We start from the raw sequence: 115,343 nt of genomic DNA on the forward strand, positions 1-115,343 counted from the left end.
TTGGCCGTGCTGCCGACGATGTTAACGCTCGGCAACGGGATGTGCGGCCTAGGGGCGATCGCTGTCGCCGTCAGTGGACCGGAATTAGCATGGCCGCTGGAGCAAAAGCTGTTCGCCTCGGGGTTATTGATCTTCGGAGGGATGCTCTTTGATGCCCTCGACGGCTCGGCAGCCCGAATGACGGGACAGGAGACTGAATTCGGAGGCCAACTGGACAGTCTCTGTGATGCGGTGACGTTTGGAACAGCACCGGCGGTCATTATTTGGCGAATCAGTGATGCATTGCCGCAGCGATTCCTGTGGGCTTGCGGGGTATTGTTCACCTTGTGTGTGCTGATCCGACTAGCCCGTTTCAACGTCGAAACCGACGAAGATGACACGCACGAAACCTTTGAAGGCTTGCCCAGTCCGGCCGCCGCCGGCACGCTCGCCGCATTCGCTTTGGCAATGCCGGAATTGAAGAGTATCGCCGAAGAGGCGAGCTATAACGAGAACCTCACCTGGATCGCTGAGAAAGCGTTGATCGCGTCACACTACGTGATTCCAACGCTGGCCGGTGTGTTGGCCTACCTGATGGTGTCACGTTTCCAATACCCTCACCTCGTCGCGCAATATGCGCGCGGGCGACGTTCGCTCCACCAGATCGGACAGGCATTGTTTGTCGTCGTCGTCGCAATCTTTATTCATTGGATGGTACTGCCGATTGCGTTCTGTTACTACTCGTTTTGGACGCCGCTGAAGGCCTTGCTAACCAAACGCAAAGATGACGACCCGGTCGAATTGGGGACCGATTCGATCGATTAGTGCTTCGACCGCGTCTGATGATTAATTTGCGGAACCCGCCAACCGTTTCGGTCGCTTCGGCCGATACGTTCGGCCAACCACACCCTGGCAATACCAACCTTATTGACAATCCGAACAGACACGGATGGCTTCTTGCAAGCTGGTCGTTCCCTCGATAACACTTGCCAGTGCGCCCCGGGCAATCGTTTTCATGCCTTCTTGCGTGACCGCGTGCTTGACCGTATCCGGTGACGCGTTCGTGCGGATGAGGTCTTTTAATCGCGATGTCATTCGAATCACTTCGAAGGTCGCGAAACGCCCTCGGTACCCCGTTTGTCGGCAATCGGAGCAGCCGACCGCTCTATAAATAGGTACGTCAGCAGGAATTCGATACCTTTGTCGATAGGCATCATCCAATGAATCGACAGTCTTGCATCCGTCGCAAAGTCGTCGTATCAGCCGTTGAGAAACAAGCAACCGCAGTTGGTCGGCCAAACGCGACCGTTCGATGCCCCATTCGTCGAGTCGCGCCAGACTGCTGATCGCATCGCTGGTCTGCAACGTCGAAAGAACCAGATGGCCTGCGGTCGCAGCCTTCAAACAAGTCTTCGCCGTTTCCTGATCGGCCAATTCGCCGACCATGATGATGTCCGGATCTTGTCGCAGCAGCGCCTCGATGACGTGCGAATAGGTCAGTCCGAGTTCTGGTTCTGCCTGAACCTGATTGATCCCTTCGATCTTGATCTGTACCGGATCTTCGACCGTACAGAGATTGGCTTGAGAATCATTTAAGAACTTCAAGCAGGAGTACATCGTCGTGCTTTTGCCATTTCCCGCGGGCCCGCTCATCAAGATTAATCCGCTCGGACTGCGGATCGATTCGACAAGATCGGTGTACTGACGACGGTCGAGTTCTAGACGTTCCAAGTCATGAGACGGGGCCGACTGATTGACCACGCGCAATACGATTTTCTCGCCATAAACAGTCGGGCACGAGTTCACTCGCAAGTCAATTCTATTGTTGCCGGACTGCAAGACGATGGTTCCGTCTTGTGGACGCCGACACTCGTCAAGATCCATACGTCCGAGGGCTTTCAGGTGATTGATGACCTTGCCCTGCATTGCGATCGGAAGCGTACCGAATGGCGGCGACGGGATTTCCGCGAGTACACCATCGATACGCAGGCGAACCCGACATCCCGTATCGGAAGGTTCAATATGAATGTCACTCGCATTGCATTGTAGCGCCTGTTCAAACAATGTGTGGATATAGCGTGTAATTCGATGATCACGACCGTCAGGTACGCCATGATTTGGTTCAGGATTACGACGCGTATGGGACAGCAGGGGGGCTCGGTCTTGCGGTGCCATCACGCCGACGCCTAGACCGTCACTTGATTTGTTCAGCAGTGAATCAACGTCGTCGGACGGTGCGTAGAGTGTGGTTAGGATTCGTTCGATCACCGACAGCGGCGCAAACATTGGTCGCATTTGACGACCGGTTTGTGATCGAATCTCGTCGGCAAGCAACAATGAATCGGGGGAGAATACCGCGACCTCAAGCAAACTTCCGTCATCGTGAAGTGGAGCGATCATGTGCTCGCAACACAAACGAACCGGTAATGACGATGCGATCGACGGGTCAATCGGTGGAGGGGTGTCGTCAGGCGGATCAAATAAGGGGACCAGATAATGCTCTGAATAGCATTGGGCGATTTGAGTTTCATTCGCCAAGCCGCTACGAATAATAAGCTCCTCAAGTGTCGTGTCGTATTGCTCGACCGACTGCCAGAGTTCTTCTAGGCTTTCGGGGGTGAAAGCTTCAACACGGTTGAGCAACTGTAGGATGAGTGGCTGCCGTTTGCCATGAATCGTCTCGTTTGAATGATTTGTTGCCGCTTTCATGATTTGGAGTGCCCCTTTCCAAATGTCCGCGGCAAGCGTGCTAGTTCCTTACCGCTTTCGATGACCGAAGTGGATCGTCAAACGAGATGCAATACGACTTGCGACCGATGCCGATGACCACGTGATCCTGCCGGACGGCCAACAGTTTGGCCGTGCTCGCCGGATACCCTTCAATGGCGATCGGATCGCCGAGGCGACAAGTTCGGCCGTTGATGACGGCCCAGGATTGCCGGCCCAATTGGGCAACCCCGGTCAGCATGATCAGCCGCTCTGCATCAATTGCTTCGCTGGCCGGCTTCGGCGGTTGATCCGTTGATGACAGCGCGCCGGCCAAGTCGATCATGTAGTCGGCATTAAAAACTAGCTCGATCGGCGAACCTTGGTCCTCTTGGTTTAGTTCCCGATCAGTCAACGCCGTCTGATTGGATCTTTGCTGAGGCACTACTTCGTGTAGCGAAGAAGTGAAATCAGCGCCGTTGCCGCGTTGACCGATCGGCTTATCAAGAGATTGGCTTATGAGTTCGTGGTCGGAGACGAATCCTATCAGTCTGGCGTGAGGGTTTTCCCCTGATGAGGTCAACGATGGCGTGTAGGCAAGTGCCGTGGTGTAATCCTCTCGGCATCGTCTGAGTTGATCGGCAATGACAAGGATGACCACCGAGATCGCGAGCATGTACAGGATCGGTTTCTTGATCGAAATCGATCGATGACGCTCGGGCGAAGACGGGGCATCTGGGGTTGGGGCGTCTGGGGGTGGGCCCGGTTTGGAGCGAACGAAATTAAATTGGTTCTGCCGACGGGAGTAAAATTGGTCCGCGCACATTTGTGCGATCAATCCCGGGTTCATCGCCGGACCATCTAACCATTCGTAACCACGTGAGAGATTCTTTTGTAGCCAAGTCGAATCGATCAGAGATTGAAGTTCATGCCGACCATGAATGCGAATACCTTCCGTCGAAGGCTCGAATCCTTTAGCCCGGGCTTCCGATTCGATCGCTTTGGCGATCAACGCGATGCCACGCTCTTCTTCACCGCGCGGAAGCGGTTGGCTCTGCCAGTGAACTAGGTTGGCCCCCTGGGTCATCACCCCCAGCAAACTCGTTTCTCCCACAAACAATCGGGTCGACGTGCGTTCCCGTTTCGCCGATCTGCCGACATCTGCCGTCAACGAGGAGGGCGCTGGCTGAAGACTTCGCCATCGATGTCCCAGACCGCTGACCGCTTCGCGAATCAAACCGATCCGATCCTGAGCCGTAGCAGTCAGACTGATTACCGATTGATGGCTGGAATGCCAAGTCAATTCATCAAAGGCAAGCTGATCCAAACCGGTCGTCGATTGACGAAGGGATTGGCGAAGTTGTTGCTCGGCTGCCTCCGGTCCTTCACTCGCGTCAGTCGACATCGAGACTACGATACAATCATCGGTTGGGATCGCACCAATGATCTCCGTTGGGATCGATTCATCGATCGAGAGCTTCGCCAAAAGTTGTTTTGTGGCACCGGCATAATCTTCGTCAGTGATTAGAACGGATTCCGAGCGATGCTGAAGCTTCCCGGCGATGGATCGTTTGACCAAGCAGCCAAAGAGTTGCTGTCTGTCAAAGTAGATACCAACGCGATTGAAAGGCGAACTCGGACGCAAACCGGGCATCGATCGAGATCTCACATGAGATGAAGGGTCGGTCGGTAGTTCAACACGGTTGGCAGCTTTTGGCCTCGCCGAATGTGTTGATCAGCACTTACACAAGAAACGCCAAGGCGCACGCGCCATCCGGGCGATGACAAGTGATAGGACACCCCCGTGGGAGTGTCGGTCGTCCCTGAAGCGATTTGGTGTTCAAATCTTCTCAGCGATGCTTACAGGTTTGATCAAAAGAGTCTTAACGGCTGTAACGCCAATCACGATCACCATCTTCATCAGGATTCTCCATTAGACGCGTGACCTTCGTCACGTCAGGGAGAACGAACCAAGCGAGAGTGGTCCATCCGGGAAGTTCGTGGGACCGGCTGCGACTAAGAAATTCACCGGCAGTCGATGTATGCCCCCTTGTGAGTTGACGGGGCTGCTGATGGCGGCTGTTGACACGCCAGGCTGTTGCCGAATTTCTAACAGGTACTACTTGGCGAGAGCTTGATCAATGAAACGTTAGCCCGTCACGGCGGGGAGTACTTTTTCGGTCAGCGTGTAGATCGACATTGCAAGAAGAATCAGGAACCCGATTCCGCCGGTCACGTTGAGCCCCCATCCGTTTCGGTGGCTCCCCATCACGTCCTGTTGGTTACAAAGCCAAAGCATCGTGCCCGCAATGACAGGCGATGCAACGACGGTGAGTGCCTGCGCGGCGATGATCGCGGGTAGCGGCTTGGTACCAGTTGCGATGACATACATGGCGACGCCCATTCCGATCAGTAGTACTCCTGCCGTCATCAGCTTCGGTGTTTTCTGATCGGGGTGGTCTCCCAATCGTAGTGCATCGGAAAGCACAAAACCGCCGATCATCGAATTGACGATGAACGATGAAAACGCCGCAGCAAACATTCCAACACAAAAGATGATTCGCCCTTTCTCGCCAAACATCGGTTCAAGTTGATTGGCGACATCAGCAACGCTGACCAATTCATGTCCTTGTAATACCGAAGCAGCGGTCGTCATGATCATCAGCGTGATCAAACACATGATCCCTGCCGATACCCAAGCATCGATTTGACCATCGGGAAGGTCTTCGGCTTTCCAACCCTTGAAACGAGAAAGGTAGGACTGATACAGGGCCGCACTGATTACGAATGTGGTTCCGACAAGTCCCAGCAGTGGCAACTCCAGTTCGACTCCTTTGACGGGGATCAGTCCCTGGACGATTCGGGTGAAGTCTGGCCTGGCGAACACTAGGTTAATGGCGAATGCGATTAACATGACCGCGACAAAGCCTGTCATCAATCGCTCAAGTACCGGATAGAGGTTGCCGAACCCGAATAGGACGGCCAGGACGATCGCGTTGAGCACGAGCGGCCAATAATCAGTCTCGATGTAAGTCGACAGCGCCGCCTGCGCCCCAAGGTTGTTCCCAAACTGAAATGCCGTTGCGATAAAGCAGACGCCAAAACCGATGAACAGCGCGAGCGCGGGATGCAGATGTCGACGAATCAGTTCGGTAATCGAAACATCAGTTACCGCGCCGAGTCGCATGCCCATCGTGACATAAGCGGCCATCAGGAAGACTGAAACGACGACGACCCACAAATTGTCGTACCCGGCTCGGGCGCCGACTTGTGAACTGGTCAGAATGCTTCCCGGTCCGATAACCACACACGCGGTGACAAGTCCCGGTCCGATCCGACGAAGAATGCCGCGTCGTGGCGTTGACATCGATTCGGCGTTCACTCGACCGCCCCCAAGCCTGGGCCATCAAGACAAGCCGTTTTCATCGATCCATTTTTCACGTCAAAGATCCCAGGAAAACGACTGTCCCAACCATGGTTGGCGACCGGGCAATATTGCCGTGAATTTGACTCGATCGCGGCGACCCCTGGGATGTGGGCGGCCAAACCGGCGGAATGAATTAACGATGCCCCGGGACACGTCAAATCTTGAACGCATAAAAACATGTTTAGTTTCTTTATTGCGACCGCCATCAACAGTGACTGGGATTGTCCCTTGCATGCCTTTAACGCGGCCCCGGTGTATCCCATTTCATGGGCCAACAGCAGCGTTTCCAAGTCGGTCAACGACTCATCAATGACCACTGGCTTTAGTTCAGCGGCCCGATGCATTTTGTTGTCCGGATGGGCTTTCAAATCCCGGGCGGTCGGCTGTTCAACGTATTGGATTCGGTCGAAACCGGCGGGCGACTTTTCTTTGATTCGCTCGAGGACTTCGATCAAATACTCCACGTTGGGACAGCGTTCGTTGAAATCAAGTGAATAAAACCATTGCTCGACGCCGCGTTTTACTTGGCATTCCGCCGCGATGCGGTCGACTTTGATCACACGTTCAAGATCCCACTGAACGTCATCGCCGTTCAGTTTAATTTTCATATGGGTCAAACCATTGTGGCCAATCCATTGAGGCAATGTGTCTGGTAAACCATCCCCGGTCGGCTGGTCGAGTTCGCCATCGTCCAGTGGATCGAGTGCCCCGACAAGATGGTAAAGCGGCATCGTTGGTTTCGGTGTCTCGCTGACAAAGTCACTGATCCAATCACCTTGATAGCCGTCGCCAAGGTAGTGGCTCACATCGTGACTCATCCAATCTGGACCATATGTCTTGTAGCAACTCAGCCCATGCAGTTTTCCGAATGCGTCATGAATCGCAGCATCGAAGGGACTGCCGGTTACGAGCGCGGCCAGCTTAGGGATTGGTTCGGCGAGTGCTAGCTCTGTCGACAGTGCCGTAGCCGCTGCGACGAACTGGTGTTCCAGCCGGACACCTAAGTCGACCGGATGGCCGAAATCGGAGAATTCCTTGACGATCGACTCGAAACGTTCGGCCAATTTCGTCATCGCACCAAGGGTTTGATCATACGAAAGTTGTTTCGACGGAAACGCCCAAATATTTGACAGTGGCATCGATCCGAACCCGCGTCCCGGATGACCTTCACGCGAGACAACGTCCAAATGCACGTTCAATATCGTTGCCTTGTCGACGGGAACGCCACCAAACTTCATCACCGTTCGGTAGTCGTAGTGCTCATAGTCAAGGCGAACGTCGGTGATTCGAATGTCCGTCGATTTCATGTGGGATCTTTGTCGTCGCTGGCAGGTTCGTAAACTGAGAAGGGGAAAGTTTACCGATCTGCCCTATTCGCCGTCACAATCTCCGGCAGTTCCTCGTCAAGAAAGCACAGATTTACGGCAATACCCGGCACAACAATGGGAGATCAATGCGTCCCGATGATGTTCACATGCCTGCCGAATCGTTCATCCAAGGGCGATGTACCAAGAGCGATGTACCCTAAGTAGTCGATTTCAATTCGCGATTCGGATAAGCTGAGCGTCACACGCAACCCCTATCCCACGACGGCTCATGACGCGTCTGCTAGTCGAACACTTACAAAAATCGTTCCCCGCCGCCGGAGAACCGCTCCATGTTTTACGAGACATTTGCATGGAGGTTTCCGGGGGGCAATCACTTGCCATCGTCGGCCCCAGTGGAAGCGGGAAAAGCACGCTGCTGCAAATCTTAGGGACACTCGATCGCCCCGACGGTGGAACGGTCAAAGTCGATGGCGAAGACCCTTTTCTGCTCGACCAGCAACAAGTTGCCCATTGGCGAAACCAAAAAGTCGGCTTTATCTTTCAAGACCATCATTTGTTGCCGCACCTGTCGGTGATGGAGAACGTCCTGATTCCGACTTTGGCCGGTGGACGCGCCAATGCCCCACTGATCGAAAGGGCGAAGGAGTTACTGCAAGCGGTTGGGTTATCCGATCGAGTGGGGCACTTGCCGGGAATGTTATCCGGCGGGGAGCGAGAACGAGTTGCCATCGCAAGGGCACTGCTGATGAGTCCTTCATTGATCTTGGCGGACGAGCCGACGGGTAACCTGGATCGGCGTACTGCCGAAGCCGTCACCGAGGTCCTGCAATCACTCCAGCGTGACAACAATGCGATTCTGATTTGCGTGACCCACAGCGAAACACTCGCCGCAGCGATGGATCAGCGACACGAACTGCTCGACGGAAAACTCGTTCGTTCTTGATCAGCCGTCGACTTAGTCGGCCATGGATTGTGTTCGCCAACTGGCGGATCGCTTGATCGACCGATCAGAATAGAATTACTTCGCCGGCTTCGACGTGCTCTTCCTCTTGGCCGTCGTTGCCGACTTCCTCGCTGACGTCGGCCAGGCAGGTGTCGGTCACTTCCCGTTTTTCAAATAAAGCCAGCAGCTTTTCGATGTCGTGTTCGGCGCGTTGCAAGCCTTGTGCGACAGGATCTTGGAACTGGAGGTAGGAAAGTGTGTCACGCGACGCCTGCAAGATTTCGTTGTTTCGTGATTCGGTTGTCTCCAAAACGCGACTCAGCAGCGTCGAGATTGACTGAGTCTCTTGTCTCACGTCAGTCATTTCTGCGCGGAACTCTTCGGAAAACTCAGAGAGGGATTCGGCGATCGCGACGGTTTCATTTTCCAGTTTCGGCATCCCTTCAACGAATTCGGCTACCGATTCGGCGATCGTTTGGTTGGCCTCTTCGACACACTCGCTGAACGACTTCATCTCCTCGCCAAGGACGGCGAACGCACGACCGTGTTCGCCCCCAAGCCGACTCGCTTCGATTTGAACGTTAAACGCCAAGACCTGGCTTTTTTTCATCAGGTGCGCGGTTTGTTTCGCGGCATCATGAATTCGTCGCGATGTTTTGTTCGCCATCCTGACCAACTCAAGCTGTTTAGAGAAACAATCCTCGACGCGGGTGACAAGCGCTTCGATCATCTCTGATTGATGTTCGATCGCTTCGGAGATCGTGCGACGCTGCGGTTCGGTAGATCCGTCGCTTGAAGTTCCCTTGTCAGCTTCATCGGATTGGTCGGCCCGAACAAAGCGAGCCAGCGAAGAACGCAGCTCATCGTTACCAGAGGTCGCCGTTTCGACGATTGCGATGACGAGTTCCCCGATTTTCAGCGCAGCTTCTTCGGTCGTCGTACGCATCTTTTGCATATCTTTGACGATACGCGACGTGACTTTACGACAGAAGGCGACTTGCCCAAAGGTTGCGGTTAGTTTTTGGAAACCGAACATGTTCTACCTTGTTCGAATTTCGTATCGAGGCAAGCGAATCGATCGTTTATCGGGGGCAACTTGCGAGACCTTGCTTTTGACACGATGGAGCTCAGTTGGTGTTCGTCAGCTTTTTCACTGCCGCGACCAACATGTCGGCTTTAAATGGTTTGACGATCCATCCGCAGGCGCCGGCTGCCTTCGCTTTCGCGATCAGATCCTTCGCACCTTCGGTGGTCAGCATGATGATCGGTAGGCCGGCATACTTAACGTCTTTCTTTACCTCGGCCACCATCTCGATGCCGTTCTTGTTCGGCATGTTGACATCACAGACGACGCAGTCCACGTCGCCCGATTTGATTTTGGCGACACCATCGACGCCGTCGACGGCCTCGCTAACATCAAGTCCGGCTTGAGAGAGTGCGGCGCACACTTGTTGGCGAACGGTCGCCGAATCATCAACAACTAGGACGTTTGTACTCATGGCGTCTGGAATGGGTGGTAGGGAAAATGTGTAACGTCTAACTCTGGCTTATTCTGAGCAACGCGAAGTCTAGAAAAGATGCAGACTTCCCTCATCGGCCGATTCAAGTTCTGGGTGGTATTCCCACTGAACATCAGGTTCGATATTGACGTGCAGCAACACGACGACGGGACCTTCTTTCAAATCAACCATCTGAATCGTCTGGCCTTGAAATCCCGTCATGAATCCAAGTTGCAAGCCGCGTACGGACACGGGAAGTCCCATTTGGCAGTGGATTTGGTATTCCGAAAGATTGTTCTTAAAACGCCCCGCTAACTGATTGGTTAACTCACCAATCCAATCGGTCGGGTTTTCCGGCATTCCTTGGCAAAGCGAAGAAACCGTTTCGACGTGTGCGAGCAAGCCGATCGAGCATCGGAAATCGCTACCACAGATGCCAATCGACGACGTGACCATTTCGCGAGCTGAATTCAGGTCACAGCAGTCTCGACACAACAAGTCCGCCGATGCGTCGCAGCCTTCGGCCGTCGTGATGACGTTGGAGCTGGAGTAAAACCGGAACAATTCGACGAGAGAGGAATGAAACTCGTCACCGATAATCTCCGTCGCAAACCGTTTCAGAGATTCTTGTTGTGAAGCGAGTGTTTGAGTTTGTTCTATTTCAAGCATCGATAGTCAAGAGGTTATCGCAGATAAGTCGGCATCGATCCCGTACGATGTCAGAAGCCGATAGGTGTCCGGGGCCATGACATCGATTGGAAACTCGAAACGGTATTGAGTGCCTCGTCCGAGGCGGCTTTCGATTTTGATCGTTCCCCCCAGTTTTTCCGTGGCTTGTCGAAGTGCTCCTAGTCCGATCCCCCGTCCACTGACCAAACTGACCGACTCGGCAGTGCTCAGTCCGTTCGCAAATAATGCATTGGTAAGGTCTTGTTCGGTTTCATGCGGCAGTCCTCTCTCGGCAGCCAGCGAAGCGACGTGATTCCAATTGATCCCGCGTCCGTCGTCAGCGACCGTGACGATAAAGCGGTCATCCTGGACATCGGTGGACAGTGTCAGTTTTCCGCAGTCTGGTTTCCCTTCCAGTCGTCGGTCCTCGATCGATTCAATCCCGTGGTCGACGGCATTGCGAACCGCGTGAATCAAGGATGACCAGAACGGACTCCAATGACTCGCCTCGGTTCGAAGGTTTCCTGAACGAATCGAAACCACGATCGCTTCTTTCCCCATTTGTGTCGCAATTCGTTTGGCTTGGTGCGAAACCCGTTGCAATCTCGACTCTGTCGGTTCTAGTTTCCAGGCCGCGACCAGAGGTGCGAGCGACTCCATCGGTTCGCGATTGAGCAGTCCTAAAAGTAGTTGTTTATATTGGGAATCGGTGACGCGAAATTCGTGATCGGTGTCGCTGATCAGTCGGCGGAGGTTCCCGCGGACGTGGGCCCAGCAACTGAAAAGTTCCGTCCATACCGTTCCTTCGGGAATGCCGTCTTCTTCTGCGATCGCTGTTTCGACCGCGTGGCATACATCGGCCAAACGGTCCAACCCGAATATCGCGGCGTTTCCCTTTAGCGTATGAACCTGTCGCTTGACGGACTCAAGCTCTTCCCGCTCGTCACAACGCAGGGAGTCGATCAACTCTGATGCTTCATGGAAGAATTCCAAGAAGCCAGTTCGATCTTTGGTAATCCCCTCGAGCATCCGGATCATTTCGCGGCTGTCAGCTTCCAGTTTTTTGCGTTCAACTTCCGCCGTGATATCTGAGACAACGATTGTCAAATGAGATAAGTCGCAGTCTTCGACCGGGTGGTATTTCAGCGCGAACGTTTGTCCCTGGATGACAATGTGGTCGGGCAGTTGGTCCAACGTCACTTCGACGGGCATGATTCCTTCGAAAACTTCGTCGAGACCAAACTGTAGCCATTCGGCCGCCTTGACGTCATAGCGGGCGATGACATCCGCGATCGTGTCGCCGTGCTTGATCGGACCAAACATCATTTCGACCGCTGACGAACGCTCGTCCTGGATAACCCCTTGACGGTTGATTGTCATAAATCCTTGATCAACCGAGTTAAGAATCATACGCATGTCACGATGACGCGATTCCAGCTCACTTGTTCGCAACGCCACGATCTTTTCCAGGCCGATGACGTTGTCGAAAAAACTACGCGCGATAAAGATTGCCGCAACGGATTCCAGCACCACAAACGCCGCGTGTACGCCGACCACCCAAATTGGCGCGTCGTAGTTAAAGACGCTCGCGGGCAGCAAAAACCAAAGCAACAGGTGATGGAGTGCCGCCGTCACTGCCGCGGCAACGATTACCATTGGATTCGCGAAAACGGCTAGCAATGCGAGCAATACAAAAAAGTAAAAGTGCATCTCGATCTGTACCGGTCCTTGGCCGAGATGGACGAGCACGCCTCCCATAAACATTGAGGCGACGCCAATCACCACCGAAATCGCTCGTTTGGACCTCATGGTCAGACGTGCGATCACCGGACCGATGACAACCGCACCGGTCAATAAAGCAGCCTCGATGGGACCGGTGTCGTTGAAGTACGCGATCGCGACAAAGACAGGGAGATGCAGCGCAAAGACGATCGTAAAGATCCGATTCATCTTAGCGAGATATGACTGCTCGAAATCAGAGACCGACTGGGGCAGGACGATGTAGCGGAGTGCCGATGCAAACATGGGGATTAATTAGTTCGATTGGTATTTCAACTGCAGTGGATCAACCAACTGTTGCAAGTCTTTAGAAACTGCGCATCCGAAGACCGGAAGGGATTCGACACTCTCGCCGTCGATCAATGCCTTGATGATCGTTTCATCTTGAAATGCGGGGCCTTGCTTGCGCGAGGTATAGCCACCGGAGTAAATCAGGTTCGATTCAGAATCGAAGACCATCATCAACGGGCTCGACTGGAGACCGAAGCGAGACTGAAGTTCTTCGCGGGTGACCGATTCGACGGCGTAGCCTTGACTTCGTGCCAACACTTGGAGTTCTTGGTCCTCGCCTACCAAGAGCAATTTTTCGATGGCATCGGGTAAAGGTTCGCGTCGAATAAGATGCCGTACAACCCGTCGGGAGCATGGGCATTCCAAGTAGTTCACATGGACTACCCGAAGTCGACGATCATCGGAAGAGACATGGGCCAGCAGTGAAGGTGAAATCGAACTCCCCGGTTCTGGCTTGGGAAGCGTAATCCAGTGGGCGACCATCAAGGCAGATGTCACGATACTTAAGCTAGTCGCCCAAGCGGTAATCGAGATCCATCCACCGTACAATCGACATCGATCAAACCAGTTCGTCGTTTTCGTTAGAGCACTCGAATGGGGCATCGATCAAGGATTTCCAACCAGTCTACGCACCAAGGTGCAGGTCCAGAGATTCGTCAGGTGTCGCAACACCAACCATCATTCCGATGGTCTGTATTGGGCAGGGGCAACTGTCCACTGTGTAGATATGGGACGCTATTGCGCGCCGGGTTGCGGGAATGACGAGAATCCCTTGCAACTACACGAAGATCATTCGAGGGGTTTCCCTCTTTGATCGGCTGGTGCGTTCGGATCGTGGCCAATGCCGCGCCATCACTCACGTTCGTGGGAATCCACGGGAGACAGGGCGATCGAATCGCTAGCCACGACGCCGAAACTTTTTGCCGGACTTTGGCTTCTTGCGTCGACTGGTGATCAGGGCGTGCATGACGTCGCTACGACGTACCACGCCTACGAGTGAATGGGGGCTGTTGCGGTCAACCACGGGGATGCAGTCGTCCGTTTCCCCTTGGAACAATTCGAAAGCCTTCGTCGCAGGGTCGTCCAAGTGCAGACACGATTGCAGGTCGCTAACCAAATCTTCGGCCCGCACCAGTTTTGCGGCGCTATGGTCAAACAGAACGTCACTTAGTAGCGGATACCGAATCACCCCCACAACACTCATTGAATCATCGACGACCGGGTAAGTGTTGTCGTGACTGTGTTCGATGTGGTCGACAACTTGGTCAAAGTCTGCCGATTGGTGAATGCCTTTGGTCTTGCGAAGTAAATCGCTAACCTTGACCTTCCCGATCGCTGACGGTGTGGGGTCGCTACGGCGTAGGGCCGATCGAAATCGGTCAACCAGATTGCGCAGTTGTTCGACCGGCGTGCGGCTTGTGTGGTGGATCGCTTGGGCAAGAGGGACTTCACCGGTTTGAAGCAATGACTTGCGAATAAACAACGGTCCGATAATTTCGAACAGGACCACCGAACCGAGGATGATGTCCTGAATCGGTTTTCCAAGAGACTCATCACGATGCACCGCGATGGTCGCCAACGCGATCGCCGCTCCAGCTTGAGCGAACAGACACGCACCGCCCCATTGCCTAAGTTCACGTGGTTGTCGCGTAGCCTTGGCCGTCGCATAGACACCAAGCCATTTGCCGAGCATCCGACAAACGATGTAGACCGCCCCAAGCTTGCCCGCCGTCAAGAACGCGCCCAGATCCAGTTCGGTCCCGTGAGCAACGAAAAACAAGACCGCCAGCAATCCAGAGAGGTGGTCTAATTCATCGACAATTTTCTGTTTGTAATCCGATGTGTTGGCGACCGTCACGCCCATCATCAAGAACGAAAGCATGTAGGGGACTTCAAACGATTCGTCGATCCCAAGCAGAAACGTGATCGCCGCAACCAGCAGGACCAACCATCGCTTCATGTTTAAAAAGCCACAGCCGTAACTAACGAATAGACCCGCGGCAATGCCCAAGATGATCGATCCGAGGACATTCGAAAGCACGCTTAGTAATTCGCCGCCAAGCGATGTTTCGATCTTGCCCTGAGAATACTCGATCGCCAAGAACGCAAACTCAAAGAGTACGATGCAGGCAAAGTTATTGAGCGCGACCAAGAACCCCGTGCTTTCGGTCACCGGGCCTTCAGAGCGGAATTCTTTAAGTACCAGAATTGTCGTCGCAGGCGCGGTTGCGACTCCGAGGCATCCGAGCAAGAGAGCCATCTTGCTGTCGCAACCGAATAAAAATAGCCCGAGCGAAACGAGTACCAGGGTCAGCAGTATCTCTCCCGCTGAGATCATTAAACAGTGCTTTGCGACCCGGCGAACTTTTGAAAACGTAAATTCGCAGCCAAGGTTGAACAGCACCAACGCCATCGCGAGCTTGAGCAATGGTTCGACGACCGTCACGTGGTCGGTCGGAACCAAGTCGAGCGCAGATGGGCCGACCAAGAGCCCAACTAGCAGGTAAGCGGTTACCTTTGGCAGGTGCACAAGATCGGCAAATACGCCCGCCGCCAAGCAACCGGCCAGCAACAGCCCGATCGTACTGGTAATATGTATGTCTCCCATGATTGCAAAGTTTAGTTGAATTTCAACTTTTCAGGGGACAGGCGGCGGCGTCCGTCGCGTAGGGGAAGATTGAGATGTCAAATGATCCGTTTGTGCGTCTCATCCGGCCAGTGATCAAACCTGTGCGGCGTCAGGTGCGTGAATCAAGCACGGTAACGAGACGTGGACAGGAACGCGACGATGGCGCTTGCGTTGCCACCAAGCTTTGATCTTCGGGCAATGCGTCGATCAACGATTGTGTCGTCCGCCGCTTTGCCGAACCTCGGTACGGGGGCTTCTGTTTACAGACGAACTCATCACACGGACAAGAACTCGGTCTCCGGCAATCGCGGCGCAGTCATCGCCGGTGCTTGCCGATGCTCGGCTGTCGTCCTTTTGTGTTTTTGTAAAGTTCCCACGCGTCTTCGCGAATTCGCTTGACACTTATAGACTAGATGTCTAAATTGGTTTTTGTCGTGGCGGGGAAAGCCCCGCCGTTGCACCTTCGGTCGCAAACGAGAGAGAGCGATGGGCAAGTCCACGGTTCGAGCATTGGCATTGATTGCAAGTGTATCGGTCGCATTCATTGTTGCCGGGCCGGATAGAAACGTTCGGGCCCAGGCCGTTGACGCACCGGGGTCTGGCGACGATGCGAAAGCGGTCATTCTATCGGAGACGGATTCCCGTGGTGACGATCTGGCAAGCTGGATCGATGTCCGCGGCAGAACGGCTTGGGGCGACCCGCCTGAAAAATGTGATGACTTGACCTTCGCCCGCCGTGTCTATTTGGATTTAGTGGGGCGAGTTCCAAGCGTCGCGGAAATTCGTGACTACCGTGAGTTGGGGGATCGGCGTCGAGAGATGTTGGTCGACGAGTTGGTCTTTGGCGAAGGTCCGCGGCGCGAAACTTATCTCCGCTTGTTGGCGATTAATTTGGCGCGGCAATGGCGGCAAGTTTTGGTTCCGCCGGGGACCGCCGCGACGGGGCCGGTCGGCAACCTTGAGGTTTGGTTGCGCGATGCGTTTTCGAGCAACCGTCCGTACGACGAGATCATGGCGGATCTTGTTCGGGTCCAATCGGCCGCAGACGCCGGTGGGTATTATCAGTTGCTCGGCGCGACTCCGGAAAACTATGCCGGCAACTTGTCTCGGGTGATGTTGGGGGTGCGGATCGACTGTGCCCAGTGCCACGATCACCCGTTTACCGATTGGAAGCAAGAGGACTTCTGGGGGCTCGCGGCATTCTATGGTGATCTCCAAAACTTCAATCAAAACCCCGACGCGTCGCGTGGTGTTGGAGGCGGGAAGATCGTTTACGAGGGTGACACGTACAGTGCCAAGTTTCTATGGCAATCTGAAGCGATCGATGATCCCGGGCGAACTCCCAAGGTGCGTTTAGCCCGTTGGCTTACAGCGGCCGAGAATCCTAATTTTTCGGCAACGGCGGTGAATCGCTTTTGGCAAATGCTGGTCGGGCGTGGCTTGTATGCCGATGTCGAGAACTTGGATCTTGCCACCGAGCAGGAGCGGTCCTTTCTGGACGACTTTGGGAAGCAGTTTGCCGCCGACGGTTTCGATGTTCACAAGCTGGTCGCCGGGATTTGTAAGTCGTCTTGGTATGCGGCGAAAACAATGGAGCCCTCGCAGAGTGTCGACGCATTTCAGCGTGAGCTCAAGGTGATCAGTCCCGAACAGGTGTTCGATTCATTGGAGCAATCGCTGCATTTGCCCATCAGTCGAATCGACCCGAACGCGCCGCGATGGACAGGCACTCGCGATCAGATGGTGAACCGATTGGGGGAGGCGATCGGGGAATCCCCAGAGGATTACGCTTCGGGGATCCCGCAAGCGTTGATGATGATGAACGGCCGTATCACCAGTGAAGCGATTGACTTAGAACGCAGTCGGCTATTGCGAGCGGTGATCGACTCGCCATTTTTCGACGAACCAAAGCGCATTGAGACGCTTTACCTCGCCGTGCTCACTCGCCAGCCGACCGCGGAAGAAAAGGAAACTTTGGCGGAATATTTAGACAAAAAGACCAATCCCGAAAGTCGTCGTAAGGCATTCGGGGAGATTCTTTGGGCCCTGCTGAACAGTCCGGAGTTTGTGCTATGTCGGTAACGCGAACATTTGATCGATTTTCTCGTCGCGATTTAGTTCGTATAGCGGCGGCATCGTTCGGCGGGATATGTTGTTCACCGTGGCTACCACGGTTGGCAAAGGCCGCCGGAGGTAAGCGTCCGCCTAAGGCGTGCATCCTGTTGTGGATGAGCGGTGGTCCCAGTCAGATGGAGACCCTTTCGCCAAAGCCAGGCCACGGCAACGGTGGTCCTACCAGGGCGATTTCAACCGCGGTGCCGGGTATCGAGGTCAGTGAGAACCTGCCCGGGTTGGCAAAGCAGATGAAGGATGTCGCGATCATTCGTTCGATGAAGACACGCGAAGGGGATCACGGCCGGGCGACTCAGTTGATGTTGACCGGTTATCGACCGATGGGCGGGATGACTGACTATCCCGTGTTTGGTTCGATGGTTTCGCATCGATTAAAAATGGACGACCATCCACTTCCCGGGTTCGTCTCAATCGCACCGTTTCAGCGTGGCAATTTGGGTGCCGGTTTTTTGGGACCGGATCATTCGCCGTTGCTGGTGTCCGGTGCGAGCAATGATCCGAATACACGGGCAAACCTAACGATCGAGAATATGGACATCGCCGGTGGCGACACGAGTGTGCTCGCCGAACGCCAGGCGTTGCTATCGATGATGCGTCAGGGAGCTCCTTCGACGTCGACTTCGGCGGTCAAGCATGCTTCGGTTTATGACCAAGCGATGCGGATGATCGAATCACGCGGCGAAGGTGCTTTCGAACTCGACGAAGAAAAACCGGAACTTCGTGACGCTTATGGTCGCAATCGTTTCGGGCAGGGGTGCTTGCTGGCGCGGCGGCTGGTCGAGCGTGGGGTTCCGTTTGTCGAAGTCACACTCGATCAAACAGCCGGGTCCACTTGGGATTCGCACCTTGATAACTTCAACGTGGTCCGTTCGATGTGCGAGGTGCTTGATCCGGCTTGGTCGACACTGATCGACGATCTGCGTCAACGCAAGATGCTCGATTCCACCATGGTCGTGTGGATGGGTGAATTCGGGCGTACCCCTAGGATCAATCCCAATTCTGGGCGCGACCACTTCCCCGATGCTTGGAGCGTCGCGCTTGCCGGCGGCGCCATCGCCGGAGGTCAGTCCTACGGAAAGACGAGCAAGGATGGGATGGAAGTGATCGACAATCCTGTGCATGCGAACGATTTATTTGCCACAATGTTGCAAGGTTTGGGGATCGATTCGTGGGACAGCAACATGAATGGGGATCGCCCGATCCCGCTCGTTGATGAAGGCGGTACGCCAGTTGAGGAGTTGCTCGGATGAGATCGATCGCCGGTCGCTCACTTCGATCCGATGACACCGGTTTGGCCTTAACGAAATTGGCGCCGGTGGCGCCTCGGTTCGCCAATTCGATGTCGGCATTGCTGACGTCTCGATGTTGCGCAGGGTTGTTGGCCGCTGCGTGCGTGGGCGTCTTCTGCGGTTTCGTTTTCTCAGGCGTCGCCGCGGCCGATACGGCTGCCGATCGTCGCGAGAACTCCGCCGGTCAGATCTTAGCCGAACCCACCGACGACGACCCTTACCGGTACGGCACCCATGACATGCTCATGCTGATGCCGGGCGGACCGATCCACCTTCGTTTGATGATCACCAACGGTGGCCAGTCCCTCGAAGGAACACGTCAAAGCTATTTGGAACAGCTAAGCACCATTCTTGATCAAGATGGTGACGGCAAAGTCAGCCGAGACGAGGCAGGGGATCATCCGTTGTTCGTCACAAGCACGCGATTCCAAGGAAACCAATTTTTGCGGTCGCTCCGTAGCAGACGGCCATTTTCGAAGCGTGAACTTGAGCTAGCCGTTGATCGCGCCGCCGGGCAGTTGGTCACCTACCGGCAAAACAATGCCTTGGCCGAACAAGACATGAGCGTCTTCAATGTTCTCGATCAAGACGGGTCGGGAATGATCGATCGGGCGGAGATGCGGTTGGCCGCCGCAAGGATTGCCGATCGCGATCTGGACTTTGACCAGTGCGTCACGTTTGACGAATTTCTTGATCAGGCCGCCCCGGCGATGGCCGGCGTGGTCGTTAATACGATCACCGATGAGCCTCCCGGTTCGGTGCACGCGGAGATGCTTCGCAACGCGAGCGAACCTGTCTTACCCGCTCGGCTACTGCGAACGTACGACGAAGATGGTGATCGTCAATTGTCATTCGATGAACTCGGCTGGACCGAAGCGCGGGGCAAAGCGTTTGACCAGAATTCCGATGGCCGATTGAGCCTCCGAGAATTGGCAACGATTTCCGCCGGTGAACCTGATTTGACGTTCGCCGTTGACGTCGCCCAGTCGTCATCGGGGGCATTGAAAATAGTCGAGCATTCCGAAGCGAATCGTTCGCTCAAAGGTGACATCAGCATCCAAAACGATGTGATCCGCATCCGGAACGAATTGTTCAACCTATCAATCAGCTATCGGTATCGTGATCCAGTTGCCGAAGCGGAAGTCAATGCGTCCAATGCCTTCAACCAAATCGACTTGGATGCCAACGGATACCTTGACCGTGATGAAATAGCCGAACACCAACGATTCGAGCGTTATTTGTTCGACGCGATGGATCGTGACAAAGACGATCGGGTCTTTGCCGATGAAATGATGCAATACGTTCGCGAGTATACAGAACCTGCATCGACGACCTGCCAAGTGACGTTAATGGATAGCGGCAATGGCTTCTTCCAAGTACTCGATGAGAACGCCGATGGCCGGATCTCTATCCGTGAACTTCGCGCGTGCGAGCAAAACTTGATTCGCGTTACACCGACGGATCAAGCCCAGATCGATCCGAAAAGCATGATGGCATCTTATCGGATCGAGATTAAACGCGGCGGAACGAGTTTGTTCGGCCGTGTCGATCGACCGACCATCGATTCCCCGGAAGCGTTCTTGGCGCCACCGGTGGGGCCGATCTGGTTTCAGCGTATGGATCGAAATGGTGATGGCGATTTGACTTGGGATGAATTCTTGGGAAGCCGAGAAACATTCCACCAGCTCGACCATGACCGCGACAACCTTATTGACAAGAACGAAGCTTCGTTAGCGAGTAAGTTAGACGGATGAGTACCACCACCGACCCGAACGGATCGTCCACCGAATCGCCGTCCAACAACGGCCAACTGCTAGACCAAGTGGACAAGTTAAGGCAATCACGCGAACGATTGCGAGCCGAGGTTGGCAAGGTCATCGTCGGCCAGCAAGATGTCGTCGACTTGCTGCTATTGGGTTTGCTTTGCCGTGGCCACGTATTGCTGCATGGCGTCCCTGGGCTTGGCAAGACGTTGATGGCACGAACGCTCTCGTCGACCCTCGACCTGAAATTTAAACGAGTCCAGTTCACGCCGGACCTGATGCCTTCGGACATCACCGGTACCGATGTGATCGAAGAACAGGAAGGCGGAGGCGGGCACCGGTTGAAATTTGTTCCCGGTCCGATCTTTACCAATTTTCTGTTGGCCGATGAAGTCAACCGAACGCCACCGAAGACACAAGCCGCCCTACTGCAAGCGATGCAGGAACATGAAGTCTCGGTGGGCAACACGACCTACACTCTCGATCCGCCCTTCTTTGTTGTCGCGACGCAAAACCCGATCGAAATGGAAGGCACCTACCCACTGCCGGAAGCACAAGTCGATCGGTTCATGTTCAATATCCGGGTTCGCTATCCCACCGTCGAAGAAGAAGCGGCGATCATTCGTGGAACGACCGGAACGGACTCGGTCGAGCCGACTGCGGTGCTCACATCGGATGACTTGTTGCAGCTACAGTCGATCGTTCGCGGCGTGCCGGTTTCTGATGATGTCGTGATGTATGCGGCCCGGTTGGTCGCCGCAACTCGGCCGTCGATCGGGGAACGCGGCGCGAGCCGCCCCGGAGATCAGGAGCCATCGCAAGACATCGAAATGGTTCGTAAGTATGTGACCTACGGTGCGAGTCCCCGGGCGGGGCAAGCGTTGGTCCTGGCCGGCAAAGCGCGGGCCATTTTGGAAGGTCGCTATCACGTGGACTTTGCCGACATCGCGGCGCTCGCCCATCCGGTGTTGCGACACCGACTGGTGCTGAACTTTCATGGGCGAGCGGATAATGTCGATTCCGACGATGTGATCGATGCGCTGCTGCGTGAAGTGAAGGAGGAGGTCGCGTGATCGCAAAGCCTTCCACCCGTGAACGCAAAAGGTCCGAAGGCCGTCGTAAGCCTTTGCCGGGTGAGCGTGCTTCCGGATCTGACGGTCGCCCCCGGTGGCTTAAGCCGGATGAGCTTGCCCGACTGAGTTCGATCGAATTGCGCGCCCGCGGCGTCGTCGAAGGTTTTCTCCAAGGCCTGCACCGCAGTCCGTTTATCGGCTACAGCGTCGAGTTTTCTTCGCATCGTCGCTACGGTCCCGGTGATGATTTACGGCACGTCAACTGGAAGTTGTTCGCGCGGCAGCGAAAGCTGTATGTCAAAGAGTTTGACGCGGAAACAAATCTCAATTTGTACTTGTTCGTCGACGCGAGTCGTTCGATGCAGTGCAAAATCGACGGGGCGATGTCGAAACACGATTACGCGGCGACGTTGGCCGCGGCGTTCGCTTCGCTGGCACTTAAACAACGGGACGCCGTCGGGTTGGGCCTGTTCGATGACGGCGTCCACCGATACATGGACCCGTCGGCCAAACCGGGACGCTGGGAAGACTGTCTCGCACTGCTCGCCGAACCCCGTGAGTCGAACACGACCGCACTCGCGAAGTCGCTCGAACAAGCCGCGGCGTTGGCGAAGCATCGCGGGATCGTGGTCATCCTCAGTGACTTAGTCGACGGCGACATCGATGGATTCACCAAAGGCCTGCAACAACTGCGGCATCGTGGGCACGAGGTGATCGTATTTCATCTACTCGATCCATTCGAGCGGCACCTCGCCGAAGGTGGTCGGTACCGCGTGTTGGACCTGGAGAGTTCGTCTGAACTGACGACCAATATGGAAAGCGTTCGCAACGATTATCTGAACAAAATCAATCAATGGTGTGAGCGGCTCGACGATGCTTGCCTGTTGCAAGGTGTCGATCGAATTGAGTTGACGACGGATGTTCCGCCGACCGGAGCACTTGTGGAATACCTCGTGCAAAGATCGAACTGATGAATTTCATTCAAACCGGATTCTTGATCGGCGGGGTAGCACTCGCAATCCCAGTGCTGGTGCATTTGCTGAGCCGGTATCAAGTCCGTCGCGTCGAACTGGGCACGATGCGGTTCCTGCAGGAAGTGATGCAGGACGGTGCCCAGCGTCGCAAGATCCGACGTTGGCTATTGCTATTGACCCGCTTGGCATGTGTTGCCGCCCTGGTGATGTTGTTCGCGCGGCCCTATTTGCCGGAATTTGTTCGGCGTGATGGAGACCGATTGCGGGTTATCTTGGTCGATCAGTCTGCCAGCATGGGAATGCCCGGGAAGAACGGACGACTGATCGATGACGCGGTAGCCAAAGCAAATGAGGTTGCAAGTCAATTGGGGACCGACGCAAAGATCCTGTGGGCATGGTTCGATTCCGAAGTCCACCCGGTCGACACGGAGTCCGGGCGGGTCTCGGCACCTCGAGGGATCGTCGGGGGGACAGATTTTTTGACCGCTTTGAGCTGGGCTCGTGATCAGGTCGATGCGTTTCCCGATTCGATCGCCGATGTCGTGCTGATCTCGGATTTGCAGCAAGCGGGAATGGCCTCCGACCTCGTCGAAACATCCACGCTGGCTATGCCGGCCGATGTCCCGGTGCGAGTGATCGATGTCGGACGCGTCGCGGCGAGCAATCTGGCGGTGACAGCGGCGATGCCAACGTCAACGCGAACGTCCCCGGATCAGGACACGGTGATCAACGTAACGCTGTTCAATTATGGCACGTTGCCGATGGAAGAAATTCCGATGACCGGTACCGCAGAATCGGGGGGGCGGACGGTCCGCTTGAAAAAGTCAATCAATATTCCGGGCGAACAAGCGCAGGAATTGAGCTTTGATTTTGGCACCCTGCAACCGGGAGTGTGGCAGTTTACGTTTCAACTTGATGTCGAAGACGACTTGGCGATTGACAATCGACGGATCACGGCAATCGAAGTCGGACAGCCGGAATCTGTCTTAGTAATCGACGGCGGTACTCAAGACGAAGCGGTGATGGGAGAGAGTTTCTACGTCTCGGCGGCACTGCGACAATCCAAAACCGCCGCCATCTCGGCCGAGTCGGAAGCGAACGCCGCACCGACTGCGGCTCAACGGTTTTCACCCGAGGTGGTGTACCTATTTGAAGACTCGCTACCGGACCTTCGGCCGACACGCTACCCGCTGGTCGTCGTGGCAAACAGTGCATCGCTGCCTCGCGTTTCGATCGGACGATTGGAACGATATGTCGAAGCGGGGGGGCGCTTGCTGGTTTTCGCCGGCGAGGATTCCGATCAGCAGGATCAGACGTCTGATATCTGGGACGGGTCCGCGTTGACGCCAGGCCAAATCGGGCAAGTTCGTAGCAGCGGTGCGATGCCGTTTCGCGTCGGACAGTTTGATAGTTCGTCGTCGATGTTGACGTTATTTGCTGATCCACAACAGGGCGACTTAGGACGGCTGGCATTCAACCGGATATTGGAAGTGCAGCCCGCCGAACTGACATCCGTCTTGGCTTCCTTCGACGATCAGCTTCCCGCCTTGACCCAACACAAATACGGAAACGGCAACGTGGTTTGGTTTCTCTCAAGTGCCGATGCGAGTTGGGGACCTTGGACAACTAGCCCATTGTATTTGCCATTGGTCCATCAGATGGCGGCCGATCTATTGCATCTCACGGGCGAGGGGAAAATTCGCTTTCGATCGATCGGAAATGACCGCAATTTGATCGCCTCCGATGCGCGTTCGCCACAGATCACTCGTGTCAGTACCGACGCGTCTCGGTCGGTGGTGTCGAGCCAGCTGACGTTTGACCGTCCCGGATTCGAGAGCGGTGACGGCGGGGTTCTGTATGTCGTCAACGCCACCGCACAAGAGTCCGACACGACGCGGATCCCCGTCGATCAGTTTGCGTCCCACTTCAAGTTTACCCTTGCAGAATCGGACTCTGGCGAAGTCGCAAAAATCGTCCGCGATGAACACAAGCGTGAGTTGTGGCCGTGGGTGGCCGCGCTGGCTGCTTTATTGATGTTGACCGAATACTTTCTCGCCAATCGGACTACCGCATGAACGCTCCAGATGTTGCTTATCAGGTCGCGCGGCAATTCGCGGCCCTTCGTCGAAGGTACTTGACCGTCCGGCTAATCGCATTGATTGGGTTTGCGATGGCCGCGGTACTGTTGTGGCTTGCGGTGATTGCGGCGATCGATTTTCGCTGGGAATTAAGTCGCGAAATTCGACAACGGTCTCTACTAACGGGATGTGTCTGCATCGCCGTTGCCGCGGGCTGGCGATTGGTAATGATCATGCGGCAAACGCGGCAACGCGCGTTCGCGGGCATCTTGGAACGCTCGTTCGATGACTTTGGCCAGCGGATTCGTACGGTACTCGACACCGTCGACGGAAAAGTATCCGGACCGTTTGAGATGTTACGAGCGCTCGGCAATCAAACGCTCGGGCGTTGGGATTTGGCGATGCCCAATCGGATCGTCCCGATGCGTCTATTGCAAGGCGGCTTGGTCGCCTTGGGAGCGATGGCGGCATTGGTCGCGATGCTGTTCTTCTCAGGTGGCGACCTGCGATTGGCTTTGTCGCGTGCCCTCGGTAGCAACCGCCCCTACACGATTTTGGAAGTTACCCCGGGTGATGTCAAAGTCTTGGAAGGTACCCCCGTGACGGTCTCGTTAGATTTGGTCGGCCGTACCGATCGCGAGGTCGTGATTCGTTACCGAGAAATTCTTCCCACCGATTCAACGATCGCGTCCGCGGAAGAGAACGCAGATCATCATCGTGAATCTATGTCCGATTGGATCGAATCAGAGCTACTGCCCGAGGGCGATTTTTCGAAAGACAACGATCCTTCGAAAGATTCCGGGGCCGATCCTCGACGAAAACGGTTTGCACTGCTGCTGGGCGAGGCAAGTGTGCCGATCGAATATCAATTCATTGCGGCCGGGCAATCAACCAAGATTTTTCGGATCGAGATCCAGCCACTGATCGAAGTCGAGTCGCTAACGGTTGATGTGACCCCGCCAGCATACACCGGATTGCAGCCCCGTCTCTTTGATCGCAATGAGCTGACGGTTCTGGAGAACTCGGAAGTCAATGTCACGATCAAACTCAATCATCCCCTCGCCTCGACCGAGCTTTTGGTTGGACCGAAAAAATCAAAGCTTCAGCCGGTAGAACTTATCCCAGGCGACAACCCTCGCATTTGGACGTTTGCGTTACCGACATCGGCAACGACACGCTGGACGTTTTCGGGCGCGGGGCTCGACGGAACGCCGATGGACTCGATCTCAGGGCGGCTAGGGATTCGGCGCGATGCGGCGCCAGCGATTCGCTGGAATGAACCCTCCGACGAAATTCGGGTTCACACCTTGGCCGAAGTCCCGATGTCGGTCCAGGTCTCTGACGACTACGGTTTGGTCGAATCCGGAATAGCGTTTCAAATCGGCGGTGACGACGAGTACGTGCTGACCGATTGGATTGCACAAGAAGACGAAAACGATTCCACCCTCGCCGTAAAGACACGCATCAAGTTGTCAGAGCTATTGCCTTTGGAGACCTTCCAGCTCACCGAGCGAGACTACATCGCCTACTACGCTTATGCGATTGACAACAGGCCTTGGGGACCACACCGAACAGAATCCGATGTTCGTTATATCGACATCCGGCCGCTCAGGCAGTTCTATCGTGAAGTCGACCCGATGCCCAACCTTGGCAACGGGCAAAACCGCGTTCTGGTTCAGCTTGATGAGCTTATCCGCCGCGAACGTTTCATCATCAATCGCACTCGGCGTCTCGTGCGCGAAGGCGTTGATTTGGCTCGAGAGCTCGGCACAATCGATCGTCTTGTCAAGAATCAAAGTGAGTTGGCTGACCTGACTCGGTTTCTGACGGAGTTCTTTTTGTCGCGTGGAAACGATGACGTCGAAGCATTAAGTCAGGCGGAATCGTCGATGCTACAGGCCGCCGATTCGCTGGCCGCCGGTGAACTCGATTTGGCGTTCGCTCAGCAACAAGACGCACTGCGGTCGCTGGTCGAGGCGCGGCAAACGCTCGAGATCATCTTGATGAATAACATGTCACCGCAACAGCAGCGGCAGCTCAGCCGATTCGCTCGACAGTTGCAACAAAAACTACGTCGCCAACGACCTCAGAACGAACGCGAAATCGCTGACACACTACGGCAAATCGCGGGCGACCAGCAAAGGCTGACACAAGTCGCCTCACAGATGGCAAGTTCATCGCAGGCGGGCGGCAAAGCAAAGAACGCGTCTGTCAATCCAACCAACGGGAATGCCGGTTCCAACGCTTCGCCGCGAGATGATGACGAAGCAACGGAGAACGCGGAAGGGCAGTCGAGTGATGACCGCGACGCCGACCAGTCACCGGAGTCGAGTGAGGGTGATCAAGCAGATCCCACCGATGCAGATTCCACCGATGCCGAAAACGGTTCCGATAGCTCACAAGTGCGGCCGTCTGGTTCGGGCATCGAAGATACCGAACCCGAGCAATCGGAGACTTCGGATCGCGAAATGATTACCGAACGCCAAATCGAACTGTTGGAACGTCTTGAGACCGTCCGTGACGATTTAGAATCTCGCTTGCAAACGTCGCCGTTGTTGGCGACTCGAATGGACGAGGCAATGGGCTCACTCGATGCCCTCGTTGATCAAACACGGCAAGAAGAAATGGATTCGTTTGCCACCGGCGGACAAGTCGCGAGCGATCTCTTGGAAGAAATGAGCGCGCAGTTGGAAGCCCTGTCGGCGGACGAACCGGTCACACGTATCAGTTCCTTGCGTGATTTGACCGCGGGCATGGGGATGTTAGAGCGAAAGCTCTCCGGCGAAACGATGAAGTCGGCGACAACCGGGACACAGCCGGAAACTGACTCGGACGAACAAGAGGTGGCTTCACAAGCAATCGAACGGTCGCGACAACGACTCGATGCGCGAGCCGAAACGCTTAACGAAGTCCTTTCAAGCCAAGCGGAAATCGGTGACATCGAAATGAGTGAAGTCAATGATCGTCTCCGTGACTTTGCCGAGGAGACAGAGTTTCTCGATCTTCTTGCCGCAACCAAGAAGTCGATCGAGCAGATTGATGCCAGCGAGACCGAGGGACGAATGGCGATCAGTGACGCGGCGAACGAACGGTCGCGAGACTACATCGATGCCGCGCAACGACTTGACCGACTTTACCAGCAACTGGTGACACCGCGTTTGGCCCGCCTGCGACAGATGGAAGGCCAAGCCTCACAAATGGCGAACCAGATGAGAAATGGGTCGGGCGGTTCGGCTGGCGAGAAGGCGGAAATGGAAGCCCAGATGCGTCAACTCGCACAGGAGCTTCGTGACGAAAGCCTACGTGAGTTGGCGGAGATCCTCGAAGGGGGCGGGGGCGAGGAAGAAATCGATCCGCAGAGCCAATCGACGGCTCAGGAGGATCAGGATCCGATGCTCGAAAATGAACGTAGTTCAGGAATAGAAAGTCTGTTGAATGGAACGCAGTCCGGCGGGGCGCTTCCCTTGACCGGTACCGCTTCAGGCCGATTGCAGGTGGTCGCCGAGGAATTACGCCGCCGTATTCAACAGGTCATCTTGCTGGAGATTGCGGTCGACCGTGACACGCCGATTCCTTCGGAATACCGCCGAGCCGTGGATGGCTACTTCCGAACACTTTCGTCGGATCAATCCCGGTCGACCGAGATGACAGAGGCGGCGTCGACGGGGGTGGGACGATGATCGTTGAGATGCTTTCTTGTCAGGAAATTGTTGGTTTGCGATTCGCTGACGCGATGATACTGGCCGAAACGTTCGTCCGCTGGGATTCGCCGCTGCGGCGTGGGGCATGGCTAGGTTTGATAGCCGCGGCGATCTTGGTTTGGTTTTTGCTGCGTGTCTTTTGGGGGAAGTCTCTCGTCCAGGGGCGGACGGGATTGTTACTGCTTCGTGTCGCCGCTGTTGGAATTGTTATGTTGATCTTGATGGGCCCTACCATCATCGATCAGCAACCAGGGGAAACGACGCGGCCAAGATTAATCTACCTGTTTGATGGATCGCAAAGCATGCAGCTTGGCGGCGAACTTGATCGCTGGCAACAAGCGATCGAGTTCACGAGGGCCGCTCATGAAAAAGCGGATGCCGCCTACAGCGGTGACGTTCAGGCCTTTCGTTTCGGTCATCGTCTAGAACCGTTTCTCGATTCATCCGGAGACCAGGCGTCTCGTTTTCCGTCAAAACCACGGCGTTCGGCCGGAGAAACGCAAGACGTGCGTTTGGTATCGTCCGGTGAATTCGGTGAAGCCGAAACGAAAATCAAAGAACCGGATGCCTCCGATTCTCGACTCGCCGATGCGCTGCGACAGTTGTTACCGCAAGTTCGTGGGCAAACCGCCGCGGGCGTTGTCTTGTTGTCCGACGGTCGCGTTCGCGCATCGGAATCGGTCGAACGCCTGGGCGAGATCTTTGCCAAGACCGAAACACCGATTCACGTCGTTCCAATCGGTCAAGTCGGCGGATCGGGAGATATCGCGATCGTGTCGTTGGTCGTGCCGACCCGCGTTCGCAAATTCACCGAGAACGAGGTGCAGGTTTTCCTGCGCAGCTTCGGCTATCCGGGCCAGCAAACGACACTTCGTATCTTGCGGCAATCGACGAAAGTCGGAGATGAATTCGCCGAAATCGCATCGCTACCGATCACACTTACCGGCGGTGCCCAATCCGCGTCCTTGACGTTTCGGGTCGATGATCGGCCGGAAGATCTCATTGTGGTCGTTGATCCGATCGAAGGTGAGCTGAGCACGAAGAACAATCGTGTTGAGACGCATGTCGAGATCGATCGTACCAAGGTTCGTGTGTTGAGCATCGAAACCGATCGACCGCAGGCGATGCAGCAGCAGCAGCAGCAGCAAACGTCGTTTCTCGGTGGGCTCTTTAGCGGACTCGGAAATACGGCAGGGAGCGACGGAACCAGCATTCAGTCATCGCTACAAGCCGACGAAGATATTGAATGCACGGTATTGTTAAGCCTGGGAGGACAGTCACTACGGCGGGTCACGACCAATGGCACGCCCCAGTCGACCAATGGGTTTCCGAAAACTCGCGCCGAACTGTTTGCCTATGACTGCGTCATCTTCAACGAAGTCACCGCGAGTGTCCTAGACGAAGAGCAACAACAATGGTTGGCTCAGTGGATCGACGGCCGTGGCGGCGGTTTGATCGTGACCGGCGCGGGGGCTCTCGATCATCGTGGCTGGGAAGAAACGGCGATCGAGCCACTATTGCCGATCACATTGCAAGAGTCTGCCGCCAATTATCCGTTGACCACTGCCGTGGATGTTGTCGAACCGTTACATCCGATCTGGCGTTTACGGATGGAGCGGATGTTGAACGATCAAATCCTCAAAACGTTGCCGAGTCTGTCGGTCTCCGTCAACGATGTGGTGGCGAAACCTGACGCTAAAGTTTTGGCGCGATCGGCTGACGATGGAAAGCCGGTCATGATCTCGCAACGCGCCGGACGTGGCCGTGTGCTCGTGTCTGCGGCGTCCTTGTCGGGGACGTTCTTAGAAGCACTTGCACAGAATTGGGGTGACCAACCGGAGCGTGTGGCGGCCAAATTCTGGCGGAACATGGTCTACTGGGCCACGGAGGAATCGTCGACCGGGAGACGCCGGTTGGTGGTCAGCAGTAATCAACGGTTTTATCGGCCCGGACAACGACTGCAGGTGCGGGCAACGTCTTACGACGAAGCGGCGCGCCGGACGACCGGGTATCGTGTCTGGGCGATGTTCGAGCCGGAATCCCTCGATGACATGTCGCTGTACTCACCGGTACTTTGGCCGGACAATGTTGTCCGTGAAAGTGGCGAAGTCGGTCCACGCATTGCCTGGGGGGAAGAGCTCCCCTTGCGGGTTAATCCCGAAGAGCAGATCTACGAAGTCGACTTGATGTTGAGCGAGTCGGTCGCCGCCGCAGACAGTGGAATGCGAATCGAGTTGACTGCTTATGAAGGCGAAGATACCGGGATGGCGTTCAGCCACGGCACCCAGGTGGACAGCACTTCGTTGGCCGTTCAAATCCTGAGTGATCCCTTCGAACAGCAAAACCCGCTCCCCAACCACGAACTTTTGTCACGATTAGCAACGGTCTCGGGCGGGAAAGTCCTTGAGAATCCTGAACAATTGACCGAGCTACTGCGCGAGCGCGAAGAGTATCATGGACCTTCGAAAATCGATGCGACACCGGCTTGGAATCGGTTTTGGTTGTGGTTAGGGCTGATCGGGTTACTGACCACCGAATGGATTTGGCGGCGATCGACGGGACTAGCTTGAGGGGGGGCACCGCCGGGACACTTCCGCACTGAATGACGGATCTTGATTATTTCGGACTTTAATTAACGGGGCATCGGCGAAGCCGTTGTTCAAGGCAATGCTTGGCAAACCATTGCTGACATGAACAATGCCATTTGCCAGATCGCATTTTTATGAACTTGCACGATAGAACTTGAAACAATGGTGAAACCTTCCAAAGACGTTACGGCTGCCGAGCTTGCGATATTAGAAAAACTGTGGGAGCACGAACGGGCGACGCTCAAACAGTTATCGAAGTGGTTGTACGGGGCAGAAACACCGTCGGATATCGCGACGGTTCAAAAGTTGATCTCGCGATTAGAGGCCAAGGGCTTTGTCGGTCGTGATCGAGATTGTTGGCCGCATCAGTTTGCCGCGATTGTTGATCGTGATGAACTGATCAGCAAACGTCTGCAAGCGACCGCAGACGAGTTATGCGATGGAACTATGGGGACACTTTTAACCCACTTGGTCAAATCGGCGAAATTCAACTCTCGCCAGCGAAAACGATTGCGCCGCCTTTTGGACGACCTGGATTCTGAATAATGCTTCTGTTGGAGCTGATTATCGGCAACTTGCTGTTGGCAATGTTGATCGCATCGATCGCCCTGTGGGTCGGTCGTGGCGGAAAACATGCGTCGCTAGCACATGCGCTGTGGGTGCTGGTCTTTGTCAAATTGATTACCCCGCCGATCATCTCCTTCCCGGTACCCGTGCCGATCCCCACCATGGCCTCTCAGGTGGCCACTCAGGAAAAGAAGCTCACCGCCAGTCTTGATGGACAACACATCTGGCGTGGATCGCCGGCTGGGAATGACTCGGTTACGCAAGACACCGAAATCAGCGTTTCCTCGGACCGATCCCCTGCTCCGGTAGATACGTCCGACTTGGCGGTCGATCATGTTCAAAATGACGCGTCGGTGATTGATCGAATTTCGTCAGTCACCCCGGCGCCATCGACACTGCTCGAACAGGTGACTCGGTTCATAGACCAGGGGATGGTCTGGTTTGTCGCGGTATGGGCGATCGGGTTCTTGGTGCTTAGCATCCGTGGGTTGGTTCGACTGGTTCGTTTTCGCCGACTGATTCAGGAATGTGGGCAAGACGACGAAGAGGCGGCCGCCATCGTTCGCCAATTTGCCTGTCAACGATTGCGATCACGACCGGGGGCTCGTTCACCGCGCGTCGTTCGCTTAAACGTTCACGTCTCGCCAATGTTGTTTGGCTTTGCGACACGGCCGATCATTGTCTGTCCCGAGGCATTGTGGCAGGCGATGTCTGAGGATGATCGTCGAGCATTCTTGGCGCACGAGACGGCTCACTATTGCCGTCGTGACCATTGGGTTCGGTGGTTGGAATGGCTTGTTTCATCCGCTTATTGGTGGTTTCCAGGTATCTACTTTGCCCAGAGCCAATTGGAACGCCACGAAGAAGCTTGCTGTGATGCGCGGGCGGTGGAGTTGTTAGAAACCAAACCACGGCGCTATGCCGAGGCATTGTTGCGAGTCGTTGACTTTATTAGTGACTACCAAGTCGGATTGCCAAGTTTCGCGTCGGGGATGCAGCCGACCGCAACGCTAGAAGAACGATTGCGATTGTTAATGCTTCCCGACAAAGCTGGCCCGACGTCTCGGACGCTTCGCACGGCCAGCGGAGCAATGTGTTCGGCGATGATCTTGATTCATCCTCAGCTTTATCCGATCGCTTGGCAGGACGAGCGTTCTCCAGAGGACCAATGGGTGATCGCCAAGTCGTCGTTTGACCAATCAATCGAACGTGCCCCCGCCATCGAGTTTCAGCCGACCAACCCGGATCTCGAACTCCCTCCTGAACCAGTCGGGTTTTGGAATTTGGAACCGGCCCGTCGTTGGGCCAGTTTTCGACTCAAGACATCGGGATATCGACTTCGAGCGGTCACGGGACGTGGCATTTCGATCGAACGCGATCGAAGGCGTTTGATGTTTAAGCAGGAGGAATTGACCTCGATCTCAGAAGTCGCTTCGACCGGCCGTGTGATCATCGGTGATCGTGAAGGAAACGTTCGATTGTGGGATCTCGACGCAGGGATGGCGGTTTCACTTCTCGGGAATCATCGACACGAAGTGACCAGTGTTTGCGTCGGAGTTGAAGGCGGAGTCTTCTCGGCAGATCACGCCGGGTCCGTGATCCGCTGGGAAATGCAATCGGGACAAATGATCGCGCGATGGACGGCCAATGATCGGCCGATTCAATCGATTCGAATTTCGAGCGATGACAACTTTGTTGCGGTCGTTTGTGGCGATTGGAAATCGCTACGAGTAGCGCCGACGCTGCATCTTTTGGAAGCCCAGACGTTGACAGAAAAAGGCCGACAACCGCTACCCGAGGACACCGCCCTCGTGCGACAGGCTGATGACGGTCAATGGTGCGTGATCAGCTGGGATGGCACGGTTCGTGACTTGTTTACCGAAACGGTCATTGGCAGCGTCGACAAAGTCCAGGTGTCGTCACTGCTGTTGTCACAGCACGCGACCTTTGATTTGCCGCCGAACGATCTGATCGGTCAGCAGATGGCATTGCCGAGTGAGTGACGACGGTAGGTAGCGTCGTCACCGCGCTATTGTGGTGCGGTCACGCGATCCGACTGACAGCATCCGTATCTTGAAAACATCCGCGTCTCGAAAACTAGACGTAACGTAACTCAAACACAGGCCGATAACCAATGATCCGCTTTCGAACTTGTTGGCTTGGACTTGTCTTGGGCTTGGGCGGATTCGTTTCCGCAGACGTGCTCGGCGACGAAGCTCGGCCTGCCGCACAAACGGAATTACAAGAAGCAGAGTCTGAGGCGGTTTCCAGTCGTCATCTTGTCATCATGATCGGATTACCCGGTGACCAAACTCATCGCGAGCGATTCACCGAAGCGGCGGAAAAGTTGATCGTCGCATCGAATGAAACCTTGTCGGTCGACGCCGAACACCTGACCGTGCTTGCCGGTGACGACGAGATGCAGCAAGCGCTTTCAGTATCGCACGAAGACGTGGGCGTTTGCTCCGGAGAAACGGTCGAACAAACGCTTCGTGACCTCGCATCGCGATTGAAGCCTATCGATTCCCTTTGGGTCGTGATGATCGGTCACTCCCACCCGCAGGGAGTCCTAAGTGAATTCAATGTGCTCGGTCGCGATTTTAGCCAACAGGATTTTTCGAAATGGGCGGCACCGATCGAGTGTTTCGAGCAGGTCTTTGTGCTGACGCAGCCGATCAGTGGATTTTGGATCAAACCACTGGCCAAACCGGGGCGAATTTTACTTACCGCTACCGAGGCCGACCTGGAGTTCACCGCGACCGAAATGCCCTACGCACTTGCGGACGTGTTGGCCGGCGAAAGCGATCAGGCACTTGACGACGTCGATGGCGACGGTAATGTCAGCTTGCTCGATCTGTATTTGGCCACGTCGATCGAGGTCACGCTTCGGTTTCGATCGATCGATCGACTGCAAACCGAACACGCACAACTCGACGATAACGGTGACGGGCGCGGCAGCGAAGTTCAGTTGGCTTATCTGCCCCCCGAACCTACAGACGACGATGAAGATGAAGACGAAGACGACGACGAAGAGTCTGAAGAAGAGAACGTGGATGAAGAAACAGACGATCCCGATTTAGATAGTACCGAGGCTGAGCAGCCAAACGAGCAATCCGATCAGCCGACAGACTCCGTCGCTTCCGGCGACGAAGTTCGTCCAAGCCTTCCTCGTCCAGAACTAGTCACGAGTCGAAACTTAGACGGTTTTCGAAGTCGCTACGTTCCGCTTAAACGTGACGTGAAACCATAGGGCGAGCCGCGAAGCATTCGAAGGATTGGCCGAGTACCGAAACCGTGGCCAAGCAACGAGACACAGTGTAGTGAATTGACGATTGGTTTCGCCGTATGGCATTCACCTTGTTCGAGCTCTGTTAGTCGGCACCCATGCTCGTTGGCTGCCAATTTTTTCCGTGCATCTCGATCGAACGAACCACTACGTTCTCCGCATCATGATGGCGTACAAGTCTGTGATATCGAACCACAGTTCGTCGCCCCCGGCGCAGCAGACTTTGTCGTACGATTTCCCGTTTTGATGGACGAGCGATTGGCTTTCAAATGTTTTTTGAAGGTAGCCGAGGATATCGTGCTCGTCGGTGGTTCGTGTGATCAGATAAGGTGCGTCTTGGCTGCCATCGCCGGTTGATAGTATTCCATCACAGATCGCGCGAGCGGTGACGGTTTCGAATTCCCAACGCTCTTCTTCACCTCGGTTTTCACAAACTTTAGCCATCAGAAGGTGGGCGCAAGGGCTGAGCAACAGATTCGGGCCGGCATCGGTGATCAGAGACGCCGCATCGTCCCATTTCTTTTCCTCAATTGCGGCAACAATTTCGTTCAATTCTTCCGAAAATGGGTCGAAGTGATTGGATCGTAACAACACCGTTCGCGCCGCAAGATACGTCTGCCGACTCGGCGAGCGAATCAGCGAAAGGAATTCAGCTTTCATAGCAAGAGAGTCGGTCGCATTGGGGCTGGCGATTCAAGATGAGGCGAACGTCCGGTGGGGCGGAATCGTTCGGCGATGGAAACCTACAACGCTTCCGATCAAAAACAAACGGATTCATCTCGACAACGATCAAAGTTTCTAAAAGTACCGAGCGATTGGCAGACGCGTTAACTTTTTTAACAATCGAGTTTGTCCAAAAGCCAATCGTTGCCGGAGATTGTTAAGGACGGTGGGGTTCCAGCTAATTCTGCCTTAACGTCTGGCTCCGGCGTGACTCTCCGGCGTGGGGGACCTGAGCGTGACGTGCGGCGAGGGGTCGCAATCTTCGCCGTCCTGCAATGCGAGTTGAGATGATACAACGGAGGTGATGCGGCAACCGCGTTTGACTTGATCGTCGCGAGGGCTGTCGCCGCGAATTCGTTGCAAGATCCAACTGCAATTACCAACATCGACAATTCAGCATTGGCAGAGTTGTCGGAAAGGGGAGCGTACGCGTCGATGGACGTCGAAATACTTAGCCGGTTGCAATTCGCCGGCACGATCATGTTCCACTATCTATTTCCGCCGCTGTCGATCGGTCTGGGGCTGCAGCTGTTTCTTTGCGAACTGATGTACTTCCGGACTCGTGATTTGGCGTGGGAAGCCGCCGCACGATTTTGGACGCGTGTCTTTGCGGTGAATTTTGCGATGGGGGTCGCGACGGGAATCGTCATGGAGTTCGAGTTCGGGACCAATTGGGCCGTGTACTCGCGATTCGTCGGAGACGTGTTCGGGTCGGCGCTCGCCGCGGAAGGAATTTTCGCCTTCTTTTTAGAAAGTGGTTTTCTTGCCGTGTTGGTTTTCGGCTGGGATCGAGTCGGGCCAAAGATGCACCTGTTTAGCACGTTAATGGTTTTTCTGGGATCGATGTTCAGTGCTGTTTGGATTGTGGTTGCGAATAGTTGGCAGCAAACACCGGCGGGTTACCATGTCGTTTTTCACGACGTCCAAGGAGAATTAATGCCGCGTGCGGAGATCACCGACTTTTGGGCGATGGTCTTCAATCCGTCATCGGTCGATCGGTTGACGCATACGCTGATCGGCGCCCTGGTCCTCGGTGCTTTCTTTGTTGCTTCGGTTTGCTCGTTTTACTTGCTGAAGGGGAAGCATGAGGAAGTCGCGCGTCGCTGCATGAAGATCGCGCTTCCTTCGGCGTTGCTCTTTAGTCTTGCCGCGGCAATGTCGGGACATGACTCTGCACAAAAGCTGGTGGAAACCCAGCCAGCGAAATTGGCGGCGATGGAAGCACATTTCGAAACGACTGATCAGCCGACCGGACTGTGGCTGTTTGGGTGGCCGGATACTGCCAGTGAGACCGTTAAGTTTGGCGTGCAGGTACCCGCAATGCTTTCGTTTATGGTTTACAACGATCCAGCTAGGCCCGTCCCCGGGATGGATCAGATACCGATTGATGAGCGACCTCCGGTGTGGCTTCCCTTCCAAACGTTTCATTTGATGGTTGGGTTGGGAACTTTAATGATCTTGGTCTCCGCGACGGCATGTTGGTTTTGGTTTCGGGGAAACTTGATTGAAAAACGCAAGTTGATGTGGGCGATCATCGTGATGCCGCTCGCGGCCATGACCGCCAATCAAGCGGGCTGGATCACGGCCGAAGTCGGGCGACAACCCTGGATCGTTTATCCGTCTACCCAAGACGGTGTCGAAATGATGGGCCTAAAGACTGCCGACGGTTTAAGTGAATCGGTCACAGCCGAACAAGTGCTCAGCAGCATTATATTGTTCGCGGTGATTTACAGTCTCCTTTTCGCCGTTTGGATCTTCGTACTCAACAACAAGATTCAGCACGGTCCGGAAAGTCCGCAAGAGCTAGCCGAATACAAAGCCAAGATCGGTAAAGGCGACATGGCGGACTTGATCGAGCACCGGGGAACTTCCCGCGGACACGGAATGATGGACGAGGGGGTGCTGTAATGTTTTCTCTTGGATATTTCGAGTGGTTTAACCATCAGTTACTCAGCTATGACACGCTGACTCACATTTGGTTTTTGCTCCTCGGGGTCTTGATCACCGGCTATGCAATTCTAGACGGGTTCGATCTTGGCGTCGGGATGTTGCATCCGTTCATCGCCAAGGATGACCGCGAACGTCGTTTGGTGATGAACTCCATCGGGCCGCTTTGGGACGGGAACGAAGTCTGGCTAGTCACGTTTGGCGGCGCTCTGTTTGCCGCGTTTCCCAATGCTTATGCGACCGTCTTCAGCAGCTTTTACACGGCATTCTTCCTGTTGCTCACGTGTTTAATCGGGCGAGCGGTCAGCTTGGAATTCCGATCGAAGGTTCATGAGCCGGTTTGGCGTCGTTTCTGGGATTTTGGGTTTTTCCTTTCTTCATTCACCGCCGCGTTATTGCTCGGCATCGCCGGTGGCAACATCATGGCGGGCATGGAACTGGGGGCAAAGTTTCACTACGAAGGCAGCCTACTCTCTCAGGTTTACTGGTATCCGCTTCTGGTCGGTGCAATGACCACATCGCTGTTCGCGCTTCACGGTGCGATCTATCTTTATTTGAAAACCGAAGACGAACTGCAAGCTCGCGTCAAACGTGTGATCTTACCGTTATTCTTTGTTTTTTGCGGCGTCTACACCGTCGTTTCGATCGCCACTTGGTGGCATGTGCCCCACGCGACAGACAATTTGTTTTCGGCACCCATGCTTTGGATCGTTCCCGTTTTGAATTTCTTCGCGGTCTTGAATATTCCGCGAGCGATGCATCTCGGTCGGCCTGGCTACGCGTTCTTCACTTCGACAATGGTGATCGCGGCATTGGCATGTCTATTTAGCGTAGCGATCTTTCCTAACCTGATGCTATCCAACCTTGCCGACGAGTACACCATCACGATCTACAACGGACGCAGTAGCCATCAAACGCTGTGGACGATGTTGGTGATCGCAATCATCGGAATTCCCTGTGTGCTCAGCTACACCGTCGTGATCTACTGGATTTTTCGCGGCAAAGTCCAACTTGACCCCAATAGCTATTGAGGCGGACCGGGCACGTTCGTTCCGAATACTCGACTCGCAGACACCGGCGGTAATTTCCAATGTGAATTTCACGCGGTTCGCCGGTGGGCAAATAGAGCTGAATCGTTTTGTCGGTCGGTGTCGTCACTCCCTACCCTCTGGTGCGATACGAAGATTTCACCGCATAGCGCAGCGTGCAGACGTGGATCGCCTTAGGTGAACCGTAAACGACACGAGAGAAAGGCAGTCGGCAGATGACCGAATTCAGCGAATACGTACAAACAGCCGAGGCCGCAACGATCCTTGGGGTGACAGCCTGTTGATGTTCTATTGTCACCCTCCGCCCCGTGAAGCGAGCGTTTTTTCCTGCGGGTAATGCGAAGTGGATGGTGACTCTGTGAAGAAGGCAGTAAAGCCAATATCGTCAGCCATCTAGCGAGTGTCGTTCAGCTCTCCGAGCTGACAACGCAGTCCATTCACGATATTTTCAAACATCTTTGGCTCAATCGGCCAAGTATGATTACCGGTTCGGCTTCGACGGTACTCGGATTTGTTCCTACAGAAAACGCATCGCTTGGAGCGAACGATCACAACGCTGACGTACCTTGCCTGCATTAATAAGAATGGAACTTAACATGATTCAACTCCTCGCCTTGATGACGGCCGCTTGCGACCGATGGTCCCCATGTCAGTTTTTGTCGCGGACGGTAGTACCCATCTTTTTCGCGGTGACTTTCCTGACAACCTATTCGCCGTTTCTCTCGGTTTGCCGAGCCCAATCGGCACCCCGTCCGAACATCGTGCTGATGTTGTCCGATGACATGGGGTGGGCTGATCCGGGGTTTCATGGGGGTGACGCCTCGCTGACGCCAAACATGGATCGCCTAGCCGGTGAAAGTTTGCGAATGACGCAGTTCTATGCCCATTCGGTTTGTGCGCCGACTCGGGCGGCATTGATGACGGGACGCTACGCGTTTCGAAATTGGATGGATTGGCGGAGTGAAGATTTTGGCAAACCAAGTTACCTGAACAAACTTGGCATGAAACTGGCTCAAAACAAGCGGGGCGAGCCGACGCGGATGCTACATGGGTTGCCCGGCGAAGAACGGACGATTGCTGAGGTGCTTCAGGACGCGGGCTACTTCACCGCATTGGTTGGGAAATGGCACCTAGGCGAGTGGCTGCATGAACAACTGCCGCGTGGGCAAGGATTCGATCATCAGTACGGCCACTATGGATGGGGCATTGACTACAACAACTACACCATTCCGCACAACAGTCCGGCAACCTTTGCCGTCTATGATTGGCATCGCAATGGGAAACCGGTTGACGAGCAGGGCTATAGCACTGATTTGTTCGCCAACGAAGCGGTGCGGTTAATCAGCGAGCAAGACGCCGATCGTCCTTTCTTTCTCTATGTGCCTTTCAACGCGATCCATGGTCCGTTGGAAGACATTCCTCGGTACACGGACACGTTGGACAAACGCTCGGCGGCGCTAAAGTGTCTTGACGAAGCAGTCGGTCGGATCGTCAACACGATCGATCAGTATGGCTTTTCGGAGAACACGCTGGTGATCTTTGCCAATGACAACGGCGGCCTAACCGAGGAAGTCAATCGGCCGTATCGTGGGACGAAGAATACAACGTTCGAAGGTGGAGTCCGAGTTCCATGCTTGATGCGTTGGCCGAACCAGATTGCGGCTGGAGAAACGTCGACGGCGATGATGCATGTCGTCGACCTGTTGCCGACCTTCGCGTCACTTTCGGGAGGTTCGACCGAAGGGTGTGCGACGCTGGACGGGATGGATTTTTCAGACGTGCTTTTGAAGCAGACGCCCAGTCCTCGCGACGAAATTGTTTTCGAAGTATCAGGTAGCGTTCGGTTACCCACCATTCGAAGCGGTCGCTACAAATTGATGGGTGAGCAGTTGTATGATGTGATCGCTGATCCGGGAGAATCGACGGACGTCGCCAAACAGCATCCGGACCGAGTCGCGAAGCTAAAGCAACGATTGGACGAATTTAGCAAACAACGCCCGCCGCTTTCGAAGATCATCGGCGACCCACCGATCTTGATGGATCCGCCTCAGCCTTATGTGTACGGCCAATCCGAAAATGCGAACGCACCGGAGTGGTTAAAACGCCGTGTCGATGCGGTCCGCGCGACGCAACCGCAGTCCTGGCCCGCCGGAAAAACGCCCTGGCCGCAAGCTCCGACCGGGGCGACGATCATTTACGAAGGCGATGGCCGCTAAAGGCGGCTAGCGACGATAACGCTGCGCGGGAACGCTCGCAGTTTGCTGTGGCACCCAGGGCGTTCCAGAGCGGAAGACCCGTTGGTGGTACATCGCAAGGGACCGGAGGGCGTGGCCTTTGGGGCCGATGCTCCAATCATGATCCAAGTCGGACGACATTGCCCGCAATAAATAGTTCACCGCCGCAACCAACCGGCGGTCTTGTAGTTCCTCATCGGGTGTCACGGTCAGCAACCATTCTACGATGTGCCCGGTCGTCTGGATTTTGCGATCGACATCCCCATTGTCAGCCCGGCCTTCGAACCAGTTCGTGCTCATCGAACCATCACGGTTCTGAAGCGAATAGGCGTAGTCGATAAAGTCTTGGGTGTAGATCTCGGCTCGTTTCCAATGACCGTCGATTGGCTTTCCTTCAGCTCGTCGCTTTCGCAACGCGTGGGCATAGCCCATCAATCGGTGGGTTCCGCCGCATGCGGCGCCGACGATTTGCTGATCGAGTTCTTCGGCAATCAGACGTTCGAAGTCCCACTGTGTCCCATCATCGGACATCCATTTGGAATCGGTGTCCAGATAATGCGACAAGCCCATCAACGTAAACGTAAGCTCGTTGTCTTCTTTGCAGCCACGCTGTTCTGACTTGATCAAAGCGTCGACCGTGTACTTCATTTTGCCCGCATACAGCGGGTATTCCACGGGGACGTTGCACATTCCAAGGACGGCGAGGAATTGAGAGTCATGACCTTGAAGTCCGACCCCGTTTTTGGCTTTGATCCCATCGGCATCGTTCGTCAGCAGACGTTGTCCACGACAGATATTGTTTCCGGCGATCCACGCGATCGCGCTGTATTGGCGGTTGCCGACGCGAATCTGGGTATCGGTTCCAAAGACGATCAACTGGTGCATCATTCCCCAGTTGCTACGTCCGCTTGCGATTTCGGGGCGTAGGTAGAAATACCGCAGGACTCGTTCGATCGGAACTCGCATGTTGGCGACCGATCGACTGGGCGTGATCTCTGCAGCCGGGCGTCCGGTATAGTCGAGTTCGACTTTGTCCGGGATGTCCAACTCAGGTTGATCGATTGAATCAGCGTTTTCCTGGGGTGGAAGATCACCGACACTCGATGTCGCTCCTCCCATCTCTTGTTTCGGGGGAATACGTTTGCCTTTTGGTAACTCTTCCAAGTCACCTTTGGGGAGCGGCTGCAATTCCGCCGCATCACCATCGAACGCTCGCAGTTTCGCCGGCGACGACTTTTTGGCGACAACGTGGTCGTCGGTTTCTTCCGGCAGCGATCCACGCTTAACGGTCGCGGCAGAACCGATGGAGTCAAGCAGCTTTTCTGCCATCGCCTCTTTCTGATCACGCTGGACTTCTTCTTCGGCTCGCTGTGTTTCTTTCTGGTCTCGCTGGGAACGATCAGAGTGACGAGCCGCTTCGTCAAGCGACATCGACCGTTTCTCTGGGGGTAGCTTCTCGCTCGCGAGCGGGGGGTCGGCTTCCGTCGGCAATTCATCGAGCGATGGATTCATCGACGGGATTTCACGCCTGGTGTCGATGGCTTGGGATGATTGCCGGGGCTGAGCTTTAGGGGACGCGTTTGGTTTGGCAATCGGGCTGACGTCTTCGCGAACGTTCGTCGCTTCCGCAGGCGCCTTGCGAACAGCAGGCGCCTTGGTCGGTGCGTCAACGTCCGAACCCGATGGAGGCCGAGATGCCGCTGGACCCGGCGTCGTTGTAAGGGGCTGTGCCGCTTTGGCGGGGATTGGGCTTTGGGGAACCGGATCACGAAGTGGCGCGATACGATTGATCGCCTCCCGCGCAACCCAGCCACCCGTGCCCAGTGACTGTGGGGCCCGGGTTTGTGGACCGGGGGCCTGCGGAGCAACCGACTGCGTGCCTTGCTGCGGTCCAGGGTCACGCCGGCTCGCCCCGGCTTGCTCTGGCATGCGTTGCAATTGCCGCGACTCGGTCGGATGAACCGGTTGATCGCCAACCGATGTTCCTCGTCCACGCCAATTGCCTGTCACTGGTGGTGGTACCGAACGAAGCTGCTCCAAGGCCATCGCACCTGGAGTTTGCAACGTCTTTTTCTCTGACGTATCGTCATCCGATGCGATGTCACTGGGCTGCATGTCTCCGGCAACCGCAGGGGCGTTTTTTGGTGCGTCGATCGTTGGCGCGACGAACTCCAGTGCTGGGGTTTCTTTTTCGGCAACCTTCAACGATGGCAGTTTAGTGCGGGCTTTGAATCCGTCGACTGGCCCCGCGACTTGACGGGCAGGCACTTTTGCTGAGTTCGGCGATGTGTTTGCTTCGCCGTCGGTAGATTTCCGCTTGATTTGCTCGGGCGCTTTAAGCGGCGGCACGGTGACATTGGCATCGCCTTTGGGTAGCACAGCGATCGTTGCTTCCGCCCGACTTGAGTCTGATTGAAAAGATTTTTCGCTTTTCGTCGCCTCGTTCTTGCGAGATGCGTCTTCATTCACCGTCACACCACGCTTTGACCAACCGGCATCGATTGACTTCGTTGACTCTTTAGTCTTTACGGGTGGATCGGCGGTGACCGGCTTGCCTTGGGTTGGTTGTTCGCTGACGGGCGAAACGTCTACCGGTTGATTGGCCGGAGCTTCCAGGATGATGCCATCGGCAGCTATCGCATTAGGCGCGAGCGTCGTCACGGCGACGCTTGACGCGAAAGCCGTAGCGGTAAGACGCCATAGGTGGGATCGAAAGCGGTCACGCAGCTTGTTTTGGTTGCGTCGGGTCGGGCGGGTCAGCACGAATAGGCTCCATCGAACGAATGCGCAAAGGTAATCTCTGCTATCGGAACGAACCCCCGATAAATCCAACTTTAACGGTCGACGAACCTGCAAAGGAAACGCCGACAAACGTGGTAAAGTTTGACGCTTGGATTTCCACAAAGACGCTCAAAAAAGTCAGTTTGGTTTAAGCCCCAAACGTCGGTTTCCCGTGAGCGACAAATGCTCACATCGAAGTGGCTGAAACAAGACGATTCTGTAGAATTTCGATCAAGTCTGGCCGGTTTGCGAGAACAAGTGCGCCGGCAACCGGTGCATCTACCAGCCTTGTTTGCAGCTGAAGACAATCGATGCGCTCGAGCAGCTGTTCGCGCAGCAGCGGTTCGTTGACCAGCACTCCTCCCGACAAAGCAAGCGTGATTCCGGCGGACAGATTGAGTCGTCTTGCGAGTGTTCGCACGTGGCGGGCGAGTTCTTCGGCGGCACTTTCAACGATCTCACGGGCGACGGAGTCTCCTGTTTCTGCGGCGGCGATGACTAGTCGACTTTGCTTGGCGAGCTCACGGCGGGTCATCGAAGGCGCGTAGACATGATCGATCAATCGCATCGGATCTTTGACGGCGAACCGATCGCAAAATGAAGTTAACAGAGTCGTCTCTGGGCCACGACCGTCGACAGCCCTAGCGACGGCATCCAGCCCTGCAATAGCAAGGGCATAACCGCTACCCGGATCGCCAATGACGACGCCCCACCCACCGGCGCGAGCATCGGCGCCGCTAGAGTTTCTTGCCCAAGCGAACGATCCTGTTCCGGAAATCAGAATCATTCCGGTTGCCGTCGGCGACGCGGCGGCGAGCACCGGAACCGCATCGTCGGTCACGATAATCGCGGTGCCTGGAAACCGCTTCGATAGGATCGCGGCAAGATGCTTTTGTTCTTCCCTACGTCCGGCACCCGCGGCACCGACACAAACACGCGTCAATCGGGTGGTGGCGGATTCGGTCGTTACGTTCGGCGTGGACAGTGCTTGTCGGACGGCGTATTCAATTTCGTTTGCCGCAGCTTCGTATCCGCCGACACGCGGATTTCCTGTTCCGCCGATGCCTTCGGCAAGTGGACGCACGAGGCCAGTGGTTCGGTCATCGGATTGCGGACGAGATGGTCGTGGATGATCGATCCAAGCGATCGTTTTACTGCCACCGGCATCAACGCCGGCGACCAGCGGCGTGCTTTCGTGGCGTGTCACGGCTTTGAGCCCGTGGCAGATTCAAGTGCCAGTCGTAATTGACCACCTGCTTCACGGAGAAGCCGCCGCGCGTGTTCCGGCTGAAGCGAGCATCGCTGACAAACGACAGCGGTTTTTAGTTCACCGTCGCAACGGACAAGGAGTTCATCGGCCGCATCGGGCGTAAGGTCGGTGAGACGCATGAGTAGTCGCCTTGTTCGTGCGACCAACTTTTCGTTGGAGGCTCGCAAGTCAACCATCAGGTTCCCGTAAGTTTTTCCAAGTCGAACCATTGTCCCGGTGGAGAGCATGTTTAGGACCATCTTGGTCGCCGTGCCGGCTTTCATACGGGTCGACCCGCTGATCAATTCTGGTCCGACCACCGGTGTGATCATTAGGTCTGCCGCTGCGGCCAACGGCGATTGTTCGTTGCAGGCCAACCCGATCGCTCGGGCACCAATCGAACGTGCATAGTTTAAACCGCCGACGACGTACGGCGTGCGTCCGCTCGACGCGATGCCGACCACCACATCCTGCTCGTGAAGATTCACTGCTTTTAGATCATCGACGCCGCGATCGGGCAAGTCCTCAATTCCTTCGGCCGCTCGTCGCAACGCAGAGTCACCACCGGCGATCAAACCGATCACCATGTCAGGTGGTGTATTAAACGTCGGCGGACATTCCGATGCATCGAGTACACCGAGTCGCCCTGACGTTCCGGCACCGATATAGATCAAACGACCACCGGAGCGGATCGCGCCGGTGATCCAGTCGATCGCCTTCGCAATCGCCTCCGATTCCTTGCCAACCGCGGCGGCGATGGACGCGTCTTCCTCGTTGATTAAACGTACCAGTTCGACTGACGATAAGGTATCGATCGACTCTGAACGAGGATTGATGGCCTCCGTTGTCAAGTGATCCAACGAGGGATTGGCGGGAAGCCCATTCATAGATTTATCTTCTTCCAAAACACGTCTCACGTCAGCCGCTATGATAACTGGCAAAACCGTTTCCGCACCGGATACTACGCGAATGTCCAAATGCGAAATCGATAAACAGAGCGAAACATGTAGCCCCGTCGTCATTTGCCGACAAGGTATACGGTCCAAGTATTCAGTCTGAACGATCGCCCACGCGGAAAAATGCGTCTGGCTTCTGTGTCCGGCGAGGGTGCCCGGCGCCGGGTGAGAATGGATTGTTTTGCCATCCCAGTCCGAGTCTGAAATGACAAAAGCGGAGTTGCCGTTCGTAACAGACGCTGCCGTCGCGAATGCATTCTAACGCTGCCGGTGTTCACTTACATTACATTCACAATCATCGATCTCCCCTCAAGCCATGTCCTCCACCACAACTCATCGTCAAGTAACCTTACCCGATAAAGCGTTTTACTCGTTTTTATCGTTGGGTATCCGCGTGGTCCACGCGCTGTTGATTGCTTGCCTTCCCGGGACGCGGTTACTTTCGGAAGAGCCCACTTCCGAACCGGTCGTACGAACGGGGATCGAAGTCTTGAAACGCGACAACTTTCGGGGCTTACGTGGGCAACGTGTGGGGCTAATCAGCAACCATACCGGTGTCGATTGGCAGGGCAATCCGACCGCGGTGCTTCTACACGAGTCTTCTGACGTTGCTCTGACCACGTTATTCAGCCCCGAACACGGTTTCCGCGGCGTGCTCGATCAATCCGATATTGGCGATGCAAAGGACGACGCGACGGGGTTGAAAATCTACAGTTTGTACGGCCAGACCAGGAAGCCGACGACCGAAATGCTTTCCAATGTCGACACGATTGTCTTCGACATCCAAGACATCGGTGCCCGCTTTTACACCTACATTTCGACCATGGGGGAGGCGATGAAAGCGGCCGATCAATCTGGTAAACGCTTTGTCGTGCTTGATCGTCCCAATCCGATCAATGGGGTTGACGTCGCGGGGCCGATGCTGGACCCGGGTGATGAATCGTTTGTGGGGTTTCATCACCTCCCGATCCGGCATGGCATGACGATCGGCGAACTAGCGAAGATGTTTCGGTCTGAACTTGGATTGTCACTCGACCTGGAAATTGTCCGCTGCGAAGGTTGGCGGCGTGAAATGACGTTTGACCAAACCGGGTTGGTCTGGATCAACCCGTCGCCTAACATGCGTTCGTTGACCCAGGCCCTTTTGTATCCAGGTGTGGGAATGCTGGAGACATCGAATCTGTCCGTTGGGCGCGGAACGGACACTCCGTTCGAAGTGATCGGTGCCTCTTGGATCGATCCGATCGAGTGGGCGAAGGAAATGCGAAGTGAGCAAATTCCGGGAGTCACGGTGGTTCCGATTCAGTTCACTCCTGATTCGAGCCGCTACCGAGACGAAGTTTGTGGCGGGATCAACCTGGTCATTAGCAATCGTGCTAAGTTTGATCCCTTGCATCTAGGGGTAGCATTGGCAGTGACTTTGCAACGGTTGTATCCCGATCAATGGCAGGCGGAAAAAGCGATGCGTTTGCTGGGAAACCGGGCGACGATGAATGCGATCGTCGGCGGACAATCGATCAGCGAAGTGATGCGTGTGACCAACCAGAACGTCGATCAATTTCGACAGCGTCGAAGTCAGTTTTTACTCTACTAAGTTGCTTGATTCGGGGATATTGAACGATGGGAACCCATGTGACCGACGAATCTTGGTTTGGCAGACTCGGGGGAGCGTTCAAAGGCATCCTGTTCGGTGGACTGATTGCGCTCGTTTCAGTGCCGTTGTTGTTTTGGAACGAAGGTCGTGCGGTCCGGACGGCGAAAGGACTCAAGGAAGGGGCGAGCGTCGTGGTCGAGATCAAACCCGATGAGGTGGTCTCGGAAAACGAGGGCAAGTTTGTCCATGTCAGCGGTCATGTTTCAACCGACACCGTTTTAACGGACGAAGACTTCGGGATCTCCTTCAACGGAATCCGCCTGAAACGGCACGTCCAGATGTATCAATGGAAGGAGAATCGGGAGTCACGATCTGAAAAGAAACTAGGCGGCGGCAAACAGACCGTCACCGAATATAGTTACGAAAAAGGTTGGTACGACGGACTGATCGATTCCAGTGAATTCGACGAGCCCGATCACCAGAATCCGACGCAAGTTCTTTTCTCTCCGAAGCAGGCGCAGGCTGACAACGTTCGACTCGGCGAATTTCATCTTCCCAGTTCGTTGGTCAAGATGATCGGTGGTGAAGAACCGATCGAGTTAGATGATTCGAATCTGCCGGCAGAATACCGAAATCAATCTGTGATCGTGCGAAGCGGCGATCATGATGCAGGGCGTCTTTACATTTTTCCTCGTCAAACGAATTCGAACGCAACCGACTTGCCGGCGACTGAGGAAACTGTCGAAACGCCGAAGCCAAAGGCTTCCACCGGTGCCAACTATTTGGGCCTGATTCCTTCCCAGGCCGATGCGCCGGAATCGAAGGATGCCCCCGCCGACTACGATGAGCCGTCCGGAGTGGCCGAGAAGGCAACCTCGACGACAGACGATCAGACAGCTAACGATTCGCAGAACGCAGCAACGCCGGCGTCTGCAAACGGTGATCTTGTCGCGAATCCCGAGATCGGCGACGTGCGAATTTGGTTCACCGCGACACCGACCACCATGGTCAGTTTGCTTAGCCAACAGGCCGGTGACTCATTCGCCCCCTATCAGACTCAATACGGCACCGAAATTCACACGTTAGAAACGGGAGCGTTCACGGCTTCGGAAATGATCTCTCACGAACAAGCGGCCAATCGGGTTCTGACTTGGGTGCTCCGGGGTGTGGGGGCGTTCATGATGTTCTTGGGGTTTGTTTTGATGCTGCGTCCATTGGAGGTCATCGCTGATGTGGTTCCAATGCTGGGGTCGTTGGTGGGGTTCGGTACCTCGGTTGTCGCGGGGTTACTAACGGTTGCGGGATCGATGACCGTGATCGGCATCGCCTGGGTGTTTTACCGTCCTGTTCTCGGTGTGACACTTTTGGTGATCGCCGCCGGGGCAATTTATTTCCTTGTCAGCCGCGGTAAAAAACGGTCAGGCCGGCAAGGCGATGGTCCGGAAACATTGACGAGTTCGGATTTGGCGTAAACTCATTTCGCGTAGACTTTAGCTACGGCGACATCCCGAGATAATCGACCACTTTCAACACCAGAAGCATGCGACGAAACCAAACCCTTTTAGGGGCGATACTGGCGATCGGATTGATAGCCGGATCCATTCACGCCCAAACTAGAGAAACCTTACCGAGCACGGAGCAACAGCGAATGACGGATTCTGTTTTACTGCGGCCATGGACGGGACCATACGGCGGAGTCCCACCGTGGGACCGTGTTCGTCCCGAAGATTTTACGGCGGCGTTTGATGAAGCAATCAAGATGGCTCAAGCGGACATCGATGCGATTGCAACTCAAGCCGATCCACCGACCTTCGCCAACACCGTCGTCGCGATGGAAGATGCCGGAAAGACGCTCGATCGTTTGGACGCGATCTTCGGTGTCTATTCTTCGAACTTGAACGTAGGGCCCATTCCAGACATCGAACGTGTCATCGCTCCAAAATTAGCGGCCCACTCCGATCGCATTTATCAAAATGAAAAGCTGTTCCATCGTTTGCAGTACATCTTCGAAAACGAGCTCGAATCGTTGCAGCCGGCTGAACAACGCCTGATCGACGATCTTTACAAAACGTTCGTTCGTCGCGGAGCAAAGCTTGATTCAGGCGAAAAAGCCCAACTGTCTCAGATCAACGCCCAACTGGCTCGCTTGTTTACCGATTTCAGTCAAAACGTACTCGACGATGAAAAAAAATATGTCACCTGGGTCACCGACGAAACTGACTTGGCCGGTTTACCTAGCAGCGTGATCGCGTCGATGAAACGTGCCGCCGAAGAACGCGGTAAAGCTGATCAATGGGCCGTGACCAATACGCGGTCGTCGATGGATCCGGTCTTGACGTATGCCGATAATCGAAAACTACGGGAGCAGGTTTGGCGGACCTATTACAATCGATGTGACAACGGTGACGACAACGATAACAACGCATTGATCACCGAAATCCTTGCCCTGCGTTTGAAGCGGGCCAACCTTCTCGGTTACCCGACGCACGCGCACTGGCGACTTGAGTCAACGATGGCGAAGACTCCCGAAGCGACCGAAGCATTGATGAATCAGGTTTGGGAAAAAGCAGTTGGCCGCGTTCACGAAGAAGTCGCCGACATGCAGCAGATTGCGGATGCCGAGGCGGCCAAATCAGGTGACAAGATCACGATCGAGCCTTGGGACTATCGCTACTATGCCGAAAAGGTTCGCAAGGCGAAGTACGATCTTGATCTCGGTGAGGTCAAGCCGTATCTCCAGCTCGAAAAACTGCGGGAGGGCATGTTCTGGGTTGCCGGAGAGTTGTTTGGGTTTCAGTTTAAGGCTGTGACCGACGTCCCCGTATTTCATCCCGATGTACGTGTTTGGGAAGTGACCGACAAGTCGGGCGAGCACGTGGGGCTGTGGTACTTCGATCCATTTGCCCGAGAAGGCAAACGCAGCGGCGCGTGGATGACCGCATATCGTGTTCAACAGAACATCGACCAGCCGATCACCCCTATCGTTTCCAACAACAGTAATTTCGTTAAGGGCGGTGAAGGTGAAGTCGTCTTGATTTCTTGGGATGATGCGGTGACGCTATTCCACGAGTTCGGCCATGCGCTACATGGTCTGTCTTCGTCGGTTCGGTATCCCTCGCAAGCCGGAACCTCCGTCGCCCGCGACTACGTCGAGTTTCCTTCGCAGATCCTTGAGCACTGGTTGGAGACGCCAGAGATCTTGCAGCGATTCTGTTTGCACTACGAAACGAATGAACCGTTGCCCCAATCGCTGATCGACAAGATCGAAAAAGCGTCGACGTTCAATCAAGGCTTCGCGACGGTCGAATACCTTGCTAGCGCGATCGTCGACATGAAACTGCATACGTCTGACCAAACGCAAATCGATCCCGACGAATTTGAAAAAACGACTTTGGCGTCGATCGGAATGCCTGACGAGTTGCCGATGCGTCACCGTACTCCGCACTTTATGCATATCTTCAGCAGCGATAGTTATTCGGCCGGTTACTATAGCTATCTCTGGGCGGACGCCTTGACGGCAGATGCGGCGGAGATGTTCGAACAGGCCGGCTCGTACTATGATCCCGTCGTTTCGGGCAAATTACGGGATCATGTGTTTTCTGTTGGCGATACCATCGATCCGGCGGAAGGCTTTCGTCGCTTCCGTGGACGTGATGTTGACACATCCGCGTTGATGCGGAAACGCGGGTTCAGTGACTGATCCAAGATCGGTCGAAAAGTTGTTTCCTTGCCGACGCTAACGAAGCGTTTTCAGGTAGGCGACCAAATCACGGACCTCGGCCGCCGATAGAACGGCGGTCATGTCCGGCATCAGCGAGACCTGTTTGTCGGCGACTTGTTCGATATCCTCTTGAGAGAGTTTTTGTTCTTTCCCATTCGCATCGATCAATACCATCCAGTCGTCGTCTTCGCGTTTTAAAACACCTTGGACGACGTTTCCATCGGCCATCAACACTGTTTGTACGTTGTACTTGGCGTCGATCTCCGCACTGGGATAAACGACGGCGCGTAGCAAATAGTCGGCGTCACGTTTCTTCGCTATCTTTGTCAGTTCAGGACCAATCTCACTGCCGCCGCGACCGATCCGGTGGCAGCGGCTGCATTGGGCGCGTAGGTCGGAGCGGAAAATTCGCTCGCCTTCTTTGGCATTTCCGCCGTCGCGAGCGAACGCAAACTGACGGTGTTTGTCCGACGGCAACGATTCAAGATGATCGAATGCGTTGATCTGGTTTTGAATAGCCGAAAGTTTCGGCGAATGCGGTGACCGCGTTAGAATTGCGGAGTAAACATCAAGAGATAACTTTGAATCCAACGATCCGTCGTGGAGTTGTTTGGCAAGTTCAAGGAGTTGTTCGTCCGCTGTATCGGATTGATGAATCGCCAATCGCCTGATCACCGTTTGCTTGACCGCGGGCGATCCGTCTCTCAAGCGAGCTGATAACACAGGCATCGCTTTCTGGGGATCAAGTGCAGACAAGGCCGCGAGGGCCTGAGTTGCGATCGAATCGGTGCTGTCTTGGCTAAGGTCGATGAACAATGCGACCCGACGTTGGATGGGAATCTCGTGATCGCCTGCTTCAGAGATCATCTGTAATGCTTCCAGGCGAAGCCCGACCGGCGTTTGATCGTCAACCGAGAGTGCCAACATTGCCGCAGGAGAAAGCGTTAGCTTGAGCGTTCGTGCTGCTTTGGCTGCCGCGACTCGAACTTCGACCGGTGCCTGGCGAATCAGCTCGCCGAGGATTTTCGTTGTGACCTGAGGATCGAAAGAACGTGTTTGCGATTCATTTCGCCTGCGACCGTCGACCCGATCGAGTAAGGGCGGAGCATTCCAGACGCCGAGTGCGTCGCAAGCGTCCGCTCGCATCGACGCAGGCTGGGTTTCGTCGGTGGCAAACCGCAGCAATCGACTGGCTGCGTCGTTGGTTCCCAAGCGGACGTTGGCATTGATCGCACGACGTGTGAATGCATCGGGGACAGCTGCTTTGCCCAAATGGTTCGCCAGCATCGGTAGTGCGTCAGGGATCGAGAAATCGTCGTGAATCGCACGAGCCGCCTCGGTGACGACTGCCGATGATGGGTCATCGAGATAGTTTGCGACAACAGGAGATCGCAATCTTCGCAGCGCAACTACCGCACATAGGCGTGTGGTTATCGATGGTTGGGCGCGGAGTTCGGCTAGCTGACGTGGCGTCGCACACGTCGTCATCGCCGTCGTGATCGCGTGACGCATGTAGTGCTGATTGAAAGGCGTTTGATTTGCCAAGTTGATCAGTGCGTCCAACGCATTGGCCGATGGGCAGCGTCCGAGAGCCAAGGCGGCATGAACTCGCACGTGCAAGTCATCATCGGTTAGCAGCGGAATTAGAACGTCTGGTGATGAGCAGCCCGATTCGCCGAGGACCTTGACGGCCACCGCGCGAAGGTTTTCATTCGGTGACTTCAGAACAGGAAACAGGACGTCGCTACTGATGTCACCGGTTCGAACCATTTGTCCGATAGCCCAGATCGCGTGGACTCGGGCAAGGGCATCCGCCTCGTTGTTGTTCGCCACGGCGACCAGTGGGGCGATCGTTTTTCGGCTTACAAGCTCAAACTGAACTCGCAATCGTACACGTTGGTCGACATGAGCAAGCTGATCGACAAGCTGGTCCGTCTCAAGTGTACTAAAATCGACGTTCAACCAGTGAACGACGGATTGCCGATCCGCTATTTCGGCATCGGACAATTGGTTCACTGGGACATCAATTCGCTGGATGGACCCTGACTGCGTCAACGGATAGCCGCCTCCCCAGTCAGCTCCGTACAAACCGCCGTCAGGCCCAAAGGCAATCCCCACAATTGGAACACCTTCTCCGATTTTGTGGTCATCGACCATCTTGAAGGTATCGCCTTCGGCTTCGACACGAAAAGCGTATTGGCCACCGTTCGGTGCTTCGGTCATGAAGAAGTAGTCTTTGTACGACCGAGATAACGCGGCACCGGGATTCATTTTGAACCCGGCCGGTCCGTCGACAAAGTAGCGGATCGGTGGCAGAAGATAGGCGGGATGCTCTGGGCCGGCAATTTCCCAAAGCCGTTCGTCAGTCCACGGGTTGAATTCATCCGACCGGTATTGATAGTTACATCGCCAACCGGCATCCATCTGATCGACAATCCAAACGAATCGCTCTTTTTCTCCGGGGCGATCGGAATCGTTATCAACACCGAACAGATTGCCGAATCGATCGAATGCGAATTCCTGAACGTTGCGCAGTCCATGGGCGTAGACTTCGAAATCGCTGCCATCGAGGTTGCAACGCATCACGCCGCCTTGATTGGGATAGTGAAACAGTTTGCCCTCGGCGGTGGTTACCGAAATGCCTTTGTCACCGATCGACCAGTATAGTTTTCCATCGGGGCCGATAATCAACCCATGCATGTCGTGTCCGGCGTAGGCGATGTGCAGCCCAAAACCAGTCGCGACGACGGACCGTTGATCAGCCACATCATCGCCATCTGAATCAGTCAGCTTCCAGACGTCGGGCGCGATCGTGGCGTACACAGAGTCTTCGTGATGAAGCACGCCAGCTGCGATTCCGGTCACTTCGGTCTGAAAGCCTTCGGCGTAAACGTTGGTCTCGTCTGCGACCCCATCACCATCGGTATCGGCAAATCGATGAATCCGTTCGCTGATCACCGTCAGATCACGCCAATCGTACTGTCCGTCCTGATTGAGATCTTCGACGTGTTTTGCGTTCGCAACTTGATCACCGCCGATGGCAAGCGTTCGCCTTAGAAAGTGTTTTTTATCATCGATCGAAGCGAGGCCAACATCATCGGGAATCCACTCACTATGAGCACGGATGTCGAGGTCTTGGATTTTTCGTCGCTGTGTCTGTGTGGCATAAACGGTACCGTCGTTGGCAACACTTACTGCGACCGGATCGGGAACATTGATGTCTCCGCTCCACTTCTTGTACTGCAACTTCGGATGGGGAGATGACGCAATAGAATCCGTTTCCAAAACTTGCGCGTGAACGAGGGTATGCCAAGGAGGAAGCAACACGCATAAAACCAGAACGCGAAACGTAAGCGTCTGAACGCGAGAAGGTGTCGGGGGTACAGTCATCGGAATCAAGCGGGGGATCAATTGGCGGAACGGTGGAGGTCCCCATTGTACTCATCGGAGCGAACCCAGAATGGCAAATCGTCCCGGCGGATCAGCCCTGAACCGCAGACGTGAGCTTCGAGCATTGGCCGTCGTCGATGGACGGCAGCCGGGACAACGAATGCAGGTGTCCTTGAAGCCAGCCATATGCTGTTGGCTATCGTTTTTTGACCATCGCACTCGTCGGGATGGAATCCGAAGTCAGCAATTCTCTCTGACCACCGGTGGATGATTCCAGCGAGTCGACTCGCGAAAACTCAAGGCTGATCAAGAGACTTCGCTCCTGCCGTTGCCGATTGCGCCCCGACGGTTTACCGTGACGTCATGAAATATGCGGAACTGCACTGCAAGAGTAATTTCTCGTTCCTTTGCGGGGCGTCTCATCCGGACGAACTCGTCACGAGGGCGATTGAGCTGGGGTATTCCGCCTTGGCGATGACCGATTCGGAAACGCTGGCGGGCGTGGTTCGAGGGTTTGGCGCTGCCCGAGATGCCGGCTTCCAATACATCGTCGGCTCGGAAATTCATCCCATCGATGCGCCTTCGTTGGTTTTGTGGCCGACCGACCGAGCCGCCTACGGCCGTTTGTGCCAGCTGATTTCCCGCGGTCGCCTTCGGCGGGAAAAAGGAGCTTGTGAGATTCGTTGGGCAGATGTTATCGAGTTCGGCGAAGGAATGATCGCCGGCGCGATTGCTTCGGGAGAGAACAACCCAGGTGTTGCGGCGGATACGACAAAAGACACGCCCTCCGCTGAATCGCCAACGAATCGTCCTAAACTGACCACTGATTTTTTACGTGGACCGTTTCGAGAGCTATTTTCAGACTCTGCGTACCTGCTTTGTTCGTTGCACCTTGGTCCCGATGACGCTGCCATCTTGCGACGATTCGACCGGCTATCGCTTCAATCCGGCGTGCCATGCGTTGCGGCTGGTAATGTGCACTATCACGTCGCAGAAAGAATGTTATTACACGATTGCGTGACGGCAATCCGCAACGGCACGACGATCGATCAGGTTCACGAACAACGGTTCGCCAACAGCCAGTTTCATTTGCGGTCGCTCGATGAAATCCAGTTCCTCTTTCGGGATCTGCCGGGAGCGATCGAACGGACCATTGAAATCGCCGAGCGGTGCCAATTTTCTCTCGCCGAACTTCGCTACGAGTATCCCGAAGAGATCGCGCCGGCGGGGATGTCGCTGATCGAGCATCTCAAGCGTTTGACGTGGGAAGGTGCGAAGCAACGTTGGCCAGACGGCGTTCCCACTCGGATCATCGACTCACTACGTCACGAGATGAAGTTGATCGAAGAGTTGCACTACGAAGCATACTTTTTGACCGTTTGGGACATGGTTCGCTTTGCCCGCAGCCGGAATATCCTTTGTCAGGGACGTGGCAGCGCCGCCAATTCGACGGTTTGTTACTGCTTGGGGATTACCAGTGTCGATCCCACGCAAAACGATCTGCTGTTCGAGCGGTTTATCAGCCGGGAACGCAATGAAGCCCCTGACATTGACGTGGATTTCGAGCACCAACGTCGTGAAGAAGTGTTGCAGTATCTCTACGAAAAGTACGGTCGTGATCGTGCCGGGATGACTGCGACGGTGACAAGCTATCGTGGGAAAAGCGCGATCCGGGAAGTCGGGAAAGCACTTGGGTTGTCATCTGACATGATTGATTCATTGTCAAAGATGGCCGGTGATTACCGTGGCACACAAGAAAAAATTCCCGGCGGTCTCGATGCCTGTGGACTTGACATCGATTCAGACATTGGCAAACGATTTGCCTACCTTGTCGAAAACCTGATGGGATTCCCGAGGCACTTATCACAACATGTCGGGGGCATGGTGATGTCCGCGGGGAAGTTGTGTGAGTTGTGTCCGATCGAAAACGCCGCCATGGAAGGACGGACGGTGATTCAGTGGGACAAGGATGATCTGGACGAGCTTGGTATTCTGAAAGTCGACGTCCTATCGCTGGGAATGCTCTCTGCGATTCACCGTTGTTTCGATCTGGTAAAAAAACATCATCAAAAGACATGGTCGTTGTCAACGATCCCACACGGCGATCGAGCGACGTACGACATGATTTGCCAGGCCGACACGATGGGCGTATTCCAGATCGAAAGCCGCGCGCAAATGAGTATGCTGCCGCGGTTGCGTCCTCGCTGTTTCTACGACCTGGTGATCGAAGTTGCGATCGTCCGCCCGGGCCCGATTCAAGGCGACATGGTGCATCCGTTCTTGAAGGCGCGTGAAAACCCAGCGGCAGTCGTCTATCCCAGCGAGCCAATTAAACAGGTGCTGGAAAAGACGTTAGGCGTTCCCATTTTTCAAGAGCAAGCGATGCGTTTGGCGGTCGTCGCCGCCGGGTTTACTCCCGGTGAGGCCGATCAATTGCGGCGTGCGATGGCTGCTTGGCGACGCCCCGGTGTCATCGATCGCTTTCGTACCAAGTTGCTCGAAGGGATGAAACGGAACGGTTTGGCTGGCAAATTTGCCGATCAAGTCTTCAACCAGATTCGTGGCTTTGGCGAGTACGGATTCCCTGAATCACATGCGGCCAGTTTTGCGTTACTGGTGTACGTCTCGTGCTTCCTTAAGCGTCACTATCCGGCTGCGTTCTGTTGCTCGTTGCTCAACAGTCAACCGATGGGATTCTACGCACCGGCGCAATTGGTTGCCGATGCCAAAGAACATGGTGTCGAAGTGTTGCCAGTCGATGTGAACGAAAGTGACGTCGAGTCGTCGCTCGAAGTACTGCCGGGAAAGCAATCCCCCGCGATTCGTTTAGGACTTCAGAGCATTCGATCGCTTCCCGCAGAAGACGGGCGGCGCATCGCAATCGAAAGAAGCATTCGTGGTCCGTATCGTGATGTGACCGACTTGACACGTCGAGCAAAAATCGGTCAAGCGGCTGTTTCATTATTGGCCGACGCGGATGCGCTTCGTGGTCTCGTCGGCGATCGGCGTGCTGCGATTTGGCAGTCGCTCGGCCAATCGGAAAATCCGGCCGATGCACCCCTGTTGGATTCCGTCGACGATGACGAACCGCTGCCGGAGCAACTTGTCGCGATGTCTCCCATCGAGGAGGTCTTTGCCGACTACAACACGACCGGAATGAGCTTGAAAGCGCATCCGATTTCTTTTGTCCGTGACGAGCTAAAGACCAAGCGTTGTGTTTGTGCGACGGAACTGCCTGACTTGCGTGATGGTCGCCACGTCCGGATCGCGGGACTGGTAACCATCCGGCAACGGCCTGGGACTGCCAAAGGAATCACCTTTGTGACGCTCGAAGACGAAACCGGGTCGATGAACTTGGTGATTTTCCCGAAGGTCTGGCAAGCGTTCTTTCGCGTTGCCAAAACAAGCAATGCATGGTTGGTCGACGGAAAACTGGAAAACCGGCAAGGCGTCATCCACGTTATCGTCGGACGCCTGACAGACCTGTCGAGCGAAGTGAGCGGGCTTCGATTGCGATCCAGAGATTTTCACTGAATCCGATCGATGCCATCTGGTACCTGCCGAAGTGGCTATACTTTCTCATCCCTACCTTTCGACGATTGCCCTCCACAGAAAAGTTCTTTCGATGCGTCTTTCTCTTTTTACCGCAGTCTGCCTGTGTGTTGGAGTCATCTTTTCCGGCAACAGTCTGTCTGCCGATGAACTGCCTGATATTGTGGTTTATTTCGCCGACGACCTTTCGCAGCGTGATTGTTCGGTGTACGCCGATCGTGGCGTGAAAACTCCCGCGCTCGAAACCCTTGCGTCGCAGGGAATGACATTCACACACGCGTTCGTTGCCAGCCCGTCCTGTGCCCCCAGTCGCGCGGCGCTTCTGACAGGATTGATGCCGGCACGAAATGGTGCCGAAGAAAACCACACGTTCCCACATGACGACATCGATCGTCTCCCTCGACGACTTAACGAACTGGGCTACCAAACCGCCGCGTTTGGGAAAGTTGCTCACGGTTCTAGTGCTCCTCGATTCGGGTTCGAAGTTTCCGAGGGGGCAAAGGATATGCCCAAGTTACTGCAAAACGTGACGCGGTTCTTGGAACAGCGAACCGACTCACGCCCTCTAGCACTTTTCGTCGGAATCTCGAATCCGCATGTCCCATGGCCTAATCAGTCCGATATTGACCCTGCCCAGATAGCCTTGCCGCCGACGTTCGTTGATACCCCGCGGACTCGTGTTCAACGCTCGCGTTACTTACAGGAAGTTGCCGACTTGGATCGTTTGCTTGGTAACTTGCGGTCGCTTACCGCTAAGCACCTCGATGACGATCCGATCTTTCTGTTTTCCAGTGATCATGGGGCGCAGTTCCCACTGGGCAAGTGGACGCTCTACGACGAAGGCACTCGCGTGCCATTAATTGTTTCATGGCCCGGAAAGATCAAACCCAATAGTACCACCGACGCGATGGTCAGTTGGGTCGATCTACTACCGACACTAATCGACCTCGCCGGCGGGGACACCCTCAACGAGATCGACGGTCGTAGTTTTGCGAGTGTTCTTCGCGGCGAAACGAACTCCCACCGCGAATTGATCTTCACGACTCATAGCGGTGATCGAAAAATGAATGTCTATCCGATTCGTTCGGTACGCGATCAACGTTTCAAGTACATCCGCAACATCCATCCCGAGTTTGCCTTCACGACACACATCGATCTGTTGCTTCGCGAAACATCCGGGGATTACTTCATCGAATGGAAGGATCTTGCAAAAACAGATTCGGGCGCGGCGGCGGCACTCGCGAGACATCACGGGCGACCAGCCGAAGAGCTATATGATCTTGAAAATGATCCCTACGAACAAAACAATCTGATCGGCGATCCGTCGCTCGCGTCGAAACAACGACAACTCACGTCGGCGCTTGACGCATGGATTGATCGGCAAGGCGATCAGTTAACGGTCTTTCACGAACCACTCATGCTCGACGCACCCGCGACTTGGGTGCCTCGCCAGGCAACGAAGGCAAAGCCAAAGAAAAAATAGTTCGGCTACGTATTCGGGCTTCGTCGTCATTTAAAACGAGGGTGAGCCGATTGGCGTTTGCCACGGCTTCCGTACAGCAGCCGGGCCCATGCACGCAGAATCGCTGATAAGCCGCATTCAATCATCCAGTCTAGACGGAACACTAACTAGTCTTTGTCCCAAACAGTTCTAGGGGCGAGAAGTTGCCGTTCAAAATGGCTTCGCTCTCGCATTCCAGCCAATCCTGTAGGACGGTCGCGTAAACGGACCGAAAGTCCGTGTGGTGCTTCAGGTCACCTTGGTCTAAATCGGTCAGGCTAGGGATTTCGCCAATTTCACCGACGCGAATTTTTCCGCCGGCAAAGAAAACCGGGGCCGCCGTTCCGTGGTCAGTCCCGTCGCTTGCATTTTCGGCAACCCGCCGCCCAAATTCGCTGAAACACATCACCAACACCCGATCAGCCTCCCCGCGACCTTGCAAGTCATTGATGAAGGCTTCGGTCGCATCGCCGACTTCACGCAACAGAGCGGCGTGCGCGTCCGGCTGATTCGCGTGGGTGTCAAACCCGTCCAAGCGGACATAGTACACGCGAGTCTGGAGCTTTGACGCGATCAGGCTAGCGACCGTCCGTAGTTTTTCTGCTAGCGGGGTTTTGGGGTAAGTGGAGTTTTCGGGGATCTGTTTCCGAGTCTCTTCCATTCGCTTGCTGGTCGAGATCGCCGACGAGGTGCTGCTTTGGATGAAGCGAAGCAGATCGTTATCAGCAGGTGCAGGTGTCGCGGCGATTGATTCGATGGCATCGGAAAGATTAACGCTCTGATTACTTCGAAGGCGAAACTGTTGAAGTGATTGAATCGAAGGCACCCTAATCTCGCGTGACATCAACGCGAATGGCTGCTGTTCGCGTCCCAGATGAAGTGCCGGCGGATCATTGCTGCCTTGTCGTGGGAGGGATTCGAGAAATCGGCCGACCCAGCCATCGATCCGCGATTGATCTTTACGTTGGCATGAGTGCCAAATGTCCATCGATTCAAAGTGCGATCGGTTAGGGTTGGGGTACCCGACACCGTGGACGATCGACAGCATGCCTTTTTCGAGCAGCGAAGCGAAGCCCGTTAGTGCCGGATGAAATCCACGATCGGAGTTGATCGCCAGACACTGCTGGCGGTCGATACGCAGGTTGGGGCGAGCCTTTCGATACTCGTCATCAGAGTGTGGGATGATTGTATTGAGCCCATCATTTCCACCGGCTAGTTCGATGACCACCAAGATATTTTGGTCTGCCTTGGACTGTTCGGCGGCGTTGCATAAAACGGCAGGGCAAACCACATCGTGATGCAGCGATAATGCTGCCGATGATGCGATCCCGGTGCGGAGTAATTTGCGACGAGTGAAAGTCGAGTTCATGACAACTGAAACTCCGGAAGTGAACCAAGGAGGTGCAATGCGTCTGCAAATCCCGATTGACCGGTCGTAGAATTGTTCTTGGCGATCGCATGAACACGATCACGTGCGGACGTTGGCAAACGTGTTGCGAAAAGCAGGGGTTCAACAAAGTCGATCAGATCGTCGATCCGCCGAACGTCATGACCCGCCAGGTACTCCTCGAGTGATCGCTTCCCGAATCGGGATTTTTTATGATCGAGGATTTGTCGAACGAGGTTGGCCCGCCCGACGAGTGTCGAAGAATTGATCCACGCTCTTCCGCCATCCCAACCTTTGACACTGGGCGGATGATATAACCCCTGTCCCAAGTTCGAGATTGACTTGGTGACCATGTAGTTGTCTGTAGAGCCTTCGAACGCGCTCAAAAAGTCAAGTGCGTATTCCACCGGCGAGCGAATTTTTGAGGCGCGGGCATGGGACGAAAAAAAGAGATTGCTACCTAAGATTCGACGTACCGTTGGGGCAATTTGCAAATCGTCCTCACGCATCTTTTCGGCTAACGGTTCGATGACTGATGGTGACAAGAGAAGTTCATCGGCGACAAAGAAGCGGACAAGTTTGGAGCACAGAAACATCGCCGCGGCGTCTTGATCGGCGATGATTCGGACCGCATCTTCGCCTCCGAAATCGCCAGACTGGCCAAGAAAAGCCTTGGTTCCGTTGTCATGTTGGTATCGATTAAACCGAAACCGTTTACGTTTGATTTCCCAGCCTGTGAAACAACGCGCGATTTCACGGATATCCGTTTCGGTGTAGTTGCCTTCGCCGAGGCAAAATAGCTCCATGATCTCACGGGCATAGTTTTCGTTCGGATGCGATTTTCGGTTTGTTGCCGAGTCGAGATAGATCAGCATTGCGGGGTCGCGTGAAATGCCGAGTAACAACTCGCGAAAGTGACCGAGCGCGTTTTGACGGAGCAGCGCATTTTGTTGCTGCATCAATGAAGCGTCCTGAACCTTTGACGCACTGGTGGCGAAATGTCCGTGCCAGAATAAGGTCATCTTTTCTAGCAAGGGACTTGGTGTCGCCTGCATGCGGTACAACCAGCCAGCGGCAAGCTGATCTAGGCTGCCACTCGCGGTGGCTGCACCAGCCAAAAGGTCCATTTCCGAGTCAAATCGATCCGTTCCGCCTTGAAGTTCTGTCACCGAAACAAAGGTGTTGGAAAACCCTTCTTGAACAGCCGTTTGAAGTCGCGTCGCATTTGGGGCGAAACCACTGCGCCGTAGGAGGTGCGACGCGGTTCTGGCGTCCCAAGGTTGGTCGTCGGAAGGCGTGTAGGGCTCCCAAGCCCATTGTGGATCGATCATCACGTGACTAGAAGTTGGCATCGGATGAATTCCTGTGCAATTGAATGCTCGCTATTCGGCATCGACTCCCACGCGGAACGTTAGCTTCAGTGTTTTGTCTTCGTGCACCAATCGAGCGGATGCAGAAGAAAGAAATCCGACGGTATCGAGAATCAGCCCGATTACCGATTCAGCTTCCTCTTTGGAGTGGCCTTCTTCGAGCATATTCTGGGCGACCAATTGAGCCCGGTTGTCGGCCAACACTTGCTGCAATACATCGGCGGAGATTTCGGCCGAAACGTTCGCGTTTGGATGATTCGTTGGCCAGTCGGAATGCTTGGTCAAAATCCTGGCTAAATCGGTCGTGCTTGACAGAATAAACCGCTCGTCAGCAAATCCGATTGTCGGCGAAAAGTTAAAGATGATTTTCGCATGAGTCGAGTCGGCTGCATCCTGTTCTGGGACATAGCGACTGATCACGAGTTGCGACCTGTCACTGAATTTTTCCATGTCGAGTTCTAGTTGATTCAGACCCTCCTGGGCTCCGACCACGTTGAAGAAGCCGACCACACTTTGAAACGTTCTCCGAAAATCACGAGAGACTTTTTGTGGATCCTTCATCGTCATGATCAATGCAAACGCGGGGAGTTTGATCGCCGGCTGGGGCAATTGATCGGAGTAGTTCTGGCGAACGGCGATCAGTCCGATTTCTGGATTGATCGCGCCCAAGATGTCTTCGCCGAAGTCACGACCCGCGAAAATCGTGGTGAGCGTCGCATCGGCCTTGGCAAATTCATCATTGATCCGTTCGTCGAATAGGTCACCTGCACGCATCCAAAGCTCAGCGAGGTTCCGATGGGTGCTGATTTCCAGTAGCTCCTGGTCAATGACCGGCAGTGCCGGGCCAGTTCCGCTCGCGCCGGGGCCAAAGTAATACTCACGTCTTTCAGGGATCCAGTCGGCTTCAAACGGAACCGCAAAATGAAGCTCAAGCCCGGATTGATCCAGATTCACCCCGGCCGATCCGTACGGTGTCCTCGCGAGTGCCGATTGAATCCCTCCGACCATCAACTCGACCAAGGGATTATCGATCTGGCCGGCAAACAATTTGGGGACTAATTCCCGTTTGCGAATCGTTTCAAGATGAACGAACCCCCATCCATTCGATCGATTGCTACGAGCCTTGAGGGCGTCGGAAAACGTGTCGTCGTCAGCGAGAGAGAGTCCCGATCCGTCAATCATGCGATCCAAGACGGCTCGGCCGAGGTCAGAACTGTTGGTGATCAGTACGTGGCCCGCGCACGCTGCGACACGTAGATCGTCCCGTCGAAAGGCTTTCACGCCTCGGTACTCAACTTGCTGGACGTCGGCTGTTTTCTCCAGGCTGGCGATCATCATCACCTTCTCGACAAACGATTGGGCGATGTGGTCGTCACGCGCCGCGAGGATCAACGCCACGCCTTTCGTATCCAAGTCGACCGCGAAGGCAATCCCGTTTTCGGTAATCGATTCAAGTGCCTCTCGCCATGGCATGCCGAACAAGCCTTCGGCCAACCCAACCCCGGCTTGAAACTTGCGATAGTCTTCGGTTTGCTTGAGCATCTCGACGGGGAGCAATTGCTCAAGCCGCTGACGTAGCGGATGATCAAGAATTGTCGAATAAACCTGCACCGGGTCCGCGAGCTCCGCGTACACCAACGTTGATGGAGGGAGGAATCGCGATGCGACTGTGGCGTTTTCCGCGGCGGCGAGTTTAGGCCATCCGGCTAGGATCACGCAGATCGCAACGCCAAACCAACCGATTTCACGCACGAAGTTTCGTTGTGACATACTGGCGAATCGAAGAGAGGCAGAATCAGCAGAACGCTCACGCAAGCGAGTGAGCTTCCTACAGTTTTACCTGAATCGTTCGCGTGGAGTTTCGCAGCGGCGATCAGATTCCTTCAGAAAAGCTAGACGGCGGCAATCACTAGGATCGCGGTATCCGCGTTAAGGTTGGGGTCCTGATCCGCCCGAACCTGTTCTCCCGTCGACGCGTTGAAATAGTACTCGTTGACCAGACGGATCTGTTTTTGCCGACAGAGGTCATGAACGTCTGCGATCGAAGGGAAGCGTCGGTTTGGCGTGTTATACCATTCGTAGCCAAATTCACCGGGAGCTTTCGGAGACCGGCCGCGGATGACGTAGTCTTCACGCAGTTCGCGGTAAGCGAAATTTGGAAAGCTAACGATCGCCCGACTCCCGACGCGTAGCATTTCGTCGAACAACATTTCCACGTTCGCGACTGCTTGGAGGGTTGCGCTGAGTACGACGACGTCGAATTGGTTGTCGATGAAAGCCGGTAGTCCTTCGTTTAAGTCGTAGTCAATGATGTTCAGGCCGCGACTGCCCGCTTTCAAGATGCCGGATTGGGCGACTTCGACGCCGACTAACTTTTGATGTCCGCGGCGTTTTAGTTCGGCGAGCAAGTGGCCATCGCCACACCCTAAATCTAATACCGACGCGGACTCGGGGATTTCGTCAAGGATCAACGATTCGACCATCGAGATTTGGTGCGGTTCTTGATCAAGGTCGCCCAGTCGGGCTTGGATCAGCGGCGCATACTGACGGATATCCTCGTTGATCAAGAAAGAATCATGGCCGCGTGGCGAAGTGATTTCCGCATACGTGACGGACTTGTCGAGTGCCGTCAAGGCGTTGACCATGTCGCGCGACTGCCGGGGTGTGAATAACCAATCGCTGCTGAAACTTACTAATAGAAACTCACACTCGGCGTCGCCAAAGGTTTCCATCAACTGCAGTCGACTGGAACCGAGATCGAACAGATCCATCGCCATTGTGATCGTGACGTAACTGTTCGCGTCGAACCTTGTAGTAAACTTTTGACCTTGGTGGGCGAGATAGGATCCAATGCTAAAACGTTGTTCGAAGCTAGTCGCGATTTCACGCGGGTCGTGTCGATCTGATTCAAACTTCTTTTCCATCACCTCGGTCGATAGATAGGTGATGTGCCCCAGCATGCGGGCGATCGCCAAACCGGTGTCGGGGCGGCGCGGTTTGTCATAGTATTGCCCACCGTAAAAGTGTGGGTCGGTTTGAATCGCGTTGCGGCCGATCACATCAAACCCGAGTGCCTGACTGGTCAGTCGGGGGCTGGACGCGATGATGACGCACACGTCGGTGCACCGTGGAAAACGCGACACCCAGCTCATCGCTTGATGCCCACCGAGGGAACCGCCGATGATCGCTCGCCAACGAAAGATCCCAAGGTGATCGGCCAGTTGCTTTTGAACCGTGACCATGTCGCCGATCGTGATTTGCGGAAAATCGGCGCCAAAGGGTTTTCCAGTTTCTGGATTGATGTCGCCCGGCCCGGTCGTACCGCGGCAGCCTCCGAGAACGTTGGGGCAAACAACAAAGAAACGGTCGGTATCGATCGGTTTACCGGGGCCGATCAAATCATCCCACCAGCCCGGATCGTCTTGGGGATCGTGGCGGGCGGCGTGCGAGTCTCCCGAAAGCGCATGACAAACCAAGACGGCATTGCTGGCGTCTTGGTTGAGGGTTCCCCAGGTTTCATACGCGCATCGAACAGCCTGCAGCCGTCCACCAAGTTCCAGTCCAATGTCATCGTCGAAGACGATTTGCTGAGCATGGATCAGCGGCCCGGCGACACGGTTGTCGTCGGTACTCTCGAACGATCGGCGATCGGCAGCCTTCTCGGTCACGATGCGGTGGCGGCCGCCAGAGCTTGTTTAAGATCGTCGATGATATCTTCGGCGTCTTCGATTCCGATTGACATCCGGATGTATTCGGGGACCACACCCGCACGGCGCTGCTCGTCTTCGGAAAGCTGTTGGTGCGTCGTGCTTGCCGGGTGAATGACCAAGGTTTTGGCGTCGCCAATGTTCGCCAAGTGCGAGCAAAGTTTACAAGAGTTGATGAACTTTTTGCCCGCTTCCATTCCGCCTTTGATCCCGAAACCAAGGATCGCCCCTTGGCCATCGGTCAGGTACTGTTGGGCGCGGTCATAATCCTTGTGTGATTTCAGGCCGGGATAGTTCACCCATTCGACCGCATCGCTGGATTCAAGAAATTCGGCAATTTTCATGGCGTTCTCGCAGTGGCGTGGCATCCGTAGATGCAACGTTTCGAGTCCTTGCAAGAACAGGAATGCCGCAAATGGGCTCATCGCCGCGCCGGTGTCGCGTAGCCAGTGCGTACGAATGTGAACCAAATAGGAAATGTTGCCCATCGGGCGGAGGTGTTCTTCGAAGACGGCACCGTGGTACGAAGGAGACGGGCCACAGAATTCCGGCCACTTGTCCGGGTTATCTGCCCACTTGAAATTCCCGCTGTCGACGATCGCGCCTCCGATATGAACACCGTGGCCACCGAGGAACTTCGTCGTGCTGTAGATCACGATGTCGATGCCATGTTCGATCGGACGCAGCAGCATCGGCGTCATCACGGTGTTGTCGCACAGTACGGGCAACGGACCGTGCGGAGCGGAGTGGGCCGCGTCGGCGATCGCTTTAAAATCCGGCACATCGTTTTTGGGGTTACCAATCGATTCCATGTAAACCAGTCGCGTGTTCTCGTCGACAAGTTCGTGAATCTTCTCGGGTTCGTTGGGGTCGAAAAAGCGAACTTCGATTCCCAAGCTTTTCAAGGTTTGCGTAAACAACGTCCACGTTCCGCCATAGAGCGACGTGCTACTGACGATGTTCTGCCCGCTGTGGGCAAGGGTAAGGACGGCGGCCGTGATCGCCGCCTGTCCCGAGGCGAAGCATAGCCCGGTCACGCCTCCGTCGAGTGCCGCCAGACGCTTTTCCAAGACGTCGACAGTCGGATTCATCAAGCGGCTATAGATATTGCCGAACTCGGCCAAGCCAAACAACGCCGCCGCGTGATCGGTGTCATTGAACGTGTAGCTGGTCGTCGCGTAGATCGGCACCGCGCGACTGTTGGTCGTTGGGTCGGGTTCCTGACCGGCGTGAAGTGACAACGTTCCGCGTCGAAGTTGATCGCTCATGGATATTCTTTCGGGAAGGAGAGAGCTTTGTCGTGATCCGTCGCCGGCGAGTTAGGGTGACGCCGAAATAGGGAAACATCACCGACACAGCAACCTTGCCGACACGAGGGCGGATCGAACCGAGCGCTTGAGTTTAAAAGACCGAGCACTGATCGGCGAGTGGGGGGAGACGATCCCTGCCGGACCAGGTCTCAACCCCCGCATAGAATTGCGATCGCCCCGAAAGTGCGGTGAAGTCGTCCGGAAAATCAGACGTGACAGCCGGACGACGCCGGTCAACGTCGTTCGGCTAAGCCAAAAATCGGATCGGAACCCAGCACTTGGCAGAATTTCTTGGCGCAATCGACCGTGTTACGACATGTCGATTTCGTAACCACTTCGGTAGGGACGCGAGAGGAAGCTGTTCGCTTGTTCGTCGCCGACGATTTGCTCTTTCTGGTCGTCCCATTTCAGCTCACGTCCAAGGCGGGCGCAGATGCCTGCCAAGTGACAAACATTCAACATTTGCATGTGCGAATGAACGTCACTGATCGGCTCCTTGCCTTCGCGGGAGCAGTGCAAGAAGTTTGCCCAGTGCGCCTGCCGTTCGTTTCGCTCCATCGGCAAATTTTTGTAGACCTTGGCGATCGCGTCTTCGGGGAGTGGATTGTCGGCAAGCTCTTCGACAGGCTTTCCGGCAAGGCGGCCACGGCTGACAAAGATCCGCCCCTTGTCACCTGTAATCAACACACCATTGTCGGTGTCGCTGCGGATGATCATGCGGGTGTCACCGGGGTATTGAACGTCAAACTTGAATGACGTCGCGGTGTTATAGCGATCGTTCTGTACCGGATAACCGTCTTTGAATTCGACGGGATGTTCGGTCGTACCGCTGATCGAAAGCGGGCCGGCCGTCTGGCCATTGAGCTTTAAAGCCCAGCTGCAGATATCCACATGGTGTGCACCCCAGTCGGTCAGTTTGCCACCGCTGTACTCGTACCACCAGCGAAACTCGTAGTGCCCGTTAGTTTTGCCGCGACCGCGATTGTTTTGATCGGTCAGCAAACGGTAGTCAGCTTTGGGAGCGGGGCCGAGCCAGCGGTCCCAATCCAGTGCGGGATCGGGCGTAGCGACCGGAATGGACGGACTGGTCGGGGCTCCACCGATTGCCGCTTGGACTTCGCGAATGCGTCCCAGACGACCTTCGGCGACAATCGCCATCGCTTTGACGAACAAGTGAAACGTGCTGCGTTGTTGTGTCCCAACTTGGACGATCCGGCCGGTTTCCTTTTGCACGCGACGAATCTGCTTGCCTTCGTCGATCGTCAGCGTCAACGGTTTTTCACAGTAGACGTCTTTGCCTGCCAGCATCGCTTCGATCAACGGTTTGGTGTGCCAGTGATCCGGTGTCGCGATATGAACGACATCAATGTCTTTGCGATCAAGGATTTCGCGATAGTCGCTACATTCAAACGCCTTGCCTTTGCTTAGCGATTCGTTCGTCTTTTTGACTCGGCGTTCGTCGACGTCGCAAACCGCGACGACGTCAAGCCAATCTTTCGCCGAACGCATGTTTCCGTTGCCCATACCTCCGGCACCGATCATCCCGATCGAGATTCGATCATTTTTACTGCGTGTTTCGTCCGCCAACGTTTTGGGGGAACTGAAAAAGTAGGGGCTGGCCACGGCCGCCGACGCCGCTGCGGTGGCTTTCAGGAACCGGCGACGTTGGTTTGGGAGTGAAGAGTTTTGGTTCATCATGTTCAGGGTAGGCGTTCGAATGGAAGTTTCGAATAAGAAAGGAATGGCGGCGTCTGATCGCTAGGATGTCCTGCGAGCGGGAGTACGCTGTTGGCCAGTCGCCACTATGTGGAGGGATGCCAAAGTCGGTCGTATTGGAAAGACAACGTCCCATGACCGGGACGCGACGGCATCGACTACACCGGTAACAGTTTAGTCGATCGACGGTTGCCTGGGCTGTAGCCGATTGGCAACAATTGTCGCTTACTTCATGATAATTCGCGCCTGTTTGTCCGGGAAACGCCGCCTCACACAGGAATACGGGGGCGGAACAATGGGGCTCGGCGATGCGAACACGCTTGGGGCAAGCACGCACAGGGTGACGCTTGCCAAGGGCGACGGCTTACCGGTGACCAACCCAAACTTCATGGTGGGGTGCGGGCCGAAGTCAGTGTCGAGCCGCCTTTTCAAGAAGGCGACATGATCAGTTACCGCTGGCATTTCTGCCTTGCCGATGACTTCGTTTCCGATTCAGCGTGACGATTGCACGGATGTGCGAGTGAACATTCGATGGTCACAAGGGGAGCAAGGGGCGATGACAATTTATCTGGGCAAAAGAGCGGAGCCAGTGTTTACTGCTCGTGGGCCCAACATGAACAACGATAGCCAACACTGTCTCAACGTGAGGATGTATCGCCATCTCGCCATCAAGACTGAAAATACGATCTTGATAGACGACATCCAAGTCGAAGCTGTCACAGAAAATTAAGTCAACCTACCTTCTAAAGGAAAAACTGATCATGGAATTTAACTGCCCGATGTGCGGGAAGCATTATCAAGCCGGTGATGACTTGGCTGGGAAGATGGTCAACTGCCGGACCTGCGGACATGCATTCCCGGTTCCTCGTTTGACATCGAACGGAGGAACATCGACGGGCGAAGATCCGTTCGCAAACGAAAGTTTAGCATCGGGAGTCGATTCAACCACCAACAGCGACGACCGGTTTGCGGCCGGCGAAGTACAGGTCACTTCCGCACCCGTCACGATGCGTGGTGGCCAATCGTCCGATGGCGTCGCGCGAACGAGCGACGAGATTGATTACGAGATCTTTGGTCACGAAACCCAGTACGTCGAAATCACGCTTGATCCAGGCGAGCAAACAATCGCAGAAGCGGGCGCGTTGATGTACATGACGAGCGGGATCGAAATGGCAACCGTGTTCGGTGATCCCTCCAAACAGGACTCGAGTCTGTTCGGGAAAGTACTTTCGGCGGGCAAGCGGGCACTCACCGGCGAAGCACTCTTCATGACCACGTTCACAAATCAATCGAACGCTCGCGCTCAGGTTGCGTTCGGTGCACCCTACCCAGGTCGTTGTATCCCGCTGCACCTCGATCAGCTCGGAGGCGAGGTGATTTGCCAAAAGGATGCGTTTCTTTGCGGTGCCCGTGGCATCACCGTCGACATCGCATTTCAGAAAAAAATTGGCGCGGGATTATTTGGTGGTGAAGGTTTCATCATGCAACGCCTCCGAGGTGACGGTATCGGTGTCATCCATGCCGGTGGAACGATGATGTATCGCGAACTCGATGCCGGAGAAACCATTCGGCTTGATACCGGTTGTTTGGTCGCAATGGGGCCGACCGTAAATTATGACGTCGAATTCGTCGGTGGGTTGAAGAACGCATTCTTCGGTGGTGAAGGCCTGTTTTTGGCAACCGTTCGTGGTCCCGGCCCGGTGTGGCTGCAGTCGCTACCGTTCTCGAGATTCGCGGGACGCTTGGCCGCCGCGATTCCTTCAGGAGGCAATACGCGCAAGGGTGAAGGCAGTTTGTTGGGCGGATTCGGTGAAATGTTTATGGGTGACTAGCACTTTGTTCCTGTTGAAAAACAGGGACAAGTCATCGGCCGACGGGCGTCAGTCCCGGCTAATGCGCGGTAACCGTGGCTAACGCCAATCGGCTAATTCGAATTTCAGATGTCGATGAAGCACCCACGCGCTTTCTCGACCAACTGTTCGGTTTCGAGTCACCAGCCGACGGGCATTAGCCCCGGTTATTGCATCGAGACCGTGGCTAAAGCCATTCGAATCCAACCAAAGCAATAACGAAAGTCAAACGCGGATGCGGCATTAGCGTCGATCATCGGCGTTCGCTGGATGAACGCCGACTACCCAGCAATTTGGGATTGGTTCGCCGTTCCGGACATTCAATCGTGTTGAGGGATCTCCGACATCAAACCGAAGCAATCCGCTTTCGCCGCTTACCCCATTGGATCGAACCTGGCAAATTGAATCTGTCCAATTGAAAGGGAGTTCCCCTAAAGTCTGACGTTCCCAGATGCGAAAACAATCGGCCAGGTAGTGGCATCCTATCGTTCTCTGTAATCGAAGCCGAATCCTGTACCCAGCGATTCGCTAACTAGAGACAAAGACTACGGATCTAAACACCGCGGTCTTTGATACAACGAGAACGGGAACCGAAGTTGTGGACGGACTTGATGATGACATCGTCAAAGAGTTTCTAGTCGAAAGCTACGAAAGCCTTGACCAACTCGACAGTGATCTCCTGGCCCTCGAAGATGAGCCAGACAATCGAGATCGTCTAGCGAGTATCTTTCGAACGATCCACACGATTAAAGGCACATCGGGTTTCCTCGCACTTCCGAAACTTGAGAAAGTCGCGCACGTCGGCGAGAACTTGCTCGTTCCACTTCGCGATGGCGCGTTCCAGCTCAATAATCATATTGCCGATGGATTGCTCGGAATGGTCGACGCCATCCGGACCATCCTCAGCAATCTTGAAGAATGCGGTATCGAAGGCGATGCCGATTACGCGGCACTGATCGAACAGCTACAGCAGTTACTGCAAACACAAGGAGACATCGGTGGTGGTGGACCGGACTCGATCGATCAAGTCGACCAAGGGACCGCGCCTTCTGAGTCGGCCGACGAACCGGCGCCGGTTGCACAGCCATCCGGTGAGGCGACAGCGCCAAGTCACAACGAAGCTGCTACTGAACCCGTCGCAACTCAAACTTCTCCTCCGGTAGCCGACAACAATGGTCTTCCGGCTACCGAGCCGACCGCGTCTCCGCCGCCGGCTGCTTCACCTAGCAAGGTCACTGCGAACAAGCCCGCCGCTAGCAGCCAGGCTAAGTCGTCTGACGGTGAAAAGGCAAAGTCGGTTGCCGATTCGACCGTGCGAATCGACGTCGACTTGCTAGACAAGTTGATGAATTTGGTCGGCGAGTTGGTCTTGGCGCGAAACCAAATCTTAAGAATTTGCGAGAAGTCGAAAGATTCCAATATCCTCGCCGCGTCGCAACGCTTGAACCTGATCACGACGGAACTTCAAGAAGGCGTGATGAAGACGCGGATGCAACCGATTCGGCATGCTTGGAGCAAACTCCCACGCGTCGTCCGGGACCTGGCGACGGCATGTAAGAAAAAGGTCGCCGTGCAGATGGAAGGTGCTGATACGGAACTCGACAAAACCATTCTCGAAGCGATCAAAGATCCGCTAACTCACATCGTCCGTAACTCGGTCGACCACGGAATCGAGTCTCCGGATGTTCGAGTTGAAAATGGAAAGGCGGCCGAGGGAATCCTGCTGCTAAGAGCGTTCCATGAAGGCGGCCAAGTGATCATCGAAATCTGTGATGACGGCGGCGGAATTCGTGCCGACCGGGTCCGTGACAAAGCAATTGAAAAAGGCTTGATCACCGCCGAGCAAGCTGAGTTGATGGGCGAGCGTGAGCTGATCAACCTGATCTTGCTACCCGGATTTTCGACCGCGCAAACGGTCACGAACGTTTCCGGCCGTGGCGTTGGAATGGATGTCGTCAAGACAAACATCGAACGGATCGGTGGCACCTTGGAAATCAAGAGCGCTGCGGGTGAAGGCACCACGCTGCGTATCAAGATTCCGCTGACGTTGGCGATCGTCCCGGCGCTCATCACCGAGACGGCAGGCGAAGCCTATGCGATCCCACAGGTCAGTTTACTTGAACTGGTGCGTTTGGACTGCGACCTTGACAAATGTGAAATCGAGTTCATCCATGATGTTCCGGTGTATCGTCTACGAGGGAATCTGCTTCCACTCGTCTTTCTCGATGAACTGTTGGGACTGCGTCCACCACGTGGCCGGAACGACTACAACGAAAGCGTCAACATCATTGTGTTGCAAGCCGAGGATCGCCAGTTCGGCTTGGTGGTCGACTCGGTCATCGACAGCCAAGAAATTGTTGTCAAGCCACTTGGCGGTCACCTGGAAAACATCGCCTGTTACGCCGGTGCGACGATCATGGGCGACGGTATGGTCGCTCTAATTCTGGATGTCTTGGGGGTCGCTCAGCGAAGCAACATCCTGTCCGAGCACCGTGACCGCGTACCAAGAAATAGTGAATCGGATGGTCTGGAAGGAACATCAGAATCCGAATTGATGCTTTTAGTTGAGTCGCAGGAAGGAAATCGGTCGGCGATTAAGTTGTCCACCGTCGCACGTCTCGAAAAGTTCCAAGCGAGCCAGATCGAACATAGTGGGAATGATCAAGTCATTCAGTATCGTGGTGAAATCATGCCGTTGGTGCAGCTCGGCAGCGGATACGGTGGCGTCGCCGGTGACGAAAGCGGTTTGATCAACGCGGTCGTGTATTCGGCCGGACCGAAGCACATTGGAATCGTCGTGCAGAACATTGTCGACGTTGTCAATGTACCGACTGCGATGGTCAGTGACCCTAATCAGGGCCAGTGCATTATTCGTGACCGAGTGACCGAAGTCATCGACCTCGATCAAGTCGTCTCTCACGTCGCACCGCAAGGATTCAGCAGTGCCGCGTTTGCCTAGCCGAGCAGCGTTACCTCAGGAAGGAAACACCGTTACCGCATTGTCACGTTTACCCTCAGGTAAATCATATAACCGCTCACGCTCCGGTCATGTCGCACGGCAGCGAACTGACGGCGTGTCGCGCGGATTTCAATTTTACACTTGCCGGATATCAATCCGTTTCGAGTCTGATCGATGAGTTTTATCAGTCGCCTCTCACCGAAGACACGTGTCCTGATGCTAGGAGTCGTTCTCCCAGCATTTTTGGCAGTTGTGTTGGCATGGATGTACTACAACGACGCGAAATCGAAGGCAGTTCAGCACTGCATCGAAAAAGGCTTGTCGCTGTGCGTCTCTGCCGAAGCGACCAGAAACTACATGCAAGCACAATGGGACGATGGGATCTATAACACGGAAATGCTGCGTGACTTAAAAGAACGTGGCGAAGACGAGAAGCTTCTTTCGACGTTGCCGATCATTGCCGCATTCAATTCGATCAACCACGTCGCCGACAAAGGTGAGTTTTCTTATTCGATTCCTGCGCTCCGGCCTCGTAATCGTGACCACGCCGCAACTGAATTTCAACTCGAAGCACTGTCGGAACTGAAAGCAACCGGGGCCGACCAGCTCGTCCGCATCAATGACGAAACGAACACGGCCCATCTATTTCGGCCGATTCGTCTGGATCAGAGCTGTTTGATTTGCCATGGCGATCCGGCAACGTCTGAGACACTTTGGGGGAACAGTACCGGAACCGATGTGACCGGTTATCCGATGGAGGGCATGAAGAAAGGGGAGATGTACGGTGCGTTTGAAATCGTGCAATCTTTGGAGCCGGCCCAACAGGCGGCGGCGGCAGCGCTCGCGAAAGCTTCGATCGCCGTCATCGTCATGCTTGCCGTGAGCTCCGTGTTTTCACAGCTCGTTCTGCGCTCGATTCGTGATGATCAAAGCAAAAAAGCATCGGAAATCGGATCGGCCGTTGGAACGGAGGTCGCGAACGACACCGCGAAAATCGCCTCGTCGATCGAAGAATTTTCCATGAACGTCGGTAACATTGCTGACTATGCCAGGCATGCGTCTGACAATGCGAAGCATGTCGTTTCATTAGTGGAGTCAACGCATACGCAAAGCCAAGCGCTGGACACAAGCACGCGTGAAATTGGCAGCGTCGTCCAACTGATCGAATCGATCGCCGAACAAACAAATTTACTCGCGCTCAACGCGACCATCGAAGCGGCGCGAGCCGGTGAAGTTGGAAAGGGATTCGCCGTAGTCGCCGGGGAAGTCAAAGGCCTTGCCCAGCAAACCGCCGATGCGACCGGTGTCATAACCGAGAAAATCGAGTCCGTTCAACATACCGCAATACGACTACTGGCGGACATCAAGCAAGTCCAAGAAACCATCAGCAGTATCGACTCGAATCAAGACGCCATTTCTCAAGCGGTTTCGCAACAGCAGGATGCAACGACGGAAATTAGTCAGAGTATTCATCGAGTTTTGCAATCTAGCCAAACGTTGGCTGACAGGTTGAAGCTAAATGATTGATCAGAATGATCGGAAATCAGACTGTTCTTGCCAAATAGGTAAGAATCGCATTTGGAAAAGACAACGCGACGCCGTGACCCGGTCGTCAGTAATCTCGAGCGACGTTGGATTCAAGCCGATCCGACAATCGACCCTCGTGGCTTGCGAGCCAACTGCGATCGGTGTAGGTGATGTAATTCGCCTGATTCAGACTTGGCAACGATCGGCAAAGTGTCGCCCGACACTGATGTCTTCGGAACGCAGTTTCCGAGTACGCTCTTAACCAGACAACCCGCAGAAAAGCAGAAATGATGAAGCGTTCGAAAAAAGTAGGGCATCTTCGCCTCTACATCATTGCGATTCCAATCATCTGTCTGGTTGGAATGTTAATCCAGACGACTCTGTTTGCGTTGCAAAACTCTCAACTCGTTTCTAGCAATGCGGCGACGAATTTGAGCGGTCACCAACGCTTTCTGAACCTCTTGCATACCCAGCAAATCCTGGGATCAGAACGTGCCGCATCCACCGATGCGAACGGAACCTACGAGAGAATGGTCAACGCGATTTCAACGTTACGCAACGGCGGCGACAACGAATTTGGGACGATCGCCCCGGCAAACGCGATGGTCGCTGAATCACTGGACCATTCTCTGGCTGCAATCGAGCATAAAAAAAAGATTGCCGAAGAGTATCTCGCGGCCAAGAAGCGGAACGATATTCAGGCTACCGAAAACCTGCAAACGTTGCTGGTTCAGCAATCCGGTGATGCACACCAAGCCGCGAATACTGTCGTTTCGACGATCGACGAGCAAATTCAATTGCTTTCGCACGCCCAATTTCTTCAATGTATCGTCGGGGCAATCGTCATCACTCTGGGGTGCTTCGGTGTCAGTTTGTATTGCTCACGGAAAGCATGTGGTGTCTTGGCACAAGCATCCGAGTCGATCGGGTCCACTGGCGATGTCGCACAAAATGTCAGTTCAAGTGCGGAGGCATTGCGTGGGGCAGTCGCACAGTTTGAGACGAGCATCCAAGAAATCGCGCGGAATGCGACCGGCGCCGCAAGTGTTGCCAGGAACGCGGTCGATGCGGCCCGATCGACTACCGACACGATCACCCGCTTGGGACGCAGCAGTACTGAAATCGGAGAAATGATTCGCGTCATTAACTCGATCGCCGAGCAAACGAATCTATTGGCATTGAACGCGACGATCGAAGCCGCACGGGCCGGAGAAGCTGGAAAAGGGTTTGCCGTCGTTGCGAATGAAGTGAAGGAGCTGGCCGCGCAAACAGGTACGGCAACCGAAGACATCGTCCGCCGGATCGAAGCGATTCAGGGTGACACGATGGAGGCAACAGACGCGATCGATCTCGTTAGCGACATTATCTCTCAAATCAATGAGAGCCAAAACGCGATCGCGGGTGCGGTCGAAGAACAGACCGCTATGACCGCGGAAATTTCCAACAACGTTGCCGATCTGGCCGACGGCAATAGTGTGATCGCCAACACCGTCATGTCACTCAATCAGTTGTTACGAAGCGAAGTTGATCGTGACAAGAATGGAGAGTTTGTCGGGTCGGCGTCGTCATTGAAACGTAAATATCAACTTTAGGTGATACCTTTGAGGAAAAGGATCACCTCGTAATCCGTGCCCCTAAAATTCGGGATGGCAAAATGGATTCAACACACTTGCAAATCGAAACACCCCCGGAAAGACTGCGTTTATTGCTTGACGGACGCCGCGGTGAAACGTTGAAGCTTCCCGCCGCGGCATGTGAAGCGTTGGAAATCGCCGAAGACCCGGAGTGCCGACCCGAGCAGCTGGCTTGTGTCATTTCGCATGACCCCATGTTGGCGGCCGACACACTCGCCATCGCCAATTCCGCGGCTTTCGCCCAAGGACGCACGCTTGCTTCGTTGCACCAAGCGATCGTACGGATCGGGATTCGTCAGTGTAAGAATTTGATCATCGCGTCAAGTTCGGCAGGGATGATGAAACGTTTGCCGCTGGAACAGGTATGGGTTCGAGATCTGCTCCTGCAACATAGTTTTGCGACCGCGTCCGCTGCCGGACATCTCAACCAGTTGCTCGGGTTGCGGTTCGAAGGAGAGGAATTTACCGCGGGGCTGTTACATGATCTTGGCCGTCTGATTTTCGCCCTCGTGGATCCGAAAAATTTCGAAGAAGCAGACCTCTTGGATTTTATCGAGCCGGGGCAGTTGCTCGAGCGTGAACGGCAATTCTTCCGTACGGACCATTGTCACATGGGGGCGTGGTTTGCTCAGCAGCAAAAACTTCCGCGTGCGCTGGTCGAATCGATCCTGCTGCATCACAACCCCTCCGCAGCGTGTAATCATCACCGCTTAGTCGCCATTACTGCGGCCGCAGACCACATAGCGAATCACATCCAGCGATTCAACGAAGCGGTGAGCTATGAACCTGAAGGCAACGTTGCGATTAAGGTCCTCGAAGAACTCGAGGGCCGACCGTTTACGGAATCGTTCGACAACGTTGCGCACGAGGTGATTACGAAAACGCAAGCTGATTTAGAGATGAGTTGTAGACACCAATGTAGTTCGGAGCCGGAGTGCCACTCATGACTCAAGCCATTCGCGTGATGGTTTGCGATGACTCTTCGATGATGCGCCGACTATTGGTTTCAACGCTCAACAGCACGGCTGACATTAAAGTGGTGACCGAAGCGGTTCATGGGAAAGATGCGCTGATGAAGCTTCCCGGGACTCGTCCTGACATTGTGATCATGGACGTGGGGATGCCCGTGATGGACGGCATCGAAACCGTTCGCGAGATTCGCAAGGTTGATCGACAACTGCCGATCATCATGTTCAGCGCTCTCACACAAGACGGCACCGAAGCGACATCGGACGCGATCTCTGCGGGCGCAAATGAGTTCGCGACCAAGCCCGTCGAAGCGGGACATATCTCGCAAGCCGTCGCGCAACTTAAGGAAGACTTGCTACCGAAGATTTATCGACTTGTCCCCAGCAAGGCCCCCGTCGCGTGCGGTCCCAACGGATTGCCCGTCGGTGCGACCGTCATGCGATCTCCCGGCGCATTGGCTGCACCAGCAAACGCAAATGTAGTTGCAACGCCACCGGTATCCAGTCGGCCGCCGGCCAATACGGCACGGATCGAAGTGATTGGAATCGGTGTGTCGACCGGTGGGCCGAAGGCACTCGCAAGTGTCGTTGCGAAGCTACCACAGAAACTACGAGTGCCAATTTTTATTGTTCAGCACATGCCGGCATCGTTCACGGCGCTACTCGCCGAACGACTTGCCGCCGAACAAGGGCATTCGGTTGTCGAGGCCAGCCATGATCGAATCATCGAACCGGGACAGATCGTCATCGCACCCGGAGGATTCCATATGGTCGTTACGCGACAGGGAAAGAACATTGTCACCAAACTGAATCGTGATCCGCCCATCCACTCTTGTCGGCCTGCGGTGGATCCAATGTTTCGCTCTCTCGCCCACACATTTGGCGAAAACTGTTTGGGGGTAATCCTGACTGGGATGGGCATTGACGGCACCGAAGGCGCGCGAGCATTGCGCGAGCGAGGTTGCACCATCATCGCGCAAGATAAAGCGACCAGCGTTGTCTGGGGAATGCCCGGCAGCGTCGTCCAACAAGGGCTTGCCGATGTTGTGCTGCCGATCGACAAGATCCCCTTGGAAATCGATCGCCTGCTTTCACGATGACACGGACACACGTGTCCTAAAGAGTCGGCTCGACCGCTTTCGTCTTTCGATCCAAACGAAACACTTGTTTGCTCCGCGGATCGGCCACATAAACGGCTTCATCATCAGCCGTGATTCCGACCGGACCTTGCAGCGGTTCGCCTTCAAACCACTTTTCGGTTTTACCGTCTGCTGTGAATCGCCAGATTGATTTTCCATAGCCGTCGGTGACAAACCCTTCTTCACCGGCCCAAACGAGTCCATTGGGAAACTGATACGGACGATCTCCGACGACGGTGACGGCTTCACCAGATTTTACGTCGATTTTGATGACCGCGTCGGCATCCGGTGTGATCGCCCAAAGTGCACCATCGGCATCAAATGAAAGTCCACGTGCGTTGACGCGAGCAACGAGTTCAGGCTTTCCTCCGGCGATCGGTAAACGGAAGACGGCCCGTCGCTCAGCATCTCCGACATAGATCGATTCGCCCGCGCTATCAACCGCCAAGGCCATCGGGATACCTAGGTAGCCGCCGTTGAGGGCGACGAGTTTCACGCCGGTCTCTTTCGCGTGGTAGATCTCGCGGGTCGCCGAATCGCCAATCAATAATCCACCGTCGGGATGGGGGACAACACACCAAGGGCGGTTCATCGGTCGACGCAGCAGCTTGGTGCCTGGCGTGAAGACCGACTTTGCGTCCTCCTTCCCAAGCGTTTGAGTCCAGATCCCGGGAAGATCCAAGTCAACCACGAACAGTTGGTTGTCTCGGATCGAGACCGCTCGGGGATAATTCACCTCCGCACCCTCGGCCTCGATCGGCGAGGGGATTTCGACGGGCTTTGCCGTGTACCGAGATTGATCGGGGGCAGGCGACTCCTGCGATTCTTGGCCGATCACCGTATGACTGGGCAGCATCAAACCGACCGCCAGCAGAAACGCAGCGAAGGAGTACATGGAGGTAGCGGATGGGGAAGTCGTACCGGTTGCGCAAAGTTTTCTAATGATCACGATTCTGAATGCCGAAAAGTAACACCGTAAGTGTAAATCAATTGCCGTCCCTCCCTGCGGAAAGATTTCAGAACATGATAACGTCAACGCCCCCATCTTCGCCGGGACAGGGCGAGCAAAATTTTCCTTCGGCCCGGTTTTTCACCGCCCACGGCCTTCTCGTTCTTCTGGCAGGCGTGTTTTTCTGGCATGCGTTTGGCCCATCCACTCATGCCGCCCCACCGGTGGCACGGTTGGCGGAAGATGTGTTTGACGACGACCGAATTGATGTTTCACACGCGACACCGGTCTCCGGGGTGGTGAAATCCAGTACCAAACCGATGCGGCAGGTCCGGCACGAATCAACCTCCGGCGGATACGAGCACTTCCGCCCAGGGCAGATCGTCGCCACCAGTCACGTGTTCGAATCGACTTGTGGATGTGATTCCGTTTGTGATTGTCCGGTCGGCGATGTGCGTGGACCGTCCTGTGGACTTGAACCCGGCTGTGGACTCGAAGCGAGCTGCGGTCTTGAGGCTTCTTGCGGGGTGGAATCCTGGATCGAACCGGGATGCGGCGCCGAAGGGTGCTTCGACGGCGGTTGCGACGGATGCTGCGATGGCTACACCCCAGGGTGCGACTGCAATGTCTGTGGCGGAGGGACACGCGGCTTTCTTGACGGGATGTTTCCTCGATTGTCGGTACCGTGGAATCGGATGGAACTGTTCGCGGGAGTCGCGGGGTTCACCGGTCCGATGAACTATGCCGATGTCAGTACAGGCGACCAACGCGGTAGCGGCAGCTTCGGTTTTTACGAGGGATTCAATAAAGGCGTCCCGTTGGGATTCTTCGGTAGTGACATGTCCTATCAAACGGGCGTTCGTTTTCTTCAAGCGAATCTATCGGGAGCTGACTTTACGGACGAATCGCGAAAGCAAATTTTTGTCACCAGCGGATTGTTTCGTCGTGTTGACTGGGGGCTGCAATACGGTGTGGTGGTCGACTATTTGTACGAGGACTGGTATTTCCGAAGCAACCTGATGCAACTCCGTGGCGAGCTGTCTTGGAAGACCCAACGTTGTGACGTCCTGGGGTTCAAGTTTGCGACCGGATTGAAGGACGACGATGACTTGACCAGCGTCATCGATTCCTCGGGTAACACCATTAGCAATAACATTGCATTCGATTCGGTCAATCAATATCGGTTCTTCTATCGACAGATGCTCTCCGAGTTCGGTGCGATCGAAGGCGGCTTGGGGTGGACCGATGACGAAGATTTCATCTTAAACTTGGATGTTGGCTTGCCGGTCCATCGCAATGTGACTTGGGACACGTCGGCGACTTACTACATTCCCGACGAGGCAGCCGCCTCGCCCGATTTCATGCAAGAGGGCTGGAACCTTTCGATCGGATTCACCTTCCGTCCCGGTGGTTCAAAGGCCGGGCGTTGGTACTCGCGACCGTTGATGAATGTCGCCGACAACGGATCGATGATCGTTGATCGTCAGTAAGGCGTTAGTCCCGTGGGACTTCGATGCCTCGGATCATCGCTTGCAGTTCATCGTCGACGTCGCGGCCTTCAATTTCGGCTTCGGCAGTCAGTTGAACGCGGTGGCGAAGGGCTGGCACCGCGACTTCGACCACGTCATCGGGGATCGCATAATCGCGACCGTTGAACCCGGCGAGCGTTCGAGCACATTGCATCAACGCCAAACCGGCCCGCGGTGAAGCACCGATATGAAACGCCGGCCAGGAACGCGTTGCGCGAACGATCTTGTTGATGTAATCGACCAACGTTTCTTCGACGTTCACGGTTCCGCATAACTGGATGCAACTCATCACCGTTTCCGGATCGGTGACTTTTCGAATCTCATTTTCCAATCGCGAGTTCAGGCTGACTTGTTTGCTGTGCAGTTTCAGAATTTCTGCTTCTTGTGCCTCGGTTGGATAATCGACTTTTAGCTTGAACATAAAGCGGTCCAATTGAGCTTCTGGCAAGTTGTACGTGCCTTCGCTCTCGAGCGGATTCTGTGTTGCCATCACCAAAAACGGCTGCGGAACGGTGTGACTCGTTCCATCAATGGTGACCCGATATTCCTGCATGATTTCCAAAAGTGCCGCGTGCGTTTTCGCAGGCGACCGGTTGATTTCATCCGCCAACAATAGCTGTGTAAAAACCGGGCCGGGGCGAAATCGGAATTCGCTTTTCTGCATGTCGAATACCGGTGCCCCGGTGATGTCCGATGGCATCAAATCGGCGGTAAATTGAATGCGACCGAACTCACAACCCAAGATCCGCCCTAGCGTTCGCACGAACAATGTTTTGCCAAGTCCTGGAACGGATTCGATCAAAACGTGTCCGCCGGAAAACAATGCGGTCAACGTGCCGAGTACCAGTTCTTCTTGACCGACATACAGTTTCGCGACTTCGCCGGAGATCGCGGAAAAGAGTTTTTCGACCGGCGCGAAGCGTTCACTTTTTTCACGAAACGACGGCGTGGTTTGCTGCGGTGTAGTTGCCGAATCGATAGGTTGGCTACCTTGCGATGAATCTGTCAACGTTGTTCCTCAGGGCGATTGGTTTGTTCGATGGCTTCGGATCGATCAGCAACGGAATCGTCGTCGAGTTCGATAGCGTCCGAATGATTCGCTTGCGATTGTGGGGGCAAGTTAGCGGGTGACTGTGGGCGTCCCGTGGGGGCAGAGGATGCCGACGGAGACACCGTATGGTCGACCGGTTCGTTGACTACCCAGGGGCCATGTGTTTCGCCTCGAACCCGTCTCATGTATTCGCTAATCCGTTTGCGTGCGAATGCTTCGCCGCCTCGCCGGTACATCAGCGTCGCGACGGCGTCGAGGTGGTCACCAAAGTGCGTCAGTGTCCCACGGTCAACTTTTGCCGGGCGTCCGAAAATGGGAAACAGCATCAGGCAAAAAACAATCCCGATCACCGCCGCATGAAACGTGACTAGGACCAACGGAAATTGCGTCAACGACTCCGCTCCGGTTGCCCGCGGGATTTCATCGACACGTGAACTGACCGGTAGCCCATCCGAGGCGGTCACGAAGCCAACCTGCGGTAGGTTGCCGTTGTCGGTCAGCCTATCCTGTTCGTCGATCGCTTCTCCATCGATCGCAATTTGTTTGCATTGCTCGATCAATCGTTCGGCTAAGTGACGGTTGGAGGGTTTCGTCAATCCGTAGTTCGTTAGAAGTGAACCACTGGCGACCACGAAGACCTGCGAGTGATGCCAATTGTCCGCGGTGAGCTGTGCCAAAACCGTTTCACCTTTGGCGGTTTCAACGAGCGATGAGAACTGAAGCCCTGCCTTCTTGGGTTGGGGGGGCGAAGCGACGGTTTGATTGGTGCTGAGTCCTTGACTTGTCGTGACGTTGACGGTTTGCGAGGCCGTCTGGTTGCTTGCTTCGGGAAGTGATTCGATGACCCATTCCTGTTTGACCGGTTGATTGTCGCCTTCATCTGCGACCCAACTCAGATTGGAGGTGGTGTCTTTCCCGTCGCTGACGACCGTTTGCTGCACACGAGGCGTCGCCACGAACCAGCCCCCGACGATGACCGGGGAATGAAAGTACTGTGCACGATGTTCGTCGATCAAACTTTCGCCAAGCTTGCGGCGATACTCCAGCCGTTGATCGGGAGCGGCTTGTGAACGAAGTTGCCGAAAATAATCCGATCTGCTGCCACTATCGGGGATTACATAGACCAACGTTCGGCCACCCTGCTGGAGCCAGCGGTCCATCCAACGCACCGTCTTTTGATCAACCGCCATCAGTTCCGAAGGCGTCCAAATGATCGACGTGACCTTTCGAGTTCGTTCGGTTAGCCGCGTGATTCCACGGCTATCAAATCCGGCATGGTCGAAGGAATCGCGAAACGTTGTAAAGCCATTGATACTCTGGCGAGCATAATAGCCTTCGTTGGCACCATACTGCGTCACCAAGTCCGATCCACATCCGGTCAATAAGGACAGCATCACGACGGCGAGGTACGACCGAACGTTGGGCCATCGTACCTGTATGAGGCATTGCCAAGAACTCATGGATGACCTCCATGTTCAATGGCGGATTGCTCCATCGATTGATTTTGCTGCCACAGTTGAACGAAGACCTCTCGCGAAAGACTGTGACGACCAAAGTACGAATGTTCAAATGCATCCGCCGTTTGCCTCAGCCACATCGCACAATCGGCGTCGTTGGATCGTGTTTCGCGGACATACGTTCCATTGGTTTTCCCTCGTGCTAGACGCAAAAGCCCCTGCTTGTCCAGAAGCAATAGTTGATGTCCGAGCAGCAAGATGATCGCCTGATCATATTTTCCGTCAAGCATCAGACGTTCGCATTCGGTCCGCAAATTAACATCGGTCCGGCGAAGTTCAGGTGGGAGATGTTTGATCCGTTCCAACGTTTGTTGGTCAGGCAGGCGTCCATTCGCACCGGACGAATCATGCGAAACGTCACCGGATAGTTTCATTTCGGCACGCCCGACGGCATAGACGATGACGCCCACGATGACGATTACAACGGTCGCTAAAATCACCCATCCGAATAGATTCGCAACTGAATAGCCTGAACCGAACAGGCCCGAATTTGATGGCGGTGTGTTAGTTGTTGTCGCCGAATTCGTTGCCGACTTTGCAATCGATTTTGGTTTGGGCAACCAGCGACTTTCGCGATTGGTTGAGTCGTCTTTCCGCGGTGAGACATCGATCGGTATAAGTTTATGTTGCTCGGCGTCATACCATGGGACGGTCGACATCGATTCGATCACCGGTGAGGACGTCTGGCCTGTTTGTTCTTGGGCGAACAGCGGGCAAGGAATCGTGCAAACAAACAAAACGATCGAACATAAGGCGAGTGTTCGCAAACCGTGTTTTGAAATTGCGTCGTCAACATCTCGCCCCCGGGAGGAGCGGAAGTGGTCGCAGCCAGTGGACGATGCCGGTATCCGAGTAGGCGGCATCTTAGCCAACTCAAGAACGAGCTTTTCGAGCCAACGATTTAATCCCCCTGGAAGAAGGACGGTTTTGAAAAAAGTTCTCACGTTGCACCTCCCGCCGGGGCGACAGAGGTTTTCGAATTCGATCGGGCATTGTCTTGGCTCCCACTCGAACTCACGACGGATTGTTGTCCTACCACCGGTTCAATTTCATCGCCGAATTGACGCATCGCTTCGGCACGAACTGCTAATTCGACATCCCAACCTTCCAATCGAATTCGCGTGTCCAGGTAGGCGATCATTCGTACCACTACGCTCAACCCACCGACCGTCCATAAAGCCAATGGGTAGAGGACCATCAATGTTACCAAGCCAATGTTCCAATAACCTGTGGCGATACCACGGAGCCAAACCAGGCTGTAAAACAAGCCCGCAAAGATCACCGAGAGCGTGAACCCAGAAACAATCCACCGACCGCCGACGTCACTTCCGGAAGGCCGATGAAGGGTCCGTGCTCGCTTGGATAGCGTGATTTCATTCGGGTTCTTGCTGCGCGTCGGGCAGCGTTCCAACAGGATCATTTCCGGCAGAAAAGGGCGGCTGGCCCGGATCACGATAGCGGCCATGAAAAATACAATTGGAATCGTGACATCAAAGAGCGCATCCCAGGGCTGAAATAACCGGATGCCCGCGATTACCATCGCCGGGATTGCCAAACGCCGCAGTCCTAAAAAACGAATCCAACGCCCTAACTGTTTTCGCGCATCTGCGACCGCCGTTTTCCAGCTCGGGCTCGATTCAAAAACGGCTTGGCCGAGATAGATGGTCGTGATCACACCGGCAGCCGGGGTTTGCAAAAACACTAACAAAGCCATCCAGGTGATGTAGCGGGTGGTTTGCCAGCGAGCTTCGGGATCGTCCAGTCCATATTGGGATTCAGTGATCGGAATCCAATACAACAGCAGCCCATTGGCGATCGCCCAAGGGAGCGCGCCCCAAAAGAATCCGATCAGCAAAAGCGTGGGGTAACGATGAAGCAGCACCAGCGCGAGGTCGCCGATTTCTGATAGCGTGCGGACTCGGATGGCCACGTGGGTTTGGTCAAGTTGCACGGGCTGTTCCTCGCGTTTGGGAAAGCTCTTGCGGACCGACCCTTGCTGGCGAAACCGCATCGGTGCTGTGGTCGACCAATTCTGAATACCTTGCGGTTCGAATCAGTGATCGATCCGATGACCTTTGACGTGGGAAGCCAAGAATAACAAAGTACAGCGTGATCAACGCACTCGATAGGATCGACCAAGCCACCTTGATCAGATACGGGGCGCCACTCGGTGAAAGAAAGCCTTCGGTAAACGCCGCCAGAATGAACATCGTCGCACTCGCCGCCATCACCGGAACTGCTTCTCGGCCAGACTCACGAATCGAATCGACGCGTGACATTCCTCGCGTGTAGAAAAGCCCCATCCCGAGTCTTAGTCCGCCGGCTGCTGATAGGGCGATCGCGGTCAATTCGAATGGCCCATGTGCGGTAACAAACTCAAAAAAATGATCGGAGCCTTCGATCCCATCCCGCGACATGTAACCGAACGTGGCACCGAGGACCACGGCGTTGTAGGCGAGTGTGTACAGACACGGCACGAGCAGAATGCCCCACGCGAAACACTGCAATCCAATGCCGGTATTGTGTCGAATGTAGAACGCCGCTCGTGCGGAATATTCCTCGGGAGCGACGTTCAATGGCTCGCTGAACGACTCCTGGGTTGTCTTAAGCATTTTTGTGCCACAGACATTTTCGGCAAACTCCGGGAACTGTTCTTCGGCCGCGCCCATCATCATTGAAAGCGCGAACAGACCAAAAAACACCAGCGTCGCCACGCGAACGCACCCGTCATTGAAAATTCGTTGTGGCGCCTCGTCAAACAATGTCCGAATCCAACCGGTCGGCGAAGCCGATTGGGTGCGATAAAGTTGGTTGTGTGCCCGTGCGACCAAGCGATGTAGGTACGTGACCGTATTGGGGGGCAATTGATATGCGTCGGCGAGTGCCAAGTCGGCGCAGGCGGCTCGGTACAACGATGCGAATCGTGTAATTCCGGCCGCGCCGCGATGCCCGCCCCCCATCGAATCGGTGCGGCCACGCAGTTCCATCGCTTCACATAACTGTTCCAGTTCGGTCCAGTCACTACGACGTTTTTCGAGTAGCTTGGCAACGTTCATCAACTAACTTCCCATCGATGCATTCGCTTGAGAATCGGCGACCGATGTCGTGGTGACCGTTACCACTTGGCCGCCGACGGTTCCCAGGCCACCTGGTTTGTTTGCGTCCTTGGCCAGTGGACTGTAGCCGGCCAATGGTCCCAGGTCGGCGGGTTCGGATGCGGAATCGGCGAGAAAGGTCTTGTAATACAACGCGTACAGCAAAAGGTCTGGATCGATGTCTTTGCGGAACTCGAAACGTTCGATCAACGGGTCAGAGAGTTTGCGTGCGATTTCTCGGCGCCGGGGCGGTGTCATGAAGTGACGTCGCTCCGCGTAGGTCGCTAAGGTACGGGCCATCTTTCGTGTGATCAGGTAGTCACCTGGGATGAATGACGCGAGAGCCGGGACGCGCGCGTCGTCGACCTTGACGACCGGCAACTGCCACTTACGTTCGTCAACGACCACCATCGTTCCGGCGGCTAAGTCACCGAGCCGTTGCATGCGCCTCGTCATCATCGTGGTCGTCAGCCCGACGATTCCGGTCGGAATCACATACAACAGTGGCATCTCGGGTTGGTAAGTATTAATCGCCGCGACGGGGGCCAAGTCCGCGACTCGCAGCAGATTGCGTAACAGGGCGCTTCGTGGCGAAACCGGACGCCCATCGATTTCGATCACCCGGATCCCGCACAGCCATTTACCCACCGTACGGCCATTGAAGTACGCTTCCAAGATGGTCCCGTAAAACCAGTGAATTACGAAGATACCGATGACGAACATCGCTTGGCCGAGCGATCCGGGAAAAGCGGAAATGACCGAAAGCATGCCTCCGATGACCATCAGCGCGACCCAGATCAGAATCACCAGGCCCCAGCGGATCGCAAAATCGATCAGATAAGCAGGCAAACGTCGAAACGGACCCGCCAATTGATATTCAAAGGCAATGTTCTCCGGCGTGACGACACCGATGGTTGTATCGAGCGGAGCTGCGGAGGCCATGCATTTGCGGTGATGGAGTATCGAAGATGCCTTTCGATTATCACCCGAGTGCCCCTCTCCACGCAAGCGTCTGACGATCGCTTCGGCATTCGTAGTTGCAATCGATGATCGCCACCCGGCCCGGCATCATCACCGTTGACCGGTAGAAAACCTGCTAAACTCTCTCGCCATGAACCAAACGATCAATCCCCCCCGTCGTCTTTCGCGAATCATCCTCTGTGTCGGCCCCGGTCTGATAGTCGCCGGGTCGATTGTCGGTAGCGGCGAATTGATCGCGACGACTAAGACCGGCGCCGAAGCCGGGTTCAGTCTTCTCTGGCTAATTTTGATCGGCTGCGTCATTAAGGTTTTCGCCCAGATCGAATTCGGACGCTACGCGATCATCAGTGGAAAAACAACGCTGATGGCCCTCGACGAAGTTCCCGGGCCAAGGATCCAAGGACGTGGCAACTGGTTAGTCTGGTATTGGTTGGTGATGTGGCTGGCCAGCATCTCGCAGCTAGGTGGCATCGTCGGCGGAGTCGGCCAAGCCCTCGCCATCACGGCTCCGTTGACCGAGCAGGGGACGAAGTTCAACCGGGCGGCCGACGCGGAGCAATTACAAAAATTCGAAGCTTTCCGAGCAGCCCATCGGGCCTCTGAACAGCATGCAACGCGGCAGCATGAGACGGAACCGCAAGAACTGGTGTCGTCGCCGAGCCAAGCGAACATTGATCAATCGGTCGACGCGAAGCAGTCGATTGAAATAGCGGAACTTTGGAACGAGTACGACCGCGAGTATCAACCGACCGAAGCAGGACGATCGGAATCGCATGATGCCGCGATCTGGGCCGTGATCATTGCGATGATGACCAGTGGGATTCTAGTCGTCGGCCGCTACGGTTTAATTCAGTCATTCAGCACCGCGTTGGTCGCTTCCTTCACGTTGCTGGTGGTCGTCAATGTGTATTGGCTTCAACGCGAACCAGAATTTGCGGTCAGTGGAAAAGAGTTTCTCTCGGGATTGTCGTTTGGATTTCCTGCACGTTCCGAAGGTGTGAATCCGATCGCGACGGCGTTGGCGACCTTTGGAATTATCGGTGTCGGTGCGGCCGAACTGATTACCTATCCGTATTGGTGCCTCGAAAAAGGATACGGTCGCTTCACGGGGACCAACGATGGTTCACCCGAGTGGCGTGCACGCGCGGTCGGCTGGATGAGGGTAATGAAGTTTGATGCCTGGGGCGCGATGGTGATTTATACCTTCGCCACCATGGCCTTTTTTCTGCTCGGCGCATCGGTGCTGCATCGAGTCGGATTGAACCCAGAAAAAGGTGCGATGGTGAGAACGTTGGCCGTGATGTTCCAACCGGTGTTTTCTGATTGGGCGGCGATTATCTTTTTGTTCGGTGCGATCGCCGTTTTATACTCGACATTTTTTGTCGCCAACGCATCCCACGCCCGTACCTTTGCCGACTGCTTGCGAGTGATTGGTCTAATCGATCATGCCGAAGAAACGTATCGCAAGTGGGTGCGGATACTCAGCGGCGTGTTCCCGATCCTCTGTGTGATCATCTTTCTCAAATTTCAGTCGCCTGCGAAACTGGTGTTGATCAGCGGGATCGCCCAAGGCGTGATGCTACCGATGCTCGCCGGCGCGGCGCTATACTTTCGCTACCGTCGCTGTGTCGACGAGCTAAAGCCCGGAAGGATCTGGGATGCTTGTCTTTGGTTGTCCGCGGCGGCAATGCTTGTCACCGGCGGTTGGACGGTGATCAGCGTGCTTGGGTTAGGCTAGGCGATCACATCGTCAACGATCCGTCCGTGCACGTCGGTTAATCGAAAATCACGACCGGCGTAGCGGTAGGTCAATCGTTTATGGTCGATGCCCATCAACCGCAGCATCGTCGCGTGCAGGTCATGCACATGGACCCGGTTTTCCACCGCTTGGAAACCAATCTCATCGGTCGCGCCGACTGTTTGACCGCCTTTGACGCCTCCGCCTGCCATCCAGACGGTGAAGCCCCAGTGGTTATGATCACGCCCGTTCATCTTGCCCTGGTTGGTTCCTTCACGAGGCATTTCGACGACCGGAGTACGACCAAATTCTCCGCCCCAAATCACCAGCGTCTCGTCTAGTAAACCAAGACGTTTCAGGTCATCGAGTAGCGCCGCAATCGGACCATCGACTTGTCCTGCCAGTCGTCGATGGCCTGCTTCAAGGTCATCGTGGTTGTCCCACGGTTGCCCGGCTCCGGTGTAGAGCTGCACGTATCGCACGCCACGCTCGACGAGTCGCCGAGCGATCAGCGTTTGCCGGCCAAAATCGTGGTCTCCGTAGGCCTCGCGAATCGCTTTCGATTCACCAGTGACATCAAACGCGTCCGCGGCTTCGCTTTGCATCCGATAAGCCAGTTCAAATGATTCGATCCTAGAATCCAGTTGTGGGTCATGAGCACGAGCTGCCGCGTGGCGTTGATTCAGCTTGGCAAGAAAATCGAGCTGGTCACGTTGATCGGTCTTTGCGACCAGTTCGCTACGGATGTTCTCTAGTAGGCGATCGACTTGCCGATGATTGGAATCCACATAGGTCGCTTGATACTTGCCGGGCAGAAATGCATTCTGCCAGTTTTGTGATTCTTTGATCGGATACCCGCCGGGGCACATGGTGACGAAGGACGGCAAGTTGTCGTTCTCACTGCCCAGTCCATACGTCAACCAAGATCCGACGCTCGGTCGCACCAAACGCGATTCGCCGGTGTTCATCAACATCAGCGACGGTTCGTGGTTGGGGACGTCGGCACGCATGGAGTGGATCAGGCAAATGTCATCTATGTGCCGAGCTGTTTTTTGAAACAACTCGCTGACATGAATGCCAGATTCACCGTACGGTTTGAATTCAAACGGAGACCCGAGGACCACGCCGGTCGGACGTTCGGTTTTCAAGTTTCCGTTGGGGGCCGTCTTTCCGGCAAATCGATTGAGTTCCGGCTTGTAGTCGAACGTGTCGACGTGGCTGGGGCCGCCATTCATAAATAAGTGAATGACATGTTTGGCCCGGGCCGGAAAATGCAGCCCGCCGCTGAGGACTCCCGCGCCGGCCGATGCCGGTGAATCACGGACGAGCAGGTCAGCCAACGCCATCGCTCCGAGTCCGACTCCACAACGTGACAAACATTCGCGTCGATTCAGCACGTTCAATTCCTTGGGGTTCTCAGGTTGCGATCGGTGCCGATTGGGGACAGCACTTATTGTCCCGCTTCGGCGATCGACTTGGGGTCATCGATCACGAGGTAGTGTCCGTGGTCCGCGGTGACAATCACGACGGTGTGGTCCCATCCGTTGTTTTCGTCGACCCAATCCATGATTTTCTTGAATGCGGCATCGCCTTTCAATACCGCGCCGATGCTGTTGTCCAAGTTGTTCGCGTGATTGGCCCAATCCACATCGCCGGCTTCGACCAACAACCAAAATCCATCGATCGACTTTTCGAGCACCGTCAATGCCGCTTCGGTCATGTCGGCAAGGTCAGGGTTTTCGATTAGGTCAGCTTCGGCATACCGTTCTTTGCCTTTGACATCCAAGGTGGGGTCATAGTTGCCGTCGGCAGTGGAGAACGGAAGGTGGCCACCTTTGACCCCGTAGAATCCTAGCAGACGCTCGTCATTGTCGGTCGCTTGCTGCGCCGCTGCTAACAACGCTTCCCGCCCATTTTGTCCTTCGTTGCGCTGAACGACTCGATACTTGCCGCCGTTTTTCAAGTCGACACTCTTGATGTCTTCTTGATGAAAAAACGGATTGCCTTTGGCAAAGTTACGACCCTGGACGTCATCCTCGCCTTTGCCTTCGCCCCAGCCACCGCCAATCAGAACGTCTACGCCTTGAAGCGGTTCGTTGCGGTGGGCAGACGATGGCAAGCCGACCAAGTCACGCGAGATATCCTGATAGTCTTTTCGTGTTACGTTGTTCGCGTAAGCGGCAGCCGGGGTCGCATGGCTGACCGGGACGCTGGTGACCAGTCCGACTTTGAAGCCTCGATCGCGTTGTAACTCACGAGCGATCGGCGTCACCTGAGAACCATCAACGGCGACATTGATCGAGCCATTGTAAGTCTTGATCCCGCTGAACAAGCTGGTCGCCGAAGACGCCGAATCGGTGACAATGTGCGGCAGACTTCGGTCTTTTCCTAGCAAGTACTCGCTGTTTGCTCGTTCGTCCCAAGGCGTTCGTCCGGCCAGTTGAACGTTGTACCCACGCTTGGATCCTCCGTTGACCGAATTGACGACCTGAGCATCCACATCCCACTTTGCACCACCGGCGGCGGCGCTGGTCACGACCAATCCAAAGTCTGTCTTGGTTCGTCGGTCATCTTGAAAGTGCAAGCCCGTTCCGCGACCAGTTTGATACGGGATCGTTCCGGTGTTGTAGATCGAAGCGGCACGTGTCGTTTGCCAGTCCATCCCATCAAATACCATCACAATGATGTTGGTGTAGCCGGCGTCAACGGCAGCCTTCTGCAATGAATAGATATCGGTCTGGTCGTAGTAGGTCGCATGTGGATTGACCACGCCGTCACCTAACTTGCCGTCCATCGCCTTCAGGCCCGCTTCGTCGTGATAGACGCTTCCCCGTTCGCGCCAGCGGTTCAACGTCATCCCAAATGTATAAACAGGAATGAGCCGGTTGCTATGGTTCGTCCAGGTGCTGAATTCTTGTGGGTTCGCGCCCCAATGCCCATATACCGGTTTTTGGGTTTGGATCGAGCGTTTCTGCATCTCTTGCATTGCATCAACGTCGGGGGAGGTTGACGCCGCTGCCGTGGTGTCGGATGAAGCGCTGGGGGATTCGGCAGAGCTTTTTTCGGATGTAAATTCTTCCGCGTTGCTCGTTGAAGCAAGGGTGGCAATACCGATCACGCCAGCTATAAGCGCTGCGAAGCCACGATTGCGATACGTCGGTCGGGCCGAGCGAACCGATTGACGGTCATGTGGAAGAAAACGACGAACGACACAATGAACATAAAGGTGGTTCATGGATGTCCAATTAGGTGGGCTAGGCAGGTGGGAAGATGCCGAAGCATCAAACTGGAACCGACAAGATAATCGCCCGGGACAGGCCAGCCGAGTGGGTTTCAGCTCGATTCTCGAATACTGATCGAACCTTCCGATGCGACCACGATGTGGTCCAGTACCGAAATGCCCAGCAGTTTGCCCGCTTCGGTCAACCGATGTGTGACTTGGTGATCCTCTCGACTGGGGGTCGAATCACCAGAAGGGTGGTTGTGAACCAAAATCACTGCCGATGCCGAGTCGCGAATCGCCGGCCGAAACACTTCACGCGGGTGAACCAGGCTGGCATCGAGTGTTCCTCGCGTGATCAGATGGGTATTGATCGGCAAATGTTTCGTGCTGAGCGTTACGATGTGGAATTCTTCCTGGACCCCGCTCAACGCGAGATTGCTGAACACATCGTCACAAAATTCGATCGCCGCCCCGGTGCTGGTGATCGGCGTCCGTTCGCGACGTTGACGTTTTTCAGAATCGGCAACCCTTCGGCCCAACTCAATTCCAGCCATGATCGCGGCGTAGCTGGTCACCGTCACGGCGGGGCTGAGGTTCCGCAAATCGTCTTTGCTGGTCAGCCGTAGCTCGGCTAGGTTCTCAGAAAAGGCTCGGGAAAGCCGGCGTCCCGCCTCGACTGCCGACTCGCCTTTGACGCCCACGCGAATCAAGATCGCGAGTAAGTCGGCATCACCAAGACCTTCAGCTCCGACCGCTAGAAGACGTTCTCGCGGGCGTTCGTGCTCGGGTTGGGCGGTCACTTGGCTTCCACAAATCTGGCGTTCGATCCAGTGTGACGGATCGACGCGGACTTGGGCGTTCCGCCACGCATAGGTCTCTCGATCATCGCTTTGATAGCGATCCAGAATGCCCTCGCGGACCAAATCTTTCAGTGTTGAACTGACAAAACCTGCCGTCAGCTCGGAACAACATTCGCGGGCTTGTTGCTTCGAGAAAGCACTGATCGGCGCAAGTGTCTTAAAGAGTTGTTCAAGCTTTTGCCGGCGTTTGTCAGCGGCGCCCATGGAATCATTCCTTCTTCTCGCGGTTTGGCTGCTTCCCTGCCGAACCCTTGCCTCCCCTGGCCGCGAGAAATCCTATCCGATCCCGATCACCACGTGGGCGTCATCAATCCGCCCACTGGGGAAACGGCCGCGATTCTCAGATCAATACAAGTTTGTTGTCGATGTGATGTCACTTCTCGCTCGGTTCTCACCGCGAAAACATCGGTTTCACCCGTGTTTCACGCGTTTTGCCTCACGGAGGACGAATTGGCCTTCGGGATGCAACCCGAAGAATCATCGGCTCGGTTTGTACGTCCGGCGCTGGCCTTCAATGGAAGGACGGTTTGCCGGATCGAGCGTCACGACAATTTCACTACCATTCACGGACAGAAACATGTTTCGAAAAATTACTCTGATGGTCGCCCCACTACTCGTCTTCGCGGGAATTGGATGGGCGGATACATCGAACGCAAAAGCGCAAGGCTTTTCATTTAGTATTGGTACCTATGGGCCATCGTCGTTTGGTTCCCACCATCCCGGATCGCGACCCAATCCCGCTTTTTCATATCGATCACACGGGTATCAACCCTACGCCCGCGGCTACAACTTCTACCGAAGCTACTACGGAAGATACTACCAGCCCCCACGGCATTCCCGATACGATTATCGCTCACCACACGTGCATCGCCACGGAGGCTATCGAGGTGTGATTCCCGGACACTCTCATTCGCACCACGGCAAGCACCATGGCAGGCATCGTCGTTGATCGATCGGCGGGCGAGCTCCGCCGATCGCAGCACGAACATCGCCAATGATTTTCATGATCTGCGCCGATAGCATGCTGACGTTCAAGATATCTGGCGTTCAATCAACCCGTTGGCGACCAACGGGCTAGCCTGTTGGTGCAGATGCTTTGCCGTTGAAGTGGATTCAAATTTGTGCCGACAGCTATGCGTCTAAGTTTCGAGTGATCGGGCAACAATGACGCCCCACTTTCTAATTGGAACGCGAAACCGCGTAGGTGAACACGGTTCGGTAACGCTTGCGATATCTACGGTTTCCAGCGGATCACCGGCGGTAGTCGTTTCAGATTGCCAGACGCATCAAATGTCGATTTAGACGGACAGCAGAGCGTTGCGTAGGCGAGCGTAGCAGGCTTCTCGCGAATAGCGACTTCGCACGGTAGCAAGGCCCGCGGCGGCAAGTTGATTTCGAAGGTCAGCTTGTTCGACCAGTTGCTCCAGCGAATCAAGCCACTCTATGTCACTCCCGGCGAGCTTTCCATTGACGTCATGCTCGATCAACGTTTCGTTGTCACCGAGACGTTGCGCGATCACGGCGGTTTCCGCTGCCATATAAACTCGCGACTTCAATGCACCGCGATAGAGCGATTCGTCGACATTGAACATCGGGAAGATGCCGATGTCGATCGACAAAGCCAGATCGACCATCGCGGCTTGGTCATAGTGGCTGACCACTTTGGGTGTGAATGATTCGAATCGCGGTAATCGATCCGGATCTGCCCCGACCAGTAGTAAGTCCAAATCGGTGCGTGTGCGGAATAGAGATTCCAGCGGTTCGAAAATTCGGTAAAGAGCGTCGGCAGTGTACTTGCCGCCGATCCAGCCGATCGTTGTTCTTGGTTCGTTTGGTTGAATGTGATTGCGGGCCTGATCAAACACTTCCAGCTGAGGCGAATCGGGCACAATCTCGAATGATGCCTGATGATCACGGCAGTATTTAGCGGTGAATTCGTTTTCACAGATGACTAAATCGGACGTCGCCAGCATGTCATGGATGTGTTGCCATCCGGCCGACTGGAACGCAGGCAACCAAACGGCATCAATCAAGTCGGTCACGACCTTCGTTTGTGGTAGATCGACCAAGCGTTGATGAAGCGACCACGATGGGACCGTCACAAGCATCACGACGTCGTGTGATTTTGCCAGTTCGACGATTTGATCTTCGCGTTGACGCAAAACTTTGTTTTCGGCCCAGATCGCAGGCCGGCGAAGCGAGGGGCGCCATGGCCAACGCTGCATGATCGAATTCATACGTTCGCTGGATCGACCGATGAAGGTCGCCGTCAATTCTGCATCGTCTGCAAAGCAGGGCTCGAACTGCAGGCCACGAACCATCGTGGTCGGTGTCGCCAGCGATTCGTAAACGATCAAGACCTTTTTCATGTCAATGCGATTCAATGGCGGGGCTACCAACCGCTCTTGATGACATCGCAAACTCGTTTGGCATCATCGACGTCCATGTGAGTGTGCAGTGGCAACACCAGGTAACGATTTTCCATCGCGTTCATGTTGGGTAGTTCGCCTTCTCGAAACGGTGCAAACACGCTGTAGCGATCGTTTCGAAAGTGAACCTGTCCCGATTCGATTCGAGCGTCGCGGAGTTTACGCTCCAAATCTTGACGCCGGTCGACCAACACCGTGCACAGCCAAGCGGCATGGACTCGGTCGTTCGAGTTGGCACCGACAACTTCCAGTCCATCGATACCGGCTAACCCATCGATATAGGTCGCGAGAATTGCTTTGCGTTGGTCAAGCGATTGGTCAATGGTTTTCAGCGCGGCGAGTCCCATCGCGGCACCGATGTCGGTCATCTGGTATTTGTAACCGACTTCATAGATATCGTTTGCCCAAGTTCCGCCTTGTTTGGCTTTGCGATCAATCCCAAACCAGCGGATGCGTTGTGCCTTATCGACAAGCTCCGGATCGCGAAGCATCAACATACCGCCATCCCCGGTCGTGATGTGCTTGATCGCTTGGAACGAGAAAGCCGTGAAATCGGACATGCCTCCGACGGGGCGACCGCGATAGCTGGCGCCGACCGCCTGGGCGGCATCTTCGATGAGTGGCACCCCACACTCATCGGCGATCGCTTGCAATTCATCCATGTCGCAGGGCAAGCCGCCGTAGTGAACACAAACGATCGCCTTCGTTTTTTCAGTCACCAGCGAACGAACGTGGCCCGGGTCGATGTTCATCGTCCCGGCCTGGGCATCGGCGAACCGTATTTTGACGCCGTGGTACAGCAGTGGGATACTCGTCGCGGTGCAAGTGAAGACCGGCACGATCACTTCGTCACCCGGCTGGACGCCCGCCAAGACGTAGGCCAAGTGCATCGCATCGGTACACGAACCGACCGCGATGGGATGGTGCTTGGAACCTAACCAATCGCGAAATTCTGTTTCGAATCGATCGACCTTGGGCCCCTGACCGATCCAACGCGTCTTTAGCGTGTCTGCGATTTCATCGATCGCATTTTCGGGAACATGCGGATGGAATAAGACAAGATTCTTTCCATCGACTGGCAGAATCGACTTGTCACGCGTGTCAGCAAATTTCGCCATGCGTTCAGATCAGATTGAATTTGGGGTGACCAAGCCGACGGGGTTTCACTTGGTGGCTTCCAAGCGAATGTCTCGCCAAGGTTGTTCGTGGTAGTGTGGCTCGGATTCGCTAAATTGCGAAAAGCCGGCGGCGGTCAGTTCGGCTTTAAGGTGCCAGCTAGACCAACCAAATGAGTACGATGTAAAGTCGACTTTGTTCGATATTTCACTCGGATCAAACGCATAGATGCCGCGGACTGCTTCCAAGTACTCCTCCTGGTCGCCGGATGACTCCAGCAGATGACGAGCACACTTTTCGATCGACGGAAGCTCGACGATCAGTTTCCCACCCGTCCGGAGCAAGCGGTAGGCGTCGTGAAAGAAATCGCGAGCCTGCCAAAGATTCAGATAGCTGAGCGAATGAATCATCAAGATCTCGACGATGCTGTCTCGGGCGAAAGCTTCCGCGACCTCGTCAAACCGCATGTAAAAATCCGCACACGCACGCGGGTCGGCATCGATGTTGACATAACCGTCTAGGTGCATCGGACCACAGCCGAGATTCAGCCGAACGTCCGACTGTTCGCCTAAGGGGCCGCGAACCCGTGGGACGACTTTCGGACCGAGGACGGCCGTGCTCGGCATCAAACGTCGAGCAACCTCGTAACGGGATCGCCGCAACAGTCTGGCCATCAACGTTGTTGCACGACCGATAATTCCACTCATTCGAACATCACCTGAAAGCCTTTCTTGATCGCCATCACACGCCACTTAAACGCCGTCCATGCCCTGGTCCCTAAACGATCGGTGCGCATCGTTTGGGCGTATACGTCGCCGTGCCGGTCGCTAAAAGGCAGCTCAAGGAACTGATGGATACGCCGCCCCACTTCAACCGGTCGCTGGCACAATTCTTCATAGCCGACAACATGATATGAATGGTGTTGGCGGCCAAACGTTTCGACACGTTCGAAATGAGCCAACGTCAATTTTTTCCAGTGCTGGGGATCGTTGAATACCCCCACGCCGGGTTTTTCGCGATGGGACAGTGAGGCTGCGATGTCGTATGGGTCTCGCCGGATAAACAGTACCTTGCAATTCGGAAACACGTCCAAATACAACGGCAGCAGAACGCACGTCCGGGCATCCTTGATCCCCCACGGTGAGACACCGTCGTAGCCCCACTGCATCAAGTCGATTCGCCATTGCTGTAACATGAACTCACCGACCGTATCACGGTAACTCATGACCTCATCGACTGACATGATCGGGTAGTTGGCCCAGTTTGAACCACCGCCCATCAACAATTCGTCGTTGACATAGTTGGAAAAGAAATGTGACTCGCACTGAGTCGCATTATTCACCATGAACAATCCGCAAGCATGGAGGCAGCGAGACAGCGCCGTACTGCCGCTGTTGTGCATCCCCATCACCAAGACGGGATCAGGCGATTGCCCCTCAAAGAGGGTCGGAACTGGTTTTCGATCCGCCACGGCTACTTCGACGCTTTGATTTCCGCCGCTTCCGCTTCGAGCTTTGCGATCGTGTCTTCAAGTTCTTTCAGTTCGTCCAAGTCATCTGCTTGCTGCCGAGACCCGGCCAACTGTTGACGCAGACTGGTCAGTTTCTTGTTGATCACGTCCAACCGTTTCTTTTGCTTCTTGTCCACTCGGGTTCATCGCTGTGGGTGAGGGGTCGATCTTATTCGTCTCCATCATAGATGGTGGTGAAAATCGTCGCTGCCGATCACACGCTTCGCCGGCCGCAAACCAAAGAAAAAAGCTCGACCAATCGGTCGAGCTCTTCAATTCGTTTCATTTGTTTTGGATCGAATCACCGGTTGAATCTCACCAGTTTCGCCAAAGCGAAGACCCATCACCGAAACACCGACCAGTGATGTTTTCCACCGCATCAGCGTCGCCCATCGATCTAAAACCCGATACCGATCGAGATTCCACTGCCCCGGTAGGGACTGAAAGAGTTGTATCCGATGCCGACACCGGGACCGATGTAAGAACGTCCGATGTAAGATCCGCCGTATGGATAGCGGTACGCGCCATAATACGGCGAGCGACTGATCGGGGGACGGTAATACGGCGAGCGTGCCGAGTAAATCGAGCTGCTGTAGCGGACCGGCGGCCGGTAGTTGTAGTGGCGATGATGGACATGTCCGCGTCGACCACGGTAACAGTCGTCGGCTTGGGCGGTTGATTGGGAGATGGCAAACGATCCGATGCAGACGACAACGGCCAAAAGCACTTTCTTCAACATGATGGAGGTTCCTTTCTAGAAACGGTTGGGAGGATGAGAACAATGACCCAATCAAGGGACCGAACGTCTGAATCACATCCAAGTGCTCGATTTGAACAAGCAACGAAACTCTGGTCTTCAAACGCAGGATTGGCTTTCAACGACAATCACGCCAGGTGCCGCGCAAATGTCGGGGATTCAAAAGTCCAGCGGTTGAGTGACGCATCGAGCGTGCCAATGCACGAGACTGGAGGAGAAATCGCACGAGCTATCCTCTGGAGCGGCAAAACGGAACCTCAAGTGTGTGTCCCGTCAGCATTCGAAATCAGGATTAGCCGATTGGCGTTCACCACGGTTTCGGTGCAATAACTGGGGCTAACGACCATCGACTAATAAGTCGAACCCGAGTTTTTGATCGACACGAAGCATTCGCGCCTTCGACTTACAAAAGCAGAACGCGCCTGGCAATGCGCTGTCGTTTTGATGGCGCCTCTGGCTCTCATCTTGCGACGGTTTTTCGGCCTACCAGTCGTTTGCCTGACCTTCGAGGACGATTTGCATCACGTCTTCTTCGCTGATGTTGTGATTCAGTGCGAAATGCGTCACTTCCCGATCGGCGGTCGTTTGCATCAGTTGGTTGAAGGCTTTGCCGGCGGCGCCGCTGCTGGGAACTTTCTTAGAATTTCGCCCCATCGAGTCCGTCATCGCTGTGTAGTCGCGATAGATTTTCATTCGTGTCGATTCAGGAAGGTCGACGACGCGATATTCGATGTTACGACGGGCTTCTTCTTCCGCTTTGGCTTCTGCCGCAGCGGCGACTTCCGCGGCTTGTTTTGATTGTTCTTTTTCGCCAGAGACGCGGAAATACGTCAGCACGATCAATACGCCCATCGCAACGAAGCAAACACCGAGGACGAGCACCCACTGCAGCATTTTGCTTTCGTCCGCGCTGGTTGCGCCGTCGCGTTGGCCCTTTGCCGCTGCCGGGCTGGGGGCAACGCGTTTTGCCGGGCTGGCGACCGGCTGAGTGGTGGAAAACACTTGACCGCAACCGGGACACTGGGCTTTGGCCATCGAAGCGGGGACGTTGACCGATTGACCACATCCGGGGCAGGTGAGTCGTTTGATAGACATCGCGTCGAGACCTTGAGAAGCGTCAGTCGGTTCGGTACATCATCCAGCGTCGCTGAAGTTCCATGACAAGCCGGCGCACCTCGGGAGGCGGGTCGACTTGGTGAAATCGTAAGCAGGCTGGAAAAAAGAATCCATAACCGTTGCGAGCGATTCGTCTGACGACGCCCTTCATTTCGATGCTTTCGTCGTTGCAGGTTAGCACTAACCGGGCTTCGTCACCGATCTGGAATTGCACGGGATCGCGGTCGCTGGCTTTGATAAACACCCCGGTCATGCTGACGTTTTCGGGGCGTCCCTCGAATTCCATGCCTCGAAAATGAATCAGGACCTGCAGGTCGTCACGGCGGAGAATCGGAACACGAAACGACTGGCGACGATTGTCGTCGTCCGGGATCGCGCTTTTGCTCCGCTGAATGGTTTCGACGAAATGGATGAGTTCTTCGACGGCGTGTTCATCCAAGGTCAACCGCGCATCTTCATTCTCGACGCTGCAAATCGTCAGCGATTCTCCGTCGTAAACCAATTCGATATCGCGTAGCGTCAGCTTCGCCATCAGTCTGTCCTTTGACTATTCCTCTAGTTTTCCGGTCGCTGTGCCTGCAACGTTAGGACCGCTACCGATGTGGCGCCCGTTCGCTCGCAGCGGTTATTTTGCAAGTGTTGCATGACGGCCGCCATCGGGGGAGTCAAAACTGGCAACGGCGGGCAATTAGGCCGGCGCCGGCTCTGCGGCGGCGCGATCGCTGGATTCTCGAAATAATTCAGCGATCACATCCTCAAGCGGCGGGTCCTCGACAGCGACATCCTCGATCGGGTGTTCTGACAGCAGCCGGGACAGCGTGCGCGGCACTTCGGCTCTTTCGACACGCAGCTTAACTTTTGGCCAGGTTTCTGAGAGCAACTCGCCCAAGTTCCCGGTCTCGACGTGATGGTTCTCCGGAAATTGAACGGTGATGATCTTGTATCCGGAAAACTTGTCAATGATCCCGGCCAGCGATCCGTCGTACTGAATCTGACCACGGGCGATGACGACGACACGTTTGCAAAGGGCGGCGACGTCTTTCATGTAGTGACTGGTCAGCAGAATCGTGATCTTGCGTTTTTCTTGATAGTACCGCAGGAATTGCTGAATGTTGTGCTGGGCGATCACATCCAGCCCGATCGTCGGTTCATCAAGAAACAGCACGTCGGGGCTGTGCAGGAGCGCCGCGATCAATTCCATTTTCATCCGTTCGCCGAGCGACAACTCACGCACCGGTTGTTTCAGTAGCGGTCGGACTTCCAGCAGATCTGTCAATTCGTCGAGCGTCGCACGGAATTGCTCGACTGGGATGCCATAGATCTGCTGCTGCAATCGAAACGACTCTTGGGCAGGCAGGTCCCACCACAATTGATTTTTCTGCCCCATGACAAGTGCGAAGCGTCGGCGATAAGCATTCTTTCGCTGCCAGGGGACGTACCCCATGACCGTTGCGGTGCCGCCGGTGGGATCGATCACGCCGCTAAGCAGTTTCAGCGTGGTGGTCTTACCGGCACCGTTGGGGCCCAAAAAGGCAACGAACTCCCCGGTTTCCACTTTCAAATCAATCCCGCGAACCGCATGGACCTCCTCGTATTCGCGATGAAACAGTCCACGAATACTTTCCCGAAGGCCCTCGCCCTTGCGATAGACACGATACGACTTGGCCAGGTTTTGAGCTTCGATGATCGACATGAATGGTCCGTGCCATTGGGATCGGCGTTGTGAATCGGTATTGTAATGGCCAGAACTAAATTCTGACGACCATGCATGAAACGGAAATCTCGTCGTCGCCCTCTCCATGCCATCACGGCGGACCAATCAGCCAATGAGCAGCCAGGAAGTCAGCTTGCCAGACATTCGAATCGGGCTCGGCTACGATTCACACCGACTTGAACAAGGCGGCCCGCTGCGAATCGGTGGGGTCGATATCCCCGCCAAGGTCCACGCGGTCGGCCATAGCGACGCCGACGTTCTGCTGCACTCGATCACCGATGCCCTGCTGGGGGCGATCTGCGACTCCGACATCGGCCGGCTGTTTCCCGACGACCAGGACGTCAACAAAGGTCGTGACAGCCGCGACTTCCTTCTCGAAGCCTTTTCCAGGGTTCGCAAGCGAGGATACTCCGTCGTCAACCTGGACGGAGTGATCTTGGTCGAACGCCCCAAGATGGCCCCCCACATCGATACGATGCGCCAGACCGTGGCGGAGCTATTGGAGATGGCGCCCGATCGTGTCAGCTTCAAAGCAAAGACCGGCGAAGGCGTCGGCGAAATCGGCACCGGTCAGTCGATCGCGACCCGCGTCGTGGTACTGATCGCGGCATTGCCTTAATCGCCAATTCATCGATGCTGATAAAGAGCTTGCTTCTCTAGCCCCCCAACGTTCAGGAAAACCGAACGGGAACACATCAATCACTCGTCGTGCCCAAGAGGTCCTCCAGTCGGCAACCACTCATTCGAGAGGGGGCAACGGAATATTTCCCAAACGCAGCTCCACGGCTTCGCTGTGCGCGATGGGTAGGTGTTTTCAAATTTTGTCTCCACCTGCGTTCTTCACCACCGAGGTCGAAATGACTCCCGCCGACTTCCCCTAAACTCCCGGAAGAACACGATTGTCTTAACGCTCTTTTGCCGGGACTCCATCGATTGGCGAACAGAGCTGGAGCAAACGGTTGTCCTGATCAAGAATCTTTGTAACAAAAAGCTCATCATCGAGTGGCTCGTTAACTTTGATCCAACTGAAGTCAGCGATCAGCGTCGAAGTGCCCAAGACCTTGTTAGAATTCACCTCTTTGCTTTCAACTTTTTCACGCACTATTTTATCTGGTAGTTGAATCCCATGGTGCAAGGAAAAAAAATACGATTCCTTCCAAGTCATGACGCGTTCACCATTTTGCTGCGTGAAAAATTCAACTACTGACCTTGGTACCATATTCTGTCGGTCAAATGTAACGCGACGGTCTCTTAATTTAGTATCTTTGACTTCAATAAAGACGCGACTCTCATCCAGTTGAATTTTCTTGATATTCGCTTTTAATCGTCGTCGTTCTGCAGATCGCTTTTCATCACTTTGAAGACGAAACGAAGCAGGGAATCTGTATAGACCGATATTCTCAATGTCAGGGGTGTTGTACAGATTGCTGAATCCTCCCTCCATACTGGTGCTGGCCATGCGGAGATCAGGTCGTAGCCGAAGCGATGTGGCTCCATTAAAGCTAGCGCCCGCAATCAGCTGATCAGTCCTTCGCGCCTCGACATCTTTCTTAGGCCGAACCCAGCTATCGGTCGTCGAACGCTCGACGGCCAAGTATCGTTGGCTTCCGTGGTCGAACAACATCCGGACATACGTTACGGTCTGGACTATCGGTGCCTTGTCGCTAACCCATGACGAATCCATCTGTATAAGAACGTCGTAACTTTCCAGCGCTTGAAGGTTTGACGCGTAGCCTGACAGAATTGACTCTACCTCTTCGCGACGGTCATCGTCGTAATCAAACCTGTCTGCTTGGCCATGGGCGACCAGCGGCCACGCAGCTGCAACGAAGAAACTGAGCAATCCACCGAGCCATTTGGTGAGATTCCTCGGAGATGAGAAGCGGAAAAACTGCGTCTTGATGTAGCTTGCTGTCGGTATCACGGCTGACAATCTCCACACTCATTGCCAGTCAAAACGACCTTCGGGAACGGAAAGGTAAGCACTGATGTCGAAAAGTCGGATCTGCATTTATTGTAAGGACTACACAACTTGCATTCTGTCATCATGATACAATCCGTCTCGTAGTTCCAGTCATTCGTGTAGTCGTCCTTTCCGCATTCACCAGGCGGTGGTGTGAGCGGGTAGTCAACTTGCGAAACAGGGTGGTAGAACGTCGAAAATGTCCCGGAAGGGCATTCCCACTCCATCCCTTCGTCACAAGGGAAATCGACGCAAGTGGTATTGGGGATTCCAATCACACTTTCCATATCCTCACAGGTCGGTCGGTAGATGTAGTAGCAGTCCGCCAAGGCGTTTGTTGTCATCAATACGCAAAAAAACGTACCGGCATACAGGGTTCTGAACATTTGAAACGGCCTCAAGGGGTTGGAGGATTCGCAATGCTGGAAAAATGAACTCGCGAAGACAAGCCTACAACGCGAGAGGCGGTGACGATGTGCCATGAAATTTCTGTTCCGGCATCAGCAACCTCCGCAGGAACGGCCAGCTTCTCTCGATCGCAATTGACATGCAGTCGGTAAATACCTTTCCCGATTCTGGTGCATTTGACAGCGAGTTTCAGTTCGCCCAATTTCGCGCTAACATTCGGCGGGCGATCGTTCGCTGGACGATCTTTCTCGTCGTGCAAATGAAGGATTCCATCCGCCCCGATCTTCTCATCGTTTCCACGGAAGATAAGTGTCCGAGGCGAGAGCTCGATGTCCTTTGCTTGATAAAACACCAGCGACATATGATCAACTGTTTCACCAGCGTCATTCATCGCATTAAGAGTGGTAAAAAAACCTTTCCTTGGAAGAAAAAGCGGTTCAACATCAATGATTACTTGCCACCCTGAATCTGCTGGAGCCAATTTGGCAGACACGCCATCGTTCGATGGTGACATCTCGAAAGAAACTTGTTTTGGTAGCGTTGGGGGTGTTAGAAAGAAGGGGACCGCTAGCTGCTGTCTCTTGACGTCAGCATTGATCTCCTGAGATACCATCTCTTTGCCGAATGCGACCATCCCAGCCAGTCGATAACGAACCGCTAACGTGATATCGTGCCGGTCGCCGCGTCCCGAGACCAGTCGTATCTGAAATGCCTGTTCCGCGTTGCGACGAATCATCTGGGTGTTCAGGGCAAGCTCCAAGCGAACGGTCGCCCCAGCAGCTATCGTGTCCTTATCGAAGCTTACCGAAGTGCATCCGCAACTTGCCTTCAGATCTTTTACGGGGAAATCGAGATCAAAATTGTTAATTAAGTCAATGTGAACGTTTCCTTTCATGCCGATTGGCAGTTCACCCAGGTCAACCTTCACATGGTACAAGCCCTGGCTGAGCTGCTTTAAGACGACTTCGTGGGTGGTCTCGAAACCTAGCTTCTTTTCGTCGGCTAGCGAACTTACCCCTACCGTAAGTAGTGGCAGCATCACAGCCAATCTGTTCAGTATTTCCAAGGCCGTACTCAGCATCAAACCGCCTCAAAATGTAGAGGTGCAAAAGCTTTTAGTGCCTGTTAACTAACAATTCTGGCCGTGGCCCAGCAGGTGGCTCAGTGTAGCCCTGCAGAGGGCTGTAGGGTACGCCCTTGGATGTTGGAATTCAAAGCTTCAAAGCAACTCGAATTAAACCTGGTAACAAGAAAGCATCGGTTTCCTACCTTTGTTAGACGAGAACTGCCTCTCGCCTTGACATGGACACTTGGTTTGCGGGCAATCTAGGTACGTGAACAGAAATCATTCAGCAAAGCGGTGCAGAGACGGCGTGTAGTTCACTTCACCAAGTCCTACAAGCTTCGTCGTTAAGGTGCGCAAGAGTGTTATAAACCGTTCCCAAGCATCTGCGGGCATTAGTTGATATTTTAGATTCTTGCACCACCGGTCGATTGCATTTGAGTTCCCGGCTTTAGGGTGGACGGTTATAGACAAGCAAGCCTCGCTCCCCCGACGCATCGGCTGATGCCCTGAATGCCCGGCTCCCTGGTGTGAAAGGACACATCGTCCAGGTTCATCAACGTTGCCTGGTCGATTTCATGTGGTCAACAGGCATGATCTTATCTGATTGGCTCCAGGTTTTCGCTTTGAAGGTTCTCGAGGTTTGGTGAACGAGAATCTCTTATTCTGACGCGTAATACTTTCCCGCCGCAGGGATCAGCGTGAGCTCTTTCTCCAGGCTCGCATTTCGTTGGGGCCGATGAACATCAATAGCATCGCTTCGTTTGCCGCATAGCGATCAAAGACGTCTTCGTGGAACTGATCTTCGCCCGGCCACGGATAGGAGTACATCAACCCAAAGTCCTCGAGGTCGACTCCCCAAATCTCGTACGGGTTTTCTCCCGAATGCCCGACCGAGGGCAAGGTCGAATCGAACGCCAAGTCCTCCGCACCGGGCGGCAAGAAATCACCGTGGAAAAGCTCGACCGTCGCCGGCCAGTCACTCAGTGTCTGCCGTGCTTGGACGATCAAATCAGGATGGGATTCCACCCCGTAGGATGCCAAGCCGAGTGAGTCGGCAAGGCAAGCGACGGTCGCAAATCCGCATCCCCACTCCAAGAACCCACGGTTGATCGGTCGGTGCTTCTCAAGCAACCAAGTCAGTGTTTGGTAAACGAGTTCGTAGTCGGCGGCGACAAACTGCGCCGCGTGATGCTGATTCCAGCAATCTTGGAACGCCTCGATGCGTTGGTGCATCTGGCGAAGTTTTTTCGCGATTGCCGAATCGACCGGACGTGTGTTGATGTGCGACGGCAATTCGATGGGCGTCAACATGCGGGAACTTTCGCGATACAGGGGGTGAAGTCAACGCAGTTGAAACGACCGAGAGATCAAAAGCGCAGGCCAATCGGCCAATTGACGTCGCGACGCAACATCGCCGCACATCGCATCGCCGAAGAAGTTATCATTGAAGCATCCGATCGCCGGAGTGAAAGCCCCCATGTGCCGTGTCTTAGTCGTTGATGATAGTGCCACCCAAATGACGTTGATGACGTCAATCTTGCGCGGCCGAGAGTTTGATGTCGATACCGCGTCCGACGGTGCCGAAGCGATCGGGCGTGTCGCCAAGCGGGCGCCGGACCTCATCGTCACAGACATGCAAATGCCGGAAGTCAACGGCGTTGAATTGATTCGCAGAATGCGTTCCGAAGCGCCGATGGTTCCTTCGATCTTGGTGACCGCGTTCGGTACCGAAGGACTGGCCGCCGAAGCGCTCGGCGTCGGCGCTTGCAACTATATCTCGAAAGATCATTTGGGCGTTTTGCTTCCCGACACCGTCCATCGCATGTGTCAGCTTTTACAAGCGAACCGAGAGTCGCTCTATTTAAAAGCGGCCCTCTCACGACGCACGTTCGAATTTGTTCTCGATAGCTCGATCGAACGCTTGACGCCTTGCGTTTGTTTGTTGACGCGGATGCTTGCCGCGATGAATGTCTTGCACACGGTGGATCGATTGCGAATTGCCGAGGCGATTCACTACACGCTGCTGCACTGCATCGTTCACGGGAACTGTGGCGAGCCTCTCTGCGAGAAACCCTACTCGATCGCGGACGCCATGGAATTGGTCTCCGCGCGTCGCCGGGAGGCAGGCGAAGCGTCCGGCGACCGCTGCGTGACCCTTCGCGTTTCGGTCAAATCCAGCGAGGTCGAATTTCTAATCGGTTTTGACGGCGATGGGCCTTCGATCCGGCAGTCCCCGATGCCGGGAACACCGCAAAGTTTCGCCGACGAACGCGGACGTGGGATGCTGTTGCTAACCAGCGTGATGGACCAATTATTCATCGATCCGGTGACGCTGGACCTGCGTCTGACGAAGTACCTCGATTAATTTTCGCGGTCAGCCTCGCTGCTTCGTTCCATTGGAAAAGACGGATTCGAGTCATCAGCCGACGGGCATTAGCCTCGGTTGTTGTACCGAAACCGTGGCTGACGCCATGCGGTTGATCCTTACATCGAGTTGGAACGAAGCACGAAGATCGAAAGGCGGCAATAGAAAATCTTTAGGTCGCTTGGGGCCAGAGTTTCGTTCCCGATGGATGACTGGTTGAGCGACCGATACGTTCGACGCGGTTTTGACACGACATCCGGCGACAGCGAACCAGACGAACCTTAATGCCGTGCCGACACCGATGCCTTGAAAAGGGGCGCGACGTTAAGCTATACGATTCGATTGGGACGCCGAGACGCTCCGTTTTACTTACAAAGGATTTTGAAGCTTCACGATGGACACGAAGACGCTACCGGAGTGCGTGCGCAGGATGGCCGAAAGCCAGGGGGATCGATTGGCGATCACGTTCTTGACCGAACTGTCGCTTGCCCAGCAGCAGCCGCCCGACGAAGTCACCTACGCGGAGCTTTATGAGCGTTCGCTGTCTGTCGCCGCAGCCCTCCGGGAACTCACACCGCAACCAGAAAGCCAATCGGACGCCCCCGTTCAGCCCCGAGCCGCGTTGCTTTTTCCTCCCGGCATCGACAGTGTGATCGCATTCTTGGGAACCCAGCTCGCCGGCTGGATTCCCGTCCCCAGTTCGTTTCCTCGGCCGCATCGCGAAATCCCGCGACTGAATGCGTCGGCCAAAGATTGCCAACCGTCGGTGCTGCTGTCCGATCAATCCAGCCTCGAAACGCTCGCCATCGACAAGCTTGACGAAAGCCTTCGCAAAGTTCCGCACCTCGCGATCGACCAACTTGTTGTTCCGGTAGGACGTTCGCAGACAGCCGAGGTCGTTTCGCCACATGCGACCTCCGGTGACGCGATCGCGTTGTTGCAGTACACCAGTGGCAGCACCAGCGCCGCCCGAGGCGTGGTGCTCAAGCATCGGCACGTGATGTCAAATCTTGAATCGATCCGGCGTGGCTTCGGTTTGCGATTCGCATCCGACCAACCCGAGGCGGATGGTAGCTCAGCTTACGAAGTCGGCGTGTTCTGGTTGCCGTTTTACCACGACATGGGATTGATCGGCGGCATCCTCGCCCCGCTCTACTCCGGCGTTCATGCCGTGCTGATGAGTCCGCGTAGCTTTCTTTCTCGACCGATCCGCTGGCTGCAAGCGATCAGCGATTATAGGGCGACGATTTCCGGGGCCCCTAATTTCGCCTATCAACTTGCGGTCGATCGAATTCCATCCGGCAAGGCAAACGCGATCGACTTGAGTTGTCTTCGGCTGGCGTTTTGTGGTGCCGAGCCGATTCAGTCGCGGACCCTGGATGACTTTGCCAAGCAGTTCGCCGCGAACGGATTTCGATCGTCGGCATTTTATCCATGTTACGGCTTGGCGGAGGCGACGCTGTTGGTCACCGGATCGCAGCTCGACCAAGCCCCGACGGTCCTCTCGCTACGACGTTCTGATTTTCAGCAAAACCACATCGAACCATTGACCGCAGACCAAGCGGTCCGGATCAGTCGCCGCGACCGCGTCGAGTTGGTCAGTTGTGGCCAATCAGTTTGGAATACTGATCTAGTGATCGTTGACCCCGATACCTCGACGCGGTTACCGGACCGAACGGTAGGTGAGATCTGGGTTCGGGGAGGTAGCATCGCCGAAGGATACTGGAGCGGTGGACACGGCCGGTTTGACGCAACGACGGCCGACGGCCAGTCCGGTTTCTGCCGTTCCGGTGACCTTGGGTTTCTCCACGACGGTAACCTTTATGTCACCGGACGACGCAAGGAAATGATCGTCCTGCGCGGACGGAACCTCTATCCACAAGACATCGAAGCGACGGTTCGGCAAACACTCGAACAGGTCTTTGCGGGATCGGACAACGTCAACGCTTCTGACTTGGCGATGTGTCGGGCGGCGGCATTTGCGGTTAGCGGTCATCGAGGCGAAGTCCTTGCGATCGTCGCGGAAGTCCCGCGGCAGGTTGACCAAGATCACGCGCTTGCGGATCTTTCACGGCAGATTCGGCATCACGTGATTGATGTTCACGACACCGACCCGCATCACATTTGGCTCACGCGACCGGCGACGATTAATGTCACGACGAGCGGCAAAACTCGACGCGTCGATTGTCGGCAAGCGTTCCTATCGGGTGACATTCTAACGCGCTATCGTTTTGATCGTTCCGCTTCCGGCGAACAAACCCCGATCGCGTTTCCCGAGTTACCGCGAAACCCTCGACCGAACGATCAGCCCGAGTTGCAACAAAGAATCGAAACCTGGATGGCGGAGTGGTTGGTCGCCCGTGCCGGCATCGACCCAAGCGAATTCACTCGCCAGCGTCCGCTTAGCGAGTTCGGCCTGGACAGTCTTTCCGCCGTTGAACTCAGTGGAGAAACAGAGGACTGGACCGGCGTCGCGCTCTCTCCGGATGTCGCGACCGATAATCCGTCCGTCGCCTCGCTCAGTCGTTTTATCTCCGAACAATATGTTGCCAATCGAGGCATCTGAACAATATGTCGCCAATCGAGGCATGCAAGTCCGGCTTGCGAGCACCGTGACGCGCGAGAAATGCGGTCCGGCGATCCCACTGCTTCGACAACCACCGAAATTAGGATCAGCCGATTGGCGTTAGCCACGGTTTCGATGACTGCAGCACTAAAAAACCTCCCCTTTTATCTTCCTGTAAACAAATTTGGTGACCTCGCTCAAAGTTGACCGAGGCGGGATTGCTTTAGTTTCTCATTCTCGCGTTTCCCTCGGCAGGTTAAGGAATGCTCTGGACACGCGTTGCGGAAAGACGGTATCCAGCGACCTGAGAGCGTCTACCGATGTTGGAGAATAGTGCCGATGGGGATGTTGATTTACAAGCCGACTCGGATGCTACTGCCGTACGCGCTCGTGTTGTTATCGCTTGCATTTTTTGGTCAGAAAGAAAAAGAGGATACTCGGACCGAGGATGACTTTCGGGTCAAACCGATCCATATCAAATCAGTCGAGACCGGAGCCAAGCTGCCTAACTTTGCCGGACTCGAAGGCGGTTTCCTCGACTGGGCCGACGCGACTGTTCAGACCTTGGCCGCCCGCAAAGCGGCGTCGACGCCATCAAAAGTGTATTGGGTTCCCTATCGTAGCCACGATTGCATAGAAGCACGATTTCGCCAGAACCTCGGGTTCGAGAAAGCAAAGATGCAACTGGCGTCATGGACTGCAAAAGACGAAGCGAAGATCCCCGTTGTTTTGGTCAAGCTTTACGAAAGGCAAATGCGATCATCATTCGCCGACCAGTTGGATGAAAGCGGTAACCTTCTTGGTCGAAAGCCGAGGCTAACGCAGGATGGCGATCAATTCACGGTTTCGTTGAACTCGACTCCCTATGCGTTCTCCGCTTTGGCGTCAAAATCCGGTGTCACGATTCCCGATTCGATTCGAGCTCGCTACCTCGATGAAGAGACTGCTGGCATTTACGCGGTTGTGCCGGGCACGCATCCGTTGAAATCTCGCAGTCCGTCAAAAGGCGAAAAGACCTTTTGGGCTATCTGTCTGCTCGGGGGCATCGGTTGGATCATCCATCGCCGACGACGCGGCGAATGGTTCGGTCGAGTCGGTACCGAATTCGCGTAGGCTTCTTTGCGTGAACGTCAGAACAAGCCCGTCAAATGCGTCGACCAAACTCGTTCCATCGTTTGTGTCGCGCAACACAACTGCTAATTAAAACCCCTTCCCCCTTTTTCTGTCCCGGCGATCCCACTGCTTCGACCACCACCGAAATTAGGATCAGCCGATTGGCGTTAGCGACGGTTTCGATGCAATCACCCGTCGGCTGATGAACCGAACCCAGGCCAATGAGGTCGACGAACCGCTAGTCGTCTTGCGAGACGTAAGCGATGACTCCAAAACGAGCGTGGCTATACGGTTGTCCCAAATCGATTTCCTTTGCGAAGAGACTGCGTCGGTAGTCCGCATCGGATACCGAGCCGACTGTATTCAACGGATCGGTGAGTTCGGGAAAACGAGATCGAACCGTTTGGTTTTCGGCGACTTCAAGAAAACGTCCCGAGCGGTATTCCAGCAAAATATCTCCCGATCTGTCGGCAAAGATCACGTTCACATACTCCGGTGCGATCGCCGGGATCAGTTCGCGAAGTCGTTCGCCCAGATCAAGTTCGATCACATTCATCCCAAAAAATTCGCCCATCGGATCATAAATCGCTGCGATTCCGCTGACGACCAAGGGGGAATGATGGTTGGTCGACAAGTCATCGGAAAATTGATCGTTCGTTCCCAGTAGCGCCGCGCCGGGACGTAGCTGAGCGAGTAGGCGGGTTTCCGGCGAGGCTGAATCAGAGTCGGTCGTTTTCAATAGCCGAGTCGGAAAGCGACGCGGTTGCTGGCCTACCGAAAACCGTTCGGACCGAACGAGTTCGCGTAGCTGGTTTTCGTTTTCCTGCTTGTAACAAACCATCGCAAGATAGGCTGGGTTCGCGTTTAGAAAGCCATCGAACAACTCACCTTGTCGGTCCAGCCATTGTTCCGGTGTTTGGATCGTATGATCAAACGCAGGCATGTCGCTTGGACGCGGCGACGATGAAGCCAAAACCTCGACTTGATCGTCGGAAGCGTTTGTCGTCTCGATACCTTCATGACGGTTCGCGTTTTGCGACACCGTGATCGCGGACATCAGTGGTAAATCGGTGATGAAGTGCAAGTCACGCTCCAGCGCGCGGGCTTCGGATTCCAATTTGGCCTCCAGGTCACCGGTGGTTTCGATCGCAGATGAGAGTCGCGACGCGGACAATCGCACGCGGGCTCCTCGTTCGGTCAGGACGAAGGCACCGAGGCTGATGATGACTAGCGATACGGCCAGTAGAAGAACTTGTGTGAGCGTCGGGTGACGCATCATCCAATGCGACACGCGACTTTTTATCGGTGCTTGATAGGCATGCACGGGCGCCCCGGCCATGAAGCGTTGGACCTCCTCGGCAAGCTCCGTCGCCGACCGATACCGCTGATACCTGGCCCTGGAAAGTGCTTTCATGCAAATCGCATCCAGCTCTGCCGGAACTGTGGAATTGCGATGTTTGGGGGCGACGACATCGTTCGACACGATCCGTGCGAGGAAGTGCTCACGTCCGATGCTTGATCCGGTTACTTCTGGTGTCGCGTGGTGCGGGCCGACGCCGGTCAAAATCGTGTAGAGAATTCCGCCGAGACCATAGACGTCCGTGCTCACGTCAACTTCGTCCAAACGCCCGGCCGCTTGTTCCGGTGCCATGTAAAGTGGGGTCCCGATCACTCGTCCGGTCGACGCGGAACTTGAGTCATGCAAATCGCCAGGCTCGCTCCGCCCAGCGACTTCATAAAGCCCGGTCTTGTCGTTGACTTTTGAAAGGCCCCAATCGAGCAGCGTGACTTGTCCGAATTCGTCCAACGCAACGTTGGTTGGTTTTAAATCCCGGTGGATCACTTTCTGGGAATGTGCATGGCCGACCGAGTGACAGACGCTGACGAACGAACTGAGTAATCGGTGCAACAGCATTTTATGTTCGGCCCCGGTCTGCCTCCGCTCATGGAATTCGTCGATCGCGTCGCTCATCGTGCGGCGTCCCAGAAAACGCATCACATAGAACGCCTTTCCGGACTTTTCATCGTGGCCGAACTGATGGATCGGAACAATTCCGGGATGTTCCAGCCGCCCGGTGATTTCGGCTTCCCGACGAAAATGCTCCAGGGCGATGTCTCCTGCCCTGGCACCATTGGTAAGTTCTTTCAAGGCGACGTAGCGATTAAGATTCTCGTCGCGAGCAAGCCAAACCGTGCCGAGACCGCCTTGTCCGATTTTCCGTAGAAGCGTGTATCGCGAGCCGACGCTACGGTCTTCGATTTGTTCGAAGGCGATAAATGAAGATCCGCCCAATCCCAAAATTGAAGCCAGCCGTCCGTCAGGGTTCAGTGCCGCGATCAGTCGCGTGTTGAGGTCCTGGTAATTCTTTGCGTTTTGCGAAGACGCCTCTTGATCGGCTTCATTCAAAAAGCGAACCGACAGTTTCTCGATCTCGCTTGCTTGGTCTTCGCTCAAAAGTGACAACTGTTTCAGGTGCTCGACCAATTTGACGGGACCGAACGCCGTCCAGTTTCTTGTCACAAAGGCGAGCTGGGATTCGGTGATCAGACGGCTGTCGCGAAGTGCAACCGCAAACGCCAAGTCGTGTAGTGACTTAGCGCGAATCGATGTCACCGTATCGCCGGTCTCTTCTTCGGAATAAAAGCAAGGAGCCGTCGCTTCCAACCGCCAATCACGAACCGAGAATTCCGTTTCGTCATCCGCATCGTTTTTTTGGGCGGGATCGGTCATCGACTCCTCGTTGAAAATTTTTGTCCGGATGTGGGCGGGGCAAACCACCTTGCGACTCCGCTGCGACAGGACTCGACTCGCCGCAGTGCTTGAAAGTTGGTGTCACGCTGGACGGTCAAGATCATCATAGTGCCCCGCCAATTTTAATCTCCTAGCAACTCAAACGAATCTAAATGGTGCCACCCACCAAATAAGTTGACTTTGCCGGCAACGATGCATAGATTGAACGCACCCCCTAGACGGAGAGTGCGATGCCTCGACCTCAGCGGTGTGAACAGTTCACAGCAAGCGACATCTGCGTCGTTCATGTGACTCAGCGTTGCGTACGCCGGGCGTGGCTTGCCGGCGTGGACCCTGTTACCGGCCAAGATTATTCGTTCCGAAAGGAATGGATCCGCCGCAGGATGGAGGCCCTTGCTTCCGTCTTTGCTATCGACGTGCTCACGTATGCGATCATGAGCAACCACTTGCACCAGGTTCTGCGCAGCCGGCCCGACGTGTGTGCTCAGTGGACCGACGAGGAGGTCGCCATCCGCTGGCTGCGTGTTTTCCCCGGCAAACGCCTCGAAGAGCACCTTGC

The 115,343-nt window shown here is 55.0% G+C and carries 78 protein-coding genes (2 of these 78 running past the window's edge); 34 read left to right on the forward strand and 44 right to left on the reverse strand.

Annotation, left to right across the window (positions count from 1 at the left end; genetic code table 11):
* Window positions 1-804: the 3' portion of a CDP-alcohol phosphatidyltransferase family protein gene (locus FYC48_RS18955; RefSeq protein WP_149498364.1), read on the forward strand. 126 nt of this gene lie to the left of the window's left edge; only the last 804 of its 930 coding nucleotides appear in the window; its start codon lies off the left edge, out of view; the stop codon is at window positions 802-804.
* A gap of 99 nt (window positions 805-903) precedes the next feature.
* Here the strand turns inward: FYC48_RS18955 and FYC48_RS18960 are convergent, their stop codons facing one another.
* From FYC48_RS18960 to FYC48_RS18975, 4 genes are all read right to left on the reverse strand, one after another.
* On the reverse strand, window positions 904-2,688 hold the full coding sequence (locus FYC48_RS18960) for a GspE/PulE family protein (RefSeq protein WP_149498365.1): 1,785 nt from the start codon (window positions 2,686-2,688) through the stop codon (window positions 904-906).
* Window positions 2,689-2,728: 40 nt separating this feature from the next.
* A complete protein-coding gene (locus tag FYC48_RS18965) occupies window positions 2,729-4,339 on the reverse strand; it encodes a hypothetical protein (protein ID WP_149498366.1) in 1,611 nt (536 codons plus the stop codon).
* A 495-nt stretch (window positions 4,340-4,834) separates the two neighbouring features.
* Complete coding sequence (locus FYC48_RS18970; RefSeq protein ID WP_149498367.1) at window positions 4,835-6,052, reverse strand: Nramp family divalent metal transporter; 1,218 nt, start codon at window positions 6,050-6,052, stop codon at window positions 4,835-4,837.
* A gap of 11 nt (window positions 6,053-6,063) precedes the next feature.
* Complete coding sequence (locus tag FYC48_RS18975; RefSeq protein WP_149498368.1) at window positions 6,064-7,419, reverse strand: enolase C-terminal domain-like protein; 1,356 nt, start codon at window positions 7,417-7,419, stop codon at window positions 6,064-6,066.
* Window positions 7,420-7,708: 289 nt separating this feature from the next.
* Between FYC48_RS18975 and FYC48_RS18980 the strand changes: the two genes are divergently transcribed.
* Window positions 7,709-8,383, forward strand: a complete 675-nt coding sequence (locus FYC48_RS18980) for an ABC transporter ATP-binding protein (RefSeq protein ID WP_149498369.1) — start codon at window positions 7,709-7,711, stop codon at window positions 8,381-8,383.
* A gap of 64 nt (window positions 8,384-8,447) precedes the next feature.
* On the opposite strand, the gene FYC48_RS18985 is transcribed toward FYC48_RS18980, so the two are convergent.
* From FYC48_RS18985 to FYC48_RS19010, 6 genes are all read right to left on the reverse strand, one after another.
* Window positions 8,448-9,329 carry a methyl-accepting chemotaxis protein gene (locus FYC48_RS18985; protein WP_149498370.1) on the reverse strand — a complete coding sequence of 294 codons (882 nt, stop codon included), beginning with the start codon at window positions 9,327-9,329 and terminating at the stop codon, window positions 8,448-8,450.
* Between the two features lie 181 nt (window positions 9,330-9,510).
* The gene (locus tag FYC48_RS18990) at window positions 9,511-9,882 is read right to left on the reverse strand and encodes a response regulator (protein ID WP_230776223.1); all 372 of its coding nucleotides are present in this window, start codon (window positions 9,880-9,882) and stop codon (window positions 9,511-9,513) included.
* Window positions 9,883-9,951: 69 nt separating this feature from the next.
* The gene (locus FYC48_RS18995; RefSeq protein ID WP_149498372.1) at window positions 9,952-10,551 is read right to left on the reverse strand and encodes a chemotaxis protein CheX; all 600 of its coding nucleotides are present in this window, start codon (window positions 10,549-10,551) and stop codon (window positions 9,952-9,954) included.
* Between the two features lie 6 nt (window positions 10,552-10,557).
* Window positions 10,558-12,576, reverse strand: a complete 2,019-nt coding sequence (locus FYC48_RS19000; RefSeq protein ID WP_149498373.1) for an ATP-binding protein — start codon at window positions 12,574-12,576, stop codon at window positions 10,558-10,560.
* Between the two features lie 9 nt (window positions 12,577-12,585).
* Complete coding sequence (locus FYC48_RS19005) at window positions 12,586-13,119, reverse strand: hypothetical protein (protein WP_160149621.1); 534 nt, start codon at window positions 13,117-13,119, stop codon at window positions 12,586-12,588.
* Window positions 13,120-13,519: 400 nt separating this feature from the next.
* Window positions 13,520-15,229, reverse strand: coding sequence for a cation:proton antiporter domain-containing protein (locus tag FYC48_RS19010; protein ID WP_149498375.1), 1,710 nt, complete (start codon window positions 15,227-15,229; stop codon window positions 13,520-13,522).
* A 507-nt stretch (window positions 15,230-15,736) separates the two neighbouring features.
* Between FYC48_RS19010 and FYC48_RS19015 the strand changes: the two genes are divergently transcribed.
* From FYC48_RS19015 to FYC48_RS27865, 11 genes are all read left to right on the forward strand, one after another.
* On the forward strand, window positions 15,737-17,332 hold the full coding sequence (locus FYC48_RS19015; protein WP_149498376.1) for a DUF1549 domain-containing protein: 1,596 nt from the start codon (window positions 15,737-15,739) through the stop codon (window positions 17,330-17,332).
* Entirely contained in the window at window positions 17,323-18,633 is a 1,311-nt protein-coding gene (locus tag FYC48_RS19020) for a DUF1501 domain-containing protein (protein WP_149498377.1), read from the forward strand. The genes FYC48_RS19015 and FYC48_RS19020 overlap by 10 nt, the downstream gene beginning before the upstream one ends.
* A complete protein-coding gene (locus FYC48_RS19025) occupies window positions 18,630-20,426 on the forward strand; it encodes a hypothetical protein (RefSeq protein ID WP_149498378.1) in 1,797 nt (598 codons plus the stop codon). Before FYC48_RS19020 ends, FYC48_RS19025 begins: the two co-directional genes overlap by 4 nt.
* A complete protein-coding gene (locus FYC48_RS19030; RefSeq protein ID WP_149498379.1) occupies window positions 20,423-21,508 on the forward strand; it encodes an AAA family ATPase in 1,086 nt (361 codons plus the stop codon). Before FYC48_RS19025 ends, FYC48_RS19030 begins: the two co-directional genes overlap by 4 nt.
* Window positions 21,505-22,479, forward strand: a complete 975-nt coding sequence (locus FYC48_RS19035; protein WP_149498380.1) for a DUF58 domain-containing protein — start codon at window positions 21,505-21,507, stop codon at window positions 22,477-22,479. The genes FYC48_RS19030 and FYC48_RS19035 overlap by 4 nt, the downstream gene beginning before the upstream one ends.
* On the forward strand, window positions 22,479-24,557 hold the full coding sequence (locus FYC48_RS19045; protein ID WP_160149622.1) for a BatA domain-containing protein: 2,079 nt from the start codon (window positions 22,479-22,481) through the stop codon (window positions 24,555-24,557). The genes FYC48_RS19035 and FYC48_RS19045 overlap by 1 nt, the downstream gene beginning before the upstream one ends.
* On the forward strand, window positions 24,554-28,240 hold the full coding sequence (locus FYC48_RS19050; protein ID WP_149498382.1) for a coiled-coil domain-containing protein: 3,687 nt from the start codon (window positions 24,554-24,556) through the stop codon (window positions 28,238-28,240). Before FYC48_RS19045 ends, FYC48_RS19050 begins: the two co-directional genes overlap by 4 nt.
* A gap of 8 nt (window positions 28,241-28,248) precedes the next feature.
* Window positions 28,249-30,831, forward strand: a complete 2,583-nt coding sequence (locus tag FYC48_RS19055; RefSeq protein ID WP_160149623.1) for a glutamine amidotransferase — start codon at window positions 28,249-28,251, stop codon at window positions 30,829-30,831.
* Window positions 30,832-31,011: 180 nt separating this feature from the next.
* Window positions 31,012-31,395: a BlaI/MecI/CopY family transcriptional regulator gene (locus FYC48_RS19060; protein WP_149498384.1), complete on the forward strand. Its 384-nt coding sequence runs from the start codon at window positions 31,012-31,014 to the stop codon at window positions 31,393-31,395.
* Entirely contained in the window at window positions 31,395-33,419 is a 2,025-nt protein-coding gene (locus FYC48_RS19065) for a M56 family metallopeptidase (protein WP_149498385.1), read from the forward strand. The genes FYC48_RS19060 and FYC48_RS19065 overlap by 1 nt, the downstream gene beginning before the upstream one ends.
* Before the next feature lie 131 nt (window positions 33,420-33,550).
* The gene (locus tag FYC48_RS27865) at window positions 33,551-34,666 is read left to right on the forward strand and encodes a hypothetical protein (protein WP_160149624.1); all 1,116 of its coding nucleotides are present in this window, start codon (window positions 33,551-33,553) and stop codon (window positions 34,664-34,666) included.
* Window positions 34,667-34,849: 183 nt separating this feature from the next.
* On the opposite strand, the gene FYC48_RS19075 is transcribed toward FYC48_RS27865, so the two are convergent.
* On the reverse strand, window positions 34,850-35,362 hold the full coding sequence (locus tag FYC48_RS19075) for a hypothetical protein (protein ID WP_149498386.1): 513 nt from the start codon (window positions 35,360-35,362) through the stop codon (window positions 34,850-34,852).
* 498 nt (window positions 35,363-35,860) lie between these two features.
* On the opposite strand from FYC48_RS19075, the gene FYC48_RS19080 reads away from it, so the two are divergent.
* The 3 genes from FYC48_RS19080 (at window position 35,861) to FYC48_RS19090 (ending at window position 40,637) form a co-directional block, all read left to right on the forward strand.
* Complete coding sequence (locus FYC48_RS19080; protein ID WP_149498494.1) at window positions 35,861-37,333, forward strand: cytochrome ubiquinol oxidase subunit I; 1,473 nt, start codon at window positions 35,861-35,863, stop codon at window positions 37,331-37,333.
* Complete coding sequence (gene cydB, locus FYC48_RS19085) at window positions 37,333-38,403, forward strand: cytochrome d ubiquinol oxidase subunit II (RefSeq protein ID WP_149498387.1); 1,071 nt, start codon at window positions 37,333-37,335, stop codon at window positions 38,401-38,403. Before FYC48_RS19080 ends, cydB begins: the two co-directional genes overlap by 1 nt.
* 614 nt (window positions 38,404-39,017) lie before the next feature.
* Window positions 39,018-40,637, forward strand: a complete 1,620-nt coding sequence (locus FYC48_RS19090) for an arylsulfatase B (protein ID WP_160149625.1) — start codon at window positions 39,018-39,020, stop codon at window positions 40,635-40,637.
* 6 nt (window positions 40,638-40,643) lie between these two features.
* Here FYC48_RS19090 and FYC48_RS19095 read toward each other — a convergent pair whose 3' ends face one another.
* The 3 genes from FYC48_RS19095 to murQ all read right to left on the reverse strand — a co-directional run bounded on the left by FYC48_RS19095 (window position 40,644) and on the right by murQ (window position 45,572).
* A complete protein-coding gene (locus tag FYC48_RS19095) occupies window positions 40,644-43,418 on the reverse strand; it encodes a hypothetical protein (RefSeq protein ID WP_149498389.1) in 2,775 nt (924 codons plus the stop codon).
* Between the two features lie 205 nt (window positions 43,419-43,623).
* The gene (locus tag FYC48_RS19100) at window positions 43,624-44,643 is read right to left on the reverse strand and encodes an N-acetylglucosamine kinase (RefSeq protein WP_160149626.1); all 1,020 of its coding nucleotides are present in this window, start codon (window positions 44,641-44,643) and stop codon (window positions 43,624-43,626) included.
* Window positions 44,640-45,572: an N-acetylmuramic acid 6-phosphate etherase gene (gene murQ, locus FYC48_RS19105; RefSeq protein ID WP_149498391.1), complete on the reverse strand. Its 933-nt coding sequence runs from the start codon at window positions 45,570-45,572 to the stop codon at window positions 44,640-44,642. Before murQ ends, FYC48_RS19100 begins: the two co-directional genes overlap by 4 nt.
* A 385-nt stretch (window positions 45,573-45,957) precedes the next feature.
* Here murQ and FYC48_RS19110 point away from each other — a divergent pair, with 385 nt between their 5' ends.
* The 3 genes from FYC48_RS19110 (at window position 45,958) to FYC48_RS19120 (ending at window position 50,935) form a co-directional block, all read left to right on the forward strand.
* Complete coding sequence (locus FYC48_RS19110; RefSeq protein WP_149498392.1) at window positions 45,958-47,235, forward strand: exo-beta-N-acetylmuramidase NamZ family protein; 1,278 nt, start codon at window positions 45,958-45,960, stop codon at window positions 47,233-47,235.
* Window positions 47,236-47,261: 26 nt separating this feature from the next.
* Window positions 47,262-48,707, forward strand: a complete 1,446-nt coding sequence (locus FYC48_RS19115; protein ID WP_149498393.1) for a TMEM43 family protein — start codon at window positions 47,262-47,264, stop codon at window positions 48,705-48,707.
* 176 nt (window positions 48,708-48,883) lie between these two features.
* On the forward strand, window positions 48,884-50,935 hold the full coding sequence (locus tag FYC48_RS19120; protein WP_230776258.1) for a M3 family metallopeptidase: 2,052 nt from the start codon (window positions 48,884-48,886) through the stop codon (window positions 50,933-50,935).
* A gap of 36 nt (window positions 50,936-50,971) precedes the next feature.
* Here the strand turns inward: FYC48_RS19120 and FYC48_RS19125 are convergent, their stop codons facing one another.
* Entirely contained in the window at window positions 50,972-54,346 is a 3,375-nt protein-coding gene (locus FYC48_RS19125; RefSeq protein WP_149498395.1) for a DUF7133 domain-containing protein, read from the reverse strand.
* A gap of 363 nt (window positions 54,347-54,709) precedes the next feature.
* Between FYC48_RS19125 and FYC48_RS19130 the strand changes: the two genes are divergently transcribed.
* Window positions 54,710-57,880: an error-prone DNA polymerase gene (locus tag FYC48_RS19130; protein WP_149498396.1), complete on the forward strand. Its 3,171-nt coding sequence runs from the start codon at window positions 54,710-54,712 to the stop codon at window positions 57,878-57,880.
* 91 nt (window positions 57,881-57,971) lie between these two features.
* Window positions 57,972-59,381 carry a sulfatase family protein gene (locus tag FYC48_RS19135; protein WP_149498397.1) on the forward strand — a complete coding sequence of 470 codons (1,410 nt, stop codon included), beginning with the start codon at window positions 57,972-57,974 and terminating at the stop codon, window positions 59,379-59,381.
* A 142-nt stretch (window positions 59,382-59,523) separates the two neighbouring features.
* Here FYC48_RS19135 and FYC48_RS19140 read toward each other — a convergent pair whose 3' ends face one another.
* The 6 genes from FYC48_RS19140 to FYC48_RS19165 form a co-directional block, all read right to left on the reverse strand.
* Window positions 59,524-60,768 carry a DUF1501 domain-containing protein gene (locus FYC48_RS19140; protein WP_149498398.1) on the reverse strand — a complete coding sequence of 415 codons (1,245 nt, stop codon included), beginning with the start codon at window positions 60,766-60,768 and terminating at the stop codon, window positions 59,524-59,526.
* Window positions 60,765-62,138 carry a DUF1800 domain-containing protein gene (locus FYC48_RS19145; protein ID WP_149498399.1) on the reverse strand — a complete coding sequence of 458 codons (1,374 nt, stop codon included), beginning with the start codon at window positions 62,136-62,138 and terminating at the stop codon, window positions 60,765-60,767. The genes FYC48_RS19140 and FYC48_RS19145 overlap by 4 nt, the downstream gene beginning before the upstream one ends.
* Window positions 62,139-62,168: 30 nt before the next feature.
* Window positions 62,169-63,926 (reverse strand): DUF3352 domain-containing protein, encoded by a 1,758-nt coding sequence (locus FYC48_RS19150; protein ID WP_149498400.1) that lies wholly within the window; start codon window positions 63,924-63,926, stop codon window positions 62,169-62,171.
* Window positions 63,927-64,048: 122 nt separating this feature from the next.
* Window positions 64,049-65,824: a homoserine O-acetyltransferase MetX gene (gene metX, locus FYC48_RS19155; RefSeq protein WP_149498401.1), complete on the reverse strand. Its 1,776-nt coding sequence runs from the start codon at window positions 65,822-65,824 to the stop codon at window positions 64,049-64,051.
* The gene (locus FYC48_RS19160; protein WP_149498402.1) at window positions 65,821-67,131 is read right to left on the reverse strand and encodes an O-acetylhomoserine aminocarboxypropyltransferase/cysteine synthase family protein; all 1,311 of its coding nucleotides are present in this window, start codon (window positions 67,129-67,131) and stop codon (window positions 65,821-65,823) included. Before FYC48_RS19160 ends, metX begins: the two co-directional genes overlap by 4 nt.
* 351 nt (window positions 67,132-67,482) lie before the next feature.
* Window positions 67,483-68,868 carry a Gfo/Idh/MocA family protein gene (locus FYC48_RS19165; RefSeq protein ID WP_235034329.1) on the reverse strand — a complete coding sequence of 462 codons (1,386 nt, stop codon included), beginning with the start codon at window positions 68,866-68,868 and terminating at the stop codon, window positions 67,483-67,485.
* A gap of 782 nt (window positions 68,869-69,650) precedes the next feature.
* On the opposite strand from FYC48_RS19165, the gene FYC48_RS19170 reads away from it, so the two are divergent.
* From FYC48_RS19170 to cheB, 6 genes are all read left to right on the forward strand, one after another.
* Complete coding sequence (locus FYC48_RS19170; RefSeq protein WP_235034330.1) at window positions 69,651-70,721, forward strand: TIGR00266 family protein; 1,071 nt, start codon at window positions 69,651-69,653, stop codon at window positions 70,719-70,721.
* A gap of 616 nt (window positions 70,722-71,337) precedes the next feature.
* Window positions 71,338-73,698 (forward strand): chemotaxis protein CheA, encoded by a 2,361-nt coding sequence (locus tag FYC48_RS19175; RefSeq protein WP_149498404.1) that lies wholly within the window; start codon window positions 71,338-71,340, stop codon window positions 73,696-73,698.
* 174 nt (window positions 73,699-73,872) lie between these two features.
* Window positions 73,873-75,225, forward strand: a complete 1,353-nt coding sequence (locus FYC48_RS28725) for a methyl-accepting chemotaxis protein (protein WP_149498405.1) — start codon at window positions 73,873-73,875, stop codon at window positions 75,223-75,225.
* A 287-nt stretch (window positions 75,226-75,512) separates the two neighbouring features.
* Window positions 75,513-76,817, forward strand: a complete 1,305-nt coding sequence (locus FYC48_RS19185; RefSeq protein ID WP_149498406.1) for a methyl-accepting chemotaxis protein — start codon at window positions 75,513-75,515, stop codon at window positions 76,815-76,817.
* Window positions 76,818-76,879: 62 nt separating this feature from the next.
* On the forward strand, window positions 76,880-77,806 hold the full coding sequence (locus FYC48_RS19190) for an HDOD domain-containing protein (RefSeq protein WP_149498407.1): 927 nt from the start codon (window positions 76,880-76,882) through the stop codon (window positions 77,804-77,806).
* Complete coding sequence (cheB, locus tag FYC48_RS19195) at window positions 77,803-78,927, forward strand: chemotaxis-specific protein-glutamate methyltransferase CheB (RefSeq protein ID WP_149498408.1); 1,125 nt, start codon at window positions 77,803-77,805, stop codon at window positions 78,925-78,927. Before FYC48_RS19190 ends, cheB begins: the two co-directional genes overlap by 4 nt.
* Before the next feature lie 16 nt (window positions 78,928-78,943).
* On the opposite strand, the gene FYC48_RS19200 is transcribed toward cheB, so the two are convergent.
* Window positions 78,944-79,861 (reverse strand): Vgb family protein, encoded by a 918-nt coding sequence (locus FYC48_RS19200; protein WP_200836644.1) that lies wholly within the window; start codon window positions 79,859-79,861, stop codon window positions 78,944-78,946.
* 128 nt (window positions 79,862-79,989) lie between these two features.
* Between FYC48_RS19200 and FYC48_RS19205 the strand changes: the two genes are divergently transcribed.
* Window positions 79,990-81,405, forward strand: coding sequence for a DUF6666 family protein (locus FYC48_RS19205; protein ID WP_149498409.1), 1,416 nt, complete (start codon window positions 79,990-79,992; stop codon window positions 81,403-81,405).
* A 4-nt stretch (window positions 81,406-81,409) separates the two neighbouring features.
* Here FYC48_RS19205 and FYC48_RS19210 read toward each other — a convergent pair whose 3' ends face one another.
* From FYC48_RS19210 to FYC48_RS19235, 6 genes are all read right to left on the reverse strand, one after another.
* Complete coding sequence (locus FYC48_RS19210; RefSeq protein ID WP_390622147.1) at window positions 81,410-82,453, reverse strand: AAA family ATPase; 1,044 nt, start codon at window positions 82,451-82,453, stop codon at window positions 81,410-81,412.
* Window positions 82,450-83,955 (reverse strand): hypothetical protein, encoded by a 1,506-nt coding sequence (locus FYC48_RS19215; protein ID WP_149498410.1) that lies wholly within the window; start codon window positions 83,953-83,955, stop codon window positions 82,450-82,452. The genes FYC48_RS19210 and FYC48_RS19215 overlap by 4 nt, the downstream gene beginning before the upstream one ends.
* A complete protein-coding gene (locus tag FYC48_RS19220; RefSeq protein WP_149498411.1) occupies window positions 83,952-84,671 on the reverse strand; it encodes a DUF4129 domain-containing protein in 720 nt (239 codons plus the stop codon). Before FYC48_RS19220 ends, FYC48_RS19215 begins: the two co-directional genes overlap by 4 nt.
* A gap of 281 nt (window positions 84,672-84,952) precedes the next feature.
* A complete protein-coding gene (locus FYC48_RS19225; RefSeq protein WP_160149627.1) occupies window positions 84,953-85,963 on the reverse strand; it encodes a hypothetical protein in 1,011 nt (336 codons plus the stop codon).
* The gene (locus tag FYC48_RS19230; protein WP_149498413.1) at window positions 85,953-87,068 is read right to left on the reverse strand and encodes a stage II sporulation protein M; all 1,116 of its coding nucleotides are present in this window, start codon (window positions 87,066-87,068) and stop codon (window positions 85,953-85,955) included. Before FYC48_RS19230 ends, FYC48_RS19225 begins: the two co-directional genes overlap by 11 nt.
* Before the next feature lie 3 nt (window positions 87,069-87,071).
* Window positions 87,072-88,049, reverse strand: coding sequence for an RDD family protein (locus FYC48_RS19235; protein WP_149498414.1), 978 nt, complete (start codon window positions 88,047-88,049; stop codon window positions 87,072-87,074).
* Window positions 88,050-88,218: 169 nt separating this feature from the next.
* Here FYC48_RS19235 and FYC48_RS19240 point away from each other — a divergent pair, with 169 nt between their 5' ends.
* A complete protein-coding gene (locus FYC48_RS19240) occupies window positions 88,219-89,826 on the forward strand; it encodes an Nramp family divalent metal transporter (protein WP_149498415.1) in 1,608 nt (535 codons plus the stop codon).
* Here FYC48_RS19240 and FYC48_RS19245 read toward each other — a convergent pair.
* From FYC48_RS19245 to FYC48_RS19295, 12 genes are all read right to left on the reverse strand, one after another.
* Window positions 89,823-91,229 carry a DUF1501 domain-containing protein gene (locus FYC48_RS19245; RefSeq protein ID WP_149498416.1) on the reverse strand — a complete coding sequence of 469 codons (1,407 nt, stop codon included), beginning with the start codon at window positions 91,227-91,229 and terminating at the stop codon, window positions 89,823-89,825. The genes FYC48_RS19240 and FYC48_RS19245 overlap by 4 nt on opposite strands.
* Before the next feature lie 47 nt (window positions 91,230-91,276).
* Window positions 91,277-93,061, reverse strand: a complete 1,785-nt coding sequence (locus FYC48_RS19250; RefSeq protein ID WP_235034331.1) for an alkaline phosphatase — start codon at window positions 93,059-93,061, stop codon at window positions 91,277-91,279.
* Between the two features lie 98 nt (window positions 93,062-93,159).
* Entirely contained in the window at window positions 93,160-94,113 is a 954-nt protein-coding gene (gene radC, locus FYC48_RS19255; protein ID WP_149498417.1) for a RadC family protein, read from the reverse strand.
* A 1,094-nt stretch (window positions 94,114-95,207) separates the two neighbouring features.
* Window positions 95,208-96,278, reverse strand: coding sequence for a glycosyltransferase family protein (locus FYC48_RS19260; RefSeq protein WP_149498418.1), 1,071 nt, complete (start codon window positions 96,276-96,278; stop codon window positions 95,208-95,210).
* Window positions 96,279-96,301: 23 nt separating this feature from the next.
* Window positions 96,302-97,456, reverse strand: coding sequence for a DegT/DnrJ/EryC1/StrS family aminotransferase (locus FYC48_RS19265; RefSeq protein ID WP_149498419.1), 1,155 nt, complete (start codon window positions 97,454-97,456; stop codon window positions 96,302-96,304).
* 45 nt (window positions 97,457-97,501) lie between these two features.
* Window positions 97,502-98,161, reverse strand: a complete 660-nt coding sequence (locus FYC48_RS19270) for a class I SAM-dependent methyltransferase (RefSeq protein ID WP_149498420.1) — start codon at window positions 98,159-98,161, stop codon at window positions 97,502-97,504.
* Window positions 98,158-98,925 (reverse strand): sulfotransferase, encoded by a 768-nt coding sequence (locus FYC48_RS19275; protein ID WP_149498421.1) that lies wholly within the window; start codon window positions 98,923-98,925, stop codon window positions 98,158-98,160. The genes FYC48_RS19270 and FYC48_RS19275 overlap by 4 nt, the downstream gene beginning before the upstream one ends.
* A 2-nt stretch (window positions 98,926-98,927) precedes the next feature.
* Complete coding sequence (locus tag FYC48_RS28180) at window positions 98,928-99,101, reverse strand: hypothetical protein (RefSeq protein ID WP_200836645.1); 174 nt, start codon at window positions 99,099-99,101, stop codon at window positions 98,928-98,930.
* A gap of 260 nt (window positions 99,102-99,361) precedes the next feature.
* Window positions 99,362-99,703, reverse strand: a complete 342-nt coding sequence (locus FYC48_RS19280) for a hypothetical protein (RefSeq protein WP_149498422.1) — start codon at window positions 99,701-99,703, stop codon at window positions 99,362-99,364.
* A 501-nt stretch (window positions 99,704-100,204) separates the two neighbouring features.
* Window positions 100,205-100,816 (reverse strand): zinc ribbon domain-containing protein, encoded by a 612-nt coding sequence (locus FYC48_RS19285; protein ID WP_149498423.1) that lies wholly within the window; start codon window positions 100,814-100,816, stop codon window positions 100,205-100,207.
* Between the two features lie 22 nt (window positions 100,817-100,838).
* Window positions 100,839-101,369 carry a PilZ domain-containing protein gene (locus FYC48_RS19290; RefSeq protein ID WP_149498424.1) on the reverse strand — a complete coding sequence of 177 codons (531 nt, stop codon included), beginning with the start codon at window positions 101,367-101,369 and terminating at the stop codon, window positions 100,839-100,841.
* A gap of 156 nt (window positions 101,370-101,525) precedes the next feature.
* Complete coding sequence (locus FYC48_RS19295) at window positions 101,526-102,530, reverse strand: ABC transporter ATP-binding protein (RefSeq protein ID WP_149498425.1); 1,005 nt, start codon at window positions 102,528-102,530, stop codon at window positions 101,526-101,528.
* Between the two features lie 133 nt (window positions 102,531-102,663).
* Between FYC48_RS19295 and ispF the strand changes: the two genes are divergently transcribed.
* Entirely contained in the window at window positions 102,664-103,170 is a 507-nt protein-coding gene (gene ispF, locus FYC48_RS19300; RefSeq protein ID WP_149498426.1) for a 2-C-methyl-D-erythritol 2,4-cyclodiphosphate synthase, read from the forward strand.
* 285 nt (window positions 103,171-103,455) lie between these two features.
* Here the strand turns inward: ispF and FYC48_RS19305 are convergent, their stop codons facing one another.
* The 3 genes from FYC48_RS19305 to FYC48_RS19315 form a co-directional block, all read right to left on the reverse strand.
* Window positions 103,456-104,475 (reverse strand): hypothetical protein, encoded by a 1,020-nt coding sequence (locus FYC48_RS19305; protein ID WP_149498427.1) that lies wholly within the window; start codon window positions 104,473-104,475, stop codon window positions 103,456-103,458.
* 436 nt (window positions 104,476-104,911) lie between these two features.
* On the reverse strand, window positions 104,912-105,988 hold the full coding sequence (locus FYC48_RS19310; RefSeq protein ID WP_160149628.1) for a DUF1573 domain-containing protein: 1,077 nt from the start codon (window positions 105,986-105,988) through the stop codon (window positions 104,912-104,914).
* A gap of 693 nt (window positions 105,989-106,681) precedes the next feature.
* The gene (locus FYC48_RS19315) at window positions 106,682-107,299 is read right to left on the reverse strand and encodes a class I SAM-dependent methyltransferase (protein ID WP_149498429.1); all 618 of its coding nucleotides are present in this window, start codon (window positions 107,297-107,299) and stop codon (window positions 106,682-106,684) included.
* Window positions 107,300-107,465: 166 nt separating this feature from the next.
* Here FYC48_RS19315 and FYC48_RS19320 point away from each other — a divergent pair, with 166 nt between their 5' ends.
* The 3 genes from FYC48_RS19320 (at window position 107,466) to FYC48_RS19330 (ending at window position 112,032) form a co-directional block, all read left to right on the forward strand.
* On the forward strand, window positions 107,466-108,353 hold the full coding sequence (locus tag FYC48_RS19320; RefSeq protein WP_261345079.1) for a response regulator: 888 nt from the start codon (window positions 107,466-107,468) through the stop codon (window positions 108,351-108,353).
* A 394-nt stretch (window positions 108,354-108,747) separates the two neighbouring features.
* A complete protein-coding gene (locus tag FYC48_RS19325) occupies window positions 108,748-110,919 on the forward strand; it encodes an AMP-binding protein (RefSeq protein ID WP_149498431.1) in 2,172 nt (723 codons plus the stop codon).
* Between the two features lie 369 nt (window positions 110,920-111,288).
* Window positions 111,289-112,032 carry a hypothetical protein gene (locus FYC48_RS19330; RefSeq protein ID WP_160149630.1) on the forward strand — a complete coding sequence of 248 codons (744 nt, stop codon included), beginning with the start codon at window positions 111,289-111,291 and terminating at the stop codon, window positions 112,030-112,032.
* A 238-nt stretch (window positions 112,033-112,270) separates the two neighbouring features.
* Here FYC48_RS19330 and FYC48_RS19335 read toward each other — a convergent pair whose 3' ends face one another.
* Window positions 112,271-114,763, reverse strand: coding sequence for a serine/threonine-protein kinase (locus FYC48_RS19335; RefSeq protein ID WP_149498433.1), 2,493 nt, complete (start codon window positions 114,761-114,763; stop codon window positions 112,271-112,273).
* A 251-nt stretch (window positions 114,764-115,014) separates the two neighbouring features.
* Here FYC48_RS19335 and FYC48_RS19340 point away from each other — a divergent pair, with 251 nt between their 5' ends.
* Window positions 115,015-115,343: the 5' end (the start) of a hypothetical protein gene (locus FYC48_RS19340; RefSeq protein ID WP_149498434.1), read on the forward strand. 832 nt of this gene lie beyond the right edge of the window; the window shows 329 of its 1,161 coding nt (coding positions 1-329); its start codon is at window positions 115,015-115,017; its stop codon lies off the right edge, out of view.

The organism is Roseiconus lacunae, from assembly GCF_008312935.1.
Taxonomy (GTDB): domain Bacteria; phylum Planctomycetota; class Planctomycetia; order Pirellulales; family Pirellulaceae; genus Stieleria; species Stieleria lacunae.

Bases quoted from the DNA above. Each gene is read 5' to 3' on its own strand.
- FYC48_RS19190 (WP_149498407.1), top strand. From the start codon at position 76,880: ATGGATTCAACACACTTGCAAATCGAAACACCCCCGGAAAGACTGCGT.
- FYC48_RS19050 (WP_149498382.1), top strand. From the start codon at position 24,554: ATGAACGCTCCAGATGTTGCTTATCAGGTCGCGCGGCAATTCGCGGCC.
- FYC48_RS19045 (WP_160149622.1), top strand. From the start codon at position 22,479: ATGAATTTCATTCAAACCGGATTCTTGATCGGCGGGGTAGCACTCGCA.
- FYC48_RS19335 (WP_149498433.1), bottom strand. From the start codon at position 114,763: ATGACCGATCCCGCCCAAAAAAACGATGCGGATGACGAAACGGAATTC.
- FYC48_RS18970 (WP_149498367.1), bottom strand. From the start codon at position 6,052: ATGTCAACGCCACGACGCGGCATTCTTCGTCGGATCGGACCGGGACTT.
- FYC48_RS19025 (WP_149498378.1), top strand. From the start codon at position 18,630: ATGAGATCGATCGCCGGTCGCTCACTTCGATCCGATGACACCGGTTTG.
- FYC48_RS19020 (WP_149498377.1), top strand. From the start codon at position 17,323: ATGTCGGTAACGCGAACATTTGATCGATTTTCTCGTCGCGATTTAGTT.
- FYC48_RS19325 (WP_149498431.1), top strand. From the start codon at position 108,748: ATGGACACGAAGACGCTACCGGAGTGCGTGCGCAGGATGGCCGAAAGC.
- FYC48_RS19135 (WP_149498397.1), top strand. From the start codon at position 57,972: ATGCGTCTTTCTCTTTTTACCGCAGTCTGCCTGTGTGTTGGAGTCATC.
- FYC48_RS19215 (WP_149498410.1), bottom strand. From the start codon at position 83,955: ATGAGTTCTTGGCAATGCCTCATACAGGTACGATGGCCCAACGTTCGG.
- FYC48_RS19165 (WP_235034329.1), bottom strand. From the start codon at position 68,868: ATGAACCAAAACTCTTCACTCCCAAACCAACGTCGCCGGTTCCTGAAA.
- FYC48_RS19160 (WP_149498402.1), bottom strand. From the start codon at position 67,131: ATGAGCGATCAACTTCGACGCGGAACGTTGTCACTTCACGCCGGTCAG.
- FYC48_RS19200 (WP_200836644.1), bottom strand. From the start codon at position 79,861: ATGTACTCCTTCGCTGCGTTTCTGCTGGCGGTCGGTTTGATGCTGCCC.
- FYC48_RS19125 (WP_149498395.1), bottom strand. From the start codon at position 54,346: ATGACTGTACCCCCGACACCTTCTCGCGTTCAGACGCTTACGTTTCGC.
- FYC48_RS19115 (WP_149498393.1), top strand. From the start codon at position 47,262: ATGGGAACCCATGTGACCGACGAATCTTGGTTTGGCAGACTCGGGGGA.
- FYC48_RS19270 (WP_149498420.1), bottom strand. From the start codon at position 98,161: ATGAGTGGAATTATCGGTCGTGCAACAACGTTGATGGCCAGACTGTTG.
- FYC48_RS28725 (WP_149498405.1), top strand. From the start codon at position 73,873: ATGAGTTTTATCAGTCGCCTCTCACCGAAGACACGTGTCCTGATGCTA.
- FYC48_RS18980 (WP_149498369.1), top strand. From the start codon at position 7,709: ATGACGCGTCTGCTAGTCGAACACTTACAAAAATCGTTCCCCGCCGCC.
- FYC48_RS18965 (WP_149498366.1), bottom strand. From the start codon at position 4,339: ATGCCCGGTTTGCGTCCGAGTTCGCCTTTCAATCGCGTTGGTATCTAC.
- FYC48_RS19170 (WP_235034330.1), top strand. From the start codon at position 69,651: ATGGAATTTAACTGCCCGATGTGCGGGAAGCATTATCAAGCCGGTGAT.
- FYC48_RS19075 (WP_149498386.1), bottom strand. From the start codon at position 35,362: ATGAAAGCTGAATTCCTTTCGCTGATTCGCTCGCCGAGTCGGCAGACG.
- FYC48_RS18960 (WP_149498365.1), bottom strand. From the start codon at position 2,688: ATGAAAGCGGCAACAAATCATTCAAACGAGACGATTCATGGCAAACGG.
- FYC48_RS19015 (WP_149498376.1), top strand. From the start codon at position 15,737: ATGGGCAAGTCCACGGTTCGAGCATTGGCATTGATTGCAAGTGTATCG.
- FYC48_RS19320 (WP_261345079.1), top strand. From the start codon at position 107,466: ATGTGCCGTGTCTTAGTCGTTGATGATAGTGCCACCCAAATGACGTTG.
- FYC48_RS19260 (WP_149498418.1), bottom strand. From the start codon at position 96,278: ATGAAAAAGGTCTTGATCGTTTACGAATCGCTGGCGACACCGACCACG.
- FYC48_RS19010 (WP_149498375.1), bottom strand. From the start codon at position 15,229: ATGGGAGACATACATATTACCAGTACGATCGGGCTGTTGCTGGCCGGT.
- FYC48_RS18985 (WP_149498370.1), bottom strand. From the start codon at position 9,329: ATGCGTACGACGACCGAAGAAGCTGCGCTGAAAATCGGGGAACTCGTC.
- FYC48_RS18995 (WP_149498372.1), bottom strand. From the start codon at position 10,551: ATGCTTGAAATAGAACAAACTCAAACACTCGCTTCACAACAAGAATCT.
- FYC48_RS19145 (WP_149498399.1), bottom strand. From the start codon at position 62,138: ATGCCAACTTCTAGTCACGTGATGATCGATCCACAATGGGCTTGGGAG.
- murQ (WP_149498391.1), bottom strand. From the start codon at position 45,572: ATGAATGGGCTTCCCGCCAATCCCTCGTTGGATCACTTGACAACGGAG.
- FYC48_RS19205 (WP_149498409.1), top strand. From the start codon at position 79,990: ATGATAACGTCAACGCCCCCATCTTCGCCGGGACAGGGCGAGCAAAAT.
- FYC48_RS19295 (WP_149498425.1), bottom strand. From the start codon at position 102,530: ATGTCGATCATCGAAGCTCAAAACCTGGCCAAGTCGTATCGTGTCTAT.
- FYC48_RS19000 (WP_149498373.1), bottom strand. From the start codon at position 12,576: ATGTTTGCATCGGCACTCCGCTACATCGTCCTGCCCCAGTCGGTCTCT.
- FYC48_RS19315 (WP_149498429.1), bottom strand. From the start codon at position 107,299: ATGTTGACGCCCATCGAATTGCCGTCGCACATCAACACACGTCCGGTC.
- FYC48_RS19080 (WP_149498494.1), top strand. From the start codon at position 35,861: ATGGACGTCGAAATACTTAGCCGGTTGCAATTCGCCGGCACGATCATG.
- FYC48_RS19285 (WP_149498423.1), bottom strand. From the start codon at position 100,816: ATGTCTATCAAACGACTCACCTGCCCCGGATGTGGTCAATCGGTCAAC.
- FYC48_RS19065 (WP_149498385.1), top strand. From the start codon at position 31,395: ATGCTTCTGTTGGAGCTGATTATCGGCAACTTGCTGTTGGCAATGTTG.
- FYC48_RS19265 (WP_149498419.1), bottom strand. From the start codon at position 97,456: ATGGCGAAATTTGCTGACACGCGTGACAAGTCGATTCTGCCAGTCGAT.
- FYC48_RS19290 (WP_149498424.1), bottom strand. From the start codon at position 101,369: ATGGCGAAGCTGACGCTACGCGATATCGAATTGGTTTACGACGGAGAA.
- FYC48_RS19250 (WP_235034331.1), bottom strand. From the start codon at position 93,061: ATGAACCACCTTTATGTTCATTGTGTCGTTCGTCGTTTTCTTCCACAT.
- FYC48_RS19055 (WP_160149623.1), top strand. From the start codon at position 28,249: ATGCTTTCTTGTCAGGAAATTGTTGGTTTGCGATTCGCTGACGCGATG.
- FYC48_RS19235 (WP_149498414.1), bottom strand. From the start codon at position 88,049: ATGGCCTCCGCAGCTCCGCTCGATACAACCATCGGTGTCGTCACGCCG.
- FYC48_RS19280 (WP_149498422.1), bottom strand. From the start codon at position 99,703: ATGTTGAAGAAAGTGCTTTTGGCCGTTGTCGTCTGCATCGGATCGTTT.
- radC (WP_149498417.1), bottom strand. From the start codon at position 94,113: ATGGGCGCCGCTGACAAACGCCGGCAAAAGCTTGAACAACTCTTTAAG.
- FYC48_RS19030 (WP_149498379.1), top strand. From the start codon at position 20,423: ATGAGTACCACCACCGACCCGAACGGATCGTCCACCGAATCGCCGTCC.
- FYC48_RS27865 (WP_160149624.1), top strand. From the start codon at position 33,551: ATGATCCGCTTTCGAACTTGTTGGCTTGGACTTGTCTTGGGCTTGGGC.
- FYC48_RS18975 (WP_149498368.1), bottom strand. From the start codon at position 7,419: ATGAAATCGACGGACATTCGAATCACCGACGTTCGCCTTGACTATGAG.
- FYC48_RS19090 (WP_160149625.1), top strand. From the start codon at position 39,018: ATGATTCAACTCCTCGCCTTGATGACGGCCGCTTGCGACCGATGGTCC.
- FYC48_RS19185 (WP_149498406.1), top strand. From the start codon at position 75,513: ATGATGAAGCGTTCGAAAAAAGTAGGGCATCTTCGCCTCTACATCATT.
- ispF (WP_149498426.1), top strand. From the start codon at position 102,664: ATGAGCAGCCAGGAAGTCAGCTTGCCAGACATTCGAATCGGGCTCGGC.
- FYC48_RS19140 (WP_149498398.1), bottom strand. From the start codon at position 60,768: ATGAACTCGACTTTCACTCGTCGCAAATTACTCCGCACCGGGATCGCA.
- FYC48_RS19240 (WP_149498415.1), top strand. From the start codon at position 88,219: ATGAACCAAACGATCAATCCCCCCCGTCGTCTTTCGCGAATCATCCTC.
- FYC48_RS18990 (WP_230776223.1), bottom strand. From the start codon at position 9,882: ATGAGTACAAACGTCCTAGTTGTTGATGATTCGGCGACCGTTCGCCAA.
- FYC48_RS19060 (WP_149498384.1), top strand. From the start codon at position 31,012: ATGGTGAAACCTTCCAAAGACGTTACGGCTGCCGAGCTTGCGATATTA.
- FYC48_RS19230 (WP_149498413.1), bottom strand. From the start codon at position 87,068: ATGAACGTTGCCAAGCTACTCGAAAAACGTCGTAGTGACTGGACCGAA.
- FYC48_RS19330 (WP_160149630.1), top strand. From the start codon at position 111,289: ATGCTACTGCCGTACGCGCTCGTGTTGTTATCGCTTGCATTTTTTGGT.
- cydB (WP_149498387.1), top strand. From the start codon at position 37,333: ATGTTTTCTCTTGGATATTTCGAGTGGTTTAACCATCAGTTACTCAGC.
- FYC48_RS19120 (WP_230776258.1), top strand. From the start codon at position 48,884: ATGACGGATTCTGTTTTACTGCGGCCATGGACGGGACCATACGGCGGA.
- FYC48_RS19150 (WP_149498400.1), bottom strand. From the start codon at position 63,926: ATGTCACAACGAAACTTCGTGCGTGAAATCGGTTGGTTTGGCGTTGCG.
- cheB (WP_149498408.1), top strand. From the start codon at position 77,803: ATGACTCAAGCCATTCGCGTGATGGTTTGCGATGACTCTTCGATGATG.
- FYC48_RS19130 (WP_149498396.1), top strand. From the start codon at position 54,710: ATGAAATATGCGGAACTGCACTGCAAGAGTAATTTCTCGTTCCTTTGC.
- FYC48_RS19220 (WP_149498411.1), bottom strand. From the start codon at position 84,671: ATGTCGACCGTCCCATGGTATGACGCCGAGCAACATAAACTTATACCG.
- FYC48_RS19110 (WP_149498392.1), top strand. From the start codon at position 45,958: ATGTCCTCCACCACAACTCATCGTCAAGTAACCTTACCCGATAAAGCG.